This is a genomic window from Danxiaibacter flavus (assembly GCF_041060425.1).
Lineage (GTDB): Bacteria > Bacteroidota > Bacteroidia > Chitinophagales > Chitinophagaceae > Danxiaibacter > Danxiaibacter flavus.
The window spans coordinates 258,057-373,399 of sequence record NZ_JAULBC010000007.1 but is presented as its reverse complement, the minus strand read 5'-3'; the positions used below and the strand labels follow the sequence as shown (position 1 = coordinate 373,399).

Sequence of the window (115,343 nt, the reverse complement as noted above, 5' to 3'; positions counted from 1 at the left end):
GTATATGATACGGCATTTCTTGCATCCAGCCAGTCAAGCATTTGTTTGGCGGAAACAACGGGCACACTGTGTGCTTTGGCTGATGCAACAATTGCATTTGCACCCGGATGATCGGGATTGTCGAAATGCATGTTGGCTGTAAACACGCCATAGTAGCCTTCCGGACCTGTTGCCTTATCTAAAAGCGTGTCAATAAAATTGGGGAACGTAAGATTGGATTCATCAGGCATTTGAGTGGTTAGCTGGTAGCAGTCAATTAATTCACCGTTGATCTTTGCAAACCGCATTGGAACTCCGGAGCCTGTAAACATGCCTGACATGCCATGTATCCATGCATCTGGCCAGTAATAGTAGTTGGCATCAAGCCTTATACCGTTAGCAACTTCAACTTCAGGTACCGTGCTCCAGTTGCTCCACGTTATGCAGTGATTGCGGTTGGTGGAAGGTGTGGGTACACCCGGTAAGGTGCTGCTGAAGGCGCTCATCTGATCGGTAATAAATGACTGGTATTGGGTGGCCGTAACGTTACCACAGTTGGTGTTTACGTGCAGTGCAACTTCAAAGCCAAGACTATCATAATGTTTAGCGAGTGCATTGGTAAATGTGGAGCCAACATAAAGATAGCCGGTGGATCGTATGCATTCCCAATCCTTCACGGAACAAGCCGTAGGACTTTCAGAAATGTTGATGTCAAACCGCGGCTGCATGCCAGCATCTCCGTGATCATCTCCGGTCATTACGACAGCAGCTTTAAAGCCTTTCGGAAGGAACCAAAGTCTAGGAAGTGGTTTCCTTTTCAAACTGTTTTTAATGATAAGGTTAGCAAGTAAATGTTGCTGTTCATCTGCCTGCGGGATAGCAATTTTGCTGAAGTCGATCCAGTCCGGGAAGAATTGATCATCTGAGCGGATAGGATCAATCTGTCCGTCACGTTTTTGGCCTGCCCATGCAGGATTGCCCTGCCTTGTATAAATGACTGATTTCGCCAGGTCATATGTAAACGCCACTGCTGTTCCTGTTCCGGCAGTTTTAATTGTTACCGCCGGATATGTGGTTGCAGTATTAGCATCACTGAATAACGTAGCCAGGCTTGTCGCGCCGTTCAGGTTGTAAAGATCTGCCGTGCCGTGGTATTGTATTGTCTGGCTCACAATGCCTCTTGTGGAGATTGTAGAGGTATCAACTTTTATGTATTTGTCACTTAATGTTGAACCCGTTTGTGTAATTCCCAATAAAGCTGATAGCTGTGCATTGGGTCTGAATGCAATCAGTGTGCCGCCGGCGTTGGTCCAGTCGCTGAACATAGTTGCCTGTGCCGATGAAATACTCATCTCGCCCAGTACCACTACATCATAGCTGTTAAGAACAGATGTAGTTACCTGGGAAATATCCATCGCGTTAAATTCATTCAAGCCTTCAGCTCTTAAAATCTCAACTGTGTATCTGCTGAAAGGATTGGTTGGATCGCTCACGATAAGAATAGGACCACCCGTGCCGTTGGTTGGTGGCGGCGGCGGAACAGCTTGTGTTGTAAAGGAAAAACTGGTGTCAGCACTCAGCGCATTTCCTGCGAGATCTTTAATGGCCGGATTGGAGCTGCCGCCTTTTGCTACCACCGTATATTTTTTTGAATAGGCCAGGTTTGCAATTGGTTTTAAAGTGGCAGTGTTTGCCTGGTTGTCATAGGTGATGTTCGCCGGAACAGCTGCGCCGGAAGAATCAAGCAACATAAAGGTAGACGCCGTAATCGATGATGTGTTGATCGGTTCATCAAATGTTAGCGTTACAGCCGTGCTTACATTTACTTTGGTTGATCCGTTATCCGGTGCAGTAAATGCAATGTCAGGAGGAGTTATATCCGGTCCTGCCTGGGTTTCAAAAACCACGTCTACCCAATAGTTGGTTGACTGGTAAAAATCGGTAGGAAATACAGGCGTTGGACTGTACTTGTATACACCATTAGGCCCGTCAATATTTGTGGCGAGTGCGGAAAGAGGACCGTTAGTCACCGTGCTCGTGAAGTAGGGATTGGTATTGGCATAGTCTCCGGAGCTGCTGAATATCGAAGCGACATACGTAACACCTGCTGTTATAGCTACAGAGGTTGAAAACTTCGCCTCTTGCCAGCCGGAAGCTGTTTCATTGTTAAAAGTTATTTGCGCAAGGGATGCGCCGCTGGATGACCATAAGTGGCCAATATGTGTTCCTGTTGTGCCTGCGCCCTTATAGTATCTAACGCCTGTTATAAACCCGCTTGTGTTGGATCTGAACTTGAATCCAATTTCAATAGAAGTACCATCGTTATCCTTTGCTATAGCGGGCACGTCAGTTGGTTGAAATACATTGCAGGGGCAATTGGGTTCTGATGGATTGTAAACTTTTACGTTCACGGTATTGGCTCCGCTTTCTGAGCCCATGGCTTCAATATTTCCATTGTCATCAAAACTTCTGCTGTGAATGGTGACTGAACCGGTTGTAGTTGGTGTCCATGAATAACTCCAGTTTGTTGTTCCGTCAGCTCTTTGCCACGTTACGCCGCCATCTGTTGAAATTTCAACCCCGGCAACAACACCGCCTCCGTCATCTGCTGCGGTACCACTAATTACCACAGCAGTACCGGTAGGCAGCAGTGCACTGGCAGCAGGCGTTGCAATAACAGACGAAGGAGCGATCAAGTCTGTAGACATGGTTGCAATTGTTAACGGGCTTTGCAGGCTAGCAGGTTGCACGCCCATATCTGCAAACAGGTTAACAGTAGCCTGCTGCATGCGGGGGTCTTCAACAGAACCGCCGCGATCGTGAACCCCGTCAAGTCCCCAGGACCACTGTACAGTTCCTGCGCCAAAAACCAATGCTCCGCTTGCATGCCTATATAGGGATAATGCATGTTTGTCGTTGCCAATAGCTGTGCTTGATAGTCTTATGCGTCCAGCCGGGTAATAAGATTCGTATTGTTCAAAATCACACTCATAGCCAAGTGTGCCGGCTGATAATGTTGCCGTTTGTCCTGCTCCGAGTGAAGCAATTGAAGTATTGCGCCAGAAACGTAAATTTTTATAGGTATCCGGAACTGTAATAGCCCCGGTATAATCTTTCCAGCTAATTTGTCCGGTTAACCCGTTTTCCGGTTTGCAGCCATCTGCATTCGGATATTCGCACCCGGCGCGCCAAAGGCCTGTCCATACGTTGGGAAGCGGATCGCATTTACCACCACATACATTCTCACCCAGTGTTCCTTCCTTATAGCAAACAAGCGTTCTGTATGAAGTGGCGGAGCCATCTGTACTCGCTTCATAACGTGTTTTCCAATAGATTTCATTGCCGCTGAAAAACGCCAGATGCACACCTGCGTTTCTTGCAGCTGTGACATTTGCTACTTCCTGACCGGACCAGTACTCATCGTGGCCAACAGACAGGAAGACTTTGTGATTCCTGATCAGATCACCTCTTCTGTCTGCATCTACATTTGATGTATATGAAACATCAAAGCCATTTTTTTCTAACCATCTTATCATTGGGTACTCGGCATTGAAAACCCAATCTTCAGCTATGCCGCCTTCACCTGCATCGCCGCCATTACGTGTATAGAATGGCCGGTTGTAACTTACTTTTGTTGCGTGGTTAAATCCCGGAACGGCCGTTCCCGAATTGTTTTCGTAGAGGCTGTTGCCTCCATAGTTGTTATAAGCCTGCCAGGTGCCGTCCGATGTTTTAAAATACAGATCTGAAGTGCTTGCATCATCTCTTACAACAAAAGTGATGTGGCTGGATCCGTTGTTATCCGCACGGGTTAGCTTAGCAATGTAAATGCCCGAAACCGCCGTCGCAGGCACATCCCAGTGCGCAGATTCATTCCAGTTGCCGCAATCTGTCAGACCTGTAGCAACATCATACAGATCATTTGGTTGCGTTTGCGGAAGTGTTGCTGTAATAACGCCGGTGCCAACTTTTCTTGCACCGTTGCCCTGGTAGTAACCAATGCGGTAGATGTCGATTGAATAATTGCTCGCGTTGGTCTTAATTTTAAAATGCACCGTTTCTCCCTTATTGACACTAATGTCTGTAGCAAACCCCTGTATGCTTAAATCGCCCGCACCTTGTATATCCCATTGTGCAGAAGGGTTTCCGGGTAACTGGTTTTCTGTAACGATAGCATTTTGAGCGTTAACTGCATGCGCCGTAAACAAGACGACGATGCATGAAATAACTCTAAAACACAGGTTTAGTGCCAGTCGCAGATTGCGAACTGAATGAAAGTACTTTTGTTGGAAAAATAGTTTCGCTGTTTTCATAGCAAGAAAGTTTTTTAAAACGTAAGAGATAGTGCACACGTAAATAAGGAGTGGTGGCGATAAATGGCAGCAGGTTTAAAAGAGGGACGCGAAGCCCGAAGGCTCTACGCCCCATTCTTCATGACAAATAAAACCGTGTTCTCATGAATAAAAATATGCAGGTCTAGAATGCATTTTTGTCGCCTTTAATTGTGTTTATGACTGTTAGAAGAATTATTTTCAGATCAAGCCAGATACTCCAGTTTTCCAGGTATTGCAGATCGTACCGGATCCTGTTCCGTAAATTATCTGCAGATGTAATTTCCCCTCTGTATCCGTTTATCTGGGCCCAGCCGGTTATGCCCGGTTTTACGAGATGTCTTGACATATATTGATGCAGGTTCTGAGAATATTGTTCTGTGTGTTTAAGCATGTGCGGACGCGGACCAACGATGCTCATCTGACCTTTTAATACATTTAAGAATTGCGGAAACTCGTCCAGGTTAGTATGACGGAGAAACTTTCCTAACCGGGTAAAGCGCTCATCGTTTTTAGTAGCCTGTTTCTCATTCGCAGAGTTATTGACTCTCATGCTTCTGAATTTAATACAGGGAAACGGCAGGAGATTTTTGCCGCTGCGCATCTGTATGAAAAAGATGGGGCCTTCGGAATCCATAAGTATTAAAATGCCGATGAGTGGCATCAACCATGAAAGAATGAAGATCATAACTGCCAGGCTAAATAAAATATCAAACAATCGTTTTAAGATCCGGTTGCTCAAGTCTTCTAATGGTTCTTTACGTAGAGATATTACCGGCATGCCATGCATATAATCCATATGAAACTGTTGCTTAAAAAAAACACTCATATCCGGTACTATGCGGAAATGTATGCAGTGTTGTTCCGCTTCTTCTATAAGATGATAAATAGCTGAATTCTGCTCAGGAGCAATGCTTGAATATATTTCGGTAACATGTAGCTTTTTACATGTTTCTATCGTATCCGTGATACTGCTGATGATGGGATAGTGGAACAGTTCCTGTTGGTTCTCCGGCTCGTCGCAAATGCCGATGATCTTTTTGTTGACTGCTGACCTTTCGAGCGACTCAATAATTTTTTTTGAAAGACTGTTGAAGCCAATTACTACAACGTTACTAAGAATATGTTTTTGTTTGCTATAATAGCTATATACGCCAAGATATAGTATTCTGTTTATCGCTAGTGAAATAAAAAGTGAACAGGTGAAATATATTACTGCGCCAAGCGGTATGTGAATAGCCTTGAGAAGCAGGGAAAAAAATACAGAAGCAATAACAAAATATAAAAAGCTCCTTTTGGTTTTTTGCACCAGGCTGTAAAATGAAATTATTTGATCGGCATTATACACGTGCACAGTGTAAGTAATAGAGATCCAGATAAAAAGCAAGCAGATTCCATTTTCGAAAAAGTTAGCCTCAGGAAAGAATATTGTTCCTTTTAATAAAAAATATTCTGTTACGAAAAGACTTCCACAAACTACCAGGTCAAGAAGAAAAAGCACAACCTGCAGGTGATATATAAAGCGGCTGTTCATTGCAGTTGTTTTATAGCCGAAAAGCTTATTGAAAGTGGGTTGATAACTTTAGTGAAAATTAGCCTGAAGTGCAAGGAGTGACTTACACCTGAAAACTTACTCCTGACACCTGATGCCTGAAACCTTACACCTCATTGCTATTCAAAAGCCGGTTCGTTGTATGTGGCTGATTTCTTTGCAACGCACATTAGTGAAAGAGCGCTTTTTTCGCTATTGGGATTTCTTCCTGACAAAACATTTCCAAGCCTGTATTTAAAAGCGGCTTTATCTTTTTTGCCTTGCAATATTTCTGCACCAATATTGTGATTGTGGGGAAATACTCTTACAGAAAACCCTTTTGTTTCCAGTGTGTTTTTGAAAAGTTCTTTTGTTACACCATCGCCCGGTTTATGATGTGTTTCGCAAGCTAGCCCCCAGTATTGCTGATTAGTTGTTTTATGAAATCCATGTCCAATGATCTTATACCATATCAGCCGGCTGTTCCAGAGTAATTTTGCCAAACCTTTGTAGTTCCATGCGCTCAGCTGAGGATCGTGGTCGGTAACCAGTAATCCGCCCGGTTTTACCAATCTTGCTGCTTCTCTCAACACGGTCTCCATATCATCACAATGGTGAAGCGCAGCATTTAACGCTACAACGTCTGCAAACCCTGATTTGAATGGAAGGTTCGCAGCGTCTGCTAAAAGCGGCGTGTAACCCATTTTTGCAGCCATTTCGAGAGACTTTGGCGCTATGTCAACACCGATCAGTAATTTGGGAGTTCCCTGAAGAGAGGCAAAAATATTTCCCGGACCACAGCCTATGTCCAGAACAATTTTGTTGGACCAGTCACCAACTGCCGCTTTCCACCGTCCTATAAATTCATCGCTCCTGTGACAATAAAAAAGATATTCTTCGGCCCATTCAGGATGATTAAAATAATACGAATTTGCCCAAAACGTTTTTGACCTGTTAGGATCAATGGGCGTGACCAATAAATTATTTTCTTCTTTAACATCTGCGCCGGGGAGAAGATAGGTGGCGATTTTTTTCAACATATATTTAACGGTTTAAAATTGAAACGTGGTATAGTAGGATTAGTGCATTCTTACGGGAACTTCATTTACATTATTGGTTGCGGTAATGTTGGTGAATTGGGTTAGTGTTTCGGTTTTAACTGTATTTATTGCGATGTTTTTTCTTGCCCGTCTTATTTCGCGCATCTTTATCTGGATCATAAACTCATAATAAGAATTGCTGATGCAATACAGTAGCCCCGGAATGCCCTCAATAAAACCAAAGTTTATAAAGTAGGCATGCATAAAACGAATTGCTGGCCACACAGGAATTTTGCTCAGCAGGCATTTTAGCGCCGTGTTTCGAATACTTCCGTGTTTTGAGAAAACATGTTTGAAAGAAGGGCGATGATCCAGTCTCACAATGGCTTCCAGGTTTGAATATGTATTATGCCGCTCTATCCATTTGTACCATCCTTTAGATAAACCATAATGCAGGTAAGGTTCTTTAATGTACTTTATCCCGCCATTAACTTCATATTCTTTTTGACCATGGCCAAAGTCTGTAAACCTGGCCTTCCCTTTTCTCATTAACCTGAATTGCCATTTGGGAAAAGTGTCTGAGCGTTTTAACCAGGTGTCTTCAAGCATTAATTTGGCGCAGCAATAAAAGCCTGCGATGTTTTCGTTGGCATTTTGTACAGCTTCTGTAATCGCAATTCTGAAAGGGTCTGTAACAATTTCATCTGCATCAATAAACAAGATCCAATCGTTGATTAGAGGAAGATTGTCCAATGCATGATTTCTTTGCTGGCCAAAACTTTTGAAGGCATTGCTGGAGACATTGACTGCATACCGATCAGCTATTTTAAGTGTGCTATCAGTACTTCCTGAATCAAGTACATGCACATCATTTGACCATTGCACTGCCTTTAAACATTTGTCTAAATCAAGCTCTTCGTTCTTGGTGAGAATAATTACTGAGATCATAATACATTCTGTTTGTTTAAAATAGCAGCAGGTGTTTTTATTTAGCTGGATTTCCTTTTACTACACTATGGGGAAGAACGTTCTTTGTTACTACGCTGCATGCGCCTACAATTGCATGTTTGCCGATTGTTACGCCCGGAAGGACAAACGCCCTTGCGCCTACAAAAGCATATTGTTCAATTATTATAGGCATTGTTACAAGATTGTGTGCAGGCTGATCAAATGCATGAGTGCCGGTACAGAGATATGCTTCCTGTGCAACGGTTGCGTGTTCGCCTATTTCAATTGGTCCAAGAGAATATGCGTTAGCTCTGTCCCCGAGGGTTGCGCGGTGATGCATGGTCAGGTTCCACGGTATTTGAATGCGTGCGCGCTGATGAACAAACGGTGTTCCATAAATTTTTGCACCAAACAGCTTCATCCAAAATAGCCGCCATCTGTTTGCAGGCTTCGGCGTCCACACACAAAGCAAACTCCAGCATACGTTCCACAACAACATTTTTATTCTCCTTTGCTTTGTCCATGGGCTTCCATAAGGGGATGTTTGCTCATGATATGCTGCTGGAATTGTTGGTAGTCCGGATATTTTCGAAATCATGTAAGAATTTGTTTGCTATGGCTTTTGTTGAATAGATTTCGGATATAAGTTTCGCTTTTGATGACATGGTTTGCAGCAGTTCTGTGTCTTGCATAAGTGGTTGCAATGTTTTTGCAAGCGTGTGTGCCTGGTTAGTGGAAGATTCGTCATATATACAGCCGTTCACACCATCACTGATAATGTCTCTAAAACATTCCAATGTGGAAACCACCGGAACACAGCCACAGGCCATCGCTTCCCGTGGCGCTACCGGAGCTGCATCTCCACTGCCTTTTTGCGCCGGATAACAGAAAATACTTGCCTGCGAATATTGGTTGATGAGGTATTCATCATTAAATACTGGTCCTGTGAATTGTACATTAAGATTTTTAGCTGAAAGCATCAGCTTGTTCTTGTATTCCTCGCCGGCGCCGCCTTCTGAAGTTTCCCATGGTCCGGTGATAACCAGTTGCCAGTCTTTTGCTGCTTCAGCAGAAAGGATCGAAAATGCTTCAATCAAAACATGCACGCCTTTTTCAGGATGAATTCTACCTACAAACAGTATCGTTTTATTTCTATCATGAGCGTTGTTTGTGAGAGAGAAGGGCACGGGATTGGGCACGAATGTTACCAACCGGTGATATTGTTCTGAAAGCTCTTTTTGTACTGCGCTGCAAATTACGGGTGAAGAGCCCCGAAGCATTCCGACATGTTTGTAAAACTTCATTTGTCCCCTGGGCACGCGTTCGACGTTTACATATACTTTTCTACCTTTATTTCTCCTTAGGATGAAAGGTGCCCAAAAAGTGTTGGTGACGATGATCTCAGAGTCTTTCGGAACTTTTCTCAATGCACGCAATGTGTAAAAAAAGTCCAGAATTTTGATCTTAACCAATGAAGAAGGAAACTCATAACCACGCACGCGAATATACCTTACACCATAACGTACTTCTTCGTCTGGCATATCTCCAAAGGCGCGACTGACATGTGTTACATTATGACCGGCTTTTGCGAATTCTATTCCCATTTTATACCATATTTTTTCAACTGCGCCGCCTTTAACGGCGGGAACAGGAAAGAATGCGCCTTGTAAAATGGTTATTTTCAAAATGATTGTTATTAATACTTTTAGCAGAGAGCAGCTTTAAATCGCGAAGCAGCTTGCTCGACGTTAAAATGACTGTGATAAAGATTGGCTGCATTAAATCCCATGTTCCTTTTTGACTGTGGGGATGTGTTGAACCATTCTGAAAGCAGTTCAACTACCCCCGTGAGTGAATCGGTCTTTATGATCCCCGCATTAGCAGCATTTATTTCACGCCAGATATTTACTTTGTCAGAAATGAGTACCGGCTTGCAGCAGGCAAGCGCTTCAACAACTGCAATGCCGAAGTTTTCCTGGTGGCTTGGCAAAACAAGCGCCTCGCACCCGTACAACGCTCCCCACTTGGCATCACCGGCGAGCATCCCGGTAAAAAACACATTGCTCTTTAGAAAGGGATCATTATCTGTAAGTGAGCGAATTTTCTGACCATATGTGGTTTCAATCCCGGGACCTGCAATGACAATTTTAGGAAGCGCAGCTTTTCTATTAATTGTTTCGTGTTTAAAAGTTTTAAAGGCATTAAGCAGCAAGTCAATGCCCTTCTTTTCATGGATGCGCGCAAAATAAAGTAAGTATGGTGCGTCGCTTAATCCTGTACATATTTCCAGGAAAGACCGGCGCATTCTTTTGTTTAAAGCAGGTGGTGCTTCAACCGCGCAGCCAATATTGGTTTCGGTTTTAGGGGCATATGCGGCAAACGAGCGTTTGGCAAGTAACTGCTCCTCATCGCACGTAAAGAAAATTCCATCAGCATCGTTCACCACTTTTCTTTCAATTAATTTCCAGTACAACCAGTTGCGAACTGCTTTGAGTCTTCGTTCGGTAGCGCGTTGAAAATAGGGGTCAAGCATACCATGCGGCATAATGAAAACTTTTGGGATTTTATTAGAGCCTTCCTGCTGCCGTCTTTTTATTTTCTTTATAACCGATGATACCGCGTACCCGGGGTAAAGCCATAAGCCGTGAAGAAGTACTGCATCATAGTTATGCAGGTTATTTAGCAGCCATGGCTGAAGCTTTTGACTGTAGCACCATTTTTTCTCTGCCGGACCAAGTGCATATGTTGTGAAAGGGTCATTTTTAATAAAGCGTTCATCCGGCTTGTCCAGGCACGTTACTTCGCCGGTTATGCCCAATGTTTCGAGTGCCGGAATTAAATTGCGGATTCCGGCGCTTGGTCCACCGCCACGAGGATCCATACTTGCAATTAAATGCAGGATATGCATATAAAGGAGTTAGAATGTTTGAGGTGCACGTTTGGGCAACTTGCTTTTCATGTAGCACCCTAATGTATTGCCGTATATTTTTTCAATTGCGTCCATCATAACCGGAAGCGTGAACCGTTCTGCATTCAACAGTCCGGCCTTTGTTGCCGAAATCTCTTGCTCCTTGCTTAAAGAAAGAATAGTATTAACGGTAATTGCCGCATTGCACGCCCATTGTTTTATGGTGTTAGTCGTAGAGGGCATCCGTGGAATGTACCATGCAGCGTCACCGCCCACTTCGTTCATTGGTGATTTGTTGGTTGTAATAACCGGGCAACCGCAAGCCATCGCTTCCGCAATTGGCCAGCCAAATCCCTCTTCCAGCGAAGGAAAAAGCAGCATAGATGCGCCTCCGTATATTTTTGCAAGTAACTGATCAGATATTCCCGTTATAAAAATTATATCATTTTTCCACAGGTTGATAATTGGTTCATTTAAGCTGTCAATATTATCAGGCTTGTTGCCAACTATTACCAATGGCAAGGCTGGTTTACTTAGCTTTCGCCATGCGTTATAAATCTGGAGAACACCTTGCTGGTTCTTGTACCATGCATTGTTTCCTACATGCAACAGGTATCCCTGGCTGAGGTTTATTTCGCTTTGGAGTTTAATTTGCCCGGCAACATGCACACGTGCTTCCTGTTTATTTAATGCTTTAAAATCCGGTGAAACTGCATTGTACACCACCGAAGATGTTTCCGGTTTGCATCCGGGCATATTTTGCAGATCCTTTGCTGTATTGTATGATACGGAAATGAAATGCCTGCCTTTTGAATATCCATTCCTGATCATGCGCTGATAGATTTTTCCGGTCCATGAAGTGTGGTGCTCTGCCAGTAGTCCCATTCCTGATTTTTGCGCCATAAAGTCGTGGCAGTGGATAATATGTGGTCTGTTCGCTACGAGCGGCACCCACATGCCCAGTGCCTGATCGGAGAAAACAAAAAGTGTTTTGGCAGGTGTGTGTTTCAATCTTTTTTTTACTTCAGCAGGAAATAACAGGTACATATCAATATATCCAAGCCATTTTTTTAAGTACCCTAAATGCGTCCAGTTTACGGTGTGAGCTTCAGGTATCCAGACTTCCACATCATGTCCGCGGTTACGCATTTCCTGTGCTATCATCCTTGTATACCTCGGCATGCTGTTAGATGAAAAGAAAAGCGGGTGAGAGAAAATAATTATGTTCAAATTTGTTGATTTAGTGTTGGGGATTTATTTTTCGCACCGGCCTTTCAATGTCTGCTTTCTTTTCTTTTTCACGTTTGACCAAAGCAAGTGCGACGCCGCCGCAAATAATACTGAATCCCATAGACGTCGGTTGAGCCCATCCGCCCTGCCCGATGGCGATCAGTGAAAAGCTCAGCATGATCCATGGTAACAGATCTCCTGTAGCTAATTTGCGATAGGCGCCAAAAAGCATTTTAAGGCAAATGGACAGGCGCACCATTATAATTATTATTCCCATCACGGCGCCCAACTCTCCAAACAATCTTCCCCACTCTGATTCCGCGATTAAAAAGCTCCGGTTGCCGACGAGTAATTGGCTCCCTGCATTCGTTCCCATTCCTATTCCGTATCCGAAAAACGGATTGTTAAACGCCTCTGATAACTGCAGGATAAGACCGCCCAGGAACCGGTCATTCAGCGTTCCATGCAACCCGCCTTCATGTTCGCTGGCTGTGGTGAATCTGTCTGTAAAAGCGGCCGTAGCCGTTTGAAAAAAGCTGGCTTTATTCAGAAGCAGTAATGCAAGTGTGCCAATTAATGCAGCCAATAATATTCGGCCTATATATTGTGGCTTTCTCGAGATGGCCATCAGTGTAAATGCCGTACAGGTAAGAACCTGGAAAAACAGGCCTCTGCTGATAGACAGCGGAATTGCTGCAAGAAGTGCAAGTGTGGCACCGGCAAGCAACAGTTTATTCACTTCTTTCTGGTTGAGTAAAAAATAAAAAAGAAAACATGCGTCAAATCCGTAAAAAAGTGTAATGCCATTGGTGAATGAGAATGTACCGGGTGGTCTGAAATAACCCATAGCGCCATCAAATCCGGCGCCGTTGATGTCGCCTCCAAGACCGCGATTGATCCACGCACTTTGCGGGCTGTAAAACTGGCTGGCTATTAGTAGTGCCATGGGAATCGAGATCCACATAGTAACTATTCCCATTTGTATAATGTCTTTTCGCGTTAGTATTTGGGCAATGATAAAAATCACAGGGAAGTGCAGAAGCATAATTCTCGCACCGAATAGAGCTACCCAAAGGTTTCCGTGCCCCATGAAAACAGCCGAATAAATGGCGGCTATTCCAATAAATGATACTACGGCTACCGATGGACTCAATCTAACAAGCTTGTGGTGCCAGACCATAAATATCAGATAACAGGCAACAGGGTCTCTTACAAGCAATAGCGGTGTTGCAAGAGGAGGCAGGATCCATTTTCTTAATGCCCCTTCAAAAATCAGCAACAAGTAATATAGCCAAATGGCTTTTTTTACGGCCGATATTATTGCAGCATTCTCATCCCGCGGTAGCGTGCCAGGAATGAAACCGGCACCTTTTGTTTTTTTATGTGCAACGATATACATGTTCTTCCTGATAAATCATGATAAATAGTCAGGCTATACATTGTTTAACTGCATCTGCTAGCTCTGTGCTGTACTGTTCCCACGGTCTTTTTGCTGCTGTTTGTAACGCAGCCTCTCCGGTACGTTTTAAAGAGGAAGGATGCTCTAAAATATATTCGATGTTTTCTCTTAATGCATTTGTATGGCCTGCCTCAAAAAGCCATCCGTTCTCTCCATGTTGTATAAGATCAGGGCCTGCAGTGCGATTGGTTGTTATTACAGGAGTGCCCTGAGACATAGCTTCTGTAATTACGAGTCCGAAACCTTCAAACAATGAGGGAAAAACAAGTACATCGTGTTCTCTCATCAATTGAAGAATATGATTATGTGCCAGCGCGGGGATCCATTGACACGCGTCGAGTGCTTTGTTGAGTGGTTCGCAATCATTGGTTACTTTTTGTCCCACAACAGTTAGTTGCACGTGCTGTTTTAACTGATCAACTACATGAAAGAGATCAGCAATTCCTTTGCGCTGCGACAGACTACCTACAAATAGAATTTTCAATGGCTGATAAGTATTTTTATTAACGCGGACACGATCAGTAACTACCGGTGGAAAGCCATAAGGTATAACGTGTACCGGTGCCAGTGTACCGGGAAAGTCTCTTAAAGTCCCGGCTGTAAAACTACTTGCAACAAATATGTGATCAGCCTTCGTTAACTCGCGATCTTTCTTGTTAAGTTTTTCCGGTGAATCACTAAAGCCTGTGATTGTGTTAAACCACCCCGGCCATCGTTCCTCTTCCCCCGCCATCAGCTTTCTTGCAGTGCGCCAATAGCCGATAGGCAGATCGTACAGGCATTGAAGGTTAAGATGCTTTGCTTCTAAAAAAATGTTTGCTGCTCCATCTTCATAAGCATATACCGCTTTAACATCTTTACGTGAACAGCCAGATAATTTTGATGCTACATGTTTGTCAAGATTTCTGTAGACTGCATCAATACTAAAAAACGATTTTTCACAGGCATTCAATTTTGTTAATTGGGCTTTTGAAGCAGCCAGGCGACCTATTTCCCGCCATGGCCATAAACTTGTGAATGGCCGCAAAACTGCATCCAGTTCTCTTCGCTTTGCTTCTTTAAACAAAGGTATGTTTGCCAGGGCCGACAACCAGCTGTCCGGGAATGTAGCAATGGTTGTATAATATTTAAAAAGCAAAGCAGCTTTTGCAAATCCCAACGTTGCAGCACGGACGTTTGCGTTGCCTGTCGGATGTGAAATAATCAGTTTCATATTAAGTTGAACGGATAAAAACGGGCAATACAGGCAGTAAGCTGCTTGCTGTTACGGCGAAAACGTGCTTTATCCTGCTGTTTAAATCTTTACTTATGCTATGATTTTTGTGAGTTGTTTTTTATTGCACCCGGACATTGCTTCCTCAAAAATTTCCAGGTATTTGCCGGAAACGGCTATGGAGGAGTGCTTTTTTAAATGTCTTTCTGCAGCAACTGTCAATTCCGTTTTTAAATTCGTATTTGTTATAACTTCTTTTAACGCATCGGCAAGTGAATCAACATTGCCTCTTTCAAAACTGATCCCGGCGCCGCCAACTGCATCCTTCAGGCCCCCTCCATCTGAGAATACAGGCAGGCAGCCACACGCCATTCCTTCAAGCGCAACCACGCCAAATGGTTCTTCCCACAGTGAAGGAATGATGATGTATTTATGTCTGTTAAGAAAATGAACGAGTGTGTCGCCTGTTAGGGAACCGGTAAAGCAAACGTGATTTTGCAAACCGAGATCTGTGCTAAGCTGTTCAAGATGTTTTCGTTCCGGTCCGTCACCAACAATACTCAGCTTAATATTGTTGTCTTGCGAATATTGATCGGATACTACAAGTTTACTTATAGCTTTAATGGCCAGGTCTGCGCCCTTGTCTGATACCAGTCTGCCTAGAAATACAAAATCTTTATCTCGTTTTATATCCGGTAACTCGCGAAAAATGCTTTCCCTGTATGGATTGCCGATGGCAATTGCATCCGGCCAGCAACGTTCTTTTACCGCGTTGCTGCATGCTATAACTTTGCCCGCGCGCTTTAGCCACAGGAATTTAAGTTTGTCCGGCAGTTTAATAGAGCCATCTAACCTTGAAACCCATGTTTGCAGTGACACTACAGATATCTTTTTTAGCAGAAATGCGGGCCAGGATAAACGAAGGCACACATTATTTTCAAAAACAACGTCCGCCCATTTATGTAGCCTGATCAATTGCGGCAGATTGGGGTTTCGATAAACCGGGAAGCCGAATTTTTTTTCTGAAGGATCAATTGACCATGTAGCCAGTTTCACATCGTTGCCTTTGCAAACGAAGCTTTGCGCAAGTATTTCTGCGATGGTTTCAATGCCACCAATGTCCGGGTAAAACCGGTGCGATAAAAACAATATTTTTAAAGGCATTGGAGGCATAATCTTAATTATATAAAGCAATTTGCTTTAGCAGTAATTTTCTGCCATTGAGCTTATCCTGGTAAGCTTGTCTGGAATTGCTGGTGAGAACAAGTAATTTTAGTACTACTATTTCTATTAATACCCTCAATTGCATCATTCTTTTTACAAATGCGGGAGACTTTATCTGCCTGTGTTTTTTTAGCAGGTTCCAGCGGCTTTGATAAAATAGCAACACACGTTCAGAATCGATCTTGTAAGAATTGCCGCCTTTGTGGCAGATTACAATATCCTTTGTGAAAAGCAGTTTCCATTTTGAGCGGTGAATGCGCATACAGAGATCATTGTCAGCTTCCAGTACTTTAAATAATGTGTCATCAAAATAGTTGAGATCTTCAAGACATGATCTTCTAAAACTTACGGCACAAGAATAGGGCAGTATGTTTTTTGATGATCTTAAAAAACTAAATTTAAATTCCATCGCCTGGCCCATTACCAATCCTGCAACCGTGGGTTCATATTGATGACTTCCTGTTTCATAACCATCATCATCCGTTGTTGCAAAACCCACGCAGCCTACGGTTTTATCGTCGTAGTAAGCTAAAAGCTTTTCTATAAAAGCATTTTTTACATAGGCATCTGAATCGAGCAGAACAATAATGTCTGTTCTTACCTTTTTTAAGCCAAAATTTACTGTTCCCGTATATCCAAGATTTACGGGTGTTTTGAAGATTTTAATTCGCCCGTCATTAATGGTGCAGGTATTTGGTTCTTTAGAACAATCGTCAATGATAATTATTTCTTTGATGTTTTCTTTTTCGTATGTCAGAAGGCTATCAATGTTTCGCTGTACAAGTTGCCATTGTCCATAAACCGGTATTACCACAGTTATTTCTTGTCTCATTGTAGCAAGTATTTATTTCTTTGCAGGTTTAGCGACGAAAGTTTAATAACAGTCCCGGGAGGCATTTTCGAGGTCTGCGAGAAATTTTTTCGAAATTGCACTTACCTGGATATTGTGTGCGGCATGTTTTGCAGCGGACTTTAATTTTCGCATGTTTTGAAGGTTAGGTTGGGTTAATATCGCAGCCCAAAGTTCCGGCGAGAAGAAGCCGATGTCATCGGATCTTTGTCCCTTGCTTACAATCGGGGCCGCGACTGGAATACCGTGTGAAATAAATGCTGCTACACTTCCGCTCTTTCCAAGTATATGTCTTGGAACTGGTGTTAATCCCAAATGGCAGGTTTGCAGCTTTTCCGATAACGAATCTTCATCAAGAAAGCCTGTATAAGTCACTGCATTCCAATAGGGTTTTAATCCTGATGCGAAGTCTCCGAAAGCTCTCAATTCGGCATCCGCACCTCCCATAATGAGTATTTCCGGTTTAAGACCGTCCAATATTGCTTCCCATCCGATGCGGGTGAGGAAATTGGCGATTGTATCGTTTTGTTGCACCTGGTTGAAAAGACCGATCCTGAATATTTTTTTTTCAGCAATCGCTGTTTCTTTCTTTACCGGAATATTTGAGAACAATGGCAGCTTTAATGGTCTGTATCCCATTTTTTGTAAACGCCATGCATTTAATGGGAGATGGGTATGGATGACCAGCGGATTTATCCGATCCACCATTTTCTTAATCAGGAATTGCTGAATCCGCAGTATGATCCTGAGTTTAAGCTTATTGTTGCCAACCCAGGTCTCGTGAAACATGATGTGTGTTTTTCTTGTTCCGGCAAGCTTTCTGATATGCTGAACAAAAACAAACGGCATTCCTTTTTCCTGAAAGGCATACGGAACAAACTGTATGCTTAGCCAGTCCGGATCCTGGTCATTGATCCAATTTAAAGCCTGTCCGAGTCTTCTTTTAAGTGATGTGTTTGAAGGTAAACGCAGCACCCTTAGCTTGTGACTGTTTGTTTTTTGAATGGTTTCATCGGCAACGTCTACATGTTTATCATTTAAGGCAATTACGGCTACGCTGTGTCCCTGCGTAATTACTTTATCACTTAAACACCTCACATAATCGCCTACACCGTCCTTTCCCGGTTGCATCGAACCACACAGAAAGATAATTTTCATGAAAGTTTCGGTCTTATCCGGAAGGATAATTTTGTTTGTTTTTTTAATTGTAAAGGGTGCTTAGCGCAAATCGGATTGAAGACGTTCCAAAAAGCGGTAAGCTGCATTTTTTGTTGTATGTTCATTAACCCATTTATATTGTTCAGCCTGAATATCCTGAAGCTGTGCGAAAGACATTTTCGTGATTTTACTTAGCAGGTCTGTTTTTCCTGAATATGGAATACAATTGGTTTCGTTGAGCGCCAAAGGTGCACATAAAGGGTCTTTTTTTTCAAGGTTTTTAAAACATAGTATAGCGCCTTTCGCTGCATACTCATAATGTCTCAGGCAATCCCAGCCTGCCCGTTTCGCCGTAATGCCAAACATCGAATTTCTTATTTCATCGTAGTATTGCTGTTGATTGCTAAAGGCTGGTTGCCATTTGCCTAATTCGGCCACCGTTGTGTTGGGTAGCAAATCACCCAATTCCTCATCGACATTGTATCGTATAAATGTTGTTGATTTTTCAGCCATGGGAATATATTCGACATGTTCCTCAGGAATAGACATCGAAATCGGAAATAATTTTACCGGGCGGTTAAATATTTTTGAGAATAATTTGTGGCAACGGGGAAAACATTCTTTCGATAAACCGAACAGGCTTGCAACATCTACAAACTCCCGCTTAAAATATTTTACTTTTTTTGTTTTATAGAAATAGGACCAGGGTCTTATTTTAAGGTTGAAGGAATTGCGTATAAACGGAAACATAGATGCGGCATCGTAACCATCTATAATACAAATGCTATTGCGTTTTGAAGGCTTGAGTGAATTATAGATATAATGGAACTGGTCACATAAATGAAAGATGTCGTTGAAAATAATAAAATCATAGTCGTCCAGGTCCGCCTGCCAATACGTGCGCATCCCTTTTATCTCTTCAGCTTCAGTCAGTAAATGATATAACGTGTTGCCTTTGCTTCCCGTTTTTTCCAGGTCTTTACAGCTTGCATCAGTATACATATAATCAATCCGCGGTATGTCGACCACGTTAATGCCATTAATGGATCTGAGTCCATGAAAAAGCCCATCCGTAACGTAGTTGGGTATGCCGGAATGTAAAAACAATATGTTCAAACCAGTCCTTTTTGCTTTTGAAGGTTGATTATATTTAAAGGAACACCATACACGACCCATGCAAGCGATACAAGCATTGATCTGAATTTCCTGGTTTTCATTTGCCTGAAGGCATTTCTCAAATGAAATTTTGTTTGTTCGCTTATGAACGCTGACAGGTTTTCATAATGGAGAACTTCTCTGTTTTTGTAAGCATATACAGCATAGTTTTTTGATGCAGCCGGAATTTTTTTTAATTGTCGTCCTATTGAGGTGAACCGAACCGGGTGAACTACCTGGCACTGGGGCAAAAATTTTATTTCTTTCTTTTTGTAATGCACTATGTCCAGTTTCATTTGCTGATCTTCCTGTGCTGCTATCCGGTAGTTTTCATTGAAGCCTTTAATCTGCCAGAACAAGGCCGCATTAATGCAAATATTTGCACTCCAGAATAAATTGCCGCCGATGTTGACGGGGCATTCTGATAAATCTCTTCTTAATAACGACCAGTTGTCCGGTAAAATCGCGCCTTCAAACGCCATTATATCTGGATTTTGCTCTATGGCCCTTTTATAACATCGTATAATGTGCTCATCGGGAATGCAGTCGTCGTCAATAAAGACGATCCAGTTACCTTTAGCTCTTGCGGCACCGTTATTTCTGTTGGCGGCAGGCCCTTTGCCCGGGCCTGCATACCACTTTACCCATGGATAATTTTCTGTAACGAGTTGCTTTGTAAATATATCACTGCTATCATCTGTTACAATGATTTCATAGCTGCAGTATGTTGGTTTTTGAACAGACGGATGCAAAAGGTTCAGGCACCTTTGCAGCAAGCCTGCACGATTGCAGGTTGGTATTACAACAGAAATCTCCATCTTAAAAGATTACAAGGCAAATTTGGTTAGCTTATGTATTAGCTTTTGAATTGTCTTTTTCTGCAATTGTTTTTGTTGTTCATTTAATATGAACTCGGCCTGTTCTCCTGCCGTAAGATTTTTGTAAATGAACTGGTTAATAAAGCACTGGTTTTGGACAGGAGTGCCGGCCCAATGGATCAGGTAGGGTTTGTCTTTTTTTTCAAACAGGCTAAAGAACTCTTCAGTCTGGTAATCACCGGCCCATGTACTTTCCATGTTCGTAGGTGGCAGTGTTAAATTTGTAATAGGTACGTCACAATAGTTAACAAGCAGGTTAATTGCTGCCTGATCTTTGTAGATCTGTGTTTTTGTAAACAGCGTATCAGTATAAAAATGTTCGCAAAAGTAGATCATCGACTCACTATCGTAAAGCTTTCTGTCACATGCCCACTGGCCGCTGTTAAATACCATCCTGGGCCACGTGCTTGTTTTAGATCTGAGGTAACGCAGCGTTTCTGTTGTATATGTGTGGCCGGGATTGTTCCAGTGTGTACAGGATGTTACAAAGCCGGTGTAATCTCTTAATACCTGTTCGGGATTTTTAAAAAAAATTACATCACTGTCAACAAATTGGTAGTTCTCTGTGGTAAGACATTGTATTTTTCTTAAAGCGGGCCATATATTATTCTGGATAGTCCATGATATTACAATTGGAATTTGCCACCATTTGCTGTTTTCGGGTAGCTCAAAAGTGTTATCATCATAAGGTATTACCCATAACGGTAAGTTGCATCCGCTTGCTCTTAAAGAACGTTCCATTGCCAGAAATGACAACCGCGTCTTCCTGTTTGCTAAAGTAATGATCTTCGAAAGTTGCATTGGTTAGATATTGAGTTTTTTAAGCAGGCGCGCCGGATTGCCTCCCCATATTTCATTTGGAGGAACGTCTTTTGTGACCACGCTTCCTGCGCCTATAATTGCATTGTCGCCAATTTGCACGCCGGGAAGCACGCAAACATTCATTCCGATCCACACATTATCACCAATGATCACCGGTCTGCAAAAATTACCCTCTCGGTCGTCCCGTATCCTGTTGGTCGAGTCCATTATGTGATTGATAGAAGATATGCCGCAGTTACTTGAAATAAGGCAGTTACAGCCAATCTTAACACCAAATGCTGCATAGATGGTTGTATAAGACGAAATTGAGCTGTTATCGCCAATTTCCATTTGCTGCGGCACGAGGATATGACAGGAGGGATGTATAAAAACTTTTGATCCGCAATACTTGAGCAGGGCATTGTTTCTCTTCATCTGTTGTTGCTGAATTCTCCTGTTGGCGGCGAAGACAATTTTGTACACGATGCGTGTGAACATGTTCAGGTATTTTGAAAATAAAGGGTACGGTAGTACCTGTTGTCTTTCGTAAAGCCAACGATCGTTATGCTGAGCTGTACCAGTAATACAGCTATGGCTGTTATCAGGGAAAGTTGAAGTACACCGGTTGTAGCAGACAGGTCAAGTTTGTAAACGCCGGCCAGCTGACAGGCAACTACTGCAGTGATATAAGCGATTGTTCCCCACCAGAATACCCATTTTCGTGCGCTGCTCATCGTCCACATGGTTGTTGATACAAAATTTACCGATGCGCCGGCGATCAGCCATACCAGCTGCTGCTGCAGGTGTGCATACTTGCGGCCAAGCACTGCAAGGTAAACGGAGGGAAATGCGTAGGACGTCCATGTAATGCCCGTAGCAATGATTAATGCCACAAACACGACGAACATGTATTTCCTTGGCAGTGCCTCATTTGTTGATTTAGCGATTGCCGGTTCAATGATCGTGAGATTTATTGCAGAAAGAAAAAGGAAGAGTTGTGAAATTCTTCCCAACGCAGCAACTTCTGCAATGTTGCGCAGGTTGCCAAAGTAAGTAATGATAAGAATCTGGATTTGCCCGAAAAAAGCATTGAAAATATTGCTTGGCATAATAGGATAGAGGTATCTTAATATTTCTTTCCTGGCGGCTTCGTTTGACACATTCTTTTCATAATAACCTGCGGCGTTTTTTTTGTTTCGTCTCCCGATGTATAAAATAATAAGACCGTTAATTAACAGTACAGATAAAGCGTTTATCACATTAAAAGAGAAAAGCGCATAGTTCACTGCTATTCTAAGTGCAGAAGAAATTATCTGTGGCCGGTAATAAGCAGTTAGCTTTTTATGAATCAATAACGGGGCTGTATATATGCTGCAGTCTGCCTGCCAGTAAACAGTTGCAATAATGGCGAAAAAACCGCCCCACATCTGGTAGCTGTTTACCGCCTGGTTATTCAGATAAAAAGGAGCAATTAACAGGGTTATAGCTGCAATAACGGCGAAAAACAGCATTCTGAGATGGCGTGCTGCAGCCATGTATGCACCCAATACTTTTTTATCCCTGTATTTTTCACCTGTTAAAGCAACAATGCTGCCGCTAAAACCCAAATCACTGATGCTGTTCATTACAGTTTGAATGCTAAAGAGCATGCTGAATATGGCAATGTCTTCTATGTTCAACCACCTCAGCAATAAAAAGCCGTTGAGCATATTAAGTACTTGCACAGCAATATGCCCGCTAAAGAATTTTGCAAACAAAGGGGCATGCCGCTTAAGCTTTTCCTGCAATGCGCTAAAATGTTTCCTGGTAATAGTAATAGTCATTGTTGCCTGTTCAGGTGATTGCAGGTTCTTCAATAGGAGCAATAAGATTCTTTTGCGCTGATAAGAGCGACAGGAATGTATCTATTACATAATCTATTTCTTCTTTGCTCATTGGTACGAATAGCGGGAGCATTATGGAATTGTCCTGCAGGTTTTCAGATACCGGTAATGATGCATTTCTGTATAGTTCCCTGTATGCGGTTTCCCTGTGGGCATTCATAACGCCTCTCCTGGTTGCGATTTTTTTATCGAGCAGTTGTTGCATCAGGTCGTTTCTTTTAATGTGACAACCCGGCTGCAGATAAATGCAATAAGACTGGTAATTGCAGAAGTATCCGTCGCTTTCAAAAGGAAGAGAAATGCAATCAATATCTTTGAATGCTTCATTGTATGCATAGGCTATTTTTCTGCGTTCAGTAACAATCCAATCCAGTTTTTTTAATTGCTCAATGCCTACTGCAGCTTGTATATCGGTCATTCTGTAGTTGTATCCTATTTCAATGTGATCCTCGAAAATCAATTGAGTTGATTCGTGTCTCACTCTGTCATTTACGGACATGCCGTGCTGGCGCAATAATTTCAATCTGTTGTACAGGTTCTCGTCGCTGGTCGTTATCATTCCTCCGTCCCCGGTGGAAATCACTTTCCTTGGATGAAATGAAAAACAAACCAGCGAAGAATGAGAACCAATTCTTTTCCCCTTATAAGAAGAGCCTGCCGCGCAGGCTGCATCTTCAATCAATTGGAGATTATATCTGTTGCAAAGGGTTGTAAAAGCATCAATATCTGCCGGCAGGCCAATCTGGTGAACCAATAATATTGCTTTTGTTTTTGAAGTGATCTTCTGTTCAGCATCTACGGGGTCAAGATTATAGGTGCCTCTTTGCACTTCTGCAAAAACGGGTACTGCTCCAACATATGTTATCGCATTGGCTGTAGCAATGTAGCTCATAGAAGGGCAGATCACTTCATCGTCTTTACCTATGCCTGCCACTATCATTGCCAGGTGAAGGGCAGTTGTACAATTGGAGACTGCAACTGCGTATTTAGCTCCGGTATATGTAGCAAATTGTGCTTCGAACGCCTGTACTTTCGGGCCTTGTGTTATCCATCCCGTAAGTATGGTGTCATAAGCAGCCTGTGCTTCTTCCTCCGCTAAAAATGGTTTTGCAATTGGTATCATAAGTAACTGTACTGACTTTTAAGAAAGAGGGCTAGTCGGTAACATATTGCGTCTTTCTTTGGAAGTACCATTTGCTTAAGTCAGCCAGGCCGTTTTCAATTGAAAATGATGCCTGAAAGCCTAGCATATTAGCAGCCTTGGTTGTGTCTGCGCGTCTTCTGCTTACCGGGTTGACCAGGTTTTGTTCACGGAATTCCGGTTGAAGTGTCGAGTCGTTTACTTTAAGCATAAGTTCCAGCAACTCCTTAAGGCTGGTTTCAACACCGGTTCCGATATTGAATGTTTCATCAGTGATGTCAGATAGCAATGCACGTACATTAGCTTCGGCCACATCCTTCACATACACAAAGTCCATTGTAGTGCTTCCATCACCATATATCAACGGATTTTTGTTATTGTGGATGCAATCCAGCCACTTGATCATGACTTCTGTGTATTTCCCATCAGTATCCATACCGGGACCATATACGTTGAAGTACCGAAGAGCAACATAGTCTAATCCATACATAAAGAAGTAATTGCGGAACAACTGCTCGCCCCAGAGTTTTGCGGCGCCATAAAACGTCTGATTGTCGTAGGGATTGTCAGTTTCAGGTGTAGGAAAGTGTTGGGCTAATCCATACACCGATGCACTGGAGCTGTAGATCACTTTTTTTACATGATGCTTTACACATAATTGTGCAAGCTCGAATGTAGCCTTAATCATTACATCAAAACCATCGGAAGGATTTGCTGCGCAGGCATTGATTCGTAATGCCGCCATGTGAAAAATATAATCAGTGCCGTGAATGCATGCTTCCAGTAATTCTTTATTCCTTATATCGCCTTCCACGAATGTTACCCTCGGATCGGATATAAAGTTGCGCATGTTCTCATGACTGCCTCTGCATAAATTGTCAAGAATAACAACTGATGAGGCCTCATTTTTCAGCAATAGTTTTACGACATATGAACCAATAAATCCCGCACCACCGGTTACAAGGATCTTAGCGTTGGCAAGCGTTGTTTTCATAAACCTTCGTTAAGCTGGTAATAATTTTCGGTTTCTAAATGGTCTTCGTTCTGAAGGCCCTCAAAGATCTCATCAACAACAAATACAGGTCTGTTTCTGCTGGCATCCAGTGTCCGCCACAAGTATTCTGCAAGTATGCCCAGTGAAATATTTGTAATGCCAAAGCCTACTGTTAGTATGGAGATAAGTGCGGGCCAGCCACTTGCAAGGTCATTATAGATCAGTTTTCTTGCTACTATGTATAGTGACCATGCAATACCTACGATAAAGAAGCAAATGCCTACCATTGACACAAGCCTGATGGGCGCAAATGAAAATGAAACAAATGAATCGATCAGCAGTTTTATTTTTTTGGATAAGGTCCATTTTGAGTTTCCTGCCTGTCTTTCCTGCTTATTATAAGTAATGCCGGACTGTTTAAAACCCAGGTTGAGTATTTGTATAAAAATGGAAGAGTTGTTTTCGATATTCTTATTTAGCAGCGTTCTTACTTTTTTAGTGAACATTACTACATCAAAACCCTTTTCGGGAAAATTGCCAACCGCATATTTGCGCATGAGATAGGCATACATTTGAGAGAACAATTTTTCCTTCTTGCCTGATTGCACAGAGGCGCGCCACGCCCATACAATATCTGCTTCACTCTTTATTATTTCTTCATGCATGCGATTGATAAGCGATAGCGGATCCTGCAGATCAGCATACATAAATGTAATATAATCGCCCTGTGCATTTAAAATGCCGGCACGTACTGCAGCGTGTGAGCCAAAATTTTTGGAAAAACTTACAATGCGGAAATTATAGAAACTGTGTCTCGCGTTTTTTAGTTTAACAAGCGACCGGTCTGACGAGCCATCGTTTACAAAAATAATCTCCGCTGAAAAATTTTTATGCGTGCCAAAGTAAATATTCAGTTCATTTACCAGGAACTCAATATTTTCTTCTTCGTTAAAAACCGGAATGATCACACTAAGCTTTATCATAACATTATAGCTGCAATTGATTTGAACTGCGATGAATACCTGATGCCGGATTTCCCGCAACTACTGAGTTGGCTTCAATATTGCTGATGACATTACTGCCCAACCCAATCAGCGATAAGTTGCCGACATGTATACCATTTTTAATATTAGTGCCGCTGCCTATATAACATGATTGTCCTATTGTAACATTTCCTGCTATTACTACCCCGCTGCCAATCAACGTGTAGTCTTCAATAATTGAATCGTGATGTACGACAGAATTGGGAAGTATGCAAACATGATTCTTAATGAGTGCATTTGCTGTGATAACCACACCTGCCATAATAAGACAGTTATAGCCAACTTTTACATCTCTGCCTATCGAGGCTTGGGGGTGTATAACGGTTGCGAAGTTTTTTGCATTAAATGAACTTATTATTGATGTCCTTTCTCTAAAGGATGTTGGGCTTCCCGGTACAGCCAATAAGTACATTTCCGGGAATTTTTTTAGAATCTCCCTTGAGAAGATTTCGTAGTTATCTGACTGTTTTTCTCCGTCATCATCAATAAATCCAATGAGTTTGTACTCGGATGGATCAATTGCGTCAATGGCTTCTCTTCCGTTTCCGTTAAATGGAAAGATCAGGAGGTTCTTTATTGCCATTTTAATAATTGTTGAGTATTTGTATCACATGATCCACATCGTTCTCCTGCAATTCCGCATAAATTGGAAGCGATAAGCAGTGTTGGGAAAGATATTCAGCGTTAGGACAATCCCCATGCTGATAATTCAAATGCTGATATGCTTTTTGTAGATGGCACGGAACAGGATAGTGTAATCCCGGAAATATGTTGTTGTTGTTTAGATAGTTAATTAGCTGATCTCTGTCCGGGGTCGTGATCACAAAAAGGTGATAAACCGAGCTACTCCAATCCGGCTGATATTGTAGCCTGATGCGCGGGTTCTTTATTTCAGATTGGTATCTTTTTGCAATCTGCCTGCGTTTGCAGTTCCAATCATCAAGGTATTTCAGCTTTACTATTAATGAAGCTGCTTCCATGCCGCCCATACGCATATTGAACCCCAGTTCGTCGTGATAGTAGCGAAATTTAGAACCGTGATTTCTTAAGCTTAATAAGTGACTGTAGTGATTTTCATTGTTGGTAGTAATTCCGCCGCCTTCTCCGCATGCACCAAGATTTTTGCCGGGGTAGAAGCTAAAGCAGGCCATTTCTCCAAATGCGCCCACGCTTTCGTTTTTATAAAGTGCCCCATGCGCCTGGGCCGCATCTTCAAGAAGGAATAAGTTATGCCTGGTGCAGATTGTTTTAACTGCATCCACGTCAAAAGGCTGGCCGTATAAATGCACGCCGATGATGGCTTTAGTGTGACTGGTAATTTTAGATTCCAAAAGAGATGCATCTATTTGCCAGGTGTCCGCGGTGCAGTCAACAAAAACCGGGCGTGCACCTGTGTAAGAAACCGCCCATGCGGTTGCTATAAAAGTATTGGCCGGCACAAGCACTTCGTCATTCGGGCCAATGCCTAAAGTTAGCAGTGCAAGATGTAATGCAGATGTGCCGTTGTTAACAGCGACAGCAAAACTGGTATTGCAAAATGCTGAGAATTCTTTTTCAAACTTTTCTACAAACGGGCCGCCGGAAAATGCATTGTTGTCGTACACATATTCAAAAAGGTCAAACACTTCCTGCTTGATCTGCCGGTGTTGACCTTTCAGATCGAGACACTGAATTTTGCTGGTAGTGATAGTGTTGTTCATAAAGGAAAAGTTTGTGTAGTAAAGGGGGATGCTTGGTGACTTTTGAAGGTTTAATCAATGTTCACTTCAACAAGTGTTGGCACACGTGACTTTATAGATCTTGCAGGATTTCCTGCCACAACCGCATTTTCAGGAACATCTTTTGTTACTACGGATCCAGCTCCTACAACTGCATGTTTTCCTATGCGTACACCGCAAAGTATGGTTGCCCCGGAGCCAATTGAGGCACCTTCTTCCACAATTGTTTCAATACAGTTCCAGTCAGCATCAGTTTGCATAGATCCATCCTCGTTAGTGGCCCTGGGAAATTTATCGTTGATAAAAGTTACATTGTGGCCGACGAAAACATTGTCCTCAATATGCACGCCTTCGCAGATGAAAGTGTGGCTGGATATTTTGCAATTTTTTCCGATCGTGGCGCCCTTTTGTATTTCTACAAAACAACCGATCCTTGTACCATCGTCAATGAGGCATCCGTACGCGTTGACAAAATGATAGATCATAACATTTTCTCCAACAGTTACGTTCCGGAGCATCTGTTTATCGCTTGTTTCGGTGATTATTTTCATTATTCCTGTATTGAGTTTTCGGAAATCATTTTCTTCGTGGATCTTCTTGGTGCATCGATAAATATTTCTTTGCCATTGTTCCTGATAGATTTATCTGAGGCTTCCAGAATTTTAACCACTTCCAACCCAACCATCCAGGAGGATCTGGGTTGTTTGCTGCTTATAATGCTTTCAATAAAATCATTGGCCATTGCCAGTAGTGCTTCACCGGTACGTAGTTTTGGTACATGAATATCTCCGGTTCTGTAATCAACCAATATTCTTCGTTTTTCTTCGCCTGTTTTATGGCTGTAACCGGTGTCGTATACTTTTATTTTTTCAGATGGTTCGAGGTCGTTATACAGAATCATCTTTTTGTCGCCGCCAAGCAACATCATACGGACTTTCACGGGGCTTGTCCATGAGCAATTAAAATGTGCAATAAACCCTGATTGGTAATTGACCGTTAAATAGGCGATATTTTCTATCCCGTTCCGGGTATGGGTAATGCCTGTTGCGTTTACGCTGTAAGGGCGCTCAGTTACCAGGTATCTTAGAATTGAAAGGTCGTGGGGTGCAAGATCCCACAGCACATTAATATCAGGCTGAAACAGGCCAAGATTGATGCGCGTTGAATCGAGGTATTTGATTGTGCCCAGTTCATCTTCTTCTGTAAGTTGCTTCATCTTTTCAATAGCACCGGTATAAAGAAACGTGTGATCAACCATTAACAGTAGATTTTTCTGAATAGCCATGTCAATCAATATTTCGGCTTCTTTGCTGGATGTAGTGAGTGGTTTTTCGAGCAGCACATGTTTTCCTTTGTTAAATGCTTTTTTTGCAAGACGGAAATGGGTGAAAACGGGTGTTGCAATAACAACAGCGTCTATATCCGGGTCATTAAGTATCTCATTGGCTGAAATGCACGCGTTAATGCAGGGAAATAATTGCTGTAATTGTCTTAGCCGGCCAGGCTGAGTATCTGCAACTGATTTTACGCAGCAATTATTGGCTACATAGAAATTTCTTACGAGGTTAGGACCCCAATATCCATAGCCTATTATACCGATGTTAATCATACGCTTGAATGTTTATCAGGAGTGATTAAATTATCTGAACAACTACTTCGAAGAAAGTTCTTTTCTTTTATAGAAACGGTATGGGCCGTAAGGTTGCCGGAACAGTGAATAAAGGTTGCGTAATCTGGTTATATTGGTGGTTTTGCCGTCAAATTTTGCATCGGGAACTACATAGGGATTGAATGTGCTTTCCAGGTAAACATTGTTATTGTGTAGTACCTGCAGGTATTCATCAGGTAGTTCCGTTTCGGATTTTACAATGATATAATCAACGTGTGGCATCAGTTTTTGAAGTATGCCGGTCGTAAACGTATCATTGATCGGAATATAAGGGCTATACATTCGCCATCTTAACGATGTGCCTGTATAATAAAATTCGTAAGGCGCAAAAACCCGGTAGTTGCCTCTGTTAAGGAATGTTTGGGCGGCAAGTGAAATAATGTGACGGTTGCGGGTCTCACTTCCATTGAAAGCAAGAACGGTACGGGCTGCAACAGATAGACCGGTGCACCAGATAAGGATAATGATCAGGCTGGCAGATTTAAATTTGCTCCCGGGGGCAATTGATCGTCTGCTTTCATCTTCCTGGTAAAGTAAGGCCGTACATGCTATCAGATATGGTAGCAGATATTGAACACGTTGTATATAGACAAATGTTTCTATCATTAAGAAAACTGCGAAAGCCATACTGATAATAAGGCCAATGCTTTTTCGATAAACAATGCCAGCAAGTGCTGCCATTACAATAACGGGTGTGAACTTAAGAATGCCAAACAGTCTGGCTAATGATGTAAGCGTTTTACTGGCAAATGAAGGTTTATTTGCATCCTGGCCGGACTTAAGATTAATTACGATTGAGGATAGCACATCGGTGAATTCACGGGTTAGCCAGCCAAGTATCGGAGCCAGCAACAAGGCAAGCATTAAGCAACCACCTGCAACAAAAAACAGTACGGATTTTCCCCTGTTATTTTGCTCCGCGCATTTGCTATAGGAGCGTATAAAACTTACCAATTCTAAAATAACAAGCGGAATTAAAAAAGCTGCAGACGCCCATACAAAAACACTGAGGCATGTTAAAGCTCCTGCAAAGAGCAGCTTATATTTAGCAAAGGCACATTTAGCTGGTTGATTGGTTGCGTTGCTAATAATGAGGCAGGCAGAAAGTGAGCATGCCATTGCCCAGCCATCAACACGTCCGATTGTGTAAGCCTGCACAAATAATGGATCCAGCAAAAATGCCAGCGAAAGAAGCAATGCTGCATTATCAGGTATACGCTTATTTTTAAGCCAGGCCATCATCACCGTTGCCGCAAGTATTGCTCCTGACAAAGCAGAGATTCTTGGTCCAAACTGACCCATTACCCAATAACTGAATTCCTGCAGAACAGGGCCGACATAAGTGAAAAGTAAAACAGGTTGTCCCTGATCTAAAAGCCACCCGATGGACCAGCTTTTGTGTGGATTAAGAATTGTTCTCCCCATGTCAAGCGTCAATAGTTCATCCGGATGCAGGTATGGTGCAAATGGTATAGTGACTGCGTAAATGAGGACGACTATTGTAGCGGCTATTGCCCACTGTTTCCAAAGTTGACTTCTTATCAGATTGGCAGTGTTAACACGGGGCTGCATTAGGATTACCGGTATTGGCATAGAATTAAAAAAGCTGTTTTCAAAAGGGCGGATAATGTTTTATTCAGTTAGTCCGCAACAAGATCTGCGTGGATAATAGCCTTTGGTTGAAATTTTTTCAGATCTTCTTCAACCATTTCGCTGATCATTTCGCGAAGTGTGTAGCAGGGTTCCCAACAAAGCGTGTTTCTTGCTTTTGTAGCGTCGCCTATCAGCATATCCACTTCGGTGGGCCTGAAATAATTCGGATCTACACTAATAACGGTTCTGCCTGTTTCAAGTTGAAAAGCTTCATTACTGCAGGCAATTACTATTGCTTTCTCGGAGGCACCTTCACCTTCAAATGCAATGGAGATGCCAACTTCTTCAAAAGCCATTTTTGCAAAGTCGCGAACACTGGTCGCAATGCCTGTTGCAATTACATAATCATCAGGAGTATCCTGCTGAAGAATGCGCCACATGGCTTCTACATAGTCTTTCGCATGGCCCCAGTCACGACAGGCATCCAGGTTGCCTATATAAAGGCAGTCCTGTAACCCAAGCGCTATAGCAGCAACTGCCCTGGTAATTTTTCTGGTTACAAATGTTTCGCCACGTAGCGGGCTTTCATGATTGAACAGAATGCCATTGCTTGCAAATATTCCATATGCTTCCCTGTAATTAACTGTAATCCAATATGCGTATAGCTTTGCAACTCCATAAGGAGATCGTGGGTAAAACGGGGTAGTTTCTTTTTGAGGTGTTTCCTGCACAAGACCATATAGTTCCGAAGTAGATGCCTGGTAAATTTTTGTTTTCTTTTCCAGTCCAAGTATTCTTATTGCTTCCAGCAACCGAAGTGTGCCTATGCCATCCGTGTTGGCTGTGTATTCAGGTGTATCAAATGAAACCTTCACATGAGACATTGCCCCCAAATTATAGATTTCGTCAGGTTGTACCTGTTGTATTATGCGAATCAGGTTTGTACTGTCTGATAGATCGCCATAATGCAGTTTGAAGCGAACCTGCGCCTCATGCAGATCCCTGTATAAATGATCTATTCGTTCTGTGTTGAGTGAAGACGAACGTCTTTTTATTCCATGAACCATGTACCCTTTATGCAGGAGCAGTTCGGCAAGATAGGCGCCGTCCTGTCCTGTAACGCCGGTAATTAATGCAGTCTTCATAAGAAGTGTTTTTGGTCAGGATATATTGACTTTTTAAATGCTATTTTATGCATTGCAGATAGCTTTGTAGTATTCGTTCTGACGAAAGATATTCTTCAGCATATCTCCGTGCGTTGTTTTTAATATGATCGTAATTGCTAATAAGAGAGGTTGTAATTGCCCTGATTAATGATGACTTGCTGTCGGGCGGTATAACTATTCCTATCTCATTGCCGGAAATCAGTTCGTATAAGGTAGAGTTAGGGGTGGCTGAGACGATTGCTATACCGCCGACAGACAATATGCTCGTTAGCTTGGATGGCATCACCAGATCTGCTGCATTTGCTTTTTGCAATACCAGGTGATAATCTGCCATATTCAGCAGAAGGTTAAGTTTTTCAAAAGGCTGCGTATCAAGAAAGACAATGTTTTCTAGTTGTAGTTCTTCAGTTAAACATTCAAGTTTTTTTTTGTAAGGCCCCGCACCACAAATCACGAATTTGATATGGGAGATTTTGCGGAAGCTTTCGGCTGCATATATCAGATTTTCCAATCCTTGTTTTTCGCCAATTGCGCCGGAGTACAAAAAGACAATGTCCGTTTCTTTCAGGTTGAATTTTTCTTTTAAGCCGTCATTTTTTGTCAGGGGATAGAATGAATTTGTATCAACCCAGTTTGGAAAGTATACAATGTTCCTTGCGTATTTTGCTTGAATTTTATCAATCATTCCTTTGGATATGCTGCTTACAACATCAGCTTTCTTCAGAATGAATTTCTCCATCGCAAACAGCGTGCTGAGAAGCTTTTTTGATTTGATCATTTTTAATTCGCTTGCGGCATCTATCTGAAGATCCTGGATATGATAAATGAATTTTGAACCTTTCACTAATCTGCAGAACATTCCAAGGAAGCCTACCTGGAAGCATGGTGCTACAGTTATTACATAGTTGTACCTGTTTGTCAGCAATAGCTTTGCAACTTTACAGAATGCAAAAAAGAGAAAGGAGAGGTCCAGTAACATTCTTTTGCTGCCACTTGGGTTGTGAGGAACATATTGCGGGCAGCGATGGATCTCAACGGGATGAGCCAGGTTCCGGGTGGTGATCTTAAATTCTTTGCTATACCAGCTGGCATGTTTTGTATAGGGTTCCTGTATCTGCCAGTGAGGATAATAAGGGTAAGATGTTACAACGGTACAGCTATATCCCATCTGCGCAAGCATATCAATCATCTCTCCGTTGTATTTACCAATACCTGTTGGTTCCGGAAAATAATTGCCGCCAATGAGCAGTATTTTTTTAGGAAAACTGTTACGCATAATTCATTTAACGTTGTGGGTATATTGATAACAATGCGGAATGATTAAACAGCATATTTATTGGAAAATGTTTCAAAGGGGAAAACATTTGAAACGCCGGTTGTTTCAACTTCTGAATTGCGCAATTCAGCGCTTAGTGAATATCCAATGGATGGAAGCGTGACTTCTACAATCAGCTTAACTGGCTGCTCGGTTTGTTCTGTATGTACAGGATAGATTACCCGTTTGGGTTTAATGCTGTTTGTCTGATTTACTGCAATTTGTTTTGTGCTGATATTTTGATGGTTGCTAATGAAGTCTGCCAGGCAGTTAATTTCTTCATCAGGGAATACCGCGGGTGCGTTTTTCCAATAGACCATGTTGATGACGCCGGTTATTTGTTGCAGAAAAATGTGCTGTTGTTCAGTTGTCTTAACAAATACAAAACAGGGGAACAGTGGCTCGCAAGTTGTATTGCGCAGCGAATTGTTGTGGCCGCCAACTTTGTTGACAGGGTAATAGTGCTCAATATTTTTTTTTGATAATACAGAACACACTTTTTTTTCATTTCCTGGCTTTGTATATACAGCATACCATTTTTGTTCCATAATTAGTGATTAATGGTTAGGAATGTTGTGGCATAGTATAAAGATGTCAGAGAAATTAAGCGCGTCTTACTTTGTATCTGTAGTTTTTGTACACATTTTCAAATCCATATCCGTAACCGAAGCCATATCCTTTGCCGATCATAAAGCCTCTTGGCTTAATGCCGTTGAAAATGATAGAAAGATTTTTAAAGGATTTTATTTTGGTGTTTGTGTCCAGAAGCTGTATCATACTTTTGGGGGTTACGCCATGCCTTACAACGAAAAGTGTTATATCGCAAAATTCTCCAAGAATGCAAGTGTCTGCCACCGGATCTATTGGGGGGCCATCCAGGAGGATGTAATCAAATTTGTTTTCGAGAAACTTTATAAGCGCAGCAAGATTTCCGTTCAAAAGCAGGTCTGAAGCCGGATTCTCGCTAATGCCTGCAGGTATCACGAATAAGTTTTTATATGCAGTTTTTTGAATAATCTCTTCGGGATTTTTGCTGTTTTCCAGGAATTCAATTACGCCGTTTTCATTTGGTAAATTGAAAATTTCGGATGTTCTGCGTTTACGAAGGTCAAGATCAAGCAGCACAATTTTCTTTCCCGATAATGCGATGCTAACTGCAAGATTGCTGCTTACGAAGCTTTTTCCTTCACCGCTAATGCTGGATGAGACCAGCATTTTCCGGTTATAACGATGCTCTCCATACAAGCCGAGTGAAGTTCTTAATTGTCTGAATTGTTCTGAGATAAAAACCTGTTTTGGATCATCCACAGCAAGCGGCGTTTGCGTCTTGGCCTGTGTAAGTTCAGCTATTACAGGGGCGCTTGTGTACGATTCTATTTCATGCCTGAACAATATTTTTGCATTCAGCATTTCGCGTATTGTAATAATGCCAATGCCCAGCAGTACGCCCATTCCCAGTGCCATAAGGTATATGATAGACTTATTCGGACTGTTTGGTATCATGGATGATTCTGCTGCATCAATAATCTCGCTGTCTGCAACTGTTGTTGAATTGGAAAGTGCAGTTTCTTCGCGTTTTTGAAGCAGAAAAGTATATACACTGCTTTTGATTGCCTGCTGTCTGCTGAAGTCCAGCAGATCTTTTTCTTTCTGAGGAATAGTACTTAACAGTGAAGCATATTGATCTCTCGATTTGTTTATGTTTTGCAGACTTGTCGTTAGGCTCGTCCGAAGATTTCCAATGACTTCTAGTATGCTTGGCCGTATTTTTTCTTGTTCGCTCTTAATTGCAAGCAATGATGGATTATTGGGGGCTGTTATTTTACTTAGCTTGTCATAGCTTATCTCAGCGTCGTACAATTTTTGTAGTAGCTGATTTAACAAGGGGTCACTTATGCCGAGTGTTGACGGGACAATTCCTGCCTTATCTTTTTTTGAATCTACATATTTTTCGACTTCATCCAAAACCGCCAGCTGTATTTTTATTTCGGCCATTTTTTTATCATTGGTTCCAACATTTTCAAGGAAATATTGGCCTTGAGCACTAAGATCAGTTATTCCTTTCTCCGCCTTGTAGTGTTCAATTTTCTTTTCAAGCGAGTCGAGATCATCTTCTACATACTTGATACGATCCTCAACGAAAGTCATTGTTGAAGATGTCTGGGCGTTTTTGCTATTGATGGATGTCTGATAATATTCCTTGCAAAGTGCATTTAAAATGTCTTCGCCCTTTTTAGGGACATGATCTTTGAATTTTAAGACTACTACTGATGAGTTTCTGTTAACAGGGAATACATTCAGGTTTGCAAGCAAGGCCTTTGTCACATTGGCCGGATGTGTAATAGAAAAAAATAACGGCTTAGTGGCAGCAGATACAAGATGAATGTTTTTTATGAACATCAGCTCACCGTATTTTGTTTGGGTCCATGTATCAATAGGATAATCTGCATTGCCAATGATGACAATATTTTTTGCACTGTCAAACCTGAACGGGATGTTGTGGTATTCAGCCAGTCTTTCGGGATATTTTGCTTTGATGCTTATTGGTGATGATGTGTATGCCGGAACTGGCTGTACTTCTCCCTCTTCAAATATTTCTGCATAGAGACCCAGTTGTTCAATTACCCTTCTCATGATTGTTCGTGACTGAATGATCTGAAGTTCATTCTCTACATTCTTTTTGAAGGGCAACATATTCAGCGCTTCCATCATTTTAACATCTGCGGATTCCTGCGTTTCATCTTTGATAAGTATTGTTGCCGTTGACTCATACAGAGGGGTTATAAATCTTATGTAATAGCGTGCGGCAAGGCAGCATGCCACAACTAACAACAAGAACAAGGTCCAGTAGGGCAGGTACCGGTACGTGAGCTGATTGAATGCGTTGCTTGTTTTCATACCGCTGATTAGTTTTCGAATTGGTTAATGACCAATAAGCCAAATGTGAGCGTGGCAAGTACTATCGGGAAAAGCTGGAGGAATCTGCTGCTTCCCGCCATTTTTGTCTTGGTTGGCTCAATGTATACTACATCATTCGACTTGAGGTAATATGACGGTGATGTTAATAATTCGGCTTTTGTTAAGTCAAGCCTTTTAATCGTTTTGGTTCCATCTTCCTCATGTACTAAAAGAATGTTACTTCTTTTTGCCTGAGGTGTTAAATCTCCGGCAGAAGCGATTGCTTCCATCAATGTTATTTTTTCATTGGTTACATTTATCACACCAGGGTGAGCAACTTCTCCCAGTACAACAACTTTAAAGTTCAGGTATCGAACTTGTACTATTGGATCTTTAAGTAGATCCTTTTTTATAAGCTGGCTTCTAATATAATCCGCAAGCGCTTTCTTAGTCATGCCTGCCGCTTTGATCTTGCCAATTATTGGAAATTGAATGGTGCTGTCCTGATCAACCAAATATCCCGCAGCTTGTGATGCAGATAAATTTGGGGCATTGAACATTTGCGTCACAGTCTCATCCATACTCGTGACATAAATACTTAGTACGTCGTTTCGTTGAATAACGGGTTCAAGGCTACCGGTCTGAGAGACTACCATCGAATCTGTTAGGTTATTGAAGTACACAACTTTTTTTGAGTTGGCACATGAGGCTGTAAGTAGAATTATAATAAGTAAGAATGCATAGGTGCAAGATGTTTTTAACATAAGTTAAGGTTGTGGTGTGGGGACGGAATTGCAAAGCTATCGCTTAAGCGTGGCTTGCCTTTCGGACAAAGCTATCGCTACGTGTCAGTCACAATTTTGTTATTAATTACCCGGTTTGAGCCAGGTAATCAATTGGCAGATCCAGTAATATGTTTCGCTTAAGCAAATCAATTCGCACCCATATTCTCTGTCTGCCTTTATATTCAATTATTTCACAGGAGAAGCCTGTGAATGGACCTTCTGTTATTATGAGACGTTTTCCCGGAGAAAGTTTATCCTCGCAAACCTCAATATTTTTTCCGTTTGCAACGATCAGCTTAATATCGTCGATGATTGATTGAGGCACCTGGCAAATATCTTTACCTTGCTTTATAAAGAAGAGGACACTATCATGGCCCAAACAGGTAAAGTATTCCTGCGCAGTTTTCAGATATACAAAAATGTAAGACGGGAACAGTGGCGAGTCAACAAATTTTTTTCTATCGTTCCATGTCCTGAGGCTTTTGATGGTAGGTAAGAAGCTAGTGATGGTCATTTCAGTTAGCTCGCTCGCAAGTTTTTTTTCATGGCGTGGCCTGGTATAGATCACATACCAACTGGGGCGGAATTTTTTCACTTGTTATACGGTTAGTTTTCATAATGGTTTATAGCTCGGCTACTGTATTCTCTGGGAAAGAATTACATCAGGCGGGGACGTGCATTGATGTAAGCGAAAATTAAAGGCACAGAGAGTGCATTATCTCAAAGTTTTGGCTTTAAGATATAGCTATCGCTAGACTAAGTAACAGTGCGTGTGGTATAGCGGGTTTTTTCAGTGGGAGAAAGGATTTTAAAAGTGGAAATAAAACTAGGTAAACTGGTAACGGACTATGTCATTTGCTTTGTGACGGACTACTTGAGGTTTTATTGTTGAAAAATTTTAGTGAAAGTAATGCGAAACATTTTTATTAGCAATAGCGTGAAAAAAAAATCTCAGATTTATTTTTAAAAAAATGATTAGATGCGCTGTAATGGTTGATTTTATTGATGTTTCGGGGTTATTTGTAAAAATTATTGAATTTCAATTATGAAAAATTTTTGAGTGTTTTTTGATAAAAAAATTTTTTGAAATGTATTTTTTAAATCTGCTGATGATTGCTTGTTGACGACTTTAGCCCGTTATCCAATGGCCGGATGAGGCCTTGCTGATTACGCTTGGGTGTATCCAATAAATACTTTTATCCTTTGACTTGTTGTCTTTTAAAGCTGTTTGTTCTTTGCGACTTTGTTTGAACATTCTTTATTCCTCCCCAAACGCTCAGTATGTAAAGTTGCGCGCTTTACAGCAATTTCAAATCTACAATCAAAATTGTACCTCGTTTTTCGATACCAACTTTTACAATTAACATTCACAATTTTCTAAGGTAAAGAACATGCATCAGTTATGTGCTCTCTCAAATTTTACAAACAGAAAAAGAACACGGCTATGTATTTCGAACATTACCATCTTCAATTGCTCTGTGGCAGCTATTAACGAGTAATATTGTAATAGTTGTAGGGGCATGTAGGTTTTGTAGAAGACTTCATTGATAATGTTGAAGTTAAAAAATCAACAAACGTCTACATATAATTCTCGTAGATTGGCAGGCTTAATTGAGAGGAGAGCAGAAAACCTGGCAAGAAGGTGAAAGGGAGGGAATGAAACAATCTGGACTCAATTCACTATCTATAGTGCTTATTCAGCAGGGCTTTCAATGCTATTCAACTGGGGATCGATTTCCTCAGACACCTGCTAGAAAAAGCGGGGAATACAAAAATGCCCTCTTTAAAAAGACATAGTGTATGTAATGGAAAGCCACGCTCTGCTTAAAGCAGGAGTCTGTTTTCATGAGGCCATCAGGTCAATTATTGATTTGCCTTAATCGTAATTTTATTAAGTTTGAACCTGATTATTTTTGCAGCATATGCTATGCCAATGAAGAATGTTCGCGCAATATTAGGATTGTCAGCACTGCTTTTGTTACAACTCATCGCTGAAGCAGCTATTGCACAGTCGCCGCTTATATTTAAACACCTTACAGTTGAGGACGGGCTTTCATCCGGGTCTGTTCTATCTGTTGCTCAGGACAACAAAGGGTTTATTTGGGCGGGTACCATGGATGGCTTAAATCGCTACGACGGTACAAGGGTCAAAGTTTTCAAGTCATTTTATCGCGACAATTTCATTGGGGCAAGTATCAAAATAAATCAGTTATGTGCCGATGAATACGACAATGTATGGATCGGGACCAATAATGGTTTATATGTGTACAACATAAAACTTGATTCATTCCGCGTCTACTATCACTCGCCTGCAGATAAGAATAGCCTTTGCCACAATGATGTAAAAGCACTATGCTTTGATAACAGGAAGAATTTATGGGTAGGTACTGAGGCAGGAATAAGTATTTTTACAAGGACGGGAAGTTTCGGCTTTAAATGCTCTTCAGTCTCCTTTGATACAAATGATTCAACACTTCTGGATGTATCTTCGCTGTTTCAAAGTATCACCGGCAGAATGTTTGCCGGCACAGCAAATGGGTTGGTCTCATTAGCTACATCGCCGTCTTCACGCAATTGGCGAAACGAACAGCATATTCTGCAAGGAAATAAGGTGACTGCTATTGCAGAAGATCAATACCAAAATATATGGGCAGGCACTGCTTCAAATGGAATCTTCAGAATATCCGGGGATAATGGACTTGTACGACACTTTGCACGAGGCAAAAATATAGACGAGGGACCAATCAGTAATATCATCCGTAAGATTATCCGTGATAAAAATGGAAAACTTTGGATCGGCACTTTAAAGGGGCTGGACATATTGGATCCTGTTTCCTTGAAATTTGAAACATATGTGCATGATCCCGGTGATGACCGGACACTGAACTTTAATTCTATCTGGGATATTATGCAGGACCGACAGGGTTCAATGTGGGTGGCAACGTTCTTTGGTGGTCTCAACGTAGCGGAATCTATTTCTACTCCTTTCAAAGTATACCGGAACGAAGGCGCCAAAAATACAATATCCAGCAACGTAGTGAATCCTATCATTAACGATGGTTCTGGCAACCTTTGGGTAGGTACAGAGGCTGAAGGGTTGAATTTTATTGACAGGAAGACAAACATAATAAAGCAATTCCGCAATGACGAAACAAACCCTGCTTCGCTGAGTTCAAACCTGGTGAAAACGCTGATCAGAGATGATCAAAATAATATATGGGTGGGAATGCATGGTGGGGGCATCAACGTTCTTACTTCAACAGGGAAAAAGATAAAAGAGTTTAATAGCAATACAAAAAGTGGTGCACTTAATTCCAATGACGTGATCGCTTTACTGTATGATGGTGAAAAAAGGATTTGGGTTGGTACAGAGGAAAATGGCGTAGATGTTATTGACCTGGCGACTAACCGCGTTGAGAAATTTGAAGATATACTTTCAAACCGGAGATTAACCAACAAGGCAATCACCTGTTTTTTTCGCGATTCAAAAAATAATATCTGGATCGGCACACGTCAGGGATTAAACAAACTGCATGCAGATGGTGAAAACCTTACAGGCTACTTACGCAACAATGTTCATGGAAAAATGCTATCTGACTACATCAATTGCATTGCAGAAGATAAACATCACAAGATTTGGATCGGCACCTATGAGGGCCTTTGTTTTTATGATCCGGATAAAAATGCATTTGTAACATTTAGCGCTTCCGATGGGTTGGCAGGAAACAAGGTGACCGGAATTTTGAATGACGATAACGACAATTTATGGATCAGCACCAATGGCGGGCTGAGCTTTTTGGATGCTGCCCGCAAGGTATGGCACACATTCACTGTAGAGGACGGATTGCCGGCAAACGTATTCAACTATAACTCTTATTTCAAGGATCTGAACGGACATATGTTTTTTGGAACCTTTAAGGGGTTGGTAGAATTTACTCCACAAGACATTCAAACCAATGGTACAGCCCCGGATGTGGTACTAACCGGCCTTGCTGTTAATGGTAAACAAATCTCGAAATCTGACAGTACCGGCATTCTTTCCGGCAATATCCTGCAAACAAAAGACATAGAACTGAAGTATGATCAAAATGTGATAACGGTAGATTATGCTGTCTTAAACTTTATAAAATCAGGCAAGAACAAGTCTGCATATAAGTTGGAAGGATACGATGCAGACTGGCAGTTTACCCATGCTCATTCGGCCACATTCAACAGTTTACAACCAGGCCATTATCGCCTGCTTGTCAAAGCCGGCAACAATGACGGAATATGGACGCAATCTCCAACCGCCCTTGGTATCACCATCCTTCCGCCTCCATGGAAAACCTGGTGGGCGTATACCTTTTATTTTTTGGTAACAGGGCTGATTGCATCAATTATCGTCTGGTTCGTATCATCACGTACAGCACTTCGCAGAAAGCTCAAATATGAACATATGCTGGCTGTGAAACAGCAGGAATTGCATCAGATGAAAATGGATTTTTACACGCATATTTCTCATGAGATCCGTACGCCATTATCCCTGATCATGGGGCCTGTTGAAATGCTGATGATGAAGCTAAGTGGCAGGAAGGAGGATCAACGGCTTCTGGAGATGATAAAAACAAATGCTGAACGGTTATTGAAGCTTGCGACAGATTTGCTGGAAGTCCGTAAAATTGATACCGGGCATATGAAGTTGACCATTGAGCCACGCGATATTGTTCCATTTGTTGGGACAGTTTTTGAGAAGTTCAGGGAGATGGCGGACAAGAAAATGATCGCGTATCAGTTGGAATCTTCGGAGAAAAGTTGCCTGGTATATTTTGACGCGCATTACCTGGAAATTGTAGTATCAAATCTCTTGTCGAATGCATTAAAGTTTACGCCGGAGCATGGAAAAGTGTGGCTGAAAATTCAAAGAAAAGCGAAGGAAATAGACATAGAAGTGCACGACAACGGACCGGGCATTCCGAAAGAAAATCAGGATAAAATTTTCAGTACCTTTTACAGAGCTGATAATGCCATTAATAATACCTCTGGTACAGGAATAGGGTTGGCATTCTCAAAAAGTCTCGTAGAGTTGCACGGAGGAAAGCTGGTGTTTCGCAGCGATGACGCTGCTCATAATGCGCAGCCTGAAACCTGTTTTACAATAACACTTACGCTGGAGAAAGAGTATGTTCCTAAAAGCATTGTTCTTAACTCAAAAGTTTCTTAATCCACTTTATTATCAGTTATGAAAGTCAATAAAATTCTTATTGTAGAAGACAATGCCGAACTCCGTGAGTTTATAAAGATGTGCCTGGTGCCATATTACGAGTTTCTTGAAACAAGTAATGGCAAACAAGGGTGGGAAATTGCGGTTACAGAAATCCCTGATTTGATTGTGACCGACGTAATGATGCCGGAAATGGATGGTAACCAGTTTTGCAGAAAACTTAAAAATGATGAGCGCACCAGTCATATACCGGTGATTATGTTAACGGCGAAGATAGCTGTTGAGCAACAACTCGAAGGACTTGAAAGTGGCGTCGATCTTTATCTCACCAAGCCTTTTAGTGTACAGATACTTCAATCATATATCAACAATTTACTGAAATCGCGGGAAGCTATTCGCGAGCGATATAGTCAAAAGGTTTTGCTGGAACCGCTGGAAGTAGAAGTGGGAACGGTTGATAAAAAATTTATGGAAAGATTAATGCTTGTTATTAATGAAAATTTGTCAAATGCCGACTACAACGTATCAGACCTGTCAAAGGACATTGGCATGAGCAAAGCAGTGCTTTATAAAAAGTTTAATGCATTAACACAAACGCCCATCGGCGAATTTATCAAATCACTTCGATTACGAAAAGCAGCAGTATTACTTTCAAAAGACAAATTGAATGTAGCAGAAGTGGCCTGGGAAGTGGGTTTTAGCGATAGCAAATATTTTAGTAAGGAGTTTAAAAAGCAGTTTGGCAAAACGCCTTCAGAATATATCGAACGTGCCAAAGGAAAATACGAATAATTACTTCATAATGCTTTACAAGTTGATTTTGCATTAAATAATAAGTATACCGGGACATACAATTTTCACCCCAAATGAAGATTTTTATCACCCCATTGAATCCCCGCTTTTAATCAGATTTACAGTACAAAACTTGCTGGAATTGCACAATTGTTTGCTGTAATGATGATGAACTAATACGTTTGGCTATGCAGTTAATATAAACAGGAAAGACAAAACATACTGCGCTTATGTAGAATTATAAATTGACTGGTTGCCATAGCATCTTACTTCATTAATTTCTTGATAACACTGCAAATTTGGCTGTTTCCGGCGAATCTTAAATTTTATTAAAAAAGTGATGCTGGTATCATGCGGTATTACCGTTGATACAGGCAAAGGGCACCGTCTAAAATCAAACCGTTATGAAAAAGATTCTGCTATTGCTTGGTATGTTGTTTTGTTTTGTTCTGTATGGTTCGGCACAGAATATGAACGTAAATGGCATTGTAAAAGATCAGGACAACAAGCCTCTTCAGGGGGTAACAATTGCATTAAAGAGCTCAGGAGTTGCTGTAAAAACAGATGCATCAGGAGCTTTTATCCTAACAGTACCTTCGGGCGGTACACTTGTAATTTCGCACGTTGGCTTCGAAACAAAAGAAGTGATTGCTGCCTCCGGTACAATGGATATCCAATTGAAAAATCATTACGAAAAGCTGGATGATATTGTTGTAATAGGTTATGGATCGCAACGAAAAAAAGATCTTACGGGTTCTGTTACATCTATTTCAACAAAAGATTTCAAGGACCAGCCGGTAACATCTGTTTCACAGGTGTTACAGGGCAGGTCTGCAGGAGTGCAGGTGATCTCGAATGCAGGATCTCCTGGTGGCGACGTGTCCATTCGCATTCGTGGTAACAATTCAATAATGGGCAATAATAATCCGTTATACATCATTGATGGTTTTGTTGGGGCCGATTATAGCGCTATCAATCCATCCGACATCGCAAGCATTGAAGTTTTAAAAGATGCTTCTGCGACGGCTATCTATGGTAGCCGCGGAGCAAACGGCGTTGTGCTTATCTCTACCAAAAAGGGTAGAAGCGGAGCTGTGCAGGTGGAATTTTCTACCAGGTTCACCACTGCAAAAGTTATTAAGAAAATGGATCTGCTGAATGCTGCAGATTTTGCCAGAACAGTCAACGACAGATCAATAGCAACAGGTATTGCGCCTACTTTTACGCAATCCCAAATTGACTCTTTTGCAAAATATGGCGGCACCGATTGGCAAAATGAGGTGTTTAGAACAGCGCCAGGCCAGGAGTATTTGTTGGGTATTTCAGGTGGCGGAGATAAAACTACTTTTTATGTTGGAGGAAATTATTTAGATCAAAAAGGTGTCCTTCTTAATTCTTACTATAAACGGTTTTCGTTGAGAACTAACCTGAATTCTCAGCTTTCAAACAAGCTTTCACTGTACATAAACTCATTTGTAACAAGGCAGGAAAAAAATAATGTGAATGGAGATGGGGGAAGATGGTCGCCGGTTACCCAGGCATTGGCATGGTCGCCAACTGTACCTGTGAGGGATGCGTCAGGTAACTTCACTGTCAATGATCCGGTCAGTTCCATTACTTATAACCCGGTAGCTATATTACTTGATCAGAATAAAACCGAACAAAATACATCGGCCAATATTCTATTAGGAATGAAATATCAGTTTGCTCCGGGGTTAACGTTGGATATTTCAGGGGGTACAAATTATATTAATTTACAGGGGCTAAACTATTCAGGACCTGCAGTAAGCAATAACCTGCCCGGTGCTTCAAGAAGCTCAGCTGAAAGCATTAGTTTGCAAAGCACCAACAATTTGACTTACACTCATTTATTTAATAACGTTCACAGACTCACTGCGACGGCTGTTTTTGAAGTGCAGACCTATAAGAACAATGGTTTTAGTGCAGCAGGCAATAACCTTACTTTTCCGGAGCTTGGCTACTATAATCTTTCACAGGCTTCATCATATGGTGTAAATACTGCTTATTCGAATTATGGATTAATTTCTTATTTAGGCAGGGTGAATTATTCCTTTAAGGATAAATACCTGGTTACGGGGTCTGTACGCCGGGACGGTTCTTCGAAATTTCAGAAAGGCAACCAATACAGCACTTTCCCTTCTGTCGGTTTGGGCTGGAAACTATCTGAAGAAGATTTTATTAAGCGCATGAATATTTTTAGCAGCCTGAAACTAAGAGCAGGTTATGGTATTACCGGTAGCCAGGCCATCAATCCTTATCAAACGATGACTGGTTATTCAAATGTGACTACTTCATTCACCAGCGGCACGCTTACCTCCGGTGTTGTTTTAGGTAATCCTGGTAATGAGAATTTGAAATGGGAGTCGACACAGCAACTCGATTTCGGTATTGATGCAGAGGTGTTTAATGGTCGCCTCAGCTTTGCCGCGGATTATTATATGAAGCACACTAAAGACCTGCTGTTGGCTGTGCCTGTACCTTCATATGCCGGAGGAGGATCCATGCTTTCAAATGTGGGGGCAATGGATAATTCCGGCTACGAGTTTACCGTGACAGGTGTTCCGGTGGCCACAAAAATCAATTGGACCACATCGTTCAACTTGTCCATTCTTCATAATAAAGTGGTTAGTTTGAATGCGGGTCAGAACAAGCTTTTTGCGGGGTCTTCGGTAGGAGCCGGGCTATCAGCACAACCCGAGTTCGTACTGATCCCAGGAATGCCTTTGGGTTCATATTGGGGACTGACTTACCTGGGTACATGGAAGGCTGCTGATAAAGATGCCGCTCTATACGGAAACGTTGCCGGCGATTCAAAATATCTTGACCTGAACGGAGATCACAAGATCGACGGAAACGATTATCATGTGATTGGTCACGGTCTTCCTAAATATACATGGGGCTGGAACAATACTGCAACCTACAAGCATTTTACACTCAATATATTTGTTCAGGCAGTTGGAGGGTACGACAAACTTGATTACTTATATGCCGCAGCCATCTCTGCGAATGCAGACATTCGCCAGGCAACCATTGCTGACATAAAAAACAGGTACATCCCTGGCGTAAATGAAACTTCCGATATACCTGCTTTTACTACAACCGGTAAAAATTATACACAGTCTACACGTTTTCTTGAGGATGGCAGTTTCATCAGGTTGAAAAATATCAGTCTTGGTTATGATCTTCCACAATCGCTATTGAAAAAAGTAAACATTAAACTATTTGTAAGTGGTGCCAATTTACTAACCATCACAAAATATAAAGGCTTCGATCCGGAGACTACAAGCCTGACTTCAGGTGCAGGAGCTGATGTAAGTCAAAGCATTGATTACGGTTCTTATCCTAATGCAAAATCAATTACAGCGGGGGTTACTGTCAGGTTTTAATTGCTTAACTACAAATAAAGAAAAATGAAAAAGTTATTATATACTATAGGTGCTTTGTCAATACTTACAATAAGCGGATGTTCAAAAGTGCTACAAGAAAATCCTAATGGGCAGCTGATTGGAGAAAACGCAATAACAACTGTTAGTGGCTTGCAATCTGCGTTGCTGGGAGCCTACCAACCATTAAAAAATGGTTACACTTCGGGATTTGCTTCTTCTGCGGTTGTTGCGGTTGTAATGGGAGCCGACGATTTAACCACTCACCCTGCGAGCAACAAGCAGGAGTTTCGCGAAATGGATCAGTTTAGTGTTACTTCCACCAATACAAGAATAAGCACAATTTGGTTAGGATGCTATAAAACCATTCAGAATGTTAACAATATTCTGGACGTTTATAAAAAAATAAATGGAGACACCAGTAAAATAAATCAAATAGTTGGGGAAGCTTATTTCTTGCGAGCGTTCTCTTATTTCTGGCTCGTACGGCTTTGGGGCAATGTTCCTCTTATTACTACTGCGGATTATAATACAGAACTTTTATCCGTGAATAAAAGTACTCCGGCAGATATTTATAAATTGATAGAAAGTGATCTGCAGCAAGCTGAGCGATTAATGCCTAATGCAAAGGCCGCACCGGGGAGAGCAAACGCAGGTTCTGCAAAAGCATTACTTGCGGAAGTCTATTTAACAGAAGGCGGATATCCTGTAAAAGATGCTTCTAAATATGCGTTGGCTGCGGCAAAAGCGAAAGAGGTGATCGATAATAAATCCAAATATAATTTTGATTTAAATCCGGATCTTGCGGACCTGTGGTCAGGCATACCAAAGCCAAATGGTACTGTTGAAGATGTTTTCACATTGCAGTTTTCTGCAACTGGTAACGCAAATAGTATCTACGGAAAATCCTGCATGCCCGGAGACGATGCAGGTTGGGATGATTATTTTGCTGAAATAACATTCTTTAACAACTTTCCCGCAGGTAAAAGAAAAGACATAACCTTTTATACGAAATTTAAAAACGGAACACTTGACTGGACAAACAGTGCTACCAAACATCCGTATTTCAGCAAGTTCAGAGTAAACACTCCAACGCCGGGATATTTAACCTCTGCTACAAGTATGTCGATGCCTTTAATACGGTACGCTAACGTGTTATTGACTTATGCTGAAGCACAAGCAAGAGCAAATACTTCCGCAGGCAGCGACGCTTATGCTGCTGTAAACGAAGTTCGCAGACGTGCAGGATTACCTGACATGACTATATCGTTGTCAGCAAATGTGTTCGCAGACTCGGTTGTGCAGGAACGTGCATGGGAGTTTGCAGGTGAGTACACAAGATGGTTCGATCTTGTTCGTCTTGAAAAGGTAGAAGAAGCAAATTCACATAAAGATGTAAATGATCTGAAACCTCTTGGTACTATTACCAAAGCAAATTATTGGTTGCCCATTCCTTACATGGAGACACAGCTCAATCCAAATTTAAAATAAGGGCGCATGTTGAGCTGACATATGCATCTAACAACAAAAAGCCTCCGGTCAAAGTTGATCAAAGGCTTTTTGTTGCGGTTCAAACAGGTTTTAAATTCAGTCAAAATGGCGTGGCATCATATAAGCGCATTATTTGCCGGCGCCCGATTCAAAAAATTACAATAAATAAAATTTTACCCCAATTTAAAGACGTTTTTGCCCTTTCATTTCAAATGATTTTTGACAATTTGCTTATAAACGGGTAGCAGATATTTCTACTTAAATAAAAATAATTCTAGCATGAAGGCGGTGAAACGAAATGGATTTTTGAGCGCAATTTTACTAATGACGGTTACTGTTATAATTGCCTTCAGTAATAAGAAAGACGGGAAGAACCTTGTTGCTCATTCTTTTGATATCGCCGGGAAGCAATATCGCCTGATGCTGGATCAAACAAATGACCTGACACGGTATCCACGTACGAGCGCCGGTGAAGGCGATACCAAATATGTCGATATATCTGATTGGACAGGTGGTTTTTGGCCGGGTAATCTTTGGTATGTATTTGAGTACACACATGATACAGCGTGGAAGACAGCTGCCATTAAATGGACCGAAAGTCTTGAACAAAATCAGTTCAATACCGCCCATCACGATCTGGGGTTTATGATGTATTGCAGTTACGGAAACGCCTACCGCATTACGCACAATGAAAAATATAAAGATGTACTTGTACAATCAGCCAAGTCACTTATAACCCGCTATAATCCTATGGTAGGCTGCATTAAATCCTGGAACTACCGCAAATCCTGGGATGGGAAAACCGAATGGCATTATCCTGTTATTATTGACAACCTGATGAACCTTGAGCTTTTGTTCTTTGCTTCCAAAGCAACCGGCGATCCTGTTTATAAAAATATAGCCATCCGTCACGCGGAGACTACGATGAAAAATCATATAAGACCTGATTATAGTTCCTATCATGTAGTAAACTATGATACGGTGGACGGCAAAGTATTAGATCAACAAACATGTCAGGGCTTTGCTGATAATTCTACATGGGCACGCGGCCAGGCATGGGGCATATATGGTTATACGATGATCTATCGCGAAACCGGAGACAAGCGATTTTTGACCACGGCAAAAAAGATGGCAGACTTTTATATGAACAATCAAAATCTGCCTGCTGATAAAGTGCCTTACTGGGACTTTAATGTTAACCAAAAAGGATATATCGCACAATGGGATTATGAACCGGCTAAAACAAATTATAAGATCCGTGACGCGTCAGCCGCTGCAGTTGTGTGTTCCGCATTGTTTGAACTCAGTGGTTACCTGGGGCAGGAAGGAAAGAAATATAAAGATTTCGCTATTTCATCCATGAAAACATTAAGTACGGCAAATTACTTAGCGGAGCCGGGAACAAATGCTTTTTTTCTACTAAAACATTCCGTGGGTAGTTTTCCGCACAACGCTGAAATTGACGTTCCTATCGTGTACGCTGATTACTATTATTTAGAAGCCTTGCTTCGTTACCAAAAAATAGAGAAATGATTTATTTACAAGATGCATCCTTTAAAAAAACGTCAGGGTCTCTGCGAAGTCTCCCTTCATCGCAAAGTGTTGTTAAAAAATTTGTGAGATGGATAGGAACTTTCAATTCAGGAGAAGGCTCATTCTCGTAATGTAGCACCAGCCTTTTTTATAGGTGTTTGCAATTTTCGATAAGAAATAAACAATAAGTTGAAAAAAGTAAATCCAAGAACACCGGCTTTTAAGTTTACCAAAGATGGTCAACATGCAGGCGATCTGCAGCAGGAAACGATTTGTGAGGACTTGAAATATGGTGATTACAATAAAAATCGTGTCGGTCTTCGTCTATGGCTTTTTACACTTTTGCGAAACATATTCATAAATATTTACCGGCGCAAAAAGAAGGCAGGGAAAATTATGAATAGCTATACTAAGGAATGGGAATTAGAAAAACAATTAAATAAAAGCTATCAATTGGATACCTGTACCAAAGATATTTTTTCGCATATAAACGCTTTGCCGGTCTTTTTTAAACAGCCATTTATTTTATACCTGGAAGGCAACAAGTACTCAGAAATAGCAGATCTGCTGGGCGAGCCATTAGATATAGTAAAGAGTCGTATATATTTTGCCAGGCGGATTTTGAAAAGTTTAATTGAAAGAAGCTAAGAGAGGCGAATAATAAAATCTAAGTTCAATCATGCCAGACTCTGACTGCGCCAGTTTCGCTTCATAAACATTTCGCATTGTCAACCTGTACGTTTCTAAACGCGCTTTTATCCTTAGTAATATAGTTGATACGAAATAATATTATTAATCTAAACCGAACAAAGTTTAGCGAAGATGTGGCAATTGAAAAAAAGCTTCAAAGATACTTTGAAGACCACGATATCCGGCACAGTAGTGCTTAACCCTGATAAATCAGCCTGGTCGCATAAGATTAGCTATCCTATTGTATGGACAGGTTGGGTTGGGATTGAAATGGTTAAAATAATTCAAATTGAACTAAATGCAAGCCAGGAAAGCTTCGTTTTTGAAGTCTTCCCGGACGAATATGCATTTTTAAAAAACAAAATTGCCAGATGGATCTGCGATCATGTGTATAGCAGACAAAACAAGTAATGTTAATACTTCCATCAATATAAAACTAAAGGATGTACCAGCCTGATAGGGTACTGCAAAAGTATTGCTGTCAAAGGATGAAAGTGAAATTTATACAATCAGTTGCCGCCGTTGCTCTTGCTTCTGGCGCGAGTGTTCGGCTCCGCCGGTCACTTGTGTCTGTTAATTCGCTCCCGATTGCATCGGGACAGGTGAAGATAAAATTTGTTTAGCAAAGGAATGACCCGGTAACTAAAGTCATTGCTTTTTAATGTTATGTTGTCTCACTATCGCCGATGCAATCGGCTTGAAATTAGTAGACACGCGTGATCCTTCGGAACACACGCGCCAGGGCCTGAGATGATAATCATTTTTATAATTGAAGTGACATCGTGGTTCTCAATGCGAAGCATCTCTTAAATGTCCTTCTATAGCTTCTGGCGCGAGTGTTCGGCTCCGCCGGTCACTTGTGTCTGTTAATTCGCTCCCGATTGCATCGGGACAGGTGAAGACAAAATTTGTTTAGGAATGGAATGCCCCGGTAACTAAAGTCATTGCTTTTTAATGGAATGTTGTCTCACTATCGCCGATGCAATCGGCTTGAAATTAGTAGACACGCGTGATCCTGTGGAACACACGCGCCGGGGCCTGAGATGATAATCATTTTTATAATTGAAGTGAATCGTGGTTCCCAATGCGAAGCATCTCTTAAATGGGCTTCTGGCGCGAGTGTTCGGCTCCGCCGGTCACTCGTGTCTATTAAATCACTCCCGATTGCATCGGGACAGGTGAAGGCAAAATTTGTTTAGGAATGGAATGCCCCGGTAACTAAAGTCATTGCTTTTTAATGTTATGTTGTCTCACTATCGCCGATGCAATCGGCTTGGAATTAGTAGACACGCGTGATCCTGCGGAACACACGCGCCAGGGCCTGAGATGATAATCATTTTTATAATTGAAGTGAAATCGTGGTTCCCAATGCGAAGCATCCCTTAAATGTCCTTCTATACGAATAGTGAATAGTCAATGGTCAATGGTGAAGGTGATAAGCTGACTAAGTAAGTGCAATCCGGTTTAAGCGCTTCTGGCGCGAGTGTTCGGCTCCGCCGGTCACTCGTGTCTAAAAATTCACTCCCGATTGCATCGGGACAGGTGAAGGCAAAATTTGTTTAGGAATGGAATGACCCGGTAGCTAAAGTCATTGCTTTTTAATGGAATGTTGTCTCACTATCGCCGATGCAATCGGCTTGAAATTAGTAGACACGTGTGATCCTGTGGAACACACGCGCCAGGGCCTGAGATGATAATAATTTTTATAATTGAAGTGACATCGTGGTTCTCAATGCGAAGCATCTCTTAAATGTCCTTCTATACGAATAGTGAATAGTCAATGGTCAATGGTGAAGGTCCGGGCTGGTTAAGTAAATATATTGTCGTTTAAGTGTTATTATTATCCTGGGCAAAAGCGCTTATTTGCTCTTATATGCCTTATATGGTTTAAAAAACTCGCTTCGGTCAGTCCTGGTAATTAGCTTTTGTTTCACTATCGCCGATGCAATCGGCTTGAAATTAGTAGACACGTGTGATCCTTCGGAACACACGCGCCAGGGCGTCGGTTCACATGATGATTATTTTTATGGTTGAAGTGACGTCGCGATCCCAATGCGAAGCATTTCTTAAATGTCCTTCTATACGACTAGTGAATGGTCAATGGTGAAGGTCCGGGCTGGTTAAGTAAATATATTGTCGTTTAAGTGTTATTATTATCCTGGGCAAAAGCGCTTATTTGCTCTTATATGCCTTATATGGTTTAAAAAACTTCGCTTCGGTCAGTCCTGGTAATTAGCTTTTGTTTCACTATCGCCGATGGAATCGGCTTGAAATTAGTAGACACGCGTGATCCTTCGGAACACACGCGCCAGGGCCTGAACTTCTGCCGCTTTGTTTCAATAATTTGGATGATTGGCTTGTTTAGATTTTCTTATGTAAGGTTTTACACCCACATTATGCACTCAGGTGCTACTTACTTTCCAAACTCTTCATAAAAGCAATAATATCCTCCTTTTCCATTTCAGTCAGGTTAAGCTTTCCTTTAAAAAGCGTTTGATTAGGAAGATTGATTCCTAAACCTGCAGCGCCTCCGTTATTGTAAAATTCCATTACCTCTTCTAAGGTTTGGTACGCGCCATTGTGCATATAAGGAGCTGTTTTATCAATATTGCGAACAGTGGGAATCTTAAAAGCATATTTATAGGATTCAACTCCAATCACATCGTAATAGCCCTGGTCGCGGTCCAATACGGAATCTGTCACCGATAGTGGCACACCTATTATTTCCGTTTCGCTGGTAACATATTTTGGCGGCGTGATGCCGTTGAACAGCGGAACAAAGTGACAAGTGCCACATTTTGCTTTGCCCACAAATAAATTTAAGCCTTTCAATTCCTGGCTTGACAATGCTTGTTCATTACCCTGCATATACATATCAAACCGGCTGTTGAGCTTCGTAAGGCTGCGAACATAGGAGGCAAGGGCGTTCGTAACTTCATCCGGGCTGATGCCATTTCCCGCCTTCGCCGGAAAAGCCTTTGCAAATAACAACCTGTATGAATTATCTGCGGAAACATATTTTACGATGGCATCCATGGAGCCATCCATCTCCACTTTATTATCGATCACATCTGTCACCTGGTCTTCCAGCGTGAGCGCCCGCATATCATAGAAATAATTGGATTGTAGCGCCGCGTTAAGTAAGGTTGGTACATTTCTTTTTAATAGCTTCAGAGAATCATGAATGTCCGTATTTTTAGCCAGCCCATCGGTAAATGCTCTATCAGGCTGGTGACAGGAAGCACAGCTCCTTGTGCCGGTGCCGGATAGCGAAACATCATAAAAAAGTTTTTCTCCCAACACCACTTTAGCATCAGTGTTATGAAATGCAGGTCCCGGAGAAAATGCATCAACATTAAATGCACCCGAATCGAACAGTGTTTTTGTATCCTGCCGCAGCATCCGGTTGTACATAATTGCCGGACCCGGTAAGTTTGTTTCCAATTGCGCTATATCAGCACTGATCTTATTTGCGAAACGGGTGATAAAAGCAGCTCTGTCAAAACTGTCAAAATCGGGGTGATTGTGCAGATATTCGATGGCCGCATCAAGTGTCTGTAATAAAGACGTTTCCTGTTTTTTGTTGATATAATCAGGGAGTATCTCGCGCAGGCTTGTTAAAGATGCGGCCGATTCTTCCATACTGTTCAGGGAAAGTGCATTGTCGAACCCGGTAACACCCAAAGCAATAATCCTGAAAACCTCTAGTTTGGCCGCATCCAGGATGCGCCAGTCAGCAAGTGGATGATCGTTAAAATAAGCAACCATGTATGCTGTATTTGTTATTAAATGGTCGACTTCGCCAAGCAGTGCCGTTTTACCGGCAGTGTCATACGCCGGGTAAATGAATGGCTCTATTACCTGCAGACCTATTGGGTTGACTCCCCGGGCCAAAGTAGGATCCAGCAGATCTGCATTTTCAATTTCCTGAACAGGAGGCCCATTCAATCTTTCGGTCAGGTCGGCAGCAAAATAGGCTGCTGCCCATTCAAATTCTTTGAACAGCAACCTTGATTTGAGGAAAGTTCTACGAATATTTTGTGTATCTGCATTCGTTTTGCTAATCGCTAAATAAAAGCTGTCTTTTACATAATCACGAAAGGATACGATTTGTCTGAGTATCTTTTTCTGAATTTTTTGTTCACGCGCACTGGATTTTATTAGCGCAGAATGATTCGTGTCAAAAGGGGTAAAGCTTGCGATCAATAGCCCCATCAATAAAATAGCTATCGCTCCCGTCTTCTTATACATAACACATTCCCCCAAATCAATTCTGTTATTTAAAAATCAGAGCGTTCCGGAAAGGGTTCGCGTTTTTGTCCCTCTCAGCCAACGGCTTTATTCCCCATCTGTGTTCTATAAAAGACAGAATGCTGACTGTTTCATATTGGGTATGATCTACATGCCCTGTTTTTGCAAACGGCCCTATAACAATTGCAGGAATACGGCTGCCCGGTCCCCATCTGTCAATAACAGGAGGGTTTACATGATCAAAAAAGCCACCGAACTCATCATAGGTAAGAATAACCAATGCATCTTTTGCATTTGGACCCTCTAATACTGCATTGATCAATTTAACGGCAAGTTGCTCAGAAGAATATACATCAGACCCACCGGGATGCTCGTCATTGCCTCCACCCGGCTTCACGAAGGACACACTGGGCAGCGTTCCATCTTTTGCTGCTTTTAAAAAATCATTTTGGTCTTTCAGGTGTTCCCTGCCGGGCGTTCCTTCTTTGTACTGCGTAAAATACAAAAACGGCTCATGGTTATAGGCAAAATTATTTTCCCTTTCAGCTACTGCATCATCCCAACCTTCTGAATACCATGCCCAGGATATATTTTTTTCACTCAGCCTGTCGCCGATAGTCGGCATCGTTTGCGAGGGCAGCAATTTAGAAGTATCTGATTTCGCTGGATAAGGTTTATTGCGGGAATACACATGATTGACAGCATAGCCGTCAGGAGTAACGACACCATCAGTGATCATCTTTCCGTTATTATCCACTTTCGCAATCATTGAAGCTGGAGCATCCGGCCAAACCGGCACCGCTGCAGAAATTAAATAAACATGGTTAAAATAGGAGCCACCGAAAACACTCTGGAAGAAGTTGTCACACAACGTATATTTTTGGGCAAGTGGAAACAGCGGTAACTTTTTAGTGTTGTAATAGCCCATGGCCAATCCTTTCGAATCGTTATAGGCTGCAAACTTGTCCATCTTTCCCCCGTTAATCTGTAGCTGGTTGTGAAAAAAGCGATGTGTAACATCCGGCGTTTTTTTGTCCGACGGAACATACTGGTCTATGTTAAAAAGCTTGTTGGGCAGGTTGGTTGGGAACGCGTTATTCCTGGGGATCTCCGGCAAAAATTTATAAGGATTCCCTTGCTCGTCAACCTGGACAAAATTTCCTTTTTCGGCATTTTTAATACCATTTACTCCGTCGAATTCACCATATAGATTATCGAAACTGTGGTTTTCCATATATACAACCACTACGTGATTGATCTTACGAATGCCATCATCAAATGAAACTTCCTGGTGTTGTGCCTTTTTGCTGGTTCCACAACTGCTGATTCCCAGAATAACAAGAGGGATAAAAAAGAATCGCCGTATCATCATGATGTATACTTTTTAATATTCAACAATAGCAAATAATTATATACAGAACAACAAACCCGTACCAGGTATAACCACTAAAAAGACACAAGATCGTTACTATTTCTTTGAATCAAAACAGACTCCCGCACAATTCGGGGATAAATGGGTTTTCTGCGCTCAAGATAGACATTATAAATTAGCATGTTGATTTCACTGTTTTACAATTAAAATCTCTGTTTCTCGCAAAGTGTTCGGTGGCCGCTTTGTCGCGAGGTCTCGCTTCTGGCGCGAGTGTTCGACTCCTCCGGTCGCTTGTGTCTATCAAAATCACTCCCGATTGCATCGGGACCGGTGAAGACAAAATTTGTTTTGTAAAGGAATATCCTGGTAACTGAAGTCCTTGCTTTTTAATGTATGCTGTCAAACAATCGCCGATACAATCGGCTTGAAATTAATAGACACGTGTGATCCTTCGGAACACAGGCGCCAGAGCCGAATCGGGACCGGTGAAGACAAAATTTGTTTTGTAAAAATACCCTGGTAACTGAAGTCCTTGCTTTTTAATGATATGCTGTCAAACAATCGCCGATACAATCGGCTTGAAATTAATAGACACGTGTGATCCTTCGGAACACACGCGCCAGAGCCTGCCAGAGCCTGAGATGATAATCGTTTTGTGATTGAAGTGACATCATGGTTCCCATGCGAAGCATCTCTTAAATGTCCTTCTATACAACTGGTGAATAGTCAATAGTCAATGGTGAAGGGCACAAACTGGCTGAGTAGGGATAAACTACCCTAGTCAGCATTAACCTGGGGTGGTAAGGTCTTACACGCCCTTATATGACTTCTATATAACTAGTGAATAGTGAATGGTCAATGGTGAAGGTTCGAGCTGGCTAAGTAAATGTATTATCGTTTAAGTATTATTATTATCCTGAGCCAAAGCTCTTATTTGCTCTTATATGTCTTATATGGTTTAAAAAACTTCGCTTCGGTCAGCTTTAGGCTTTGGGCTTTAAGCTTTATCAACTGTTTACAAAGAAACGTTGGCGCCCGACACCTTACTTATATGGTTTAAAAAACTTCGCTTCGGTCTGCTTTAAGCTTTGAGATTAGACGCCGACCGAATGTATTTACTCTCCTAAATGCAAAGCCCCAGGTATGCGCACCGGGACTTTGCCAGAGACTTCGCGAAGAAGTTTCATTAATGAGGTTTAATATCGAAGATTTAGCGACAAAAAATACAATCGTAATTGAAATCCCCTTATTAGGCGTTCGGTGTTTTCGTCCCTATTTATCCGTTGTATTATTTGGGTCAAATTCCACGATCCATTCAATACCATATTTGTCTCTGAAACACCCAAAATAGGAGCCCCAGGGGCTGTCACCGATAGGCCCTTCTATTTGTCCTCCAACCGAAAGTCCATTATAAACTTTGTCTGCTTCTTCTTTGCTTTCTGCAATAACGACAATTTTACTTCTGTTCTCGTTTTCGTTTGTTCTACCCAAAACTTCAGGAACATCATTTCCCATCAAGAAATTATTTTTTCCGATTGGTAAAGCAATATGCATGATCTTGTTTTCTTCCTTTTCCGCTACCGGAAACTCAGCGCTTGCAATGTCTTTGAAACGAACAACCTTTGCAAACGCACCGCCAAATACTGATTGGTAAAAGGTAAATGCTTCTTCAGCATTTCCATTGAAGTTAACGTGAGGATTGATGAATGCCATAATTAATATGATTGATTTGAGTGCCTCAAACGTAGCACTTAACTATAAAATAAACAGGTATAACCGCGTCAAAAAAGAGGTTGATTGCGTCAAGTGTCAATCGGGTAATTCGGCGAAAATGGGAGAGGTGCCTGCTACTATGTCGGCCAACGGATTAGTGGCAATTGTTCTATTCGTTTTCTTCAACGTCCAATTTTGTCCTAATCCATTTTCCACCAATAAAGTCTCTGTCCATTGAATAACCATAATCCAAATCAAAAGCGTCGTTAAGCGTTCTGTCCCTGGTTACCATTTGTTCCAACGCAACAATCCTGATATCATCTTGCATTTGGTCGCCAGTTAGAATTGCCAATGTCCATCGGTGTCGTGAACAACTCTCAATATTGGCTTTTTAAGGTCTAGCTAAAATATTACCCCGTCGGGGTTCAAATACAGATGTGTATTCCATTCTATAATAATTTCATCCCCTGCCCGTCCGGTCAGGCGGGCTTCGGGATTTGTTTGACTGAAGTTCATCCCTAACCATTGATTAATAGGAATCGCCACTCTGTCGTTGAAATTTTAGTCGGACAATAATGATTTAAAGTTCATTGTTATTGATGCCGCCAAATTTAAAATCCAGTTGAGAACCAAAACTAATGCTGCGTTCCGTCACGCCAGTTTTTTTCAAAACCACATGTTAGTGGCCGTACATTACTTTATCATAAAGGTCTTTTACCTGAGTGTCACCAAATCCATAAATGCTTTCTCTGCTCCAAAATTCTATACATACTTTATTAAAGTCGATAGAAATATTTCTGGTTATGTCCTCCAGGACTCTTTCGGGTCTTCCTTTTGTACCATCTTTTGGAAAACGGTCAGTATCTGCTTTTACTACATCTTGCAGATAAGGGAAAGCAGAAGATTGATTTGTTGCAAAGCGGGCTAGTTCCTCAAGGTTGCTGCTTTTATAAGCCGTCCATAAGTCTTGCCCTAATTGCAGGTCAACATCGGTTAAAAGAATTTTGTCAGCAAAACAGGCAGCAAGTTCGCTTGAATTTGCCGGACCAAAGCCATTCCAAAACATTTTGCTTGTCCGGTCTAAGTAAGAAGTATAAACAGCATAAACCCTTTTGTTTACCGGCAAATTATTAATAATTGAAATAACAAACCACATATTAACCTGGCAGAACAGATCAAACTCAAACCAAAGGTTGAATTCGGAATTGGCCGGTGCATTAATTATTTTTTCAAATTCCTTTACAACATCATTATGGTATTGTTCTTCTGTAGCGCCGTGATATTTAGCCCTTGATTGCCAAAAGTCACGCAGATTATCTCCTGATAAGTCTCCATCGATAAGCGCTTCTCTGACAACTATTACATCCCCTTCGATTTTCGTGTCCGGGAAACTATAAGCAAGAGCGTCTCCATTTAAAACATTATAGATCATAATCGTGGTGTTGTTGCATTGCCGCTAACGATGTTAGCGATTTGTTGTTGTTTCGTTTGCCGGTTCATAATAAAGAATGACTGCACCACCGCCAAAGGTTTTGGTCTTTATGAGTTTAAGCGTAATTTTTTCGCTGATGTTTTTAAATAAAGGCAAACCACTTCCCGCGATAACAGGATGAACACAAAGTTGATATTCGTCTATTAAATTAAGTTTCGTCAAAGCTACAATCAAGCTCGGACTGCCCACAAAAACGGCTTTACTCCCGTCATTGAGGGATTGTTTAAGTTCCAAAACTTCTTTCTCAAGGTCCTGACTTGCTAATTTCGCACTTTTCCAGTCTACGCTTTTTAGTGTTCGGGAAAAGATAATCTTCGGGGTTTTGTCTATCGCGACTGCAAAGTCGTCCATTGCTTTATCACCTGTGGGATTTTGCAGAACGGTTTGCCAAAATTCCATGAGCTGGTAGGTTATCCTGCCATATAAAATGGCATCTGCACCTCTCAACAGGTCAGCGTAATGTTGATGTACTTCTTCGTCAGGGACACCCGAGGTATGGTCACAAAAGCCGTCAAGCGTCATATTGATTGCTGCAATTACCTTTTTCATATTTTCTTTTTTTTCGGCCTGTTCTTGTCTTGTTATATGAACATCGTAACCCATAATGCATTGTCGTTTTATAACAGGCAACAACCAGTCATTGCTGGTGGATGAGCATTTGAAATTCGTCACTCCCGGACAGCTGTCTGACTTTTATAAAGTCAAAGCCCGCTTTATCCGTTGATCCATGAACCAAAGGAAACAATCGAACATTAGATACTGCTTTTTGGCGGTATCTAATGATACCAAAAAAATGATATAAAATCTACCGCCAACCCAGTCCCGGTGCAACATGCGTTAAAATAGATGACAGTAGATGTACATTGTAATCTACGCCCAATGTATTTGGTATGGTTAACAGGACCGTATCTGCCTCCTGAATTGCTTCGTCTTCCGACAATTCTTTAATCAGCTGATCTGGTTCTGCGGCATAGCTTCTTCCAAAGATGGCGCGTTTATCCTGTTCAATCATTCCGATTTGATCGACGCGGCTGGTTTGTTGTCCAAAATAAAGGCGGTCTTGTTCAGTTATCAATGCGAAAATAGAACGGCTTACAGATATCCTGGGTTCACGCTTATGTCCCGCTTTTTTCCACGCTTCTTTATACAACCTGATCTGCTCGGCCTGCTGTACATGGAAAGGCTTTCCGCTTTCATCGTACTTCAGGGTAGAGCTTTGAAGATGCATTCCTTTTTCGGCGGCCCAAACCGCTGTGGCATTAGATGCCGCACCCCACCAAATACGTTCACGCAATCCTTCTGAATAGGGCTCCAAACGCAGCAGGCCCGGCGGGTTCGGAAACATCGGGTACGGATTAGGTTGTGCAAACCCGACACCTTTTAGCTTATCTAAAAATTCCAATGCTTTACGGCGTCCCATTTCAGCATCAGTTTCTCCTTCTGCCGGTTCATATCCAAAATAGCGCCACCCATCAATTACTTGTTCCGGCGATCCCCTGCTGATTCCCAACTGCAACCGTCCCTCCGAAATTAAATCTGCAGCCCCGGCATCTTCCACCATGTACAGTGGGTTTTCGTAACGCATATCAATTACACCTGTCCCAATCTCTATTTTACTTGTTTTGGCACCGATAGCCGAAAGCAAAGGAAATGGAGAGGCTAACTGAGCCGCGAAATGATGCACCCGAAAATAGGCGCCGTCTAAGCCAATTTGTTCGGCAGCAACAGCCAGGTCAATAGACTGAAGCAGCGTATCGCTTGCAGTACGCGTTTTGTAAGCAGGGTGGTTTGCCCAATGACCGAATGATAAAAATCCTATCTTCTTCATAAATGGTTTTTCAGTTCTTATTTTTTCAGATCCAGTTTAAAATTAAACAGATTATTGAAACTTAAAACTGCGGAATTTGGTTATGCTTACACAATAAGCGTTACTTTATCTCTTTTCAGTCCAAAGAAACGACTGCATGTTGAGAGACTTGCTTTCTAATTCTTTCTCCGCGAAGGAGCTTCTGGCGCGAGTGTTCGGCTCCGCCGGTCACTCGTGTCTACTAATTCTCTCCCGATTGCATCGGGACAGGTGAAGACAAAAAATTGTTTAGGAAAGGATTGCCCCGGTAACTGAAATCATCGCTTTTTAATGATATGTTGTTTCACTATCGCCGATGCAATCGGCTTGAAATTAGTAGACACGTGTGATCCTGCGGAACACACGCGCCAGAGCCCATGAAGTGGTGTCGCGGTTCTAATGCGAAGCATCTCTTAAATGGCCTTCTATACGACTAGTGAATTGTGAATAGTCAATGGTGAAAGGCACAAACTGGTTGAGTAATACAATCAAGCTCTAGTCGAATCTCGGTCACCACTTCTTATACGTCCTTATATGTCTTATATGGTTTAAAAAATTTCGCTTCGGTTCTATTAATTCTCTCCCGATTGAATCGGGACAGGTGAAGACAAAAAATTGTTTAGGAAAGGATTGCCCCGGTAACTGAAATCATCGCTTTTTAATGATATGTTGTTTCACTATCGCCGATGCAATCGGCTTGAAATTAGTAGACACGTGTGATCCTGCGGAACACACGCGCCAGAGCCCATGAAGTGGTGTCGCGGTTCTAATGCGAAGCATCTCTTAAATGGCCTTCTATACGACTAGTGAATTGTGAATAGTCAATGGTGAAAGGCACAAACTGGTTGAGTAATACAATCAAGCTCTAGTCGAATCTCTGTCACCACTTCTTATACGTCCTTATATGTCTTATATGGTTTAAAAAATTTCGCTTCGGTTCTTTTAATTCTCTCCCGATTGTATCAAAACAGGTGAAGACAAAAAATTGTTTAGGAAAGGATTGCCCCGGTAACTGAAATCATCGCTTTTTAATGATATGTTGTTTCACTATCGCCGATGCAATCGGCTTGAAATTAGTAGACACGTGTGATCCTGCGGAACACACGCGCCAGAGCCCATGAAGTGGTGTCGCGGTTCTAATGCGAAGCATCTCTTAAATGGCCTTCTATACGACTAGTGAATTGTGAATAGTCAATGGTGAAAGGCACAAACTGGTTGAGTAATACAATCAAGCTCTAGTCGAACCTCGGTCACCACTTCTTATACGTCCTTATATGTCTTATATGGTTTAAAAAATTTCGCTTCGGTTCTATTAATTCACTCCCGATTGCATCGGGACAGGTGAATACAAAATTTGTTTAGGAAAGGAATGACCCCGTAACTTAAGTTATTGCTTTTTAATGATATGTTGTTTCACTATCGCCGATGTAATCGGCTTGAAATTAGTAGACACGTGTGATCCTGCGCAACACACGCGCCCGAGCCTGAACTTCTGCCGGTTTGTTTCAATAATTTGGATGATTGGCTTGCTTAAATTTTCTTATGTAAGGTTTCACACACATTATGTTCTCAGTACTGCTTATTTTTCAAACGTTTCATAAAATTCTTAAAGGCTATTTTAAAAAAAGAAGACATTGACTTGTTGCATAATAGTTGAAATTTTGACAAGCAAATGGTACCCTTTTATTTTTTGTATTCCTCATCCGTTACACCACCCAGCCAAACTGTTTCACCTTTTTCTCTGCCCGTTATAGCTACCTGAACAAATGCGGTGTCGATACTTGCTCCGTGCCAATGGGCGATATTAGGCGGACATTTTACAACATCACCTTTACGAAGTATTTTTTTAGGCTGTCCTTTTTCCTGGTAGTAACCTACACCGTCTATTACCAACAATATTTGTCCTGCCGGATGGACGTGCCATTTGCTTCTTGCCCCGGGCTCAAAAGTTACATTTCCAACGGATATGGAGTTAAGGCTATCCGCTTCTACTAATGTTTTCAGGTAGGCTACTCCTGTGAAATTTCCATTTGCAATTTTTTCACCTTGCGGAAATACAAGTGCATTTTGCTGCTTTACGTCTTTCATTTTTTGATTGTTGTTGCAAGCTGCAAATAGAACAGCTGCAAACGGCAGGAGATATTTCATTGTTGAAGATTGATTTGATAAAATTTAACCAATTTATTTACGGCTTGCGATACATATTCGGGTTTCCAATAAGTTTGAATATGGGTAGCTCCATCGATCAGAAATAGCTCCTTACTTTTTGCATTGGTTGCTTTGCTGAATGCTTCATCCGTCATATATTTTGTGTCAGCCTTGCTTCCGGCTATCATTAGCAGGGGTTGATTGATTAAATCCATATTCATGGTAGCATCCCAGGTCATTAAGTCGAGCAGGCTGCTCATGGTGTATAGAAAGGTTGAATTTGGATGTGCATGGGTTCTGAAATAGTATGCATATCCTTCGCGATATAGATCGGTAGGAATTTTAGCAATTTCCTCTTCTGTCAGATTGGGGTTTGCTTCGCCTGCATAGATTATTTTACCACCTGCTGCTTCTTGTTCACGGGCATCCGATGCTTGTTTTAGTCGCTGCTGAATGGTAGCTAATTGAGCGTTCTGAAAACCATTGCGTCTTACTTCGCCTGAATTGAACATACTCAGGGTCGCCACCGCTTTAAATCTTTTGTCCGACTGAGCTGCTTTTAAAGTATAACCTCCGCCGCCGCAAATACCTAAAGCACCTAAATGGTTCGCATCAACTCCTGCGTACTGGCTAATAAAGTCGGCCATACCATGAATATCTTCTGTTCTGTATGCAGGTTTATCCGTATGACGTGGCTCTCCGCCACTTGCTCCCTGGTATGCTGCATCAGCAGTAATGGTTATATAACCCGCCTCTGCCAAACGCTGCGCATATAGTCCGGCTGTCTGCTCTTTTACACCACCGTTAGGATGCGCTACTACTACTGCCGGATATTTCTTTGATGCATTGTAATCTGCAGGTGTATAAACATTGGCTGCTATATCAATCCCGTTCAATTTATAAGTTACGGGATGGATATTTACTTTTCCTTTTACATTTTTGGTAATCGCATCTTTATAAACCAGGCCGAAGGGATTTTGGGGTTTGGTTTGAGCAGAAGATATAATGCTTATCGTCATAAATATTTTTATCAGAATGAATGTTATTCGTTTCATTTTACTATTAGTTTAAGTTACTCCTTGTTTTAAGTACCTCATCCAATACAATTCGGGCTGCTGTTGCTTCTTTTTTACCAACAGTTGATTTTATAATATCTACAAATTGCAGAAGTTGCTTCGGTGTCAAACCTACATTCAGGCAAATATTCAGATGTGAATGTAACATGGGCTCGACACCACCAATAGTGCTAAGTACCGATACGGTAACCAGCTCTCTTTCACGGTAGGTTAGTACATCCCTTTCAAAAATATCAGCAAACAAATGTTCTTTAAGAAAGGTGTCTATTACAGGAGCAAAAGCCGAATAGCCTGTAGGGGCATCGGGTTGAGGTGTTTGGGTAAGCGTTCCCAAAATCTTTTTTCCACGCTCGTATTTGCTGCCTTTGTTATTGATGGGTGAGGCATCGTTTTCTGTCTTATCACTGACGCCTTTGGCTTTGCGTTCATCAAGCACCTCCACAAAGGTTTGTAATCCGCGAATGCTGCGTGGAAACCCACAATAAGCATACAGGTGTACCAATACTTCTTTTATTTCATTTACGGTAAGACCTGCTTTAAGACCTGTGTTCAGCCCTGTCTTTAACTTAGGCAAATCGCCTCGTGCAGTTAATGCCGCAATAGAAACAATACTTTGTTCTGTCCGGCTCAATGTCCGGTTGGTATCCACGTTATTTTGTGCTTCCAGTTTATGGGTGAAACAAAAGATTGCTATCACTAACGTAATGATTGTATTTACTTTGATTTTATTCATCGCATTTTTATTGCAGTATGTTGATTTTCCGCAACCATTTTTTTACTTCTTTTTCGGCTTCCGTTTCTTTATCGCCTGTGATGGCAAGTAGTATTCCATCCCTTTCCGAACCGCCTCGCATGGTAAAGCCATCCAATACCTCACTATTTGAACATAATTGTTTTACCGTTTGAAATGTATTACCTATGCCGTAGCCGCCATTCGTATTGAACGGAATTACTTTTTTACAGCTTAAATCGTACTGGTGCAAAAAACTTTTCACGGGTGGCGGCAACTGCATTCCCCAGGTTGGAAAACCTACGAACACCACATCATATTTTTCAATGCTGTCAATTTTTGTTTTGAGTGGCGGCAAAAATCCTGTTGCATTTTCGCTGGTTACCTGGTTTACGGTTGCCTGGTAATCTTCAGGATATGGTGTTTGCAGCTCCAATGCTACCAATTTGCCACCGACATTTTTTTGAATGATTTGAGCTACCGCTTCGGTGTTGTTCGTCCGGGACAAATACACAATCAATATTTTTTCGGGTGGCATAGATTGAGCCTTTGAACAACCCGCTGATAGGGATAAACCAATTATCATACAGCATATAGCACTTCTTATTCTCAATTTCATTCGTTATTGCTTTGATGGTGCTGTGGACCGCTGCCGATTACTAATTATTGCTATTCATTTTAACCGGACGAAGCAGATGTGAAAACGTGAGTGAGCCCATCTTCCATACGCTGTTTTCTTTGATATATACTTCGGTTACCATAAACGGATTGGTAACGGTATTGCCGCCCACTACAGCTTCCACATCAATGTCATTTAAGAGTATGGCAGTGTTGCCAATAATGTTCACTATAACAGAGTAGATTTCAGCTTTCTTGTACCAAATACCTCCGCTTTTTATAGTATTAAGTTCGGGCTGTTTACCCCAGCTTCCTAACATGGCCTTTTCATCAAACAACACGTTTAAAGAATCTACATTTTTATCAGCCATCCAATTCCATTTCTGTTTTGAAAGGTTGATGATTGCCTGTTGTTCGGGTGTATTATTCGTTGCCGTTTTAATTGTTTCGGTTGGTGGTTGCTGTGCATAGGAAAATTGCACGCCTATTGCCAATAAAAATAGTCCGGGAATGAATGCTTTCATACAAATAATTATTTATAAGTTCTTTAATAGAGTTTGCACTATTTATCCAGTCCTTTCTCTTTTAACCATTTTGTAATTAAGTCTGCTATCTCTTTATTGTTTAAATCTGACATGATGAAATGCGTATTGCCCTTTATACCAGCTTCGGGTAAGTAAACAATGGTAGCATCACCACCGTGAGCGTTTACAACCTTTGCCCATTGCCTTGCTGTGGCAAGTACATTTCGCCAAAAATTTAGCGAAGCTGCGTTGGTTTCTTCTTTCGGAATGTTGTCGCCATAATAAACAATGATGGGAATTTTAGTCAGCTTCATAAATTCTTCAAGCGGTACACCTGGCCCACCACGATTGCCTTCGGGTACTTCGCCTTGCGGGAAGGTAAACCCACCCGGTTCAATGGCTATAATAGCTTTTACGTGGTCATTCTTAATGGCGGTTTTCCAACCAGGTGAACCTCCTGCGGAATGGGTAAAAAGAATGCCATCGCCTGATTTTTCAAATACTGCTGACAGGGCATTGACAATCGTTGCTTCATCCACATTGCCTGTGTTCGGGGTCATCATACGGAAAAAACTGTTCAGCGATAAACTGTCTTTCGGAAATTGAATGCCATCGTAGAATTCAGGATATTGCCCGATACGAAATTGCGTAAACCAGGTTTGGTCATCGGGCGTTGCAGCGATTTGTATGGCTTTTGTGGTTTGTCCGGCTTCACCACGACCAGGCTGGTCAACGAGATAAACGCCATAGCCTCTTCGCAAAAACATGTCAGCAAAACCTTCCCTGCCATCAGCAGTGGTTTGCCAGCTGCGGCGGGACTGACCATATCCGTGCAGAAACACCATTGCATTGTGTTTTGCATTTACAGGAATTTGGTAAAACACATCAGCGTGGTCTCCATGTCGTGTTTGCCCACCCTGCGGCACATTCCACGGTTTGAGAGGATCAAATGTACCTTCACTTGTAATTACCGTTCCGCCTGCCGAAAATGCGCCTTGCTCTTTGATAACCAAATTGCCGCTGTTATTTTGTTTTGTTGTAGCACACGACGAAACGATGATAACAACAGCGCATAATAACAGCGTATTCAGCTGTAGTATACTACTGCCTTTTTGATTGCTCTGCGTGATTTTTCCGTTTATTTTTTGCATAATTATTTTTGTTTTATCCTATTTGCCAACTCTCGCCTGTAATTGTGCAGGATAACGTTCACCTGAAATTTTGATGGTTGCCAATGCTGCATTTATTCTGCTTAATTCATCAACGGACAATATAAGGTTTGCCCCACCAATATTTTCGTGCAAGCGATGCAATTTTGTTGTGCCGGGTATCGGAACTATCCAGGGCTTTTGAGCCAATAGCCAGGACAGTGCAACCTGTGCCGGAGTAACGTTATTATGCTGTGCAATTGTATTTACCAAATCAACCAATCCCTGGTTGGCTGCGATATGCTCGGCTTGGAAACGTGGGACAATATTCCTGAAGTCATCTTTACCAAATTTTGTGTCTTTGGTTATTGCACCTGTCAAAAAGCCTTTGCCTAAAGGACTGAACGGAACAAAGCCAATACCCAGTTCTTCTAATGCCGGTATGATTTCATTTTCTGGTTCACGGAAAAACATGGAATACTCGCTTTGCAATGCAGCAACAGGCTGTACAGCGTGTGCCTTGCGTATGGTTTCAACACCTGCTTCCGATAAACCGAAATGTTTTACTTTTCCTTCTTTTATTAATTCTTTTACCGTTCCTGCAACTTCTTCAATCGGCACCGTGGTATCTACGCGGTGCTGGTAGAGCAAATCAATGTAATCGGTTTTCAATCTTTTTAATGCAGCCTCTGCAACGGATTTGATGGTTTCGGGACGGCTGTCCATTCCTGATTCAGGTCTGCCGTCTTTAAATCCGAATTTTGTTGCTATAATAACCTGGCTGCGGAATGGAGCAAGGGCTTCGCCCAACAGCTCTTCGTTGGTGAAAGGCCCGTAGGCTTCTGCTGTATCAAAGAAAGTAACACCTTGCTCGTAAGCCGAACGTAATAGTTTAATCGCTTCGTTCTTTTCTGTTGGCTTTCCATATCCGAAACTTAAACCCATGCAGCCCAATCCCAATGCGGAGACTTCTAAACCACCAGAGCCTAATATTCTCTTTTTCATCATGATTATTTTAGTTTATTGGAGGTCTAATTTCCTTTCACTTATCCACTTTACCATCGCTGGGTCTCTGTGGTCAAAGAACAGGCTTGCATTGGTGTCTAAAACAGCAATGGCTTGCATATCTTCTGGTGACAGTTCAAAATCGAAGATGTTGAAGTTTTCAGACATTCTCTCTTTTCGTACTGATTTAGGAATGGCAACAATGCTTCTTTGCGTTAGCCAGCGAAGAATAACCTGTGCTACCGATTTATTGTATTTTGAGCCAATACCCGATAAAACTTCATTATGGAAGATGTTGTTCTTGCCTTCCGCAAATGGACCCCAGGACTGTATTTGCACATTGTTATCCTGTAAGAACTTCTGTGCGGTTATCTGCTGATGGAATGGGTGCGTTTCGATTTGATTTACGGCAGGCGTGAAACCACTGTTTATAATCAGGTCCATTATCCTGTCGGGATGAAAATTAGCTACACCAACCGCCTTGATCTTTCCTTCGTGATATAATTCCTGCATCGCTCTCCATGAACCAAACACATCGCCGTAAGGTTGATGAATCAGGTATAAGTCTAAATAATCCAACTGCAATCTTTCCAAAGATTTATGAAAAGCTGCTTTTGTTTTTTCATAACCTGTATCCTGTACCCAAAGCTTTGTAGTGATAAATAATTCTTCTCTCGCAATACCACTGTTTTTGATGGCATTTCCCACCGCGGCTTCATTTAAGTAAGACGCGGCAGTATCTATTAATCTATAACCTGTTTCGATGGCATCTATGACGACTCTTTCACATTCAGCTGCACCGGGTATTTGGAAAACTCCAAATCCCAGGACCGGCATTTCTATTCCATTGTTAAGTGTTATATTATACATTGTTTCTGGATTTTATTTAAAATGCAACTTCGATTTTCAGAATTGCTATTGCAAAGTTCCTGACTAAAAATATCCTTTCGGGTATACAGATTACTGCTTTTTCTACCAATATTCCTGACTGGAGTCAGAGGTTGGCTACACCTTTGACAGAATACTTAAATTTGTATCACTTCACTTGAAAATAACAGGCAATGGATGATGTTAAAAATTTCAGCACTATAAAGGAATACAATGCCTTTAACAACAACGAGACACTACACCCTTTGGTGAGTGTGGTTAACCTGGAAAAAGCTAATCCGAGGCAACACAGGCGTTTACGTTATGAATTTTATACCATTTTTTTGAAGAAGATACATTGTGGCGACCTGCGTTATGGATTGGGTAATTACGATTACGAGGAAGGGACGTTAATATTTCTTGCACCAGGCCAGGTTATAGGTCAAAACAGCACCGAATACTATCAACCACAGGGCACTGCTTTAGTATTTCATCCCGATTTGATAACAGGCACATCTTTAGGAAAAAATATTAGCGATTACCACTTCTTTTCCTACGCAGTAAATGAAGCATTGCATTTGTCGGAACAGGAACGAAAAATCATCCTTGATTGTTTTTCGAAAATTGAATATGAATTGCAACATTCCGTTGACAAGCACAGTAAAAAACTTATCGCCTCCAATATTGAACTTTTCCTCAATTATTGTGAACGGTTTTATGACCGGCAATTCATTACCCGCGAAAATGCCAATAAAGGAATTTTAGCGAAATTTGAAGATCTGTTGAATGCTTACTTTTCATCTAACAAACCGGCAGAAATAGGGCTGCCATCTGTTGCTTATTGCGCTGATGAGCTTCATCTGTCTGCTAACTACTTTGGTGATCTAATCAAAAAAGAAACAGGAAGATCTGCGCAGGAATATATTCAGAACAAAATCATTGACGTTGCCAAAAACAAGATTTTTGACGGCGAGAAAACCATTAATGAAATTGCATTTGAACTAGGCTTCAAATACCCGCAGCATTTTAGCAGGTTGTTTAAAAACCGCGTAGGTTATACGCCCAATGAATACAGGAATTTGAATTGATGGAACATCTACATCATGCCTGTGGTAAGTTCATTAAATTGTATAATCTTCTAATAATCGGTGAAAGATTTTAGGCCGATTTGTCTAAGAACGTCGAAAGCGGTATCAAATGTTCGGCGGTGATCCCTTTCAGCCTGCCACATAGAATTTTAAATCAGATTAAAAGACTCGTAAAAAAATTGTGGAAAGGATAATATTTCCATGATAATTTTTGCCGGAGCCATCCGCCCTTCCGGTTGTTCCATCACATCATTTGTATAGGCGTTACAAATGGATTGATCAACACTTCAATTTCTTTCTCACTCCTGGGAATGCTAAAAAGACTATTGTGACCGGCCTGCATCAACTCATCACTTTTCATCACACATTTTGCATGCAATTTTTTTTACAAACCTGACCGGTAAGAAAACAGAACTTGCAGAGGATTTATGAAACAGAATCTTCCAATCACTGCAAGCCTGAATTGTTAATTGCAGAAACATCTAAAACATCAACGGGAACAGGCAACAAGCCGCACATGTAAAGAGGGAAAGATATTGCCCAATATTCCCGGTTTAGGCACAAAAATCCCACTTCTGTCAAAGAATTACACGGCCTTTTTATAGCATAGTTTTCGTCATTAGTGTTTCTGACAGGGGATTGGGTAAACCGGATCTTAGAATGTATTCCAATTACCTGGTCTGGATAACGCCAGTGTAGAGAAAATGGAAATACAAGAATTCCGGTTAGTATCGATTCCTTTAGTATCAGCAATTATGATCCTTACTGAAATAATTAAAAATAAAATCGAGAAAAATGGCCCCATTTCATTCAGGGATTTTATGGATATGTGTCTTTACTATCCGTCACTTGGATACTATACCAGCAAAAATGAGAAAATTGGCAGTTCCGGAGATTTTTATACAGCGCCATTATTGAATGCAGCGTTTGGACATTTAATAGGTAAACAATTAGAGGAAATGTGGGTGCTGCTGGGCAAAATCCCGATGAAAATAATTGAATACGGCGCAGGTACTGGATTATTGTGCCAGGATATATTATCATACCTGAAAGGGAATAATGATTTGTATAAAAACCTGGATTATTGCATTATCGATAAAAATGGCTGGTCACAGAAAAATATCAGGGAGGATGTTAGCAAAAAGATAAGCTGGTATTCATGCATACAGGATATAGGTCCTTTTAAAGGTTGTGTTATTTCAAATGAATTGATTGACAATTTTGCAATCCACCGGGTGGTAATGAAACGCCGGCTGAAAGAAGTATTTGTAAACTATAAAAATGGCTTTAAAGAAATTTTGAGGCCTGCTTCAGCGGTACTGCAAACTTATCTTAAAGAGTTAAATGTTACTTTGCCGGTTGGCTTTCATACAGAAATAAATCTGCAAGCCAAAGAATGGTTGAAAGAAGTAGCAGATCATCTTCAGCAAGGCTTTGTGATAACATTTGATTATGGATTGCTCTCCGAGGAATTATACAATGCCTGCAGGATGGAAGGCACAGCACGTTGTTATTACAAACACACAATGCATAACAATTTTTATATCAATCCCGGGAGACAGGATATTACATCACATGTGAACTTTTCAGCACTGTCTCATTACGGATATAAATATGGACTGGAGAATTGTGGCTACTCTAGTCAGAACCTGTTTTTAAGAGCGCTTGGAATTATCGAATATATAAGAATTGCTGAAAAAGCGAAAGGTTGTGTAACAACGATCAACAGCCAGGCTGGCGCTAACATTAAACAATTACTTTTAGGAATGGGTCAATGTATCAAGGTGTTGATCCAAAAAAAGGGCCTTGCAGCACAATATATAACGGGCATGACCTTCTCTCAAAAAATACCTGGTTCGTTTGCATAATGCTGTGTCGGCACAAGGCGTTGATCGATAGAACAAAGTCTTGTCTATTTCGAAAAATTATCGGCTTCAATTATTGCTTCCGCAAATGCTTTTGGCGCTTCCTGGGGTAGATTATGCCCTATGCCGCCCGTAACGAGTCTGTGCAAATATTTGCCTGAAAATTTATTGGCATATGCGCTGCTTTCAGGATGAGGGGCACCATTAGCATCACCTTCAAGCGTGATCGTGGGCACTGTAATAATTGGCCTCTCTGCCAGCCTTTTTTCCAAATCATCATATTGGGATTCGCCTTGGGCGATACCCAACCGCCACCTATAATTGTGAATGACTATTGCAACATGGTCAGGATTGTCGAAAGATGCCGCTGTTTGATCAAACGTAGTATCATCAAAATTCCACTGAGGGGAAGCAATCTTCCAGATGAGTTTGGCAAAGTCATGCCTGTACTTCTCGTAACCTGCACGGCCGCGCTCTGTAGCAAAATAATATTGATACCACCATTGAAGTTCACTTGCGGGAGGCAAAGGATTCATGCCGGCTTTCTGGCTACCGATCAAATAACCGCTTACAGATACCAGTGCCTTGCATCGCTCCGGCCATAAGGCAGCTAGTATGTTTGCTGTACGTGCTCCCCAGTCAAAACCGGCAACAATTGCTTTTGTTATGTTGAGTGCATCCATTAAATGAATGATATCAATGGCAAGCGCAGATTGCTGTCCGTTGCGCACTGTATCTGAAGAAAGGAAGCTGGTAGAACCAAAACCACGGAGGTACGGCATAAGCACTCTGTATCCCGCAGCCGTTAATATCGGGGCTACTTCAGCAAAACTTTCAATGTCATAGGGCCAACCATGGAGCAGGATTACGGCAGGGCCCGTAGCCGGGCCAGATTCAGCATAGCCTATATTAAGAACCCCCGCATCAATTTGCTTCAACGGACCTAATGATGAATGGACGGACTGTTTACGATTATCTTTTCGAGCCTCGTGAATCCCATCTCCTTTACCGGCCAACCCGACTTCGGAAAGTCCAAGCGCTCCCAGCGTCAGTAACGTACTTCCTAAAAAGTAGCGGCGATTGTAGATATTGTCGTTTGTCATGGTGTTAAATTCAAAACTTCATTGATGATCATTATGCTGGTTGCTTACCGCCGCAGGCCGGCTATTAGAAGCCGCTGGAACAGGATCATTCCAGGGTGATTTCACTCAGGTCCACCGACACCAGCAATGGATCCGGCATCAACGGGGAGTTATCTTCCTGCCGGACATACACCCTTCGTTTGGTAGCTATTTTGATACCCTGGACGTCAATGTAGTCCGACAAGAAATGTGCGGCGCTGGAACCTCCAAAAATGTCAACATCATAATCATGCCGCCTGATCAGGCCCGCATCATCAATATAGAAAGTTTGCACAGCCCCGTGCGTGGCGATCTCATTTGGGAACGTTACCCGCAGGCGACGGAAGGTTTCACCTTCGTCTTTCCAGGGTATAAGCTCTTTCACATCATAGTCCAAGCGGCGGCGGACAAAGAAAAATGGGATATGATATTTTTCTGGGGCGGGCAAATTGCACCCATATTAAAATACAGAAAGGCACAAGAGCTAATGGATGCCCTGATAGAAGAAATGAATACATTTTATTCACCGGCCACAAAAATCAAACGGTAAAAACCTCTCCTAATTCCAATATTTTGAGATCTCCATTAATGCTGCCTTTTTCATTTAGTTGATTGAGGATTATTTCCGGTTCACTCATCGGCTCGTCCGCAGAATCAAAAGTGCCGTAGTGGAACGGTATCATCGTCTGAGCTCCCATTGCGTTAAATGCGTTAACGGCGTCATAAGGATCCTGATGGTGCTGTCCCATAAACCATCCAGGCGCATAGGCTCCGGCTCCGATTAAGGCAACGTCTGTTTTTGGAAAAAGCGTTCCAATTGTTTTGAAGTGCGAACCACGCCCGGAATCACCACCAAAATAAATGCATCGTCCGGCAAACTGAATCATAAAACTACCCCATAGTGTTGTGTTACCATCAAAAGGATTCCTGTTTGCCCAATGCCGGGAAGGCAAAAATGAAATAGTCAATTTATGGTCTAGTTGATATTGCTGGTACCAGCCTGCCGTAAGGATCGGATTTTTAACCCATTTTGAAATGAGTTGATCCAGTTTTAAGCCTACGAGTATTTTAGCATTAGGATTATTAGCCGATAGCAGTTTGATACTTTTTTTGTCACAATGATCATAGTGAGCATGTGAGATCAAAATATAATCAATGTTCAGAAATTTATCGGGCGGAACCGGCAATGCCGAATACCGTTTTACGATGGGGAGCTTACCAAACATGGGGTCAATCAAAAGGCGCACGCCGGAAAGTTGAATGAAAAAGCTGGCATGTCCTAACCAGACAATTTTATCGCCCGGATCATCAAGCCAATCTTCATTTTTTCTTACTGAGATCCGCCACGTATCAGTCTTCTTTATCTGCCTCTGTGGATTTTTGTGAAACATAAATTTCAGCACCGCCCTTATGCTGATAATGGTGGGATTCTCTTCATAGATGAATAAACCGTTTTGATCCTGTGGAGTGCCTTTCCAACCTGGCTTAATGGTTGCCAGTTCAGGGTTGGATGTATAAGCTTTAACTATGTACTTTCCTCTTTTTCTGAAGAGCCATTTTAGAAACAATAAGATCGTTAGCATTTTATCCGGTTAAAAATAAATGTAGAATCAATGTCATTGAAATAAGCAACATTCAGACGGTAGAGCTCTTTAAATCTGAGTACTTCGTAAATCGTACTTGTTTAAAAAGATTTTTCCTTAATTCAACGACATTGAATGTAGTATGTTCAATTTGTTAGTGACTTACGTCTTTATCAGTCAGATAACTGGGCGCAAATCCAAATTGCTTTTTAAAGGCAAACGAAAAATGTGATAAATTTTCAAATCCCACTTCGTAACAAACATCCAAAGGCTTTTTCTTCTTTTCTGTAAGTTGGTAATATGCCAGTTCCAGCCGCTTTTGAGTCAACCAACGCTGCGGTGTCATACTGAAGGCCTTTTTAAAATCCCGTTTAAAAGTCGTCAGGCTTCTGCCAGTGAGATAGCCAAACTTCTCCATTGGCAGATTGAACATGAAATTCTTTTCCATGTAGTCAACCAGGTTGATCTTTCCTGGTTCTTCAAAATTGGCGAGCACATGATCAATCTCTTTATCGAGCGTTCTGAGAATGCTGATGGCTTCCGTGATCTTAATAGAAGCAATATCCTCCGGAATATCCTTCATGTCAAAATATGGAATGAGTGAAGCCAGGCAGCTTTCCAGCAAGGGGTGATTGTTGAAGCTGTAGATTTTTTGAGACTTCAGCGGCATGGATTTTATTTTCCTGCTGGCATAAAAATCCCTAAGCCTTTCAACTGATAAATGCATCACTACCGTTTTATGGGGTTGGCCATCTTTGGGATAGTTGATAATAGTAGCCAATTGATTTCTTGGGATCAGGAAAATATCGCCCTTTCCGAAGAAATAGGTCGCGTCGGCCTGTATGATCTTGGTTTCACCTGAAAGGAACCATACCAGCATGTGCTGGTCAAACATAATATCAGATTTGAAAAACTTATCCTCATAACTGGAGAGCTTTATGTCTTCTGTAATATACCGGGCTTGATATTCCATGATTTTGTTTTTGAGAAGGAAACCAATAATGTAAAAATAGAAAATAGTATACGTTTTACTTTGTTCAAAAGGCCATCGTTTTGATAAGAAAGGAAGCTAAACTGTATTTATCTCCCTTTCTTATTCATGACCACCGTCAATACTAAATGGATTGTCCCCCATCTACTAAAAAGTTAGCGCCTGTCATAAACGACGCTTCTTCACTTGCCAGGTAATAAATCATACCGGCTACTTCTTCTGCCTTACCCATTCTTCTCATAGGCACGCTTTGCAGGAGCTGATTTTCTAAGGCTTCATCCAGGCCGATCTTATTCATGATTTCAGTAGCAATGGGGCCGGGACTTACGGCATTGACGCGTATTTTCCGGGATGCCAGTTCAAGCGCTGCAATTTTTACGACCGCATTTATGGCTGCTTTACTTGCCGCATATACAGAGGCGCTCTGCGGGGATATTGTTGCCGATGTAGAAGAAAGCATAATCACAGAAGCTCCGTCGTTAAGCAGTGGAATAAAACGGCTCAGGGTAAAGTAAGCTCCTTTGAAATTGACATTCATCATTTCGTCAAACTGGCTTTCTGCGATCTGTTCAATTGTGGAGAATTTGGTAATGCCAGCATTGACCAGCAGGATGTCAACTTTACCGACTTGTTCTTTAACCTTGCTAACAAGATTTTCAATGTCAGCTAATTTGGACTGGTCAGCTATCAGGCCTGTTACATCCAGCTCAGCAGCGGCTTTCTCCACTGCTTCCTTTCTTCTTCCGGTGATAATGACATTGGCACCGGTTTCTTTTAGTTTTTTTGCGGCCGCATACCCGATACCACTGTTACCGCCGGTAATTACGGCTACTTTATCTTTTAAATTTTTCATTGTGCTTTGTTTAATAAATTAATCAATATGAAATGATCGTTCTGCTATTCACCTATTGTTCCCGGAATAGCGATTGTCTTGGTTTGAAGATATTCTTCATTACATCGAGGTATTTTGGGGATTAGATGAGCACTAAATTTGGAATTTCAAACCAATCATTTCTTCAGTAAGGGCCCATAATTTTTTTGCACTGGCTTCATCCAATGAGTATGGATTTACGCCTTTTTGAAAAGAAATATCTGAACATAGAGAAGCAATATCGGCATCTTCACAATACACACCACCAATATTATTTAGTAAGGGACTGGTTGCACACCAAACTGTTGTAGCAGCGCCTTGCGAAATTGTTTTTAACGATGCTGCTACCTCAGGTAACATATTTCCATTCGCATCTACAAAACCCATTTTCTGAAACAATTCTAACGGAGCTTCCCTTCCCAATTCAGTGCCCCCGATAGAGCCGGGATGTACCGCGTACACCCTTATCTTGGATGAGTGGGCACGATTATCCAGTTCCATTGAAAAGAGATTAACCGCCGTTTTGGATTGCCCGTAACCTTGTAGTGTTTCGTATTCCCTATGAAGAAAATTAGGATCGTCAAAATTGAAAGGTGCGAATTGATGTCCATGTGAAGAAACATTGACCACTCTTGCACCATTAGCTTTTTTAAGTGCAGGCCATAACCTGGCAGTAAGCTGAAATTGCGCCAGGTAGTTGGTGGCCAGTTGTGATTCAATACCACGACTATCCCTGCGTATCGGCACCCACATAATTCCTGCATTGTTGATCAACAGATGGAGTGGTCTTTCAGAAGCAAGAAAGCTGTCAGCAAATGCATCAATAGATGCTGGTGACATTAGGTCCATTACCGCTATTTCCACATTGGCAATACCCTGTAGATTTTTTCTTGCCTTGTCTATATCCCGGGAGGGTACGATAACTGTTGCTCCGGCGGCAGCAAGGGTGCGGGTAGTTTCCAGGCCGATGCCTGTATTACCTCCGGTTACGACAGCAATTTTGCCTGTAAGGTCAATGCCTTTGATTACGTCATTGGTTGTTGATTTTGCATTGAAGCCGGAGCCGATTGGTTGTTGCAAAGCTCCCTGGTAATTACTCTGTTCCATTTTTTAATTTGTTTTTGTTGGAACAAAAGTAGAAAGCCCCAGAAGTGGTGACTTTGTTTAAAAGACCTAATTTGCTTTGTTTAAAAGGCTGGATAATTCTATGCAGATAGCTCAAAAACAGAGCAGTATGTATTGAATCCCCCTATGGAGAATAAAAAAGGTAGAAATTTCCGCATCAGGCCTTCAAGAACGATAGATGGACGCATTGTTGCAGCAATCAATCGCGATCTTGATGAAGAGCCTGAACTTTTGCAGAATATTGGGTAGTATATGGACCCGGCGGTACAGCGGAGCTATTGGGTATGAATGTTTTCACCCTTAATTAGATGAAAAAAAACGGGATTTAGAAAGTTCGTTTATTAAAAGGAGAGAAGTGAATTAAGATTGTTTCAAATCTTAGTTCCGGATACTAGTTGTAATTTATCCCGGTTAGAAAATAAAAAGGATTAATTGAACCCGGCTTTTCCCGGGAAGTATATTTTGACAATTCTACCTGCCAGGAGTGTTCGGAGTGCTCTACCTGCCAAAGGCGAAGGTCTCTGTTTGTAACTACTTCTGGTAACAGGTCAGTGAGCAATCCGGCCCAGACGGCTTCTTCAAATTTTTCGCTCAATGACAGATCAGGTTCGTCTTCACTATCATTTTCGATCAGTGCTCTTTGCGAAAAAGTAGTGTCTGTTAATAACAATATTTCTTGTTGAATAATATCATTTTTCATAAAAATAATTTTAGCTAATTGTTGAATTGAATAAAACGGCAAGCCAGCTGTATGGAAAACTGAGATTGGCTATAATAGAAAAGAAGTGATTGATGCCTCTGCAGTTCACATTGTACCTCTTGTATTAAGCCCTGTTAAACACCGTGTTCATCGGGATAATTTGGGCTCCTCTTTTAAAATCTGAAAAATTTAATCCGCCAAAAGTTTTAAAAAAACGACTGAAATGGGCGCTGTCTAAAAATCCTAAGTTGTATGCGATCTCCTTCATGCCTGCATCGGAATACCGTGCCATTCTTTTCGCTTCCAACACGACGCGCTGCCTGATTTGGAGCCCGGCAGAAAATCCGGTGATTTTCTTTACGATCCGGTTGAGATAATTAGACGTCACTAATAATTGCGCTGCGTATTCAGCTACCATTTTCTTTTCTTTATAGTCCTTGTTAAGCAACCGCATAAAGTTATTTACCAGTTCAGTTTCTCTTGACTGTTCAGTTGACTGAAAAACTTCTTCTGTAGTCCGTGCTAAATAGATCAGGATAATTTTAAAATAGCGTTTCAATAATTCCCTTTTGTGAGCATATTCGTTTTCCAGTTCCTTAATCATTTTCAGGACAATTTCTTCTACATCTTTGCCTGTTTCAGACTCGATGTTAATTGTCCTCCGTTCTGCAAAAAGCTTGCAAAGACTGACCTGACTGATCGTGTCTAAATCACGTTCGCCCATACCCAAAAAATCATCAGTAAATGAGAATACGAAACCCTCCATGTCCGGCCGTTCCTGAAACTGATGCGCCACATTGGGCTTTATATAAAACAAAGTATTAGGCCCAATCGTGTATTCCTGCATATCAATATACAATGTGCCCTGCCCTTTGATCAGCCAAATCATTTCATGATAATCATGGCTGTGAGGACCTTCATTTATTTCATCCTGCTCTTCTGCAAAGTCTTTAATGCTTTGGACTTTGACAGGTAATCGTCCGCTTTGAAATTTCAGTAGCGGAATGATCTGCGCCTGTTTCATTGCTCTTGATTTTTGTTGTTAAATTATTTTGTGTTTATTGACATATTATAACCTGGTCTGACACTCAACCTCGCTATCTGCATCTGCAATCCGGATAAGTTCAATTAGTTTATTTTCCAGGGCTACTGAATCCGAGAGAATTTCCGGGTTATCAAACTGCGCGAATAAAGAAGAAGGAAGGTCATATTCGATCATTGCTTTGCCTGGATACTTTTCATAGACAAGCAAATGAACAGGAAGATATAACCCTGCTGCGGCGTGATTTGCTATTATTCTCAGCATTAATTTGGGGTTGCCAATCTGATACTGTTTAATGTTGATTTTGTTCTGATTGTCTGTTAAATCACCTTGTAAGAGAATATTAAACAAGACCAGGTTATTTTCACCGGACACATTAGTTAAATAAGACGCCATGGATGCGGGAGATGCTCCGAGTGCCTGCAGTGCTGAAGGCGTTAGCACTCCCAAAGCCTTTTCAAGATTAAATGTGAAACGATCAAAATTGCTTGTTAACTCAGTCTGTATATGTTCTATGGTTATTGCTTTCTTCATGTTCTTCGCTGATTTGATATACCAAAGTTCACATGTTTAGATAGCGATAACATTCACATTTGTGAATAAACATAAAACAGCAAAAAATTTTTAAATTGATCTTTAGTGCTGGCTTCTGATCCTGCTCAGCGATTGTGGTGCAATTCCAAGATAGGATGCGATATAATGGTTGGAAAACATTTGTAACAGGTGAGGTTCTTCTTCTACCAGCTTGCTATATCGTTCTGTTGCTGACATGGTGAGTAATGTGAAAGCCCTGTCGAACATGCTGACGTAGGCATTTTCGTTTAATTTCCGCATCCATATTTCATATTTTAAGGATCTTTCCATCATGCTGGATACAGCTTCTTTTGTAAAAACGAATGCTTTCACTTCACTTAGTGTTTCAATAGATATAGAAGAGGGTTTGTTGGTTATAAATGCACGGTAATCAACTGCAAAAACATTTCTGATAACGCTTCGGCTGTTGTTAAAATGAAAGGACCATGTTACGGTTATGCCCGAGAAATCCGTATAATAAGATCTTGCTGTACCTGAAACAATAAAATAAACCTTGTTACAGGCACTGTTTTCCGGAAGGATGATGTGTTTCTTTGGAAATGTAACCTCACTTATTTGCGAAGCTATCAGTTGCATAGCTTCAGCATCCAGCTCGGTATATTTTCGTACGTATTCAAAGTACGGTTCGCAAGCATCTATTGGGATCATTTGTGCAGCTGTTATAAGTTAAACAGCAATTGTATTGTTTGACATTTCCGCCTTCGGAATAGCAGGATACTGCAATAATCCTTTCTTTATTTTTTTGTAAGCCATTGCTATAATCAATACAATTACTATGGATATTCCAAAAATAATAATACTTCCAGATATTTCCTTACTGGCTGCTAAATTGGCCTGCTGCAGCATGTACTTGTAATAGCCGGTAAAATCAGTATGTTGAAAGCCAGTAAGCTCATTGGCATCTATTTCAGATGTAAGCATGGATAAATGACGATTTGAATTTGCGTATAAAAAATAGTTATAAAGTCCGGAAGCCAGCCCCGTAGCAAGAAACGAGCGTACGATCAGTATTAATCCGACAACCTTTAATGTAACCGGGATGGGAAGATTTGCAGTTGCGTACAGGCCAATTGAAATGTATAGAATTGCAAGAGCAAATCCTCTGAAGAAGGAGGGAAGCCAAAACTCATCAATATTTAAATCATTTACAAACCGCGTGTACATCATTATGTGATACAGCACAATTGCAGAGAATCCTATAATGAATAGTAAATGGCTGTCGAAATGTTTCCTGTACCAAAAAAAGGTCAGGATGCTTCCTGCTAGAATGCCGGGTATGAGAAAGAGACTTAATTCAGCGTTTCTTATTAGTTCAAAGTGTAATATATTGATTGATAAAGCGGATTGAAAAGTAGTTGGTGTAAGAGCCCCCAATAAAAAGAAAAGCAATAAGCCGGCGCTTACATTCAATACTTTAAAAAGCCTGAAATCAAGGATCGGACGCCTGACCGATAATTCTCTTTTTATGAACAGCAGGATCGTAATTGCCGCCATAAAAAATGTAAGGCGAATTGCATTGGAGCTGAACCAATCTTCAACTTTTCCATAAACGGCAACATAGTTAATAAGCATAAGTGATATGGCTAATAGCAGGAGCCCGGGAATGTCGAGTTGATACAATGGTATTTTCTTTCTTAATTTGTGATTTTCAAGGAATATTACAGCGAGTACAATACAAAGCAGGATCAGGATTAGCACTATGATATAAGCATACCTCCAGGAAAAGAGGTGTGCAAACCATGTGGTAAGCCAGGTTATAAAATTCAACCCGGCAAGCGCCACGAAATAAAAAAACGGATACACTCTTGAGGCGTCCATGTTTTTGCTCCAGATAACTAACCATGCAAGATAAATTTGTCCTAATGCAAGCACTTTGGTAAATCCCAAAACAAATGAGGCTGCAACTGTAAGAAAGGGATTGTTCGCAGTGGCGCAAATAATGTTCATGAATAACATCATTGCAAAACCAAAGATTAGTAATGGTTTGCCAGGAAACCTTACAGCAAGCCTGATGATAAATAAAAATCCAAGTCCCATTCCGATATACATAGCGTTTGTTGCCATTGTATATGGTTCTGAATATACGCCCAGATCACTGTACATATCTGTTGTAATTCCCAGGTAAACACCGTTTGCACATAGCACTACAAATACCATTAACAACAAAATGGTATAGCGGATATATTTTGGAACCCATGCGTAAAATATTTGGTTGACTTCCATATTGTTGATATTTATTTTGCAATACGAACTTCCACATTCATTCCTGCACGGAACTGCTTAAGAAACTCATCGTTTTGCTGATTTTTAACAAGCTCGATTTTTACGGGGACACGCTGTTGCACTTTTATGAAGTTCCCTGTTGAATTGTCAACGGGAATTGATGAAAATTTTGAACCCGTTGCCTGCGCAATGGCTGTAACAACCCCATCAAATTCTTTAGCACCAAAGCCGTCAACCTGTAACTTCACCTTTTGTCCGATAGTGAGTTTTGTTACCTGCGTTTCCTTATAATTGGCAACTACCCAGGTGCTGTCATTTCTTACATAAGACAGTAAAGTCTGGCCAGCCTGAACCAATTGTCCGTCCTGGATGGTCCGTCTGCCTGTAACACCATCATATGGAGCAGTAATAACCGTATAAGAGAGGTTCAATTTGGCAAAGTCTAATAATGCATGTGTCCGTTTTATTTCTGCATCATTTACCGAAATCCTGTTAGAAGTTTCGACTGTAGACAGGCTGGTAGTGGCTCGCTGTTGCTGCAGCGCTTTGGTTTGAGCCTGTAAGGTTTCATAATCCGTTTTTGCCTGGTCAAACTGTTGCTGGGTTGCAGCGCCATCATTCAGCAAATTTGCATAACGGTGATAGTTTTGCTCAGCATTCCATGCCCGTACTTTCAGTGCTTCAATGTTTGCATCAGTTGTGCTTAAACCGCTTTGTACGGTATTTACACTGGAGGCAGTTACATTTTTAGATGCTTCTGCTGCCATATATGCTGCCTCAGCCTGTTCTACCTGGATCCTGTATTCCCTGTCATCTAACAACACAAGTGTGTCACCCTTTTTTACAGTTTGATGTTCGTTAAACCTAACCGCTTTAATGTAGCCGGGAATGCGGGTATTTACGGGATTGATGTATTCTTCAATATGGGCGTCGTTCGTATACAAATCGTTGCCAAGGTTGAAATAAACCGATATTCCCCACAATACAAAACATGCTGCGGCTGCCATTAGCAGAATGTTGATCACTATTTGTTTGCTTTTTTTGTTGTTACGCTGTTTCATAAAATAGATTTCAATTATTTATAAAAGGCCAATTGATTTTTGCAGTTGATAATGCGCGTACACTGCATTTATCCGGGCGTTGCTCACTTTGAGCTCTGCTTCTATTTTTGTATTTGTAGCGTCTATCAAATCAGCCAGTAAGGCCAGTTGGTTAAAATATTTTTTTTCAACGATGCGGTAATTTTCCTCCGCCGAACGCAGGTCGTCTGTGTAAGTGGTTAATTCATATTTAGCTTCATTAAATTTTATCAAATCTGCATTTACTGCCACTTCTACATTTTGCTGTTGAACAGTGTCTCTTGCAACGGCTTGTTCTATTTGTATCTGCGCTGCTTTTATTTTTCTTACTGATTGATAAATTGAGGAGATATTGTAACTCACACTTACACCTGCTATCCAGTTGTTGTAGTAGATATCTAAAGCGGGTGTGGAATAAGTATAAGGCCGCTGTAAATTATTGGCTGCAAAAAGACTTACCCTGGGATAACGTTCCGCGCTTGTTACCTTCATATTTGTTTGCGCTGCTTCAATTTCCTTGGTAACTGTCTTCAGTTCCTTGTTGTTTTCATAAGCCATGGTCATTAATTTTTTAATGTCCTCATCTCCAAAAGCGTACGTCAGCAGGCTGGAATCCGGTATTAGCTTTTCATACAGGTCAATCCCTAATACCGTATTAAACTGTTGATTTATAATCTCAATATTGTCATCGGTTTTACGAACAGCCAGTTGCAGATCTGAGATGATCAGCTTAGTGCGAAGGACATCATTATTGGTGACCAGCCCCTGTTTTTGAAGACTCAGAATATTTTTAAGTCTTTCCTGTGATGACTCTATGTTGTCCACATAAACTTCACGCTGGTTGATCAGTCGATAGATATCAAGATATTTTGCTGCCACGAGGAATTTTATGTCTTCCAGGCTTTTGTTCTGATTCAAAACAGCAATCTGTTCCTCTAAATTGGCCTTTTTCAAATTGTTGGCAACTTCACCACCCCTGAAAATTACTTCTGAGGCCTGAACGGAAAATTGTGTAAGGTTGTGTGGAATTGATCTTGTAAGGTGTTTGCCAAAAGAAGGATCCCATATCTGTGAGTTGCTCAGGTAACCATAGTTTAGCCCGGTGGAAATCTCAGGTAATCTGCCCAGTTTGGCTATCTCAACTTTCTGATGTGCCAGGGCCGTGCTTATCTTAGAGACTTTTAGTTGTGCGCTGTTTTTAGCTGCAAGTACAAAAGCATCCTGCATCGAAAGCGCATGCGCTTTATTTTGCTGGCCGAAGGATGTTAAAGATCCGATCAGCAATATGCTTGTCAGAATTATACTATTTATAAGTTTCATGATTGTTCGATTTGTTTTGTGAGTACAAAGTACCTACTGAAAAATCCGGGCAACGTTCACATTTGTGAATAAATGGTATCGACAGTGGCTGGATGTAAAAATGCTTTGTATTAACGGGTGAAGGCAAACGGCGAAAGAATTGGCAATTCAATGTCATTTAATTAAGCAAGCATCGTCATCTTTGGAAGATAAAGGAAAGGCAGAGTAGGCACAGAATTACACAAAGAATAGGTTGTTAAGAAATGATAACTCGTAACTAAACGACATTGAATTGGCACTGTAAATTCTTTAGTTAGTATCCTGCCAACTTTGCCACTACCGTGCCTCGTATTTAATGCTTAAATCTTACATGTTACTTCCTTACGCCTCAAACCTTATACTTCATACCTTTCGCAAGCTTAGCGTTCGAAAGGGCGAACTCATACACTAACGCTTAAGCGCTGTCAGGCTGTATTTCAAATTTTCATACTGCATAAGGTCGATTTTAACCTTGCCAACAGCGATCGGACTTTCAATACGAACAGGTATGTGATTTGAGTCGTCTGTTATCCAGATCGTCATCTTTTCGCTACCTTCAAAAACATCTTCTTCCAGCAACTTTTCATCATCTTTAGAAGTATTTCCTTTCAGTAATAACGGCTTTAACTTTATGGCATTGAATTCTCCATATTTTGTTTTTATTACTTCCCTGCCATTGTGGTAAATATACATTTTGTAAACTTTGTTATCGATAAATACACTGACCGGAATTTTGCTTCCTGTTTGATACTGGTCGTAATTTATGTCGCGCACATAGTACATAATACTGATTGCATCTTGTATGTTTTCAGGAACAGCATAAACACCTCCATTTGTTGTGACTGAGTTTGTTTGCTGATTGAACGAAATCTCTTCATCCTTCCTGTAATTGCCTTCATTGATATGCCTGCGAAATATAAGTGGCTTAAGGTCGGCTGCATTAAAATAAGTTTCATAACGATCTCGCACTTTAAAGATCCAATCATATTTTGAATTGGTTGATCCTTCGCCAATTACATGATACACTTCACTGTTCCCGATAATCTCGTTTGATGCAGTAAATGTTGCAGTTCCAGCCTGTAAATAAATACCAATCACGTTGTAGAAAACATCATAGCGGATTTTTTCACCTGTTTGAAAGGCGTGGTTTGAAACTACTTCCGTTTGTGCGAATGACGGAGCCGGTAAATATGTTATAAGTATAAATAACAAATAGATTGCCTTTTTCATATTCCTTTTTTTGATGGATTTGTAATGTCTGCATTTGCGATACCCTATATATCGTTTAGCTTTTACAACACAAATTTATTTTTACGGAACCCCGTTTTCAATACCGCATTCAGGCTATTTGTTGTATGAATTATTTCAGTAAAAAATCGTAAAGGCTACAAATAAAAACAGCACCCGATTGTTGTTGTTTCTGGTGCTGTTTGAAAGAGTAAATTTATTAATCAGCCGGGTTTATAATCGGTGCTCAATGAATCTGTCATCCACGTGTTTACATCGTTCGCCAGTCGTTCTTTGAATGTATTATAATTGTTGACCGAATCTGTTCCTATAGGTAAATGAAGCGGTGGGTTTTCTGCGTGCGCTAACTTAACAACCAACGTCGCTAATTTGGATGGATCTCCGGGCTGCGTTCCATGAAAAGCTCCGGTGCTTTTTCGCATTTGACCTACGCGCGTATTTTCGTAGTCGCTTATTGTGTTTTGTGCAATAGCAAAAGAGTCCTTTCCGGTAAAACCTGTTCTGAACAAACCAGGTTCAATAACAGTTACAGCTATCCCAAATGGTTCCAGTTCCTTGGCAAGTCCCTGCGAAATTCCTTCCACAGCATTTTTGGTTGATCCGTACAATGCCCAACCAATTAAAGGATCAAATGCAAAGAGTGAAGACACATTAATGATATGACCGGATCTTTGTTTTCTTAAATAAGGAAGCGTTGCCCGCAATACATTTAAAACACCAAAAACGTTGGTATCATATTGTTTTCTTGCCTCTGCATCGGATACTTCTTCGATTGCGCCTACAATGCCATAACCAGCGTTATTTACAACGATGTCTAATTTGCCAAAATGAGCGATAGCCTTTTCTACGGCATCTTTAACCTCCGGTTCTCTTGTTACATCCATATTAACGATTAACAGGTTTGACTGATTTTTCAGGTCACTGTGGAGTGCGGAAGTATTGTTTCGAACAGTTGCCACTACTTTGTCGCCAGCTTCTAGGGCAGCTTTTGTAATTTCATAACCAAAGCCTTTTGAGGCGCCGGTAATGAACCATGTTTTTTGTTGCGTTTGCATTATGATAAGTTTAATTGTTTTAATAAGAACAATGGCTGCTTCGGTTGTTTCAGGCTTATTGATCGGCTTACAGAACGATTAATCGCCGGACTACCTTTCAAGTCCGGCGATTAGTCATTTTAAACCAGGTTAATCTCAACATCCACATTCCCTTTGATGGCTTTACTATACGGACAAATATTTTCTGCTGCATCTATCAGGCTCTGTGCAATGTCTCTGTCCAATCCGGGAAGGCTTACATTAAGTCTCGCCCTGAGAAAAAAATCAGCTTTATCCAGGCACAGGTCCACTTCTGCATCAATGGCTGTGTCTTCAGGGAGCGTAATACGGCTCTTATTTGCTGCAATTCCCATTGCGCCTTCAAAACACGCAGACCAACCTGCTGCAAATAATTGTTCCGGATTGGTTCCGGCGCCGTTAGTGCCGGGAGAAGATAATCTGATATCCAAATGTCCGTCTGAACTTTTCGCCACTCCATGCTCGCGACCGCCTGTGGTGTGCGTTTGGGCAGTGTATAAAACCTTGCTTGTTTTTGTTATTGTTTCCATTGTTTTTATTTTTTGATGATTAGTATAGAACTTCTTTTTACTTGGTTAAAAATTCGGATGCTGCGCGGATAAATTCGTCGTGGTACTGATAAATGGCGCCATGAGCCGCATCATGATAAACAATCAGCTGTGAACCAGGGATACTGTTGGCCATATTGATTGCATTGACAACAGGAACAAGAAAATCTTTTTCACCTTGTGCGATAAGTACGGGCTTTGTAAGTTTTTTAAGTTCCTCCAGTGCTGTCGGATCTGGTTGAGCCCAGCCTAAAACGGCTTTTAATCCTGCGGTGGCACTTTCCTGGCTAACCGGCGCATCCCTGTTGACAGTTCTTTTTTGAATGCGTTCATAAGAAAGCTTTCCTGCGGTTTGACTTCCTTCGGATGGTGCGAAAAATGAGGCTAAGAACACTTGTTCGGGAGTTAAACCTACAGTTGTTGCCAAAATGTTCGGAAGATTGGAAAGGCCTTCAGCTCCTTTGGGTCCCGTTCCTGTAAGGATAATTTTATTTACCAAAGCAGGATTTGCAGAGGCGATCTGCTGAGTAATAAAGCTACCCATGGAGAATCCTAACAGGTTAACTTTGGTGTAGCCCAACGCTTGTATAAATGTTACTACTCCTTTGGCCATATCCGGGATATTATCAGGGGTTACACCGCTGGATGAGCCAACACCCTGTATGTCGAAGATGATCACCTTGTATTGCTGTGCCAGGCCGTTGGTAATAACCGGGTCCCAATCGTCCATTGAATTTCCCAGGGCGGAAACCATAACGAGGGGGATACCTGTTTGTTTTCCTAAAATCCTGTAAGCAAAATTTGTTTTACCGGCAGCGATGAATTGTGTGACGGCATTTTGATGATAGTCTGTAATTCCCTTGTCGGGACCACTACCGGGAAAATTATCTTTTTTGCAGGATACTATGCTAAGTCCGAGCAAAATTAATACGATGAAGTTTTTCACTATATTATTTTTCATTGCTTAAATTTTTAATTGTTTTTGATAATGCATTTTTTATTACAAAGAGTGATCAGTCTGATTAACCACCTCTTAATTTTTTAGAAAGTTTTCCGCTTCCTGAACGAACAGGTCCGGGTATTGAAACATAACGCCGTGACCGGCATCCGGCAAAAGAAGCAGGCGTGAGTTTGGCATTGCCTGATATAGTTTGAATGGATTGACAATCGGCACCAATAAGTCATTTTTGCCTGCGACGATCAATGTATGTGTGGTTACACCTGTTGAACGGGCGAAGGCTGCTGAATCAGGTTGAGCCCATCCGAGAACGGCAGTTAGCTCAGCAACGAAAGCTTCCTGTGAAAGCGGAAGATCGCGGCCTTCTTTTTTTGCTGAGATACGTGCAAATGATTCTTTACCTGATTGTCTGCTTTGTTCTGTAGGAGTAAATAAAGATTGGAGGAATTGTTCTTCCGGAGGCAGGTTCGCAATGGATGAAATTTTGTTGCCTACTTCTGAAAGTCCTTCAGATCCCTGGGGACCAGTACCAACCAGGATCAGTTTGTTTACCCATTGTGGTTCGGTCTCAACAATTTGCTGAGCAACAAAACCTCCCATTGAGAATCCCAGCAGATTCACTTTCGGATATCCCAATGTCTTGATGAAAGCAATCGCGTCAGTAGCCATTTCTGCAATTGTTGCCGGCGTTTTTCCCGAGGAGCTGCCAACTCCCTTTTCATCAAAAACTACAACTGGCGAATTCCTGGTAAGCCCATTGATGACTGCGGGATCCCAGTCGTCCATCGATGATCCCAGCGGTGACAACAGAACTATCGGAATTCCTTCTTTATCACCATAGATGCGATACGCGATGTTTGCATTGTTGACATTTACTGTTTTAGTGTTTCCTGATTCGTTCCTGCTGCCTGTACCTGCAGACCAGGAATTAATGCTTGTGAGTAATGCACTTAGAATAATTAGTGCGCTGAAAAATGAACGTTTCATACATGTTTTTTTTAAAATTTTGATAAACAGATCTTACAAGAGGACCATCCGGCAGGTTTGATTTCTTTCTCTTTTTTTAATGACTGTGAGCCATTTGTGATCATCTGCAAAAGCTGTTTTTGTTTAATGAAATCCGTTGACAAAACTATTATCACGGCGCGCCGAAGGCAATGACGGAATGATGTTATGTATTGTATAAACAGGACCTTTGCGACTATATCGGCTAAATAGCTCTTGTTGGAAAACGCTATCGGATACGCAATAAGAAAGAACCGGAGATTAAAAGCAGCAAATAACGACGGTGCGTTTAACGCATGATACTTGCCTAAATTTTATTGCATCATCATTGCCTGATGATGCGTTTATTGAGTAATACATTTTATCGGTCAGCTCACATTTAAACGACATAGCCGCCTCGCCAAAAAGCGTGACGGCTATGTTTGGTTTTATTAGTTTATTTGATGCTGCTGGCTGAAATCAACGCAGTGATTTAAATGCTGCCCGAAGATCTTCTGTAAGGAGCAGCGGTTGTTCCCATGCGGCGAAGTGACCACCTTTGTCATGTTTCTGATAGTATATAAGTTTGGCATAAGCCTTCTCTGCCCAGTTTTTGGGAGCTGCGTATATCTCATCAGGGAACACGCTTACGGCAACAGGGATCTTTACCCCGCGTGGATCAAAAAAGCCGGCCTTTGGAAGCTGAAAGGTTTCCCAGTAAAGCCGTGCAGAAGTAACAGCCGTGTTTGTAAGCCAATACAAGGTAATATTGTCAAGGATATCATCACGGGTAAGACCTTCCGTTTTTCCATCGAACACGCTTGCAATCAGCTTATAGCTAAGATCATCGTGGTCAAGCATCCAGGCAGCAAGACCGATGGGTGAATCTCCTATACCATAAAGTGTTTGTGGTCGAAGACCCATTTCCTGGGCATAGCCCAAACCCTTGCTATAAAAAAAGCCGAGCTGTTTGTAAGCGTTCAGTTCATCGGCTGAGAGATCGGGCGGAACAGTTCCTGATGCCAGAGCTTTTGAAATATCAGCCGGAACGGTTGCCGGCATATTGGTATGAATGCCAAGCAATTCAGGAGGTGCCATTAGCGCCATAATCTCGGAAACTGCATTTCCCCAGTCACCGCCTTGTGCTACATATTTTTTGTAGCCAAGTCGCCTCATCAACTCTATCCATGCTTTTGCAATGTGTACCGGTTCCCAGCCAGTAGTAGTGGGTTTGCCTGAAAAACCGTGGCCGGGAAGTGAAGGAATCACTACATCAAAAGCATCTTCCGCTTTACCACCATAGGCAACAGGATCTGTGAGCGGACCTATGATCTTCATCTGCTCTATAACAGAGCCCGGCCATCCGTGTGTGATAATGATGGGCAATGCATTCGGATACCTGGAACGGACATGAATGAAATGAATATCAACTCCATCTATTGTTGTAATGAATTGAGGTAAGGCATTTAACCTGGCTTCCACTTTTCGCCAGTCATAATCCGTTGACCAATATTTCGCTAGTTTTTGCATTGTGGCAAGTTGTACGCCCTGTGATGCATCATTTACAGTTTCCTGCGCGGGCCACCTGGTAGCCTGAATACGTTGGCGCAGACCGTTAAGTTGTTCCTGCGGAAAATGCACCTGGAACGGTCGTATAGATTCGTTTGTGACTGTGCTGATATTGGGACCGGTTTGCGCGGTGCTTGTTACTCCTTGCATTAGTAAAACGTTTACCAACAATAATATCGCAAGAGTCATTCTGCTTCTTTTCATTGTTTAAATTTTATGATGATAAATTGTTAACTGAAAGTTGATGACTGATCAACTACAACAGTTTGTTTTAAATACGAAGGCAAAGCTATTCATGCCGGATAGCGGAAGCAATGACAGAACGGTGCTATAAATTGTATGAATAAAGCAATCCTGTACTCAATAGTCACGAAGCAACAAGTCAACTATTCTGGTGTGGGGAATCTTTCGGGCCGCAAATAAAAGATCGAAACTAAGCCCGATGGAAAAGCTGTATTATTAGCGTATGCTTTATCGTGCGATAATCTTATCGACCGAGTGTGCCAATGATGTATAATACTTTCCATTAAAAAGATCTGTGCATGTAAATTATCCGCGGGTAATCCGCGCAACATTCCGCATCATTCGTCCATTGAAACGGGAGTGGTGTGAAAATAATTTTGTGTGGTAACAAAATTCTTACTCAGCGTCAGCTGAGTATTATCGAAATAAACGAACATGCTTAAACTCATTCTCAATATATATGCAATGTTTTTTTTAAAGATGCCTCTATCAATTCGATCCCGGTTGCAGACTGTACAATTGCTTGGGAAACTGAATATGCCCGCCGGTGTTGCTTCCGGCATCCGGTACCGGCCTCTGTTGCAGGAATATGGTGCAATGCATGATATAACCCGATTCTTCATGATTCCGTTGATTCAGCTTACCCTCTGTTTTTTAATTGTTTATTTATTTGTAAGTGTTAAGCCCGGTGTCAAAGCCTTTCTTAAATGATGTTGTATCAGGGAAAATAAAGTCATCTAAACATAGAGATTTACCCAGTGGTTCGGGAACGCGTCATTGCCAATTTCTACAACAAGCTATTTAGAATAATTATCGGCTTCGATTACTGCTTCCGCAAATGCTTTTGGCGCTTCCTGGGGTAGATTATGGCCGATGCCACCTGTTATGATCTTGTGCGAATATTTGCCTGAAAATTTATTGGCGTAGGCGGTGCTTTCAGGGTGAGGCGCCCCATTGGCATCACCTTCAAGCGTGATCGTGGGCACTGTAATAATAGGCCCTTCCGCAAGCCTTTTTTCCAAATCATCATATTGGGATTCACCTTGTGCAATGCCCAGCCGCCATCTGTAATTGTGTATCACAATGGCTACATGGTCAGGGTTGTCGAAAGATGCTGCCGTTTGATCGAACGTAGCATCGTCAAAATTCCATTGTGGGGAAGCAATCTTCCAGATGAGTTTGGCAAAGTCATGCCTGTATTTCTCATAACCCGCGCGGCCGCGCTCTGTAGCAAAATAATATTGATACCACCACTGAAGTTCACTTGCAGGAGGCAATGGGTTCATCCCTGCCTTCTGGTTGCCGATCAAATAGCCGCTTACAGATACCAGTGCCTTGCATCGCTCCGGCCATAAGGCAGCTAGTATGTTTGCTGTACGTGCCCCCCAGTCAAAACCAGCGACGATTGCTTTCGTGATACTGAGCGCGTTCATTAAATTGATCACATCAACGGCAAGCACAGATTGCTGTCCGTTACGCATTGTTTCGTCGGACAAAAAGCGCGTTGTGCCATAGCCGCGTAAATAGGGGATTATCACCCTGTAACCGGCTGATACCAATACTGGTTGTACATTGGCATAGCTGTAAATATCGTAAGGCCAGCCATGAAGAAGAATGACCGGAGTTCCGTTTTGAGGACCCGATTCTGCATATCCGACACTTAGAAGACCGGCATTAACTTGCTTTATCGGACCAATGGATGCGTTTGTTTCAAAACGATTCTTCATGGCCTGCGATTGATTTTGATCAGGAAATTGTGCTGCACCGGCTAAACCAATCATCGCAAATTCAGCGGCACCCAATGACATCGTTGCAGCGCCCAGGAAATGACGCCGGCTGTATTTTGTTTTCGTCATTTTTCTTTCAGATAATGTATTAAAAAACGGGAATTTACTTCGTCAAAAGTTGCAGGAAAAGATCATATCGTCATATCCTCTATCAAATTAATAAGTCTTTTTCAATTAACGAAACGCCTTTGAATAATATGCATTTCCCAAACAAATGGCCTTGTCTTCCAATGAGCAGAGCGGCTAACAAAACTGTTTCTTAACTTACTCTGCGGTATATCTTTGCTCCGGGACAAAATTTTCAAAGAACATGAATCTACGGTTTCATGCTTCCGGCTGGCAGTTCAGAAATAAATGGATAGATCGGAGTGATATGAGTGACGTTTACATTAAAAAGGCTTACCCAAAGAGGCAAGCCTTTCCGATTCTTTTTTTTAAAAGAAATATTTCGATTCCATTATTAACAACAATTATGTTAGCGTTTGGTTTATGAAATGCGCATAAAAAAAGTCTCGCCGGAACATTTAAATTAGCAAGATTGAAGCACCATTTATTACAAATACTTTGAGCAGTCGCATTACAGGTGAAAACCTCTTGCGTTTTGAATGGCGCGGCCCGGATTCGCCTGACAATCGATGAATGCTATTTGGTGATCATTGATACACAATATTTCCTTTGGTTATCAATGATTTCACCGGCGATATTCTTGAAACAGCTTCTGCCGAACAACTTGCATCAATAAGTACCATATCGGCAGCATCGCCTGCTTTTGGCCATTGTTGCACACCTTTGTCATCTAATGGAAGTATGTTAGCTGTTGCCAGTTTTAAACTTCTTGATAACAAAAACTCGGTAGAATAACCGTAGAGTTGTGCCATAAGGTTGGCTTTTTGTAGTACACTTCCGCTTCCAAATGTATTCCAGTGGTCAATGATGCTGTCGTTACCCGTTAGCACTGTAACATTGTGTTTGTACAATGTGGGTATCGGCATAATTAATCCGCCAAATGGTATGGTAGATACGATGCCTATATTAGCGGCGCCCAATTGTTCTGCTATTTCTTCCTGCTTGGGTTTTTCCAGTTTTCCTAAAACAAAACAGTGGCTTATAAAAGTCTTTTTCTTTAGCGCAGGATTTTCATTTACTTTTTTAATCAGGTATTCAACTGTTTTCAATCCCGATTCTCCGGATTCATGCAAATGAATATCTATTCCTTTGTTATTATCCAGCGCCAGCTGAACTGTAAAATCGATTGTTTTTTCAATAGATCCATCAATGGAGTAAGGATCTACGCCACCAATAAAATCAATATTCATTTGTGCAGCATCTTTCAGGTAGGGAACTGAATCAGTATAAAAAACGCCATGCTGAGGAAATGCTACAAGCTCTGCTCCAAAACTATCTTTTTTATTTTCAAGCGCTTTTTGTAGATTTTTTAGCGATTGTAGTTTTGAGGTAGGTTCAATATTTACGTGGCTTCTTGCAAATGAAGTACCCTTTGACTGAAGTAATTCAATCAGTTTTTCCGCGTGATCTGTGGATGTTTTCAGCATCTCCGGCAAAATTTGCTGCTCCAGTGCAATCATGCCTTTTACACCGCCGGTTCTTCGCTTTGCAGCCTGCCACGGGCCGCCATAGAAAGTTTTATCCAGGTGGATATGCATATCCTTAAATGCCGGAAGCATCAATAGTCCCTTAGCATCAATGGCGCGGGAATCATTGGGCGTGTTATCAGAAATGCTTTTGATTTTTCCATTACTGATGGCAACAGAAAACAATCCGGTTTTGGTATGAATAACTTCATCACCATCGTACTCGAATCCTGTTTCCAGCCTTACATTTTTTAAAGAATAATCTTTATCCATGTGCTTGTTTCCTTTGTCTGCTGGAGGTTGGGCTGAAACACCTGTAGCCTTCAATAGTCCGGGCACAAAAGCCGTTCCTGCAAAACTTAATCCGGTTTTTTTCAAAAAATCCTTGCGGGAGATCTTTGATTTACGCATAGCCTGAAAATATTTGAGACAAAAGTAGTTGATGGTACGCTGTGCTGTGTGTAGGATTCATTCCAACTCTTGAAAGATTTATCACACTTTAAAGTAAAATGATAAATCTTTCAAGCATCAGGATGGATTTCGCAAAGCATTGGCTAAAAACAAACTTTACTTTGCCGCAGTGAATTGTTAATACAAAATGGAAAATCAAACATATATACTGAAGAATGTTTTACTGGAAACGGGTTTTGAATACGAAGACGGAGAAGTAGTAAAAACGAAAACTGATCTTTTTTGCATTGAAGTAGAAGATGGGAAAATAAAGAACATTAAACCCAATGATGCAGCGATAGATGCAATAGATGCGAAGGGTAGGCTCATGCTGCCTGCATTTAAGGATATGCATGGGCATCTCGATAAAATGCTTTTCGGTTTGCCATGGCAGGCAGTTTCGGCGAAAAGAAGGACGGTAAAGGATATGATTGCTTATGAACAGAAGATGATTCCGGAATGGCTGAATACTTCAGAAGAGCGAACAGGAAGAATGATTGATTTCCTTCAATCATATGGTACACATTTCATCCGTTCACATGTTAATATTGATCCCACATCTGGTTTCGAGTCCCTGAATCACCTGGAAGAAGTGTTGCAGCATAAGAAAAAAATACTGGACGCTGAATTGGTTGCCTTTCCCCAGCACGGTATCTATTATACGCATACAGAATCTCTTTTAAAGGAAGTCGCCAAACTGGATGCTGTGGGTTTTATTGGGGGAGTTGATCCTTATTCAGTTGACGGAAGTGTGGAGAAACCAATGGAGCTGATTACGCAGCTTGCATTGGACAATAATAAGGGCATTGATCTTCACCTGCATGAAAGGGGAGAAAGCGGAATAAAAACCATCGAATTCCTGATTGATAAGGCCATGGAAAACCCACCGCTAAAAGGGAAAACCTATGTCAGTCATGCATTTGCTTTGGGGCATTTGAGTGATTCGGAAATTGAAAAGATTGCGGAACGTCTTGCTTATGCCGGTGTAGGGATTGTGTCTTCTGTTCCGTTCGGCGACACCATCATGCCAATTCCAACGCTAAGAAAATACGGAGTGGAAGTATTGATCGGCAATGATAATATACAGGATCACTGGAACACTTTTGGTTCAGGCAATATGCTTCAAAAGGCACACCTTATAGCAGAATTGTATGGCTACTCTACTGAATGGCAATTGTCCCGGACCCTGGCTTTTGCAACACGTTATATACTGCCATTAGACGATAATGGGATGCAACAATGGCCTAAAGCGGGAGATGACGCTGATATGGTACTGATAGCAGCCTCCTGTTCGGCCGAAGCGGTGTCCCGTATTTCACCGGTGAAGTCATTGATCCATAGAGGAAATATTGTGTTTTAGAAAATAGCTGCTGCACTTTGTTGTAGCCAGGCAGCCGAGTTGTTATAAATTTTACAAGTGCCGGGATGAAAACAGCAAAGACTTGGCAAAGGGCATAAATATTTTTGCCACATAATAAATTGTATAAAATATGAATGACTTTAAAAAGATTGTGTTGACTTTTGTGGTAGTTTTTTGTACTACATTATTTATTGGTTGCAGTAAAGACAGTGATCAGCCACAGAAAACGCAAACTCCGGCTGAAGTGCTGGCAAGTGTTTCCTGGGAAACAACCAATGCAAAAAACAATAAAGGTGAGCATGTAGCGTTGACAGATGCCAACGTATCTAACTTTGTAGGCTTTGCATATTTCAAGGCTGATGGAACATTTACTATGTACAACCTTGATGATTCGCCCAAGACGCACGGCGACTGGACGGTTCCTGCTGATGGAAAAACCCGTACAATTGTAGCCAGGGATAGTGCCGGAGCTATTTTGTTTACCCGTGTTGTTGAAATTACTGTACTTACAAAAGATGAGTTTACATACAGGATTTATCCTAACAACGATGATAAATCAGTTTATTTCGACATTGTGCACACGCCTACAACACATAAAGAGCCCTGATAAAGCCTAAAGCTCAAAGCTCAAAGCCTAAAGCCTAAAGCTGACCGGAGCGAAGTTTTTTAAACCGTTTAAGAAATATAAGAGCAAATAAGAGCTTTTGCCCGGGATAGTAATAACACTTAAACGACAATATATTTACTTAACCAGCCCGGCCCTTCACCATTGACCATTCACTATTCACTAGTTGTATAGGAGAAATATAAGAGCGTATAAGAGCTTTTGCTCAGGATAATAATAACACTTAAACGATAATACATTTACTTAGCCAGCCCGGACCTTCACCATTGACCATTCACTATTCACTAGTTGTATAGAAGAAATATAAGAGCAAAGAATTTTGCATAGGATAATAATAGCACTTAAATGGCAATACATTTACTTAGCCGGATCGAACCTTCACCATTGACCATTGACTATTCACTGGTTCTATAGAAGAGCATGAATGAACGCAAATTCTTAGCTGATCATTCATGTTTTTTTATTAATTTCCTTTAGATACTTAAACACGAGAAACAGTTTAAATGGCAAAGCCACCAGGTGAAAATAAATACGTGCCGGTCATCGGTATCCAGGAGTTTAGAAAGGGGCAACTGGCAGGCGGGGACGAACTACTGTTTAATGAGCTCCATGGAGAAAGACACATAGATAAACCGCACAAACACGATTTCTTTATTATCATGTTATTTGAAAAGGCGCGGGGGATTCATACAATTGATTTCCGTGATTACGCGATAGAGAACAGGCAGATACATGTGCTGTTTCCCGGGCAGGTACACCGGTGGGATATTGAACCTGAAACAATTGGATATCAGTTAATGATCGACCGGGTTTTTTTTGAACGTTTTGCGCCTTATTTGCGTTTTTCGTTTACGAACTACATGAACCATCCCGTGATCCCTTCAACCAATAGCAGTTTTAAACTGTTGAAATATGAGTTCGATGCAATAAAGGATGAGCTCAACACCGGCAACGCTCTTAAAGACATAATCAGTGCAAGGGCGGCAGTAATAGCTGCGATTGTGAGCAAAGAGGCCGAGCGTCTTTTCGCTGATTTTAAAGTATACCAGTCAAATCCGAGGCTCGCAAAATTTAATACACTTATTGAACAATATTTTAAAGAAGAAAAGCTGGTTGCGTTTTATGCATCCAAACTCAATGTTTCTGCCAATTATCTCAATATCCTTTGTAAGAAAAATCTCAACATACCAGCAACGCAGTTGATTCAACAACGGGTTTTGTTAGAAGCTAAACGGCTACTTCAATCAACTGATCTTTCTATAAAAGAAATCGCATTTGAACTTGGATTTGTAGATCATGCCTATTTTTCCAACTTTTTCAAAAACCAGACAGGTGCAACGCCTACGGCGTTTAGAGACAAGTAAAGAATGCTAATTGCCGGCATTTTATTTAGTATTACTGCCTATTGCTTAGGCAGACAATTTTTCCTCTGCTGGTTACAATTTTACCACTGTCTTCTATGTTTTTAAGAATCCGGATCACAGTTTCCACGCGCAGACCCGTCATGTCTGCAAGTTGTTGTTTGGTTGTGTCCAGTGTTTTATTGCCCGGAGCCTTTTGATCCATTAAATAATGGATGAGTGTTAATAAGCGGTGTTCTCCTTCTTCAATGGCGAATTCCTCAAGCATCATGTTTTTATACTGCAATTGTTTGCAGACAGTTTCTGTAATATTAAAGTGAAATGAGTAATTTGTCTTTAGCAGCTGAAAGAATTGTATCCGGGGGATAAGATGTATTTCGCAAAAGGTATTGGCTACAGCGTTGGAGGCATAAGGTTTGTTACAAACTAATGCTGTTGTGCCAAAATTCTCGCCGCTTTTATATAGGCCCTGAATAAATTCCCGGCCATCATTATTCATGTTGGCTATTTTAACTTCCCCGGAGTTTACCTCGTAAAAGTAACGTGGAATAGCATTTTGCCTGTAGATGACATCCCCCTTTCGAAATTGTTTAAAGGGGATTGCTTCGTGAATAAAGTCTTTAAGCATATCCGCAAATATTTTAACCGCCGAGATCAATAGGTTTGCAATCATTACAAATTTAAGCATTCTGTCAACGATGCGAACGTATTGTCAAAACGGTTCTCTTTAAAGAGATGTTCCCTTTAGCCAAAAATAATTTTGCCTTCAGATTGAATATTCTTCAAGTGACCCTGGTGCTAAATCAAATGGCAGAAATTGTGTTTGCAATAAGGTCTGTCAGAATAAATGTGAAGAAGAATTCCTTTAAACCTTAATTACGGGCGTCAAAGTATTGATGATCGCAGCTGTATTAATATTCATGTAAAAATTTATTTAAGAAAACGGTTTACATGAAATTTACCAGATAGTAAATCGTTAAGAAAAGGTTTACGATGATACTCAATATAATCATAGTGAGCACCCAGCGCATTGGGGCCTGGGCAAATGCGATACTATCTGCAAGGAAAGCAAAGAGAATGCCTGTTCCAAACACAAATGGAGAGGCTTCGCACATGCCTAAAACCCAGATCATTAAACCTGCTACAGTTACTTGTATAAATATGCCGGTTGAAGCAATTCCGAGGCGATTGTATTCCCATGAAGGTTCATTTCTTGTGATCCAATTGGCAATAGATGTTGAGATATTTACTTTTCGTGAAGCTTTGAGATGATGAAGCGAAGTGATGTTTTCGGCTAAGTGAGCATTTGATTTCATGACATGTGTTTTTAAAACACAAAATTACCATTGAGAAAACGGGTGGTTTATGATGTATGTCATAGAGACTGATAACCTGGTTTTTGTTGGGTCTTAGTGTGTTTGTTAGCGAAAGAAAACAGGTTGAAGATATATCAAATAGAAAGACGCATGTCCTTTGCAAGGAGGCATTTGAACATTCAGTATTTAATGTAAAAGACTCTTTGATGTTTGGAATGCCTGATAGATGCAAGAGACTTTCAAGGACAGGTAGTAATATTGATTTTTTATTTTTCGATTCGAGGAGGATATCTTAATTGAGAACGACTCGTGTCTTGATTTGTCCTGAAAAGAAGCAACATCCGACTGGAGAGGTCTCGGTTTTGAGATAAGATTCCAGGTGCTCGGCGACTTTGATTTTCTCGGTTTTGGTCCTCATTAATAATCAATTCTATCTACCGTTTTATTGATCCGTTTTCCTGAATATTCCCGGGCTTACATGGTCCATTCATTCATTGCAGTATTAAACAGAAACTATTGCGCATCTTTTTTTAAACAATATAATGTTGCTTAATTGCTGTTGGACGGATAGAGGCATTACAAAGCATTCGGATGTATTCATAATAGTGACGATAGTTTTGGCAGTAGGTAACCTCGCAGTTATATGTGGTTGACAGATTGGGATATAGAAAGATTTTTCGACAATCGGCAACAGGACAAAAAGAAAGTGTGGTTATTGGGCAAGAAAGTGAAAAAGAAATAGATGGACTGTCTAAATTTCGGATCGTCCACCAGACAACAATGGATTCAAACCGATTCAAAAGCTCGTTAAACGTTGATTTTACCGGCTTTTTATTTTTTATCTCTTCAAATTATTTCAAAATGATAATTAAAAGTAATAAAAATCACTTTTAGCAGTGAAAAGGTTCACCGTACCTGTTGGGATTGACAGATAATTTTGCAGCATGAATTTTTTAAAGATACCTGGTAGGACATGAGCGGATTGACTTTAACGACACTTTCTTTATTCACAGCAATTTTACCCGGGGCCGATTTGATAGATATGATCACTTCTATTTTAAATGCCATTTAGCATAATAACTGATAGATAGAATGTTGAGTGTAGGATTCACAAAAGAATATTAAGGAACCTAATAAAGAGATAGTCGGCTTTTGGGGGAGCGTTAACGATGCCATTCTCTTCACCTATATAGTTAATTTTAAAACGTGCTGACCAAATGAAGGAATATGACGAAAATGTAGCAATATGTTAAGACATGCGGGACCGAAAAGATCATATAAACACAATATCAAATTAGCATCGTTGTTAGGACTGACAGCCGGATTTGTAAACAGCGCCAGTTTTTTGAGTTTTGCTGTGCTGACTACCAATGTTACAGGACATGCGGCATTGTTTGCCGAACAGGTTTATTTTCAACACTGGGATGTGGCAAAAATGATTGCTTTGTGGATGCTGCTCTTTCTTGCAGGGGCATTTACATCCAGCTTTTTAATTTCTTTGATGGGCAGAAACCGTCGTTTTTCCTATGCTATTCCCATTTTGCTGGAGTGTTCCATTTTAGCATTGGTGGCAGGGTTTGGGCACCGGTATACGGCAAGCACATTTTCTAAGGCCTGGTTTGCAGGCAGTCTGCTCTTTGCAATGGGTTTACAAAATGCCCTGGTAACAATGATTTCAGGCGCAGTGGTAAGAACAACGCATTTAACCGGCACGTTCACCGATTTAGGTATTGAGTTAGCCCAGTTATACAAGCATTACGATAATACAGCTCTGCACAAAAAAATTAAACTCCACGCTGGCATTATATTATTTTTCCTGGCAGGCGCAATGCTGGGCGTATCTGCTTATAGTTATCTTAGTTTCCATGCTTTTTATTTGCCGGTTATGCTATTGTTTATTGGACTTAGCTATGATGTTTTTCGAACCACCGTAAAGGCTTCTTACCGAAAATGGAAAAGGCGGAAGGATGTTTATGTAGCCAATAATACCGGTGTAGAAAAAGAGATAACATTATGATCAACAATATCGAAAGCCTGGGCAGAGCTAAAAAATAGTTGCTGGCAAAAACATGAGGAGGCGGAGAGGTCAATGTTTTGTTTTCCCCGAAATGTAATTGCTTTTTCTCTCAATTGTATTCTCATTAATATTGACCAGGAAGAAAGCGTTGTGAACATTTCTTCGGCTCAAGCATTTTACTGCCAACTGAAGCCTGGCCTGATATGCTTATTTCAGTGAATGACTTAATACAGGTTTGCGTCGATCAATTTTTTCGCTACGCATGAATTGAAATAATTGGCACTTCGGCTTCCAGCAGAAGTTTTTTTGAATGGCGGGGACTAAACAGTGTGGACGGGAAAAGATGCTTTTTAGGTATGATCATTAGCATGTCCATATCGTGATCAACCACAAATTTTTGAATAGTATTGTCTACATCCTTGCTGCTTACAAAATAATATTTTGGATTTAGATCACTAAGCATTTTCTGCAACATCATAGACTCTGATACAGCATCACCGTCAAAGGCATTTTGGCCACCATCCGAAATGTTTAAAACATAAAGTTCGGCGTCAAATTCCCGGACAAATGCCTTTATGGCGGCAACATGTACGGTTTCAAATACCTTTTTTAAGTCGCAGGCCAGTGCTATTTTCCGGATGCCTTCAAAGTGGGCATTAAAGGGCACAAGAATAAGCGGCCAATAAATTTCTCTCATGGCTATAACTGCTGATCCGCCCAGCAACAGCCGTTCCACGGCTCCTGCACTTTCTTCGCCCATTACAACAGCAAAGGGTTTTGTTGTTGCACAATACTCTTTTAACTCCGGAAGTAAATTTCCAAACTTTATCTCCGTATGTACAATAATAGGTTCATTTGTCCGGGCCATCACTTTTTCTTTAACGGCATTCAGTTCTACCTGCGCTTCATTCTCAAGATCCTGTAGTTTATCCGCAGGAGCGGGCACTTCTGAACCACTCATAGGAACCGGAATTACATACATGATTGTTACGCGTGCCCGGATCAGGGACGCCATATCAGCAGCGTAATTGACTGCGTTAAGCGAATTTGCAGAGAAATCTGTAAGCGCTATAATCGTTTTCATAGTTTTTTGTTTTATGAATATTTAACGGGCAATAAAAATTGTCTGCGAAAGTATGTTTAGAAGTGTAGTGGCCTGGCTGTGATTGAAGAAACGGGAGAGATGGCTTCGGCCATAATCGCCATCAGCAATAACCTTGTCATCAGCAACTGAGGAAGAATGTATGAAAAGCGTTTTATAATTTTCATAGATGCCTGGCATCATTGAACGCGACAAAAATCTGTTTTATACCGTTAAAGATCAGGAGCTATAATTTCAGGACATTCTACATGGCTAGCACATCGCGTACAGATGCGGCTGATGAACCTTCACAATGCCTTTCTAAAATGTGCCAGAGCTTAAACACCATTGTATCTGCGTATCGACAGCCTTCTTCCAGCTACCATAATGAAATACCTTCTTTCTTTCGCAAATCACATGCCATGCGCTGATTTGCACTGTATTGTATAAACAGTTGAATATTATATTCAATTGTGTGCATCAATATTTCATCCTGCAATTTATTTCCATGTCGTCTATATGTTGTTTGGCTGGAAAAGAAAAGGCCGGATTAAAAAATCCGGCCGTATGTTACTCATTTTTGAAAAGTGCTTAGTTGTGGGTAACATAAATCTGTAAATAATTTTATGCGTATTCCCAATGATAGAGATACAATTTCGGTGCCACAATCAGTTGAGATACTATTCATTAAAAATGCAGCGACATGGGTGCAATAATAAGAAAGGCCAAGCTCGATAGCCCAGCCTTTATACCAACAAATTCTAAAACAGCGTGCTTTAACAGCACCCTTAATAATATAACAATTCAAATGCCACAGCAGAGATGGTATGGTGGGCGAAACGTGCGGATTATAGAACGGTCGCTGTATCGCTGTGAAACGACAAAAAGTGTGACATTTTTTCCACAATGTTGCAATCGCCGGAATAAAAAAAGCCCGGCCCCGGAAAACACAGCTAACGATTGACTCAAAACTCCCAAAGGGTTCTTATACGCATGATCGCATTTTCAATCTGCTCGAAATAAAGCGGGTACATTTCGGGAGCGCCACGGCTTAAAAATGTATTTAACCCCGGATAAAACCTGATTTGATATGGAACCAGGTTTTCTATGTTGAGCAGCGCCCTTAGAAAGCCCCCTTACACTGATACCTGATACCTGATACCTGATACCTGTATTTTATCGCAGGCTGCAAATTTCGTCTCATAATTCCTTGCTGTTATCGCCGCGGTTCCGGTCAATCGTTGTGAAAAATGGATCAATCACAACCATCGTTGGTTTTTGACCGACAACAAATTCAATGGTCTTTTGGCCGCTGCTTAATTGGAACTTTTCTGTGCCAATAAGCAATGGTCCATCCGCTTTGTTATCTTTTTCGCTATTGGCAAAAACACCGACTTCTATATTATTGCTGGACTTTGTGTCGATGGTTCTGGTGCCGCCGGTATCCTCATAATATTTAGAAATATTTACAGTTAACTGAACTTTGTAACCGTGGCCGTTTTCAACCGGAATTGCTTTAGCCTGCAAGATAGTATTGTCATAAAAACCAATTTTGTTAAAGGCGTCATCCAGGTAAGTTTCAAGCGCTGGCGGGGTATGTTTTTTAATTGCCTTATACAGATCATTGCTTCCCGCATACGGTGGTGCATTTCTGAATGCAAAATCATTGTATAATTCCCGCAGTGCGATGTTTATGCTGTCTTCGCCTATAAGTTCCTTTAAACCATATAAAACAAGGCTGGCCTTATTAGTGTATTCATTCCATGCCACAGATTTGCTGATCGGGTGTTGGTTGGTACTGTTTCTTTGCCAGAGATAAAAGTTTTGTTCCGACTGCAGGATTTGCAGAAGTTTTTGTTTTCCATATTTTTTTTCAAACATAATTAAGGACAAATATTCTGGTATCCCGTCGGTGATAAGTTGGGCTCCCCTTGTATGGCTTGCAGTAACTTTATGTCCCCACCACTGCCTCGCAAGTTCTGCATTCGTGACTAAGTAAATCTGGTCGACATCCTGTACACGCTTGTAATGATCATTCCATCCGTTACGTTCATTAAAGGCGATCAGCCCTGCAGAGTTAACCGTTTGCGGACCGGAGATGGCACATTCCGCAAGATTCATCTGATCTAAGCCTAGCGGGCCAAAAAGTTTACTGTAGTACGTTATTCCATCTTTATATGCAGTTAACAGGCGTTGAAGATTGGTATTATGAGGTTGGTGATAGTAAAAACCTATTTTAACAACGTCTCCGTTTTCAAGGCGGACACTATCATATAACTGCGTGTATTGAGCGCTCAGCAGCCCCAGTGATTTGTAAATGCCGGGTTTTGTAAAGGAATAACGGAAAAAGTTTCTGTCATTTTTTGTCCATTGAGCTATTTGATTACCTGGTGCCAGGGCAATTTGATCCTTGTCTGTACTAATCACGATATCAATTGGAACTGGTGCGCTTGCGCCTCTGATTACTTTGTTTTTGCCTTCTGCGTCGTTACTTTCTGCAAATTCATCTTCCTTCGGTGGCAACCCATATTTTCGTCTGTCATCCTCTCTAAATAGTTCTTCATCTTCATCGTAACCCAGCCCGGGTAAACCTGGTCCTGTGATGATGCCATTTGTAAGCAGATCCATACCATATATTGAGTTTTGAAATCCACGATATACTATTTCGGATTTTAATTCAATGATGGTAGAGTCACCTGGATTAATCGGTGATGGCAAACGGCAAAGAGAATATGCGCTTTTATTGTGACTGTTATTCCATAGCTGAAACTTTGGTTTAGCGAAAGATACCGGGCTTGTAAAGTGCAATTGTTTCCCCTTGTAAATGATTGAAAAATCAGTGACATTATCTCCATCAATTAACAGGTCCGTAACCGGCTTATTTTGATTATTCCTAAGTGTAATAAATGAATGAAAAAATGCTTTTTGTTGTTTAGGATATAGATCTGCAGTCAGGGAAATGCCGGACACTTCAGGCTTAGTCATATCCTCATACTTTTTTAAGGTTTTCTCTAGTAAGGCCCTGTGTTCTTTTTGCTCCGCATCGGTGTAATAAGTGTTTAAATAACTAACATTATAGTAGCAATACACAGCAGTGACAGAAAACATGATAGCGACGACGAACGTGACAAATAACGTGCGTGGCAGCAGTCGTTTTCTTGCGACAAGCATACGTTCTTTAGCGGCTGTAATGCTTCCCCGGACAAAATACAGATAAGCTGCAACAAGCAACAGGCTACCGAACAATAACCAATAAATATTGAACCAGGTAATTGATTTAAACATATGCCCGATTCCATTCATTTCGGAAATGCTATAAAAAGGAGTAAATGCGTATAGCAGCAGATGATAATTGAACCAGCCCGATTTTTCAGCAATGACAAAAAGTACCCAAAGGCTGATAGCAGTGCCTAATGCAGCAAATTTGTTATTGATCAGAATATGCAATGTGAAAGCAAGAATTGCCATTTGAATGCATTTGGGTAACGTGGCACCAAAAAGCACTTCGGCATAAAGTGGCAGATTAAAATGCGTATAGCCTTGTCCGATTTGTGACAAGATGCCCACTACCATCGGTACCAGGGTTAAAAAAAGTGCAAGCATGCAAATCGCTAAAAACTTTGACAGGAAAAGAACCCAGTCCGCTGGCGGCAGCGCGTCATTAATAAGGTTATATCGTGTCGTTTTTTCCCGGTGAATACTTTCGCCGGAATAAAAGGCAATTATGCAGAATATAAACACGAGGAAACTGTCATTAAAAATGAAAAGAATGATATTGGTTAGGGGATAATTTCTAACCCAAAAGCCACCAGGGCCATGGGAGAATACGATGGCCAGGAAGATACTACCTGCTGAAATAATTATCCAGAAATAATTATCCCTGATGATATTTAATATTTCTATTCTTGTGAGCGTAAAAAGGGTAGATCTGTTAAATGGCTTTTCGAAGCTTACATGTATATCAGGAATTTGTTGAGAGCGTTTTTTGGGCTGACTTGTAATAGTTTTATCGCGTTTGCCGCTAAAGAATTTTTCGAAGCTAAATCGTAAATACGTGTAGGCAAGAATTACTGCTCCAACAATTGTCCATAGAAGCCTGTTTGCGAGAAACCATCCGTTCAAAGGGGCAAAGCCCGTGTTTTTAAGACCAATTGTTTTAAGTCCTTTCTCGAATCGCATTGCATTTATCGCGAATGGGTCAGAAAGGTAAATGATGGCCTTGCTGCTCGAATTTCCGATAAAAAAATTAGCGATCATATAACCAAGGAACAATAAAATTCCACTACTATAAATAACTTTTACATTTCGTGTAACAGCTACCAGGCCAAAAAAAAGGGATGCTGTGAAAAATAAATTCGGCAATGCAAGTGTAAGAAATGGATGCAGATACCGGAATAGAGAATCCGGACCAAATCTCGCCGCATCAACCCAGCCAAGGGCAACACCGGTTTTTCCACCTAACCATGCAGCAGGTAAAACTGAGAAGTGGATCAAAATGACAAGAAGGAAAGACGACAGGTATCGCCCCCAGAAATAACCGGCTTTTGTAATGGGGTAGGAGAGATAGTATTCTTTCGTATTATATTCTATATCTCTATAAAGTGATATGCCCATGATAGAAGAGCTTACAAGCATCATCATCATGCTCATGATCGAAATATAAAACTCAAGGGAGGAAGATCCGTTTATCCATTGTTTTTCATCAAGTGGTAATGTGCCATGTGAAAATGCCAGGAACGTAAATAAGAAGCTGGCCATAAAATATACATAAACAGCGGGTCTTCCGAGCCTGTACCTTAGTTCAAAGAAGAATATTTTAGTGAACATAAAAAATAATTTGACGGGACGTATAATTAAATTGTTCCGATATCAACTTTTGAAGAAATGTAATTGAAGTAAACATCTTCCAGGCCGGGCTGGCTGCATTGGAAACCATTTCCGGGTTCATTTTCTGAATAGATGCGTATGTAATGTGAACCAGATTTAAGCTGCGTTGAAATAAGCCTGTAGTCTTTTCTGTGCTGATCAATCTGAGATTTACAGATGGCTTTGCTGTAGATTTTTCCGGCGAGGGACTGAACTGCGTCTTCCGGCGTTCCGGTGTATAATACTTCGCCCGAGCAAATAATGGCGAAATGCGAACAGAGTGTACTTACATCTTCAACAATATGTGTAGAGAGTATTACAACTGTATTTTCTCCCAATTCACTCAGCAGGTTGTAAAACCTGTTCCGTTCTGCAGGATCAAGGCCGGCTGTAGGCTCGTCCACAATTATCAGTTTAGGTTTGCCTGTTAGTGCCTGTGCAATTCCGAACCGTTGTTTCATCCCTCCGGAATAAGTGCCAAGATGTTTCTTTTTATCTTTGTATAGATTTACTTTATTTAATAAATAGTCAACCAGGTCCTTACGTTCGCTTTTATTACCAACTCCTTTTAGCCTGGCGATATGATCAAGCATTTGCTCTGCAGATATTTTGGGGTAAACACCAAATTCCTGTGGAAGATAGCCCAGAAGCTGTCTTACAGTTGTTTTCTGTTTTAGAACATCAATATCATTTAAAAATATGGTGCCCTCATCAGGCTCCTGCAAAGTTGCTACGGTACGCATAAGCGATGATTTACCTGCACCATTTGGTCCAAGCAGGCCAAACATGCCCTGGCTTAAAGTGAGATTGACACTTTTAATTGCTTGTACACCGTTTGAATATGTTTTAGAAAGAGCATCGATCTTTAATTGCATAATTTTCTGATTTATGATAAATAACTTTGGTTATGGGCAAACAGTTATCACCCCGCCTGCAGCAGGTTTCATCAATGGCATTAAAATGCGCCCGGACTAAGAAATGACTGCCTATTTATTCAATAGCAGAAAGTTCCTGCCGCCTGTGACTATAGTTGAACTGGAATCTGATGTAATGCTGATGTTTTTATGTTTGGCATTCCGTTCCTGGAATACCGAGTTATCAAGATTTAGATCTATGTTATTAAAATGATCTTTCTTGTATAGTACTATCTCACTGTTGTTTGAAGCGTTAACTTTTAATCTGCCGAAAAATTTTGCAACAACAGTATCACCATATGGTTGCCTGCTATACAGGTGGCCATAATTCATAGCTAGTTGAAAGTCCGGTGGTATAAGGCTATCCCGGCTTCCTTCAATATATACATTGCAATTCTTTACATCAGCAAATGGAATGGTGGCTAGTTCAAGAACCACCTTTGGTGATGTCCATTGACTAGCGCTTGAATCCCCGTGAATGATAAGGGTGTCGTTTATAACAATGTATTTAATGTTCTTTATTAAACTTTTTTCTACAGAGAGCCTGGCCTGCTTACCAGGTTTAATGTAGCACGCATTAAGTCTGTATAGCTTAATAAATCCGGGCTGGTTCAATGGATATATGTCATAGAAAAAGGTGGCCACTTTATCTTTAGAAACAAAATCCCGTCGGAGAAATTTACTATGCAGTACGAAATGCGATGTAATTGCAAATCCGAAAGAAATCAACAAAATTCCAGCGAGTATTTTATTGCTTGTTTTCATTTTACCCTGGACATATTTGATTTTTCATTAAAATTCGAACGTTTGTATTTTTCATACATTACGGCAAGCTCTTCAATCTCCATGTCTAGCAGGTAAAGATTTCTAAACAATGAAGGCAGGTCCCGCTCCATAAAATCATTTCTCCGGTATTTCATGGCGGTTTTCATTGCTGAAGAAGACACATGATAGCCAACACCCCGCTGGTTTTGGATAATCTCGTTTTGCTGAAGATAATCATACGTCCGAAGTACAGTATTGGGGTTAACTTCCAATTGCACGGCTAATTCCCGGACAGATGGAATGCGTTCACCTGTCTTCCATTCTTTTAAAAGAATTCTTTCGCAAACATAATCGGCGATCTGTAAATATATTGGTTGAGATTCTCTAAACTGCATGACATTTCTTTTTAAAGTTCTTTTTCTTTTAACCTGTAATATGTTGCCAGCCAGATTGCAGGCGTTATTGCGAACCGGGTGGCAAATAAAACTGTGCGATATATCCAATCCGGAAGTGTTATGATATTATCGTAACCGTCCGGTTGTGGTACAATGTAAGCTGTAAAGGCATTTGCTACTCTTGAATTCGATGGCATAGTTGAAAAAAGTATCCGGCTTTCTAATACTACAAACACCAGCCAAACCAGTAATAACACAATCAATGTTTTAATAAGACCATTCTTTCTAAAATAAAATGCGCCTAACAGAAAACAGGATTGTATAGGAAAGAAGGCCGTATACAGATCAATATTGTCGCCCGGGTAAAAAACAAACATGTCGGAATCTAATGAAAACGTGTTTGCCTGTTTAAAAGTGAAATAGTTATTGTATCCATGCACCCTTTGCCATTCAGGTGTGTAAATAGCCCCTGCAACTTTTAAAGACAAAAAATCAGTGATATAAAAAACTACGTTGTACCCAATAAAGAATAGAATTACGCCATAAAATATTAAACAAAACAATTTTTCCAGTGAGGAAGCAGGTATCATCAGATAGTTAATGGTTCTTGCTTTACCCGAAAAATCCTGGAAAAGAAAACTCGCAGATAAAATTCCTGAAATAAATAAACCAAAGAAGTATATGGTTATTTGATTTGATAAACTAAATAGCCTTGCTTGTTGAACAACTGCGAGTATAAATGAAAACCAGCCTAGTAAAAATGCTGCAAGTGCCAAAAAGAAAAGCAAATATGTTTTCCTGTTTTCAAACCAGTGCCTGCCTGTTAATAGCCAAAGTCGTTTCAGGTTTAACAAATACATTGATGCAACAAATTAATTTTTAAAAATTGAATGCATTACTGCGGGATTAGCCATTACTGCCTTATAAAATAATTCAAGATCGAGGCGATCTTCTTCACCCTCAGCGTTAATGGAAACAATAGCATTTCCCCGAAGCAGGGGCTCGCTATAAATTGCCCACGAAAGTTCTGCAGGTTCAAATGAAATTTTAAATGAAAGTTTGTCTGTAATGTCATGCACTGACCGGTCCAACAGAATACGCCCGTCATCAATAACCATCACGCGGTCAATAAGATTCTCAAGATCCCTTACCTGGTGGGAACTGATGATGATGCATTTTTCATCAGAAAACGCACGCGCAATCATTTTCCTAACCTGGCTTTTGCCTTTTATATCCAATCCGTTTGTTGGCTCGTCCATTAGTAATAAACGGACATTCGTCGCAAGTCCAAAACTGATCAGCACTTTCTTTCGTTGTCCATAGCTTAATGCCTGAAGGGAATTTGTGTGCGGTATTTCAAACACATCCAGGCAATTGTCGAATAAAGTCTTATCGAATTTGGGATAAAACGGGCTGTTATATTTCAAGAACTGCTTAATGGTGGTATCAGGGAGAAAAAACTCTTCAGGAATAAGAAATATGTCTTGTAAAAGGTCCGCATTTCTTTCACCAGATTTCTGATTGAAAACCTTCACAGAACCATTTTTAGGAAAGAGCAATCCTGCAATATTATTGAGCAGGGTAGATTTTCCCGATCCGTTCTTGCCGAGTAAACCGTAGATATAACCTCTGTTGAATTGAACAGTAAGGTTATTGAATACCTGCTTTTTGCGATAACCAAAATCGAAATTTTCAAATTTTACCATACGAGGCGATTTAGTGTCATAGGTAAATAGTACACTAAATATCTAAACTTTTTTGGTATGCGCAAAAAAAAATTTTTAGTGGTTTGCTGCTGCAGGCCCTGGGGTAATGTCATTTAGTTAAGGATGCTTTGGTGGTATTGCTCCGTAGGAGCATCCTGTTTGTAGAAAGAAAAAAACAGATCAACCCAGCTCCGGTAGGAGCTACCAGTTAAGCGTTACAGGAAACTCCGCTGGAATCTGATGACATTTAAAATTCTGATCTTCTACAAACAGGGAGCTCCGCTGGAGCTTTAAATGTTCTTAACTAAATGACACTGGGCCCTTCGGAAGGGCTTTTATGCCGTTAAAATGTTTTAATCAAAACTACCGGACGAGTAACTAAAACCAATCGTTATCCCGGTATTATGCTCAAGCGAAAGTGAATGGCATTATTGGTTATATAACCAGACGAATTTTTGTGGATGATGTTGTCGGGGAATTTATAAAAGACCAAAGCAATGATGAAGCCCGTGAATTTATCCCCCGTTAAATGCAGAATGTCCGCGGAAATAGCGGCAAAAATAAATATATAAAAGTGGACAGGTATTTCTCTTTACTGTTTTACCGTTAAATTCAATATAGCGCGGAACCAAACAACGTCTTTATAACTATCTTTTCGTATCTCTGTTCAGTTCCGGTGTTTGGCAGCATACGCTGATCATGGAGCAATAGTAGGAGCTGCCAGTAGTAAACAGCGAACGACTGTAAGGATAGGCCTGGTGTATAAATTCATAAAGTAGGAGAGTTAGTTTTTCAGCTGCATGTTTGGTCTCGTTGCGTGTTTGGTTATGTTCAAAATATGGCTTATTCAACCTTCATGTGAATTGATGGAAGTCACATTTCAAAAGAAGTGAAATTTAGGCGTCATGTCTGTCAATGATAAAAACAATCCTGCCCGGAACGGGGCTGCTGATCAAAATGGAGATGATCTGCTTCCTACTGCACCGCGTAAAGAAAAAAGATTATTAAACCCCGTCGACAGGATATCTGAAATTCTTTTTGGGTTAATTATGGCGCTCACCTTTACTTGCACCATTAGTATAGCCACGACAGGCAAGGCCGAAGTGAAAGAGATGCTGATCGGTGCTATCGGCTGCAATCTTGCATGGGGCCTGGTGGATGCGATAATGTTTATCCTGGCGGAGCTTGCAGAAAAAGGGCATGGCAGGATTATTTTAAATTATGTGCGAAAGACAAAGAATGACAAAAAAGCAAGGGAACTTATCGCAGATGCTTTGCCACCGGTAATTTCGTCTGTTGTGGACGCTGAAAACCTGGATCACATACGTAAAGGATTATTGAACCTGCCCGCGTCAAGCTTGCGTGTAAAGGTAACGGCACAGGATTTAAAGATGGCTTTGGGAATTTTCCTGCTGGTATTTTTATCGACGATTCCAATTGCTTTACCGTTTAAATTTATTGACGACGTACAAAGAGCATTGCGCGTTTCAAATTTTATTGCAATTGCACTTATGTTTGTCGGAGGGTGGTTGCTCGCGCGCTATGGTGGCTATAACAAATGGCTTATGGGTTTCTTTATGGTATTACTTGGCATCGTACTCGTCGCCCTGACCATTGCACTCGGAGGTTGATCATGTCTAAAACATTCATTATACTTATTCTTTATTTTCTTCCCCGCATATTGTTTGCGCAAGACAGTACTGCAGACTCATCGCAGTCAAAATGGTTATTGTCGGCCGCTGGGTATTATTATTTTATTCCCGGGGACAAAAACACATTTACACTAATTGGTTATGCCGATTACAAGAAACTGCACCTGGAAGCACGATACAACTATGAAGATCTGAATACAGCATCAGCATTTGCCGGATGGCGGTTTGAAACGGGAAAGAAGTTTCGCTTCGGAGCAACGCCAATGCTCGGCATTGCTGTTGGCAATACGGATGGGTTTGTGCCCGCACTTGAATTAGATGCATCTTATAAAATTTTTGACTTTTACTCTGAAAGCGAATACCTGGTTGATTTTGCAGGTAAGGAAAATAACTTTTTTTATACATGGTCTGAGTTGGCAGTTGCTCCCATTAGCGCACTGCGCACCGGTATTTCCATGCAACGTACCAAACTGTATCAAACCCGGCTTGATGTACAGCGGGGCATTTTTGCGGAATATTCTTTTTGGAAACTTACCGCCGGTGTTTATTACTTTAACCCATTTTCAACCGATAATTTTGTTATCGCTTCTTTATCGGTGGATTTCTGAGTGACGACGTAATATTATAACCTGTTAAGGCTTTTACCAATCAAAGGTTAATGTCCTACGGACAAGAAGAACCGTTATTTGGGACTTTCTATTGAGCTTTAAGCCCTACGGGCTAACGACGAAAAGTGCACAGTCATCTTTTATTGATTGTGGTTAACCAAATTGCCCGTCGAGGTGACACTGCGGTTGCTGATTTGCACATTACTATGCACTTTTTATTCTTATTGATTGTGGTTAACCAAATTGCCCGTCGAAGTTACACTGCGGTTGCTGATTCGCACATTACTATGCACTTTTTATTTGTGTTTCTTGTTATTACTTTTTTCTGATAAACCAGGATCGTCATGTCGAATAAATCATGTGGGGCACACATCAAAAAATTAAATGGCAGACGTTCGACGCAAAAGCTCTGTGGACCTCGGTGTCTTCTCCGGCTGTTCTCTGTGTAACAAAAAAACTATACCAACAAAAGGTGCCAATTATTGGAGTCCAATTTTTGCACCTTTTGTGTTTCTTTTTTTGACCATGTTACTTTCGGTATCAAAAAAGTTGCACCTGTATTTTCCCTATTTGCTTACCTGTACAATTACTTTTTTACCTGCCTTCAATTCCTCGTTGCCTTTTGTAACAATAGTGTCTCCTGTTAATAAGTCACCAAATATTTCAGTTCTGTCGCCCATATTAAAACCTGTTCTTACATCAATCCACTGTGTGTTTCCTGCGGCCACTTTTATTACGAAGCGTTTTTCAAGCGTTGAAACAACAGCAGAAACAGGAACAACAAATGAAGGACGGGGCCTGGTGAACTTAAGTTTCACATCTGCATAACTACCCGGCTTTAGCTCTGCTGTCGTGTTAGAGATTTCAAACTCCCATATCTCACTTCTTGTATCGTTGTCTATGCTGCCAGCCTTTCGTGCCAGTGAGGCCTTAAACTTTTTGTCTGGCAATGATCGTGTAGTTACGGTTCCGCTATTGTCTAAAAGGATGGCATTCGTGTAAATTTCAGGAACACCAACCCGCAGTCTTAATAACGAGTTATCTTCCAATTCAAATAAAGGCTTTTCATTTGGGGTACCTACAAAGGAACCGATAACGATATTCCTTTTGGTAATAACTCCGTTGTACGGCGCAACAATTGCAAGGTAATCTCCAATCTGCTTGTATGATGAAGCTGCAAACACTGCGGCACTATATTCGGCACTGTCTGCAAGCATTTGGTTCTTTGTTCGCTGCCACTCACTTTGTGCGATCACGCCTTGTCCTTTGGAAGCGGAATCAATACGGTCAAAATAGTCTTTACTGGACTGATATCTTGCGTGCGTGCCTTTTACTTTTTCATTTAATTCCGACAACCGGCTTTTGATTTCTGGTGCATCAACCAGAGCAAGTACTTGTCCTTTAGTGACCCTTGCACCAATGTCAACACTAAGTTTACGAATATATCCCTGCACTTTTGCCCGAACCTGCACCACTTCATTGGCAACCAGCTCGCCCGGAAGGGAAATATCCTTTGTAACAGTATCCTGGTGAAGCAAAAAAGTTTTTACAGAATCTGCATTTCCTGCTGTACTGGTTATTGACTCTTGTTGTTTCGGTTGAGATTGGTTGCAGGCGACTGTAGATATTATTAAGATGGATGTTATTATCGGCTTCATGCAAGAATTGGTTTATCTGTTGCTATCATAAAATGGTGAATTAATATCGTTAGGATCGAGCGATGCCTGTTTGGACTTTTTAGCTGTAACCTGCAGATCATACACAAGCGGCACAAGCCAAAGACTTATAAAGGTGC

Annotated in this window: 95 protein-coding genes and 1 pseudogene (2 of these 96 cut by a window edge); 17 read left to right on the top strand and 79 right to left on the bottom strand. The window is 41.1% G+C overall.

The annotated features are described in order from the left end of the window. From QTN47_RS20855 to QTN47_RS20700, 32 genes and pseudogenes are all read right to left on the bottom strand, one after another. On the bottom strand, positions 1 to 4,292 hold the 5' portion of the coding sequence (locus tag QTN47_RS20855) for a N,N-dimethylformamidase beta subunit family domain-containing protein (protein WP_369331361.1). 2,092 nt of this gene lie to the left of the window's left edge; the window shows 4,292 of its 6,384 coding nt (coding positions 1-4,292); it begins with the start codon at positions 4,290 to 4,292; its stop codon lies beyond the left edge, outside the window. Positions 4,293 to 4,455: 163 nt separating this feature from the next. Beyond that, positions 4,456 to 5,844, bottom strand: a complete 1,389-nt coding sequence (locus QTN47_RS20850) for an undecaprenyl-phosphate glucose phosphotransferase (RefSeq protein ID WP_369331360.1) — start codon at positions 5,842 to 5,844, stop codon at positions 4,456 to 4,458. A gap of 137 nt (positions 5,845 to 5,981) precedes the next feature. Beyond that, positions 5,982 to 6,881: a class I SAM-dependent methyltransferase gene (locus QTN47_RS20845; RefSeq protein WP_369331359.1), complete on the bottom strand. Its 900-nt coding sequence runs from the start codon at positions 6,879 to 6,881 to the stop codon at positions 5,982 to 5,984. A gap of 39 nt (positions 6,882 to 6,920) precedes the next feature. Continuing rightward, entirely contained in the window at positions 6,921 to 7,829 is a 909-nt protein-coding gene (locus QTN47_RS20840) for a glycosyltransferase family 2 protein (protein ID WP_369331358.1), read from the bottom strand. 37 nt (positions 7,830 to 7,866) lie between these two features. Continuing rightward, complete coding sequence (locus tag QTN47_RS20835) at positions 7,867 to 8,427, bottom strand: DapH/DapD/GlmU-related protein (RefSeq protein WP_369331357.1); 561 nt, start codon at positions 8,425 to 8,427, stop codon at positions 7,867 to 7,869. Continuing rightward, positions 8,378 to 9,514 (bottom strand): glycosyltransferase, encoded by a 1,137-nt coding sequence (locus tag QTN47_RS20830; protein ID WP_369331356.1) that lies wholly within the window; start codon positions 9,512 to 9,514, stop codon positions 8,378 to 8,380. Before QTN47_RS20830 ends, QTN47_RS20835 begins: the two co-directional genes overlap by 50 nt. A gap of 20 nt (positions 9,515 to 9,534) precedes the next feature. Then, on the bottom strand, positions 9,535 to 10,737 hold the full coding sequence (locus QTN47_RS20825; protein ID WP_369331355.1) for a glycosyltransferase: 1,203 nt from the start codon (positions 10,735 to 10,737) through the stop codon (positions 9,535 to 9,537). A gap of 9 nt (positions 10,738 to 10,746) precedes the next feature. Then, positions 10,747 to 11,967: a glycosyltransferase family 4 protein gene (locus QTN47_RS20820; RefSeq protein ID WP_369331354.1), complete on the bottom strand. Its 1,221-nt coding sequence runs from the start codon at positions 11,965 to 11,967 to the stop codon at positions 10,747 to 10,749. A 10-nt stretch (positions 11,968 to 11,977) separates the two neighbouring features. Further along, positions 11,978 to 13,366, bottom strand: coding sequence for a hypothetical protein (locus tag QTN47_RS20815; protein ID WP_369331353.1), 1,389 nt, complete (start codon positions 13,364 to 13,366; stop codon positions 11,978 to 11,980). Between the two features lie 28 nt (positions 13,367 to 13,394). Continuing rightward, positions 13,395 to 14,639, bottom strand: a complete 1,245-nt coding sequence (locus QTN47_RS20810) for a glycosyltransferase family 4 protein (RefSeq protein WP_369331352.1) — start codon at positions 14,637 to 14,639, stop codon at positions 13,395 to 13,397. A 93-nt stretch (positions 14,640 to 14,732) separates the two neighbouring features. Continuing rightward, a complete protein-coding gene (locus QTN47_RS20805; RefSeq protein ID WP_369331351.1) occupies positions 14,733 to 15,803 on the bottom strand; it encodes a glycosyltransferase family 4 protein in 1,071 nt (356 codons plus the stop codon). Between the two features lie 13 nt (positions 15,804 to 15,816). Then, positions 15,817 to 16,695 (bottom strand): glycosyltransferase family 2 protein, encoded by an 879-nt coding sequence (locus QTN47_RS20800; protein WP_369331350.1) that lies wholly within the window; start codon positions 16,693 to 16,695, stop codon positions 15,817 to 15,819. A 42-nt stretch (positions 16,696 to 16,737) separates the two neighbouring features. Then, positions 16,738 to 17,871, bottom strand: coding sequence for a glycosyltransferase family protein (locus QTN47_RS20795; protein ID WP_369331349.1), 1,134 nt, complete (start codon positions 17,869 to 17,871; stop codon positions 16,738 to 16,740). A 60-nt stretch (positions 17,872 to 17,931) separates the two neighbouring features. Next, positions 17,932 to 18,987, bottom strand: coding sequence for a hypothetical protein (locus QTN47_RS20790; protein ID WP_369331348.1), 1,056 nt, complete (start codon positions 18,985 to 18,987; stop codon positions 17,932 to 17,934). Further along, on the bottom strand, positions 18,984 to 19,844 hold the full coding sequence (locus QTN47_RS20785; RefSeq protein WP_369331347.1) for a glycosyltransferase family 2 protein: 861 nt from the start codon (positions 19,842 to 19,844) through the stop codon (positions 18,984 to 18,986). Before QTN47_RS20785 ends, QTN47_RS20790 begins: the two co-directional genes overlap by 4 nt. A 9-nt stretch (positions 19,845 to 19,853) precedes the next feature. After that, on the bottom strand, positions 19,854 to 20,705 hold the full coding sequence (locus QTN47_RS20780) for a hypothetical protein (RefSeq protein WP_369331346.1): 852 nt from the start codon (positions 20,703 to 20,705) through the stop codon (positions 19,854 to 19,856). 21 nt (positions 20,706 to 20,726) lie between these two features. Beyond that, positions 20,727 to 20,876: pseudogene (locus QTN47_RS27990) on the bottom strand (DapH/DapD/GlmU-related protein); the annotation flags it as partial. Between the two features lie 329 nt (positions 20,877 to 21,205). After that, a complete protein-coding gene (locus tag QTN47_RS20770) occupies positions 21,206 to 22,528 on the bottom strand; it encodes a lipopolysaccharide biosynthesis protein (RefSeq protein WP_369331344.1) in 1,323 nt (440 codons plus the stop codon). Between the two features lie 10 nt (positions 22,529 to 22,538). Continuing rightward, a complete protein-coding gene (locus QTN47_RS20765; protein WP_369331343.1) occupies positions 22,539 to 23,711 on the bottom strand; it encodes a DegT/DnrJ/EryC1/StrS family aminotransferase in 1,173 nt (390 codons plus the stop codon). A gap of 31 nt (positions 23,712 to 23,742) precedes the next feature. Beyond that, entirely contained in the window at positions 23,743 to 24,723 is a 981-nt protein-coding gene (locus QTN47_RS20760; protein WP_369331342.1) for an NAD-dependent epimerase/dehydratase family protein, read from the bottom strand. Further along, on the bottom strand, positions 24,720 to 25,706 hold the full coding sequence (locus QTN47_RS20755; RefSeq protein ID WP_369331341.1) for a glycosyltransferase: 987 nt from the start codon (positions 25,704 to 25,706) through the stop codon (positions 24,720 to 24,722). The genes QTN47_RS20760 and QTN47_RS20755 overlap by 4 nt, the downstream gene beginning before the upstream one ends. 4 nt (positions 25,707 to 25,710) lie before the next feature. Then, positions 25,711 to 26,349: a NeuD/PglB/VioB family sugar acetyltransferase gene (locus tag QTN47_RS20750; RefSeq protein ID WP_369331340.1), complete on the bottom strand. Its 639-nt coding sequence runs from the start codon at positions 26,347 to 26,349 to the stop codon at positions 25,711 to 25,713. Position 26,350: 1 nt separating this feature from the next. Continuing rightward, complete coding sequence (locus QTN47_RS20745) at positions 26,351 to 27,466, bottom strand: DegT/DnrJ/EryC1/StrS family aminotransferase (RefSeq protein ID WP_369331339.1); 1,116 nt, start codon at positions 27,464 to 27,466, stop codon at positions 26,351 to 26,353. A 50-nt stretch (positions 27,467 to 27,516) separates the two neighbouring features. Then, positions 27,517 to 28,035, bottom strand: a complete 519-nt coding sequence (locus QTN47_RS20740; protein ID WP_369331338.1) for an acyltransferase — start codon at positions 28,033 to 28,035, stop codon at positions 27,517 to 27,519. Further along, positions 28,035 to 29,093, bottom strand: a complete 1,059-nt coding sequence (locus tag QTN47_RS20735) for a Gfo/Idh/MocA family protein (protein WP_369331337.1) — start codon at positions 29,091 to 29,093, stop codon at positions 28,035 to 28,037. Before QTN47_RS20735 ends, QTN47_RS20740 begins: the two co-directional genes overlap by 1 nt. Positions 29,094 to 29,135: 42 nt before the next feature. Beyond that, a complete protein-coding gene (locus QTN47_RS20730; RefSeq protein ID WP_369331336.1) occupies positions 29,136 to 30,746 on the bottom strand; it encodes a hypothetical protein in 1,611 nt (536 codons plus the stop codon). Between the two features lie 47 nt (positions 30,747 to 30,793). Next, positions 30,794 to 31,891, bottom strand: a complete 1,098-nt coding sequence (gene gmd, locus QTN47_RS20725; RefSeq protein ID WP_369331335.1) for a GDP-mannose 4,6-dehydratase — start codon at positions 31,889 to 31,891, stop codon at positions 30,794 to 30,796. A 40-nt stretch (positions 31,892 to 31,931) separates the two neighbouring features. Continuing rightward, the gene (locus tag QTN47_RS20720; protein ID WP_369331334.1) at positions 31,932 to 33,188 is read right to left on the bottom strand and encodes a WcaI family glycosyltransferase; all 1,257 of its coding nucleotides are present in this window, start codon (positions 33,186 to 33,188) and stop codon (positions 31,932 to 31,934) included. 44 nt (positions 33,189 to 33,232) lie between these two features. Then, entirely contained in the window at positions 33,233 to 33,775 is a 543-nt protein-coding gene (locus tag QTN47_RS20715; RefSeq protein ID WP_369331333.1) for a transcription termination/antitermination NusG family protein, read from the bottom strand. 55 nt (positions 33,776 to 33,830) lie between these two features. Continuing rightward, the gene (locus QTN47_RS20710; RefSeq protein ID WP_369331332.1) at positions 33,831 to 36,125 is read right to left on the bottom strand and encodes a GumC family protein; all 2,295 of its coding nucleotides are present in this window, start codon (positions 36,123 to 36,125) and stop codon (positions 33,831 to 33,833) included. An 8-nt stretch (positions 36,126 to 36,133) separates the two neighbouring features. Continuing rightward, on the bottom strand, positions 36,134 to 36,889 hold the full coding sequence (locus QTN47_RS20705; RefSeq protein ID WP_369331331.1) for a polysaccharide biosynthesis/export family protein: 756 nt from the start codon (positions 36,887 to 36,889) through the stop codon (positions 36,134 to 36,136). A 106-nt stretch (positions 36,890 to 36,995) separates the two neighbouring features. Next, positions 36,996 to 37,505, bottom strand: a complete 510-nt coding sequence (locus QTN47_RS20700) for a UpxY family transcription antiterminator (protein ID WP_369331330.1) — start codon at positions 37,503 to 37,505, stop codon at positions 36,996 to 36,998. A 1,302-nt stretch (positions 37,506 to 38,807) separates the two neighbouring features. Here QTN47_RS20700 and QTN47_RS20695 point away from each other — a divergent pair. The 7 genes from QTN47_RS20695 to QTN47_RS20665 all read left to right on the top strand — a co-directional run bounded on the left by QTN47_RS20695 (position 38,808) and on the right by QTN47_RS20665 (position 50,431). Beyond that, on the top strand, positions 38,808 to 42,110 hold the full coding sequence (locus QTN47_RS20695; protein ID WP_369331329.1) for a ligand-binding sensor domain-containing protein: 3,303 nt from the start codon (positions 38,808 to 38,810) through the stop codon (positions 42,108 to 42,110). Positions 42,111 to 42,128: 18 nt separating this feature from the next. Beyond that, positions 42,129 to 42,902, top strand: coding sequence for a response regulator transcription factor (locus tag QTN47_RS20690; RefSeq protein WP_369331328.1), 774 nt, complete (start codon positions 42,129 to 42,131; stop codon positions 42,900 to 42,902). 404 nt (positions 42,903 to 43,306) lie between these two features. Next, positions 43,307 to 46,309, top strand: coding sequence for a SusC/RagA family TonB-linked outer membrane protein (locus tag QTN47_RS20685; RefSeq protein WP_369331327.1), 3,003 nt, complete (start codon positions 43,307 to 43,309; stop codon positions 46,307 to 46,309). Between the two features lie 24 nt (positions 46,310 to 46,333). Further along, positions 46,334 to 47,797 carry a RagB/SusD family nutrient uptake outer membrane protein gene (locus QTN47_RS20680; RefSeq protein ID WP_369331326.1) on the top strand — a complete coding sequence of 488 codons (1,464 nt, stop codon included), beginning with the start codon at positions 46,334 to 46,336 and terminating at the stop codon, positions 47,795 to 47,797. Positions 47,798 to 48,076: 279 nt separating this feature from the next. Further along, positions 48,077 to 49,330, top strand: a complete 1,254-nt coding sequence (locus QTN47_RS20675) for a glycoside hydrolase family 88 protein (protein WP_369331325.1) — start codon at positions 48,077 to 48,079, stop codon at positions 49,328 to 49,330. Between the two features lie 189 nt (positions 49,331 to 49,519). Then, positions 49,520 to 49,978 (top strand): RNA polymerase sigma factor, encoded by a 459-nt coding sequence (locus QTN47_RS20670; protein WP_369331324.1) that lies wholly within the window; start codon positions 49,520 to 49,522, stop codon positions 49,976 to 49,978. Between the two features lie 207 nt (positions 49,979 to 50,185). Next, on the top strand, positions 50,186 to 50,431 hold the full coding sequence (locus QTN47_RS20665; RefSeq protein ID WP_369331323.1) for a hypothetical protein: 246 nt from the start codon (positions 50,186 to 50,188) through the stop codon (positions 50,429 to 50,431). Positions 50,432 to 52,429: 1,998 nt separating this feature from the next. Here the strand turns inward: QTN47_RS20665 and QTN47_RS20660 are convergent. The 15 genes from QTN47_RS20660 to QTN47_RS20590 all read right to left on the bottom strand — a co-directional run bounded on the left by QTN47_RS20660 (position 52,430) and on the right by QTN47_RS20590 (position 68,813). Then, positions 52,430 to 54,271 carry a cytochrome-c peroxidase gene (locus QTN47_RS20660; RefSeq protein WP_369331322.1) on the bottom strand — a complete coding sequence of 614 codons (1,842 nt, stop codon included), beginning with the start codon at positions 54,269 to 54,271 and terminating at the stop codon, positions 52,430 to 52,432. A gap of 25 nt (positions 54,272 to 54,296) precedes the next feature. Beyond that, positions 54,297 to 55,643, bottom strand: coding sequence for an alkaline phosphatase family protein (locus QTN47_RS20655; RefSeq protein WP_369331321.1), 1,347 nt, complete (start codon positions 55,641 to 55,643; stop codon positions 54,297 to 54,299). Positions 55,644 to 56,915: 1,272 nt separating this feature from the next. Next, positions 56,916 to 57,356, bottom strand: a complete 441-nt coding sequence (locus tag QTN47_RS20650; protein WP_369331320.1) for a VOC family protein — start codon at positions 57,354 to 57,356, stop codon at positions 56,916 to 56,918. Between the two features lie 169 nt (positions 57,357 to 57,525). Then, positions 57,526 to 57,684: a hypothetical protein gene (locus QTN47_RS20645; protein WP_369331319.1), complete on the bottom strand. Its 159-nt coding sequence runs from the start codon at positions 57,682 to 57,684 to the stop codon at positions 57,526 to 57,528. 351 nt (positions 57,685 to 58,035) lie between these two features. Further along, a complete protein-coding gene (locus tag QTN47_RS20640) occupies positions 58,036 to 58,788 on the bottom strand; it encodes a hypothetical protein (protein WP_369331318.1) in 753 nt (250 codons plus the stop codon). Between the two features lie 33 nt (positions 58,789 to 58,821). Further along, positions 58,822 to 59,451: a dihydrofolate reductase family protein gene (locus QTN47_RS20635; protein WP_369331317.1), complete on the bottom strand. Its 630-nt coding sequence runs from the start codon at positions 59,449 to 59,451 to the stop codon at positions 58,822 to 58,824. 202 nt (positions 59,452 to 59,653) lie between these two features. Further along, the gene (locus QTN47_RS20630) at positions 59,654 to 60,676 is read right to left on the bottom strand and encodes an LLM class flavin-dependent oxidoreductase (RefSeq protein WP_369331316.1); all 1,023 of its coding nucleotides are present in this window, start codon (positions 60,674 to 60,676) and stop codon (positions 59,654 to 59,656) included. Positions 60,677 to 62,377: 1,701 nt separating this feature from the next. Then, positions 62,378 to 62,842 (bottom strand): cupin domain-containing protein, encoded by a 465-nt coding sequence (locus QTN47_RS20625; RefSeq protein WP_369331315.1) that lies wholly within the window; start codon positions 62,840 to 62,842, stop codon positions 62,378 to 62,380. Further along, on the bottom strand, positions 62,839 to 63,897 hold the full coding sequence (locus QTN47_RS20620) for an alpha/beta hydrolase (RefSeq protein ID WP_369331314.1): 1,059 nt from the start codon (positions 63,895 to 63,897) through the stop codon (positions 62,839 to 62,841). Before QTN47_RS20620 ends, QTN47_RS20625 begins: the two co-directional genes overlap by 4 nt. A 7-nt stretch (positions 63,898 to 63,904) precedes the next feature. Continuing rightward, positions 63,905 to 64,651, bottom strand: coding sequence for a carboxymuconolactone decarboxylase family protein (locus QTN47_RS20615; RefSeq protein WP_369331313.1), 747 nt, complete (start codon positions 64,649 to 64,651; stop codon positions 63,905 to 63,907). Positions 64,652 to 64,658: 7 nt separating this feature from the next. After that, complete coding sequence (locus QTN47_RS20610; protein WP_369331312.1) at positions 64,659 to 65,186, bottom strand: flavodoxin; 528 nt, start codon at positions 65,184 to 65,186, stop codon at positions 64,659 to 64,661. Between the two features lie 121 nt (positions 65,187 to 65,307). After that, positions 65,308 to 65,790 (bottom strand): nuclear transport factor 2 family protein, encoded by a 483-nt coding sequence (locus QTN47_RS20605; protein WP_369331311.1) that lies wholly within the window; start codon positions 65,788 to 65,790, stop codon positions 65,308 to 65,310. 38 nt (positions 65,791 to 65,828) lie between these two features. Beyond that, entirely contained in the window at positions 65,829 to 66,941 is a 1,113-nt protein-coding gene (locus QTN47_RS20600) for an alpha/beta hydrolase (protein WP_369331310.1), read from the bottom strand. 18 nt (positions 66,942 to 66,959) lie between these two features. Then, positions 66,960 to 67,946 carry an aldo/keto reductase gene (locus QTN47_RS20595; RefSeq protein WP_439100191.1) on the bottom strand — a complete coding sequence of 329 codons (987 nt, stop codon included), beginning with the start codon at positions 67,944 to 67,946 and terminating at the stop codon, positions 66,960 to 66,962. 12 nt (positions 67,947 to 67,958) lie between these two features. After that, positions 67,959 to 68,813: an aldo/keto reductase gene (locus QTN47_RS20590; protein WP_369331309.1), complete on the bottom strand. Its 855-nt coding sequence runs from the start codon at positions 68,811 to 68,813 to the stop codon at positions 67,959 to 67,961. Positions 68,814 to 69,004: 191 nt separating this feature from the next. Between QTN47_RS20590 and QTN47_RS20585 the strand changes: the two genes are divergently transcribed. Together QTN47_RS20585 and QTN47_RS20580 are read left to right on the top strand one after the other, a co-directional pair. Next, a complete protein-coding gene (locus tag QTN47_RS20585) occupies positions 69,005 to 69,898 on the top strand; it encodes a helix-turn-helix domain-containing protein (protein ID WP_369331308.1) in 894 nt (297 codons plus the stop codon). Between the two features lie 704 nt (positions 69,899 to 70,602). Continuing rightward, positions 70,603 to 71,766 carry a class I SAM-dependent methyltransferase gene (locus QTN47_RS20580; RefSeq protein ID WP_369331307.1) on the top strand — a complete coding sequence of 388 codons (1,164 nt, stop codon included), beginning with the start codon at positions 70,603 to 70,605 and terminating at the stop codon, positions 71,764 to 71,766. Between the two features lie 44 nt (positions 71,767 to 71,810). Here QTN47_RS20580 and QTN47_RS20575 read toward each other — a convergent pair whose 3' ends face one another. After that, positions 71,811 to 72,866, bottom strand: a complete 1,056-nt coding sequence (locus QTN47_RS20575) for an alpha/beta fold hydrolase (protein ID WP_369331306.1) — start codon at positions 72,864 to 72,866, stop codon at positions 71,811 to 71,813. A 40-nt stretch (positions 72,867 to 72,906) separates the two neighbouring features. Here QTN47_RS20575 and QTN47_RS20570 point away from each other — a divergent pair, with 40 nt between their 5' ends. Further along, complete coding sequence (locus QTN47_RS20570) at positions 72,907 to 73,434, top strand: hypothetical protein (protein ID WP_369331305.1); 528 nt, start codon at positions 72,907 to 72,909, stop codon at positions 73,432 to 73,434. Here the strand turns inward: QTN47_RS20570 and QTN47_RS20565 are convergent. From QTN47_RS20565 to QTN47_RS20550, 4 genes are all read right to left on the bottom strand, one after another. Continuing rightward, a complete protein-coding gene (locus tag QTN47_RS20565) occupies positions 73,424 to 74,467 on the bottom strand; it encodes an MBL fold metallo-hydrolase (protein WP_369331304.1) in 1,044 nt (347 codons plus the stop codon). The genes QTN47_RS20570 and QTN47_RS20565 overlap by 11 nt on opposite strands. A 154-nt stretch (positions 74,468 to 74,621) precedes the next feature. Further along, a complete protein-coding gene (locus QTN47_RS20560) occupies positions 74,622 to 75,440 on the bottom strand; it encodes a helix-turn-helix domain-containing protein (RefSeq protein ID WP_369331303.1) in 819 nt (272 codons plus the stop codon). Between the two features lie 142 nt (positions 75,441 to 75,582). Then, positions 75,583 to 76,311 (bottom strand): SDR family NAD(P)-dependent oxidoreductase, encoded by a 729-nt coding sequence (locus QTN47_RS20555; protein WP_369331302.1) that lies wholly within the window; start codon positions 76,309 to 76,311, stop codon positions 75,583 to 75,585. A 132-nt stretch (positions 76,312 to 76,443) separates the two neighbouring features. Then, entirely contained in the window at positions 76,444 to 77,436 is a 993-nt protein-coding gene (locus QTN47_RS20550) for an SDR family NAD(P)-dependent oxidoreductase (RefSeq protein WP_369331301.1), read from the bottom strand. A 144-nt stretch (positions 77,437 to 77,580) separates the two neighbouring features. Between QTN47_RS20550 and QTN47_RS20545 the strand changes: the two genes are divergently transcribed. Beyond that, positions 77,581 to 77,703 carry a hypothetical protein gene (locus tag QTN47_RS20545; protein ID WP_369331300.1) on the top strand — a complete coding sequence of 41 codons (123 nt, stop codon included), beginning with the start codon at positions 77,581 to 77,583 and terminating at the stop codon, positions 77,701 to 77,703. A gap of 142 nt (positions 77,704 to 77,845) precedes the next feature. On the opposite strand, the gene QTN47_RS20540 is transcribed toward QTN47_RS20545, so the two are convergent. The 15 genes from QTN47_RS20540 to QTN47_RS20470 all read right to left on the bottom strand — a co-directional run bounded on the left by QTN47_RS20540 (position 77,846) and on the right by QTN47_RS20470 (position 94,843). Beyond that, positions 77,846 to 78,154 (bottom strand): hypothetical protein, encoded by a 309-nt coding sequence (locus tag QTN47_RS20540; RefSeq protein WP_369331299.1) that lies wholly within the window; start codon positions 78,152 to 78,154, stop codon positions 77,846 to 77,848. 124 nt (positions 78,155 to 78,278) lie between these two features. Continuing rightward, positions 78,279 to 79,178: a helix-turn-helix domain-containing protein gene (locus QTN47_RS20535; protein ID WP_369331298.1), complete on the bottom strand. Its 900-nt coding sequence runs from the start codon at positions 79,176 to 79,178 to the stop codon at positions 78,279 to 78,281. 45 nt (positions 79,179 to 79,223) lie between these two features. After that, the gene (locus QTN47_RS20530; protein ID WP_369331297.1) at positions 79,224 to 79,730 is read right to left on the bottom strand and encodes a DUF302 domain-containing protein; all 507 of its coding nucleotides are present in this window, start codon (positions 79,728 to 79,730) and stop codon (positions 79,224 to 79,226) included. A 102-nt stretch (positions 79,731 to 79,832) separates the two neighbouring features. Then, positions 79,833 to 80,438, bottom strand: a complete 606-nt coding sequence (locus QTN47_RS20525) for a Crp/Fnr family transcriptional regulator (RefSeq protein WP_369331296.1) — start codon at positions 80,436 to 80,438, stop codon at positions 79,833 to 79,835. 18 nt (positions 80,439 to 80,456) lie between these two features. Next, positions 80,457 to 82,013, bottom strand: a complete 1,557-nt coding sequence (locus QTN47_RS20520) for an MFS transporter (RefSeq protein ID WP_369331295.1) — start codon at positions 82,011 to 82,013, stop codon at positions 80,457 to 80,459. A gap of 11 nt (positions 82,014 to 82,024) precedes the next feature. Continuing rightward, positions 82,025 to 83,074: an HlyD family secretion protein gene (locus tag QTN47_RS20515; RefSeq protein ID WP_369331294.1), complete on the bottom strand. Its 1,050-nt coding sequence runs from the start codon at positions 83,072 to 83,074 to the stop codon at positions 82,025 to 82,027. Positions 83,075 to 83,092: 18 nt separating this feature from the next. Next, positions 83,093 to 84,412 carry a TolC family protein gene (locus QTN47_RS20510; protein ID WP_369331293.1) on the bottom strand — a complete coding sequence of 440 codons (1,320 nt, stop codon included), beginning with the start codon at positions 84,410 to 84,412 and terminating at the stop codon, positions 83,093 to 83,095. 426 nt (positions 84,413 to 84,838) lie between these two features. Next, on the bottom strand, positions 84,839 to 85,660 hold the full coding sequence (locus QTN47_RS20505; RefSeq protein WP_369331292.1) for a DUF3108 domain-containing protein: 822 nt from the start codon (positions 85,658 to 85,660) through the stop codon (positions 84,839 to 84,841). Positions 85,661 to 85,881: 221 nt separating this feature from the next. After that, complete coding sequence (locus tag QTN47_RS20500) at positions 85,882 to 86,733, bottom strand: SDR family NAD(P)-dependent oxidoreductase (RefSeq protein WP_369331291.1); 852 nt, start codon at positions 86,731 to 86,733, stop codon at positions 85,882 to 85,884. 119 nt (positions 86,734 to 86,852) lie between these two features. Continuing rightward, positions 86,853 to 87,281 (bottom strand): organic hydroperoxide resistance protein, encoded by a 429-nt coding sequence (locus QTN47_RS20495; protein WP_369331290.1) that lies wholly within the window; start codon positions 87,279 to 87,281, stop codon positions 86,853 to 86,855. Between the two features lie 37 nt (positions 87,282 to 87,318). Then, the gene (locus QTN47_RS20490; protein ID WP_369331289.1) at positions 87,319 to 88,260 is read right to left on the bottom strand and encodes an alpha/beta fold hydrolase; all 942 of its coding nucleotides are present in this window, start codon (positions 88,258 to 88,260) and stop codon (positions 87,319 to 87,321) included. 72 nt (positions 88,261 to 88,332) lie between these two features. Next, positions 88,333 to 89,244 carry an alpha/beta fold hydrolase gene (locus QTN47_RS20485; RefSeq protein WP_369331288.1) on the bottom strand — a complete coding sequence of 304 codons (912 nt, stop codon included), beginning with the start codon at positions 89,242 to 89,244 and terminating at the stop codon, positions 88,333 to 88,335. Positions 89,245 to 89,721: 477 nt separating this feature from the next. Next, positions 89,722 to 91,014, bottom strand: coding sequence for an epoxide hydrolase family protein (locus QTN47_RS20480; protein ID WP_369331287.1), 1,293 nt, complete (start codon positions 91,012 to 91,014; stop codon positions 89,722 to 89,724). 836 nt (positions 91,015 to 91,850) lie between these two features. Beyond that, positions 91,851 to 92,909, bottom strand: coding sequence for an alpha/beta fold hydrolase (locus QTN47_RS20475; protein WP_369331286.1), 1,059 nt, complete (start codon positions 92,907 to 92,909; stop codon positions 91,851 to 91,853). Between the two features lie 584 nt (positions 92,910 to 93,493). Continuing rightward, complete coding sequence (locus QTN47_RS20470) at positions 93,494 to 94,843, bottom strand: amidohydrolase (protein ID WP_369331285.1); 1,350 nt, start codon at positions 94,841 to 94,843, stop codon at positions 93,494 to 93,496. Between the two features lie 187 nt (positions 94,844 to 95,030). On the opposite strand from QTN47_RS20470, the gene QTN47_RS20465 reads away from it, so the two are divergent. The 3 genes from QTN47_RS20465 to QTN47_RS20455 all read left to right on the top strand — a co-directional run bounded on the left by QTN47_RS20465 (position 95,031) and on the right by QTN47_RS20455 (position 98,231). Continuing rightward, entirely contained in the window at positions 95,031 to 96,242 is a 1,212-nt protein-coding gene (locus QTN47_RS20465; protein WP_369331284.1) for an amidohydrolase, read from the top strand. A 130-nt stretch (positions 96,243 to 96,372) separates the two neighbouring features. Further along, positions 96,373 to 96,849, top strand: a complete 477-nt coding sequence (locus QTN47_RS20460; RefSeq protein WP_369331283.1) for a DUF4822 domain-containing protein — start codon at positions 96,373 to 96,375, stop codon at positions 96,847 to 96,849. Between the two features lie 521 nt (positions 96,850 to 97,370). Continuing rightward, positions 97,371 to 98,231: an AraC family transcriptional regulator gene (locus tag QTN47_RS20455; protein WP_369331282.1), complete on the top strand. Its 861-nt coding sequence runs from the start codon at positions 97,371 to 97,373 to the stop codon at positions 98,229 to 98,231. A 31-nt stretch (positions 98,232 to 98,262) separates the two neighbouring features. On the opposite strand, the gene QTN47_RS20450 is transcribed toward QTN47_RS20455, so the two are convergent. Beyond that, positions 98,263 to 98,856: a Crp/Fnr family transcriptional regulator gene (locus QTN47_RS20450; RefSeq protein ID WP_369331281.1), complete on the bottom strand. Its 594-nt coding sequence runs from the start codon at positions 98,854 to 98,856 to the stop codon at positions 98,263 to 98,265. A gap of 319 nt (positions 98,857 to 99,175) precedes the next feature. Then, entirely contained in the window at positions 99,176 to 99,544 is a 369-nt protein-coding gene (locus tag QTN47_RS20445) for a hypothetical protein (protein WP_369331280.1), read from the bottom strand. A gap of 1,246 nt (positions 99,545 to 100,790) precedes the next feature. Between QTN47_RS20445 and QTN47_RS20440 the strand changes: the two genes are divergently transcribed. Further along, positions 100,791 to 101,561 carry a YoaK family protein gene (locus QTN47_RS20440; RefSeq protein ID WP_369331279.1) on the top strand — a complete coding sequence of 257 codons (771 nt, stop codon included), beginning with the start codon at positions 100,791 to 100,793 and terminating at the stop codon, positions 101,559 to 101,561. A 256-nt stretch (positions 101,562 to 101,817) separates the two neighbouring features. On the opposite strand, the gene QTN47_RS20435 is transcribed toward QTN47_RS20440, so the two are convergent. The 8 genes from QTN47_RS20435 to QTN47_RS20400 form a co-directional block, all read right to left on the bottom strand. After that, complete coding sequence (locus QTN47_RS20435) at positions 101,818 to 102,645, bottom strand: universal stress protein (protein ID WP_369331278.1); 828 nt, start codon at positions 102,643 to 102,645, stop codon at positions 101,818 to 101,820. A 21-nt stretch (positions 102,646 to 102,666) separates the two neighbouring features. Next, positions 102,667 to 102,858: a hypothetical protein gene (locus QTN47_RS20430; protein ID WP_369331277.1), complete on the bottom strand. Its 192-nt coding sequence runs from the start codon at positions 102,856 to 102,858 to the stop codon at positions 102,667 to 102,669. A gap of 984 nt (positions 102,859 to 103,842) precedes the next feature. After that, entirely contained in the window at positions 103,843 to 107,469 is a 3,627-nt protein-coding gene (locus QTN47_RS20425) for an ABC transporter permease/M1 family aminopeptidase (RefSeq protein WP_369331276.1), read from the bottom strand. 26 nt (positions 107,470 to 107,495) lie between these two features. Then, positions 107,496 to 108,383, bottom strand: coding sequence for an ABC transporter ATP-binding protein (locus tag QTN47_RS20420; RefSeq protein WP_369331275.1), 888 nt, complete (start codon positions 108,381 to 108,383; stop codon positions 107,496 to 107,498). Between the two features lie 111 nt (positions 108,384 to 108,494). After that, positions 108,495 to 109,187: a hypothetical protein gene (locus tag QTN47_RS20415; protein WP_369331274.1), complete on the bottom strand. Its 693-nt coding sequence runs from the start codon at positions 109,185 to 109,187 to the stop codon at positions 108,495 to 108,497. Continuing rightward, positions 109,184 to 109,582 carry a GntR family transcriptional regulator gene (locus QTN47_RS20410; protein ID WP_369331273.1) on the bottom strand — a complete coding sequence of 133 codons (399 nt, stop codon included), beginning with the start codon at positions 109,580 to 109,582 and terminating at the stop codon, positions 109,184 to 109,186. Before QTN47_RS20410 ends, QTN47_RS20415 begins: the two co-directional genes overlap by 4 nt. Before the next feature lie 11 nt (positions 109,583 to 109,593). Continuing rightward, positions 109,594 to 110,442 (bottom strand): hypothetical protein, encoded by an 849-nt coding sequence (locus QTN47_RS20405; RefSeq protein ID WP_369331272.1) that lies wholly within the window; start codon positions 110,440 to 110,442, stop codon positions 109,594 to 109,596. 12 nt (positions 110,443 to 110,454) lie between these two features. Then, a complete protein-coding gene (locus QTN47_RS20400) occupies positions 110,455 to 111,288 on the bottom strand; it encodes an ABC transporter ATP-binding protein (RefSeq protein WP_369331271.1) in 834 nt (277 codons plus the stop codon). Between the two features lie 905 nt (positions 111,289 to 112,193). Between QTN47_RS20400 and QTN47_RS20395 the strand changes: the two genes are divergently transcribed. Both QTN47_RS20395 and QTN47_RS20390 read left to right on the top strand, forming a co-directional pair. Further along, entirely contained in the window at positions 112,194 to 112,919 is a 726-nt protein-coding gene (locus tag QTN47_RS20395) for a VIT1/CCC1 transporter family protein (RefSeq protein WP_369331270.1), read from the top strand. 2 nt (positions 112,920 to 112,921) lie between these two features. Continuing rightward, positions 112,922 to 113,548, top strand: coding sequence for a hypothetical protein (locus tag QTN47_RS20390; RefSeq protein ID WP_369331269.1), 627 nt, complete (start codon positions 112,922 to 112,924; stop codon positions 113,546 to 113,548). Between the two features lie 566 nt (positions 113,549 to 114,114). Here QTN47_RS20390 and QTN47_RS20385 read toward each other — a convergent pair. Continuing rightward, on the bottom strand, positions 114,115 to 115,206 hold the full coding sequence (locus QTN47_RS20385) for an efflux RND transporter periplasmic adaptor subunit (RefSeq protein WP_369331268.1): 1,092 nt from the start codon (positions 115,204 to 115,206) through the stop codon (positions 114,115 to 114,117). Between the two features lie 12 nt (positions 115,207 to 115,218). Further along, on the bottom strand, positions 115,219 to 115,343 hold the 3' end of the coding sequence (locus QTN47_RS20380) for an efflux RND transporter permease subunit (protein WP_369331267.1). 3,025 nt of this gene lie beyond the right edge of the window; only the last 125 of its 3,150 coding nucleotides appear in the window; the start codon falls outside the window, past its right edge — the gene reads right to left on this strand; the stop codon is at positions 115,219 to 115,221.

Excerpts from the sequence above, each read along its gene's own strand:
- QTN47_RS20450 (WP_369331281.1), bottom strand. The coding sequence starts at position 98,856 with ATGCTTAAAGACTTTATTCACGAAGCAATCCCCTTTAAACAATTTCGA.
- QTN47_RS20595 (WP_439100191.1), bottom strand. The coding sequence starts at position 67,946 with ATGATGAAAAAGAGAATATTAGGCTCTGGTGGTTTAGAAGTCTCCGCA.
- QTN47_RS20475 (WP_369331286.1), bottom strand. The coding sequence starts at position 92,909 with ATGACGAAAACAAAATACAGCCGGCGTCATTTCCTGGGCGCTGCAACG.
- QTN47_RS20540 (WP_369331299.1), bottom strand. The coding sequence starts at position 78,154 with ATGAAAAATGATATTATTCAACAAGAAATATTGTTATTAACAGACACT.
- QTN47_RS20705 (WP_369331331.1), bottom strand. The coding sequence starts at position 36,889 with ATGTTAAAAACATCTTGCACCTATGCATTCTTACTTATTATAATTCTA.
- QTN47_RS20750 (WP_369331340.1), bottom strand. The coding sequence starts at position 26,349 with ATGGCAATAAAGAACCTCCTGATCTTTCCATTTAACGGAAACGGAAGA.
- QTN47_RS20740 (WP_369331338.1), bottom strand. The coding sequence starts at position 28,035 with ATGAAAATAATCACCGAAACAAGCGATAAACAGATGCTCCGGAACGTA.
- QTN47_RS20710 (WP_369331332.1), bottom strand. The coding sequence starts at position 36,125 with ATGAAAACAAGCAACGCATTCAATCAGCTCACGTACCGGTACCTGCCC.
- QTN47_RS20445 (WP_369331280.1), bottom strand. The coding sequence starts at position 99,544 with ATGAAATCAAATGCTCACTTAGCCGAAAACATCACTTCGCTTCATCAT.
- QTN47_RS20605 (WP_369331311.1), bottom strand. The coding sequence starts at position 65,790 with ATGAAAGCATTCATTCCCGGACTATTTTTATTGGCAATAGGCGTGCAA.
- QTN47_RS20805 (WP_369331351.1), bottom strand. The coding sequence starts at position 15,803 with ATGCCTTTAAAAATATTGTTTTTATCGCACCGGTTTTACCCGGACATT.
- QTN47_RS20415 (WP_369331274.1), bottom strand. The coding sequence starts at position 109,187 with ATGAAAACAAGCAATAAAATACTCGCTGGAATTTTGTTGATTTCTTTC.
- QTN47_RS20460 (WP_369331283.1), top strand. The coding sequence starts at position 96,373 with ATGAATGACTTTAAAAAGATTGTGTTGACTTTTGTGGTAGTTTTTTGT.
- QTN47_RS20795 (WP_369331349.1), bottom strand. The coding sequence starts at position 17,871 with ATGAAAATTATCTTTCTGTGTGGTTCGATGCAACCGGGAAAGGACGGT.
- QTN47_RS20585 (WP_369331308.1), top strand. The coding sequence starts at position 69,005 with ATGGATGATGTTAAAAATTTCAGCACTATAAAGGAATACAATGCCTTT.
- QTN47_RS20765 (WP_369331343.1), bottom strand. The coding sequence starts at position 23,711 with ATGATACCAATTGCAAAACCATTTTTAGCGGAGGAAGAAGCACAGGCT.
- QTN47_RS20685 (WP_369331327.1), top strand. The coding sequence starts at position 43,307 with ATGAAAAAGATTCTGCTATTGCTTGGTATGTTGTTTTGTTTTGTTCTG.
- QTN47_RS20675 (WP_369331325.1), top strand. The coding sequence starts at position 48,077 with ATGAAGGCGGTGAAACGAAATGGATTTTTGAGCGCAATTTTACTAATG.
- QTN47_RS20810 (WP_369331352.1), bottom strand. The coding sequence starts at position 14,639 with ATGAAACTGATTATTTCACATCCGACAGGCAACGCAAACGTCCGTGCT.
- QTN47_RS20600 (WP_369331310.1), bottom strand. The coding sequence starts at position 66,941 with ATGCAAAAAATAAACGGAAAAATCACGCAGAGCAATCAAAAAGGCAGT.
- QTN47_RS20405 (WP_369331272.1), bottom strand. The coding sequence starts at position 110,442 with ATGTATTTGTTAAACCTGAAACGACTTTGGCTATTAACAGGCAGGCAC.
- QTN47_RS20390 (WP_369331269.1), top strand. The coding sequence starts at position 112,922 with ATGTCTAAAACATTCATTATACTTATTCTTTATTTTCTTCCCCGCATA.
- QTN47_RS20660 (WP_369331322.1), bottom strand. The coding sequence starts at position 54,271 with ATGTATAAGAAGACGGGAGCGATAGCTATTTTATTGATGGGGCTATTG.
- QTN47_RS20690 (WP_369331328.1), top strand. The coding sequence starts at position 42,129 with ATGAAAGTCAATAAAATTCTTATTGTAGAAGACAATGCCGAACTCCGT.
- QTN47_RS20565 (WP_369331304.1), bottom strand. The coding sequence starts at position 74,467 with ATGCTAACGATCTTATTGTTTCTAAAATGGCTCTTCAGAAAAAGAGGA.
- QTN47_RS20780 (WP_369331346.1), bottom strand. The coding sequence starts at position 20,705 with ATGCAACTTTCGAAGATCATTACTTTAGCAAACAGGAAGACGCGGTTG.
- QTN47_RS20610 (WP_369331312.1), bottom strand. The coding sequence starts at position 65,186 with ATGCCACCCGAAAAAATATTGATTGTGTATTTGTCCCGGACGAACAAC.
- QTN47_RS20680 (WP_369331326.1), top strand. The coding sequence starts at position 46,334 with ATGAAAAAGTTATTATATACTATAGGTGCTTTGTCAATACTTACAATA.
- QTN47_RS20655 (WP_369331321.1), bottom strand. The coding sequence starts at position 55,643 with ATGATGATACGGCGATTCTTTTTTATCCCTCTTGTTATTCTGGGAATC.
- QTN47_RS20490 (WP_369331289.1), bottom strand. The coding sequence starts at position 88,260 with ATGAAAAATAATATAGTGAAAAACTTCATCGTATTAATTTTGCTCGGA.
- QTN47_RS20590 (WP_369331309.1), bottom strand. The coding sequence starts at position 68,813 with ATGTATAATATAACACTTAACAATGGAATAGAAATGCCGGTCCTGGGA.
- QTN47_RS20530 (WP_369331297.1), bottom strand. The coding sequence starts at position 79,730 with ATGAAGAAAGCAATAACCATAGAACATATACAGACTGAGTTAACAAGC.
- QTN47_RS20435 (WP_369331278.1), bottom strand. The coding sequence starts at position 102,645 with ATGAAAACGATTATAGCGCTTACAGATTTCTCTGCAAATTCGCTTAAC.
- QTN47_RS20635 (WP_369331317.1), bottom strand. The coding sequence starts at position 59,451 with ATGGGTTACGATGTTCATATAACAAGACAAGAACAGGCCGAAAAAAAA.
- QTN47_RS20620 (WP_369331314.1), bottom strand. The coding sequence starts at position 63,897 with ATGAAACGAATAACATTCATTCTGATAAAAATATTTATGACGATAAGC.
- QTN47_RS20485 (WP_369331288.1), bottom strand. The coding sequence starts at position 89,244 with ATGAAACGTTCATTTTTCAGCGCACTAATTATTCTAAGTGCATTACTC.
- QTN47_RS20525 (WP_369331296.1), bottom strand. The coding sequence starts at position 80,438 with ATGATCCCAATAGATGCTTGCGAACCGTACTTTGAATACGTACGAAAA.
- QTN47_RS20510 (WP_369331293.1), bottom strand. The coding sequence starts at position 84,412 with ATGAAACTTATAAATAGTATAATTCTGACAAGCATATTGCTGATCGGA.
- QTN47_RS20425 (WP_369331276.1), bottom strand. The coding sequence starts at position 107,469 with ATGTTCACTAAAATATTCTTCTTTGAACTAAGGTACAGGCTCGGAAGA.
- gmd (WP_369331335.1), bottom strand. The coding sequence starts at position 31,891 with ATGAAGACTGCATTAATTACCGGCGTTACAGGACAGGACGGCGCCTAT.
- QTN47_RS20495 (WP_369331290.1), bottom strand. The coding sequence starts at position 87,281 with ATGGAAACAATAACAAAAACAAGCAAGGTTTTATACACTGCCCAAACG.
- QTN47_RS20615 (WP_369331313.1), bottom strand. The coding sequence starts at position 64,651 with ATGAATAAAATCAAAGTAAATACAATCATTACGTTAGTGATAGCAATC.
- QTN47_RS20845 (WP_369331359.1), bottom strand. The coding sequence starts at position 6,881 with ATGTTGAAAAAAATCGCCACCTATCTTCTCCCCGGCGCAGATGTTAAA.
- QTN47_RS20755 (WP_369331341.1), bottom strand. The coding sequence starts at position 25,706 with ATGATAAAGCTTAGTGTGATCATTCCGGTTTTTAACGAAGAAGAAAAT.
- QTN47_RS20440 (WP_369331279.1), top strand. The coding sequence starts at position 100,791 with ATGTTAAGACATGCGGGACCGAAAAGATCATATAAACACAATATCAAA.
- QTN47_RS20465 (WP_369331284.1), top strand. The coding sequence starts at position 95,031 with ATGGAAAATCAAACATATATACTGAAGAATGTTTTACTGGAAACGGGT.
- QTN47_RS20785 (WP_369331347.1), bottom strand. The coding sequence starts at position 19,844 with ATGGAGATTTCTGTTGTAATACCAACCTGCAATCGTGCAGGCTTGCTG.
- QTN47_RS20815 (WP_369331353.1), bottom strand. The coding sequence starts at position 13,366 with ATGTATATCGTTGCACATAAAAAAACAAAAGGTGCCGGTTTCATTCCT.
- QTN47_RS20835 (WP_369331357.1), bottom strand. The coding sequence starts at position 8,427 with ATGATTTCGAAAATATCCGGACTACCAACAATTCCAGCAGCATATCAT.
- QTN47_RS20825 (WP_369331355.1), bottom strand. The coding sequence starts at position 10,737 with ATGCATATCCTGCATTTAATTGCAAGTATGGATCCTCGTGGCGGTGGA.
- QTN47_RS20735 (WP_369331337.1), bottom strand. The coding sequence starts at position 29,093 with ATGATTAACATCGGTATAATAGGCTATGGATATTGGGGTCCTAACCTC.
- QTN47_RS20715 (WP_369331333.1), bottom strand. The coding sequence starts at position 33,775 with ATGGAACAAAAATGGTATGCTGTATATACAAAGCCAGGAAATGAAAAA.
- QTN47_RS20550 (WP_369331301.1), bottom strand. The coding sequence starts at position 77,436 with ATGGAACAGAGTAATTACCAGGGAGCTTTGCAACAACCAATCGGCTCC.
- QTN47_RS20650 (WP_369331320.1), bottom strand. The coding sequence starts at position 57,356 with ATGGCATTCATCAATCCTCACGTTAACTTCAATGGAAATGCTGAAGAA.
- QTN47_RS20545 (WP_369331300.1), top strand. The coding sequence starts at position 77,581 with ATGGAGAATAAAAAAGGTAGAAATTTCCGCATCAGGCCTTCAAGAACG.
- QTN47_RS20580 (WP_369331307.1), top strand. The coding sequence starts at position 70,603 with ATGGAAATACAAGAATTCCGGTTAGTATCGATTCCTTTAGTATCAGCA.
- QTN47_RS20500 (WP_369331291.1), bottom strand. The coding sequence starts at position 86,733 with ATGCAAACGCAACAAAAAACATGGTTCATTACCGGCGCCTCAAAAGGC.
- QTN47_RS20720 (WP_369331334.1), bottom strand. The coding sequence starts at position 33,188 with ATGCGTAACAGTTTTCCTAAAAAAATACTGCTCATTGGCGGCAATTAT.
- QTN47_RS20560 (WP_369331303.1), bottom strand. The coding sequence starts at position 75,440 with ATGGAATATCAAGCCCGGTATATTACAGAAGACATAAAGCTCTCCAGT.
- QTN47_RS20400 (WP_369331271.1), bottom strand. The coding sequence starts at position 111,288 with ATGGTAAAATTTGAAAATTTCGATTTTGGTTATCGCAAAAAGCAGGTA.
- QTN47_RS20410 (WP_369331273.1), bottom strand. The coding sequence starts at position 109,582 with ATGCAGTTTAGAGAATCTCAACCAATATATTTACAGATCGCCGATTAT.
- QTN47_RS20505 (WP_369331292.1), bottom strand. The coding sequence starts at position 85,660 with ATGAAAAAGGCAATCTATTTGTTATTTATACTTATAACATATTTACCG.
- QTN47_RS20800 (WP_369331350.1), bottom strand. The coding sequence starts at position 16,695 with ATGAGACAAGAAATAACTGTGGTAATACCGGTTTATGGACAATGGCAA.
- QTN47_RS20770 (WP_369331344.1), bottom strand. The coding sequence starts at position 22,528 with ATGACTATTACTATTACCAGGAAACATTTTAGCGCATTGCAGGAAAAG.
- QTN47_RS20470 (WP_369331285.1), bottom strand. The coding sequence starts at position 94,843 with ATGCGTAAATCAAAGATCTCCCGCAAGGATTTTTTGAAAAAAACCGGA.
- QTN47_RS20395 (WP_369331270.1), top strand. The coding sequence starts at position 112,194 with ATGTCTGTCAATGATAAAAACAATCCTGCCCGGAACGGGGCTGCTGAT.
- QTN47_RS20535 (WP_369331298.1), bottom strand. The coding sequence starts at position 79,178 with ATGAAACAGGCGCAGATCATTCCGCTACTGAAATTTCAAAGCGGACGA.
- QTN47_RS20645 (WP_369331319.1), bottom strand. The coding sequence starts at position 57,684 with ATGCAAGATGATATCAGGATTGTTGCGTTGGAACAAATGGTAACCAGG.
- QTN47_RS20760 (WP_369331342.1), bottom strand. The coding sequence starts at position 24,723 with ATGAAAACAACGCTTGCCAACGCTAAGATCCTTGTAACCGGTGGTGCG.
- QTN47_RS20385 (WP_369331268.1), bottom strand. The coding sequence starts at position 115,206 with ATGAAGCCGATAATAACATCCATCTTAATAATATCTACAGTCGCCTGC.
- QTN47_RS20850 (WP_369331360.1), bottom strand. The coding sequence starts at position 5,844 with ATGAACAGCCGCTTTATATATCACCTGCAGGTTGTGCTTTTTCTTCTT.
- QTN47_RS20555 (WP_369331302.1), bottom strand. The coding sequence starts at position 76,311 with ATGAAAAATTTAAAAGATAAAGTAGCCGTAATTACCGGCGGTAACAGT.
- QTN47_RS20520 (WP_369331295.1), bottom strand. The coding sequence starts at position 82,013 with ATGGAAGTCAACCAAATATTTTACGCATGGGTTCCAAAATATATCCGC.
- QTN47_RS20480 (WP_369331287.1), bottom strand. The coding sequence starts at position 91,014 with ATGAAAAGAAGCAGAATGACTCTTGCGATATTATTGTTGGTAAACGTT.
- QTN47_RS20730 (WP_369331336.1), bottom strand. The coding sequence starts at position 30,746 with ATGCCAATACCGGTAATCCTAATGCAGCCCCGTGTTAACACTGCCAAT.
- QTN47_RS20575 (WP_369331306.1), bottom strand. The coding sequence starts at position 72,866 with ATGACAAACGACAATATCTACAATCGCCGCTACTTTTTAGGAAGTACG.
- QTN47_RS20840 (WP_369331358.1), bottom strand. The coding sequence starts at position 7,829 with ATGATCTCAGTAATTATTCTCACCAAGAACGAAGAGCTTGATTTAGAC.
- QTN47_RS20745 (WP_369331339.1), bottom strand. The coding sequence starts at position 27,466 with ATGAACAACACTATCACTACCAGCAAAATTCAGTGTCTCGATCTGAAA.
- QTN47_RS20455 (WP_369331282.1), top strand. The coding sequence starts at position 97,371 with ATGGCAAAGCCACCAGGTGAAAATAAATACGTGCCGGTCATCGGTATC.
- QTN47_RS20625 (WP_369331315.1), bottom strand. The coding sequence starts at position 62,842 with ATGAAATATCTCCTGCCGTTTGCAGCTGTTCTATTTGCAGCTTGCAAC.
- QTN47_RS20420 (WP_369331275.1), bottom strand. The coding sequence starts at position 108,383 with ATGCAATTAAAGATCGATGCTCTTTCTAAAACATATTCAAACGGTGTA.
- QTN47_RS20630 (WP_369331316.1), bottom strand. The coding sequence starts at position 60,676 with ATGAAGAAGATAGGATTTTTATCATTCGGTCATTGGGCAAACCACCCT.
- QTN47_RS20640 (WP_369331318.1), bottom strand. The coding sequence starts at position 58,788 with ATGATCTATAATGTTTTAAATGGAGACGCTCTTGCTTATAGTTTCCCG.
- QTN47_RS20515 (WP_369331294.1), bottom strand. The coding sequence starts at position 83,074 with ATGAAACAGCGTAACAACAAAAAAAGCAAACAAATAGTGATCAACATT.